The sequence below is a fragment of the Pseudomonas gingeri genome (genome assembly GCF_013385425.1).
In the GTDB taxonomy this organism is placed as follows: domain Bacteria; phylum Pseudomonadota; class Gammaproteobacteria; order Pseudomonadales; family Pseudomonadaceae; genus Aquipseudomonas; species Aquipseudomonas gingeri_D.
The window spans coordinates 1-115343 of the sequence record NZ_JACAQA010000006.1 but is presented as its reverse complement, the minus strand read 5'-3'; the positions used below and the strand labels follow the sequence as shown (position 1 = coordinate 115343).

The 115343-nt window shown below is 62.2% G+C and carries 104 protein-coding genes and 4 tRNA genes; 76 read left to right on the top strand and 32 right to left on the bottom strand.

Features of this window, described 5'->3' with window-relative positions; all coding sequences use genetic code 11:
• The first annotated feature begins 9 nt into the window (after positions 1-9).
• The 4 genes from prpC to prpD all read left to right on the top strand — a co-directional run bounded on the left by prpC (position 10) and on the right by prpD (position 6620).
• Positions 10-1137: a bifunctional 2-methylcitrate synthase/citrate synthase gene (gene prpC, locus HX830_RS11905; RefSeq protein ID WP_103499184.1), complete on the top strand. Its 1128-nt coding sequence runs from the start codon at positions 10-12 to the stop codon at positions 1135-1137.
• Positions 1138-1156: 19 nt separating this feature from the next.
• A complete protein-coding gene (gene acnD / locus HX830_RS11900; protein WP_152737157.1) occupies positions 1157-3751 on the top strand; it encodes a Fe/S-dependent 2-methylisocitrate dehydratase AcnD in 2595 nt (864 codons plus the stop codon).
• Between the two features lie 165 nt (positions 3752-3916).
• The gene (prpF, locus tag HX830_RS11895) at positions 3917-5107 is read left to right on the top strand and encodes a 2-methylaconitate cis-trans isomerase PrpF (RefSeq protein ID WP_177100340.1); all 1191 of its coding nucleotides are present in this window, start codon (positions 3917-3919) and stop codon (positions 5105-5107) included.
• 28 nt (positions 5108-5135) lie between these two features.
• The gene (gene prpD / locus HX830_RS11890) at positions 5136-6620 is read left to right on the top strand and encodes a 2-methylcitrate dehydratase (RefSeq protein WP_177100338.1); all 1485 of its coding nucleotides are present in this window, start codon (positions 5136-5138) and stop codon (positions 6618-6620) included.
• Positions 6621-6625: 5 nt separating this feature from the next.
• Here the strand turns inward: prpD and ppsR are convergent, their stop codons facing one another.
• Positions 6626-7444, bottom strand: coding sequence for a posphoenolpyruvate synthetase regulatory kinase/phosphorylase PpsR (gene ppsR, locus HX830_RS11885; RefSeq protein WP_103499188.1), 819 nt, complete (start codon positions 7442-7444; stop codon positions 6626-6628).
• 175 nt (positions 7445-7619) lie between these two features.
• On the opposite strand from ppsR, the gene ppsA reads away from it, so the two are divergent.
• From ppsA to HX830_RS11820, 13 genes are all read left to right on the top strand, one after another.
• Complete coding sequence (gene ppsA / locus HX830_RS11880; protein WP_103499189.1) at positions 7620-9995, top strand: phosphoenolpyruvate synthase; 2376 nt, start codon at positions 7620-7622, stop codon at positions 9993-9995.
• A gap of 284 nt (positions 9996-10279) precedes the next feature.
• Positions 10280-11269 carry an alpha/beta fold hydrolase gene (locus HX830_RS11875; protein ID WP_152737154.1) on the top strand — a complete coding sequence of 330 codons (990 nt, stop codon included), beginning with the start codon at positions 10280-10282 and terminating at the stop codon, positions 11267-11269.
• A gap of 153 nt (positions 11270-11422) precedes the next feature.
• A complete protein-coding gene (gene rraA, locus HX830_RS11870) occupies positions 11423-11914 on the top strand; it encodes a ribonuclease E activity regulator RraA (RefSeq protein ID WP_103499191.1) in 492 nt (163 codons plus the stop codon).
• A gap of 26 nt (positions 11915-11940) precedes the next feature.
• On the top strand, positions 11941-12936 hold the full coding sequence (locus HX830_RS11865) for a zinc transporter ZntB (protein WP_152737153.1): 996 nt from the start codon (positions 11941-11943) through the stop codon (positions 12934-12936).
• A gap of 58 nt (positions 12937-12994) precedes the next feature.
• Positions 12995-13246: a CrfX protein gene (locus HX830_RS11860; protein ID WP_370868233.1), complete on the top strand. Its 252-nt coding sequence runs from the start codon at positions 12995-12997 to the stop codon at positions 13244-13246.
• Between the two features lie 2 nt (positions 13247-13248).
• A complete protein-coding gene (locus tag HX830_RS11855; RefSeq protein WP_100940800.1) occupies positions 13249-14073 on the top strand; it encodes a mechanosensitive ion channel family protein in 825 nt (274 codons plus the stop codon).
• 90 nt (positions 14074-14163) lie between these two features.
• Complete coding sequence (gene sigX, locus HX830_RS11850) at positions 14164-14754, top strand: RNA polymerase sigma factor SigX (RefSeq protein ID WP_100940799.1); 591 nt, start codon at positions 14164-14166, stop codon at positions 14752-14754.
• A 107-nt stretch (positions 14755-14861) separates the two neighbouring features.
• Entirely contained in the window at positions 14862-15848 is a 987-nt protein-coding gene (locus HX830_RS11845; protein WP_152737152.1) for an OmpA family protein, read from the top strand.
• A 122-nt stretch (positions 15849-15970) separates the two neighbouring features.
• Positions 15971-16780: a helix-turn-helix domain-containing protein gene (locus HX830_RS11840; RefSeq protein ID WP_152737151.1), complete on the top strand. Its 810-nt coding sequence runs from the start codon at positions 15971-15973 to the stop codon at positions 16778-16780.
• Positions 16781-16824: 44 nt separating this feature from the next.
• The gene (locus tag HX830_RS11835; protein ID WP_177100336.1) at positions 16825-17280 is read left to right on the top strand and encodes a SycD/LcrH family type III secretion system chaperone; all 456 of its coding nucleotides are present in this window, start codon (positions 16825-16827) and stop codon (positions 17278-17280) included.
• Positions 17277-17585, top strand: a complete 309-nt coding sequence (locus HX830_RS11830; protein WP_152737149.1) for an acyl carrier protein — start codon at positions 17277-17279, stop codon at positions 17583-17585. The genes HX830_RS11835 and HX830_RS11830 overlap by 4 nt, the downstream gene beginning before the upstream one ends.
• A gap of 193 nt (positions 17586-17778) precedes the next feature.
• Positions 17779-18378 (top strand): winged helix-turn-helix domain-containing protein, encoded by a 600-nt coding sequence (locus HX830_RS11825; RefSeq protein ID WP_103499197.1) that lies wholly within the window; start codon positions 17779-17781, stop codon positions 18376-18378.
• 87 nt (positions 18379-18465) lie between these two features.
• Complete coding sequence (locus tag HX830_RS11820; protein ID WP_100940793.1) at positions 18466-19488, top strand: quinone-dependent dihydroorotate dehydrogenase; 1023 nt, start codon at positions 18466-18468, stop codon at positions 19486-19488.
• A gap of 116 nt (positions 19489-19604) precedes the next feature.
• On the opposite strand, the gene rmf is transcribed toward HX830_RS11820, so the two are convergent.
• Positions 19605-19820, bottom strand: a complete 216-nt coding sequence (gene rmf / locus HX830_RS11815) for a ribosome modulation factor (RefSeq protein WP_002553055.1) — start codon at positions 19818-19820, stop codon at positions 19605-19607.
• A gap of 617 nt (positions 19821-20437) precedes the next feature.
• Here rmf and rlmKL point away from each other — a divergent pair.
• Entirely contained in the window at positions 20438-22705 is a 2268-nt protein-coding gene (gene rlmKL, locus HX830_RS11810; RefSeq protein WP_177100333.1) for a bifunctional 23S rRNA (guanine(2069)-N(7))-methyltransferase RlmK/23S rRNA (guanine(2445)-N(2))-methyltransferase RlmL, read from the top strand.
• Between the two features lie 38 nt (positions 22706-22743).
• Here rlmKL and dacB read toward each other — a convergent pair whose 3' ends face one another.
• On the bottom strand, positions 22744-24198 hold the full coding sequence (gene dacB / locus HX830_RS11805; RefSeq protein WP_152737146.1) for a D-alanyl-D-alanine carboxypeptidase/D-alanyl-D-alanine endopeptidase: 1455 nt from the start codon (positions 24196-24198) through the stop codon (positions 22744-22746).
• Positions 24199-24429: 231 nt separating this feature from the next.
• Between dacB and HX830_RS11800 the strand changes: the two genes are divergently transcribed.
• The gene (locus HX830_RS11800; protein ID WP_152737145.1) at positions 24430-24774 is read left to right on the top strand and encodes a YggL family protein; all 345 of its coding nucleotides are present in this window, start codon (positions 24430-24432) and stop codon (positions 24772-24774) included.
• 67 nt (positions 24775-24841) lie between these two features.
• Here HX830_RS11800 and HX830_RS11795 read toward each other — a convergent pair whose 3' ends face one another.
• A complete protein-coding gene (locus HX830_RS11795; RefSeq protein ID WP_177100331.1) occupies positions 24842-25612 on the bottom strand; it encodes a hypothetical protein in 771 nt (256 codons plus the stop codon).
• 331 nt (positions 25613-25943) lie between these two features.
• Between HX830_RS11795 and HX830_RS11790 the strand changes: the two genes are divergently transcribed.
• The 4 genes from HX830_RS11790 (at position 25944) to HX830_RS11775 (ending at position 26357) form a co-directional block, all read left to right on the top strand.
• Positions 25944-26019 (top strand) — tRNA-Glu (locus HX830_RS11790).
• Between the two features lie 2 nt (positions 26020-26021).
• Positions 26022-26097, top strand: a tRNA-Gly gene (locus HX830_RS11785).
• A gap of 105 nt (positions 26098-26202) precedes the next feature.
• Positions 26203-26278, top strand: a tRNA-Glu gene (locus tag HX830_RS11780).
• A gap of 3 nt (positions 26279-26281) precedes the next feature.
• Positions 26282-26357, top strand: a tRNA-Gly gene (locus HX830_RS11775).
• Between the two features lie 101 nt (positions 26358-26458).
• On the opposite strand, the gene HX830_RS11770 is transcribed toward HX830_RS11775, so the two are convergent.
• A complete protein-coding gene (locus HX830_RS11770) occupies positions 26459-28198 on the bottom strand; it encodes a dipeptidase (protein WP_177100329.1) in 1740 nt (579 codons plus the stop codon).
• Positions 28199-28375: 177 nt separating this feature from the next.
• A complete protein-coding gene (locus tag HX830_RS11765; RefSeq protein ID WP_177100327.1) occupies positions 28376-29014 on the bottom strand; it encodes a LysE family translocator in 639 nt (212 codons plus the stop codon).
• 103 nt (positions 29015-29117) lie between these two features.
• On the opposite strand from HX830_RS11765, the gene HX830_RS11760 reads away from it, so the two are divergent.
• Entirely contained in the window at positions 29118-30053 is a 936-nt protein-coding gene (locus tag HX830_RS11760; protein ID WP_177100325.1) for a LysR family transcriptional regulator, read from the top strand.
• A 27-nt stretch (positions 30054-30080) separates the two neighbouring features.
• Here the strand turns inward: HX830_RS11760 and HX830_RS11755 are convergent, their stop codons facing one another.
• Both HX830_RS11755 and HX830_RS11750 read right to left on the bottom strand, forming a co-directional pair.
• Entirely contained in the window at positions 30081-30488 is a 408-nt protein-coding gene (locus tag HX830_RS11755; RefSeq protein ID WP_100940784.1) for a PA2817 family protein, read from the bottom strand.
• 96 nt (positions 30489-30584) lie between these two features.
• Positions 30585-33032, bottom strand: coding sequence for an acyl-CoA dehydrogenase (locus HX830_RS11750; protein ID WP_177100323.1), 2448 nt, complete (start codon positions 33030-33032; stop codon positions 30585-30587).
• 308 nt (positions 33033-33340) lie between these two features.
• Here HX830_RS11750 and HX830_RS11745 point away from each other — a divergent pair, with 308 nt between their 5' ends.
• The 3 genes from HX830_RS11745 to HX830_RS11735 all read left to right on the top strand — a co-directional run bounded on the left by HX830_RS11745 (position 33341) and on the right by HX830_RS11735 (position 35806).
• On the top strand, positions 33341-33964 hold the full coding sequence (locus tag HX830_RS11745) for a glutathione S-transferase (RefSeq protein WP_177100321.1): 624 nt from the start codon (positions 33341-33343) through the stop codon (positions 33962-33964).
• 133 nt (positions 33965-34097) lie between these two features.
• Positions 34098-35030 carry an ABC transporter ATP-binding protein gene (locus tag HX830_RS11740; protein ID WP_103496752.1) on the top strand — a complete coding sequence of 311 codons (933 nt, stop codon included), beginning with the start codon at positions 34098-34100 and terminating at the stop codon, positions 35028-35030.
• Complete coding sequence (locus HX830_RS11735) at positions 35027-35806, top strand: ABC transporter permease (protein WP_103496753.1); 780 nt, start codon at positions 35027-35029, stop codon at positions 35804-35806. The genes HX830_RS11740 and HX830_RS11735 overlap by 4 nt, the downstream gene beginning before the upstream one ends.
• A gap of 6 nt (positions 35807-35812) precedes the next feature.
• Here the strand turns inward: HX830_RS11735 and HX830_RS11730 are convergent, their stop codons facing one another.
• Positions 35813-36334: a DUF2062 domain-containing protein gene (locus HX830_RS11730; protein ID WP_103496754.1), complete on the bottom strand. Its 522-nt coding sequence runs from the start codon at positions 36332-36334 to the stop codon at positions 35813-35815.
• A gap of 136 nt (positions 36335-36470) precedes the next feature.
• Here HX830_RS11730 and HX830_RS11725 point away from each other — a divergent pair, with 136 nt between their 5' ends.
• The 12 genes from HX830_RS11725 (at position 36471) to HX830_RS11670 (ending at position 47962) form a co-directional block, all read left to right on the top strand.
• Positions 36471-38687, top strand: a complete 2217-nt coding sequence (locus HX830_RS11725; RefSeq protein WP_177100319.1) for a DNA internalization-related competence protein ComEC/Rec2 — start codon at positions 36471-36473, stop codon at positions 38685-38687.
• A gap of 116 nt (positions 38688-38803) precedes the next feature.
• Entirely contained in the window at positions 38804-39439 is a 636-nt protein-coding gene (locus HX830_RS11720; protein ID WP_177100317.1) for a MotA/TolQ/ExbB proton channel family protein, read from the top strand.
• On the top strand, positions 39436-39864 hold the full coding sequence (locus tag HX830_RS11715; protein ID WP_103496757.1) for an ExbD/TolR family protein: 429 nt from the start codon (positions 39436-39438) through the stop codon (positions 39862-39864). The genes HX830_RS11720 and HX830_RS11715 overlap by 4 nt, the downstream gene beginning before the upstream one ends.
• A complete protein-coding gene (gene lpxK, locus HX830_RS11710; protein ID WP_177100315.1) occupies positions 39864-40874 on the top strand; it encodes a tetraacyldisaccharide 4'-kinase in 1011 nt (336 codons plus the stop codon). Before HX830_RS11715 ends, lpxK begins: the two co-directional genes overlap by 1 nt.
• Positions 40875-40899: 25 nt before the next feature.
• Positions 40900-41085, top strand: coding sequence for a Trm112 family protein (locus HX830_RS11705; RefSeq protein ID WP_007931663.1), 186 nt, complete (start codon positions 40900-40902; stop codon positions 41083-41085).
• Positions 41082-41846: a 3-deoxy-manno-octulosonate cytidylyltransferase gene (kdsB, locus tag HX830_RS11700; RefSeq protein WP_177100313.1), complete on the top strand. Its 765-nt coding sequence runs from the start codon at positions 41082-41084 to the stop codon at positions 41844-41846. Before HX830_RS11705 ends, kdsB begins: the two co-directional genes overlap by 4 nt.
• Positions 41846-42310 carry a low molecular weight protein-tyrosine-phosphatase gene (locus HX830_RS11695; RefSeq protein ID WP_177100311.1) on the top strand — a complete coding sequence of 155 codons (465 nt, stop codon included), beginning with the start codon at positions 41846-41848 and terminating at the stop codon, positions 42308-42310. Before kdsB ends, HX830_RS11695 begins: the two co-directional genes overlap by 1 nt.
• The gene (gene murB / locus HX830_RS11690; protein WP_152737134.1) at positions 42307-43326 is read left to right on the top strand and encodes a UDP-N-acetylmuramate dehydrogenase; all 1020 of its coding nucleotides are present in this window, start codon (positions 42307-42309) and stop codon (positions 43324-43326) included. The genes HX830_RS11695 and murB overlap by 4 nt, the downstream gene beginning before the upstream one ends.
• Before the next feature lie 272 nt (positions 43327-43598).
• Positions 43599-44069: a (2Fe-2S)-binding protein gene (locus tag HX830_RS11685; protein WP_103496762.1), complete on the top strand. Its 471-nt coding sequence runs from the start codon at positions 43599-43601 to the stop codon at positions 44067-44069.
• Complete coding sequence (locus HX830_RS11680) at positions 44066-46384, top strand: xanthine dehydrogenase family protein molybdopterin-binding subunit (protein ID WP_177100309.1); 2319 nt, start codon at positions 44066-44068, stop codon at positions 46382-46384. The genes HX830_RS11685 and HX830_RS11680 overlap by 4 nt, the downstream gene beginning before the upstream one ends.
• On the top strand, positions 46384-47370 hold the full coding sequence (locus tag HX830_RS11675; RefSeq protein ID WP_177100307.1) for an XdhC family protein: 987 nt from the start codon (positions 46384-46386) through the stop codon (positions 47368-47370). The genes HX830_RS11680 and HX830_RS11675 overlap by 1 nt, the downstream gene beginning before the upstream one ends.
• On the top strand, positions 47363-47962 hold the full coding sequence (locus HX830_RS11670) for a nucleotidyltransferase family protein (RefSeq protein ID WP_177100305.1): 600 nt from the start codon (positions 47363-47365) through the stop codon (positions 47960-47962). Before HX830_RS11675 ends, HX830_RS11670 begins: the two co-directional genes overlap by 8 nt.
• On the opposite strand, the gene HX830_RS31885 is transcribed toward HX830_RS11670, so the two are convergent.
• The 3 genes from HX830_RS31885 to rne all read right to left on the bottom strand — a co-directional run bounded on the left by HX830_RS31885 (position 47940) and on the right by rne (position 54003).
• Complete coding sequence (locus tag HX830_RS31885) at positions 47940-48341, bottom strand: hypothetical protein (RefSeq protein WP_218171268.1); 402 nt, start codon at positions 48339-48341, stop codon at positions 47940-47942. The two genes, HX830_RS11670 and HX830_RS31885, sit on opposite strands and share 23 nt — an antisense overlap.
• Positions 48342-48345: 4 nt before the next feature.
• Entirely contained in the window at positions 48346-50472 is a 2127-nt protein-coding gene (locus HX830_RS11665; protein WP_177100303.1) for a pesticin C-terminus-like muramidase, read from the bottom strand.
• 204 nt (positions 50473-50676) lie between these two features.
• Positions 50677-54003: a ribonuclease E gene (rne, locus tag HX830_RS11660; protein WP_177100301.1), complete on the bottom strand. Its 3327-nt coding sequence runs from the start codon at positions 54001-54003 to the stop codon at positions 50677-50679.
• A gap of 712 nt (positions 54004-54715) precedes the next feature.
• On the opposite strand from rne, the gene rluC reads away from it, so the two are divergent.
• From rluC to HX830_RS11645, 3 genes are read left to right on the top strand one after another with little or no spacing between them, the layout of a single operon-like run.
• Positions 54716-55672 (top strand): 23S rRNA pseudouridine(955/2504/2580) synthase RluC, encoded by a 957-nt coding sequence (gene rluC / locus HX830_RS11655; protein ID WP_103496768.1) that lies wholly within the window; start codon positions 54716-54718, stop codon positions 55670-55672.
• Positions 55662-56324 carry an HAD-IA family hydrolase gene (locus tag HX830_RS11650; RefSeq protein WP_177100299.1) on the top strand — a complete coding sequence of 221 codons (663 nt, stop codon included), beginning with the start codon at positions 55662-55664 and terminating at the stop codon, positions 56322-56324. Before rluC ends, HX830_RS11650 begins: the two co-directional genes overlap by 11 nt.
• 20 nt (positions 56325-56344) lie before the next feature.
• A complete protein-coding gene (locus HX830_RS11645) occupies positions 56345-57340 on the top strand; it encodes a S49 family peptidase (RefSeq protein WP_103496770.1) in 996 nt (331 codons plus the stop codon).
• A 130-nt stretch (positions 57341-57470) separates the two neighbouring features.
• On the opposite strand, the gene HX830_RS11640 is transcribed toward HX830_RS11645, so the two are convergent.
• On the bottom strand, positions 57471-58049 hold the full coding sequence (locus tag HX830_RS11640; protein ID WP_152737127.1) for a Maf family protein: 579 nt from the start codon (positions 58047-58049) through the stop codon (positions 57471-57473).
• 106 nt (positions 58050-58155) lie between these two features.
• Between HX830_RS11640 and HX830_RS11635 the strand changes: the two genes are divergently transcribed.
• The 22 genes from HX830_RS11635 to lpxO all read left to right on the top strand — a co-directional run bounded on the left by HX830_RS11635 (position 58156) and on the right by lpxO (position 77412).
• Positions 58156-58683, top strand: coding sequence for a YceD family protein (locus tag HX830_RS11635; RefSeq protein WP_100940760.1), 528 nt, complete (start codon positions 58156-58158; stop codon positions 58681-58683).
• Positions 58684-58696: 13 nt separating this feature from the next.
• Positions 58697-58879, top strand: coding sequence for a 50S ribosomal protein L32 (gene rpmF / locus HX830_RS11630; protein WP_003179396.1), 183 nt, complete (start codon positions 58697-58699; stop codon positions 58877-58879).
• Positions 58880-58882: 3 nt separating this feature from the next.
• Positions 58883-59893, top strand: a complete 1011-nt coding sequence (gene plsX / locus HX830_RS11625; RefSeq protein ID WP_103496772.1) for a phosphate acyltransferase PlsX — start codon at positions 58883-58885, stop codon at positions 59891-59893.
• 127 nt (positions 59894-60020) lie between these two features.
• The gene (fabD, locus tag HX830_RS11620) at positions 60021-60959 is read left to right on the top strand and encodes an ACP S-malonyltransferase (protein ID WP_152737126.1); all 939 of its coding nucleotides are present in this window, start codon (positions 60021-60023) and stop codon (positions 60957-60959) included.
• A 16-nt stretch (positions 60960-60975) separates the two neighbouring features.
• Positions 60976-61716, top strand: a complete 741-nt coding sequence (fabG, locus tag HX830_RS11615; protein ID WP_103496774.1) for a 3-oxoacyl-ACP reductase FabG — start codon at positions 60976-60978, stop codon at positions 61714-61716.
• A gap of 196 nt (positions 61717-61912) precedes the next feature.
• Positions 61913-62149, top strand: a complete 237-nt coding sequence (acpP, locus tag HX830_RS11610; protein WP_152737125.1) for an acyl carrier protein — start codon at positions 61913-61915, stop codon at positions 62147-62149.
• A gap of 111 nt (positions 62150-62260) precedes the next feature.
• Positions 62261-63505: a beta-ketoacyl-ACP synthase II gene (fabF, locus tag HX830_RS11605; RefSeq protein WP_177100297.1), complete on the top strand. Its 1245-nt coding sequence runs from the start codon at positions 62261-62263 to the stop codon at positions 63503-63505.
• Complete coding sequence (gene pabC, locus HX830_RS11600; protein WP_177100295.1) at positions 63505-64320, top strand: aminodeoxychorismate lyase; 816 nt, start codon at positions 63505-63507, stop codon at positions 64318-64320. Before fabF ends, pabC begins: the two co-directional genes overlap by 1 nt.
• Before the next feature lies 1 nt (position 64321).
• Entirely contained in the window at positions 64322-65557 is a 1236-nt protein-coding gene (mltG, locus tag HX830_RS11595) for an endolytic transglycosylase MltG (protein WP_152737122.1), read from the top strand.
• Between the two features lie 19 nt (positions 65558-65576).
• Positions 65577-66209, top strand: coding sequence for a dTMP kinase (tmk, locus tag HX830_RS11590; RefSeq protein WP_103496779.1), 633 nt, complete (start codon positions 65577-65579; stop codon positions 66207-66209).
• Positions 66202-67188 carry a DNA polymerase III subunit delta' gene (locus tag HX830_RS11585; protein ID WP_103496780.1) on the top strand — a complete coding sequence of 329 codons (987 nt, stop codon included), beginning with the start codon at positions 66202-66204 and terminating at the stop codon, positions 67186-67188. Before tmk ends, HX830_RS11585 begins: the two co-directional genes overlap by 8 nt.
• Before the next feature lie 43 nt (positions 67189-67231).
• Entirely contained in the window at positions 67232-67588 is a 357-nt protein-coding gene (locus HX830_RS11580; RefSeq protein WP_103496781.1) for a PilZ domain-containing protein, read from the top strand.
• A gap of 13 nt (positions 67589-67601) precedes the next feature.
• Positions 67602-68387: a TatD family hydrolase gene (locus HX830_RS11575; protein WP_177100293.1), complete on the top strand. Its 786-nt coding sequence runs from the start codon at positions 67602-67604 to the stop codon at positions 68385-68387.
• 415 nt (positions 68388-68802) lie between these two features.
• Positions 68803-69441 (top strand): TetR/AcrR family transcriptional regulator, encoded by a 639-nt coding sequence (locus HX830_RS11570; protein WP_103496783.1) that lies wholly within the window; start codon positions 68803-68805, stop codon positions 69439-69441.
• Positions 69442-69578: 137 nt separating this feature from the next.
• Positions 69579-70547 (top strand): GTP 3',8-cyclase MoaA, encoded by a 969-nt coding sequence (locus HX830_RS11565; protein WP_103496784.1) that lies wholly within the window; start codon positions 69579-69581, stop codon positions 70545-70547.
• A gap of 67 nt (positions 70548-70614) precedes the next feature.
• Positions 70615-71232, top strand: coding sequence for a DUF4823 domain-containing protein (locus tag HX830_RS11560; RefSeq protein ID WP_152737119.1), 618 nt, complete (start codon positions 70615-70617; stop codon positions 71230-71232).
• Positions 71233-71234: 2 nt separating this feature from the next.
• The gene (locus HX830_RS11555; protein WP_177100291.1) at positions 71235-71798 is read left to right on the top strand and encodes a DUF1285 domain-containing protein; all 564 of its coding nucleotides are present in this window, start codon (positions 71235-71237) and stop codon (positions 71796-71798) included.
• 194 nt (positions 71799-71992) lie between these two features.
• Positions 71993-72706 carry a GntR family transcriptional regulator gene (locus tag HX830_RS11550; RefSeq protein WP_103496787.1) on the top strand — a complete coding sequence of 238 codons (714 nt, stop codon included), beginning with the start codon at positions 71993-71995 and terminating at the stop codon, positions 72704-72706.
• The gene (locus HX830_RS11545) at positions 72703-73707 is read left to right on the top strand and encodes an ADP-ribosylglycohydrolase family protein (RefSeq protein WP_177100289.1); all 1005 of its coding nucleotides are present in this window, start codon (positions 72703-72705) and stop codon (positions 73705-73707) included. Before HX830_RS11550 ends, HX830_RS11545 begins: the two co-directional genes overlap by 4 nt.
• 115 nt (positions 73708-73822) lie before the next feature.
• Positions 73823-75289 carry a purine-cytosine permease family protein gene (locus HX830_RS11540; RefSeq protein WP_152737116.1) on the top strand — a complete coding sequence of 489 codons (1467 nt, stop codon included), beginning with the start codon at positions 73823-73825 and terminating at the stop codon, positions 75287-75289.
• Positions 75282-76202, top strand: coding sequence for a PfkB family carbohydrate kinase (locus HX830_RS11535; RefSeq protein WP_177100287.1), 921 nt, complete (start codon positions 75282-75284; stop codon positions 76200-76202). Before HX830_RS11540 ends, HX830_RS11535 begins: the two co-directional genes overlap by 8 nt.
• Positions 76203-76512: 310 nt before the next feature.
• Positions 76513-77412 (top strand): lipid A hydroxylase LpxO, encoded by a 900-nt coding sequence (gene lpxO / locus HX830_RS11530; protein WP_177100285.1) that lies wholly within the window; start codon positions 76513-76515, stop codon positions 77410-77412.
• Between the two features lie 104 nt (positions 77413-77516).
• Here lpxO and HX830_RS11525 read toward each other — a convergent pair whose 3' ends face one another.
• Positions 77517-78383 carry a LysR family transcriptional regulator gene (locus tag HX830_RS11525; protein WP_103496792.1) on the bottom strand — a complete coding sequence of 289 codons (867 nt, stop codon included), beginning with the start codon at positions 78381-78383 and terminating at the stop codon, positions 77517-77519.
• Between the two features lie 106 nt (positions 78384-78489).
• Here HX830_RS11525 and HX830_RS11520 point away from each other — a divergent pair, with 106 nt between their 5' ends.
• Positions 78490-79050 carry a DUF4865 family protein gene (locus HX830_RS11520; RefSeq protein WP_177100276.1) on the top strand — a complete coding sequence of 187 codons (561 nt, stop codon included), beginning with the start codon at positions 78490-78492 and terminating at the stop codon, positions 79048-79050.
• 61 nt (positions 79051-79111) lie between these two features.
• Positions 79112-79597, top strand: a complete 486-nt coding sequence (locus HX830_RS11515) for a GNAT family N-acetyltransferase (RefSeq protein ID WP_152737112.1) — start codon at positions 79112-79114, stop codon at positions 79595-79597.
• 170 nt (positions 79598-79767) lie between these two features.
• On the opposite strand, the gene HX830_RS11510 is transcribed toward HX830_RS11515, so the two are convergent.
• The 3 genes from HX830_RS11510 to copC form a co-directional block, all read right to left on the bottom strand.
• Entirely contained in the window at positions 79768-81138 is a 1371-nt protein-coding gene (locus HX830_RS11510; RefSeq protein ID WP_152737111.1) for a GntT/GntP/DsdX family permease, read from the bottom strand.
• A 152-nt stretch (positions 81139-81290) separates the two neighbouring features.
• Positions 81291-82142 carry a copper homeostasis membrane protein CopD gene (gene copD / locus HX830_RS11505; RefSeq protein ID WP_152737110.1) on the bottom strand — a complete coding sequence of 284 codons (852 nt, stop codon included), beginning with the start codon at positions 82140-82142 and terminating at the stop codon, positions 81291-81293.
• Between the two features lie 4 nt (positions 82143-82146).
• The gene (gene copC, locus HX830_RS11500) at positions 82147-82524 is read right to left on the bottom strand and encodes a copper homeostasis periplasmic binding protein CopC (protein WP_103498254.1); all 378 of its coding nucleotides are present in this window, start codon (positions 82522-82524) and stop codon (positions 82147-82149) included.
• 164 nt (positions 82525-82688) lie between these two features.
• On the opposite strand from copC, the gene HX830_RS11495 reads away from it, so the two are divergent.
• The gene (locus tag HX830_RS11495) at positions 82689-83234 is read left to right on the top strand and encodes a histidine phosphatase family protein (protein ID WP_177100274.1); all 546 of its coding nucleotides are present in this window, start codon (positions 82689-82691) and stop codon (positions 83232-83234) included.
• A 238-nt stretch (positions 83235-83472) separates the two neighbouring features.
• Entirely contained in the window at positions 83473-84015 is a 543-nt protein-coding gene (locus tag HX830_RS11490) for a cysteine hydrolase family protein (RefSeq protein ID WP_177100272.1), read from the top strand.
• Positions 84016-84151: 136 nt separating this feature from the next.
• Here HX830_RS11490 and HX830_RS11485 read toward each other — a convergent pair whose 3' ends face one another.
• The 5 genes from HX830_RS11485 to HX830_RS11465 all read right to left on the bottom strand — a co-directional run bounded on the left by HX830_RS11485 (position 84152) and on the right by HX830_RS11465 (position 89413).
• The gene (locus HX830_RS11485; protein WP_152737107.1) at positions 84152-85231 is read right to left on the bottom strand and encodes a nucleoside hydrolase; all 1080 of its coding nucleotides are present in this window, start codon (positions 85229-85231) and stop codon (positions 84152-84154) included.
• Between the two features lie 90 nt (positions 85232-85321).
• Complete coding sequence (locus HX830_RS11480) at positions 85322-86632, bottom strand: MFS transporter (protein WP_103498257.1); 1311 nt, start codon at positions 86630-86632, stop codon at positions 85322-85324.
• A 172-nt stretch (positions 86633-86804) separates the two neighbouring features.
• On the bottom strand, positions 86805-87437 hold the full coding sequence (locus HX830_RS11475) for an N-carbamoylsarcosine amidohydrolase (protein ID WP_177100270.1): 633 nt from the start codon (positions 87435-87437) through the stop codon (positions 86805-86807).
• 24 nt (positions 87438-87461) lie between these two features.
• Entirely contained in the window at positions 87462-88268 is an 807-nt protein-coding gene (locus tag HX830_RS11470) for an alpha/beta fold hydrolase (protein WP_177100268.1), read from the bottom strand.
• On the bottom strand, positions 88265-89413 hold the full coding sequence (locus HX830_RS11465) for an FAD-dependent monooxygenase (RefSeq protein WP_103498260.1): 1149 nt from the start codon (positions 89411-89413) through the stop codon (positions 88265-88267). Before HX830_RS11465 ends, HX830_RS11470 begins: the two co-directional genes overlap by 4 nt.
• A 311-nt stretch (positions 89414-89724) precedes the next feature.
• On the opposite strand from HX830_RS11465, the gene HX830_RS11460 reads away from it, so the two are divergent.
• The 4 genes from HX830_RS11460 (at position 89725) to HX830_RS11445 (ending at position 95832) form a co-directional block, all read left to right on the top strand.
• Entirely contained in the window at positions 89725-90777 is a 1053-nt protein-coding gene (locus HX830_RS11460) for a 2,5-dihydroxypyridine 5,6-dioxygenase (protein WP_177100266.1), read from the top strand.
• Positions 90778-91022: 245 nt separating this feature from the next.
• Complete coding sequence (locus HX830_RS11455; protein WP_100940725.1) at positions 91023-91472, top strand: MarR family winged helix-turn-helix transcriptional regulator; 450 nt, start codon at positions 91023-91025, stop codon at positions 91470-91472.
• Between the two features lie 291 nt (positions 91473-91763).
• Positions 91764-92240: a (2Fe-2S)-binding protein gene (locus HX830_RS11450; RefSeq protein WP_103499675.1), complete on the top strand. Its 477-nt coding sequence runs from the start codon at positions 91764-91766 to the stop codon at positions 92238-92240.
• A 16-nt stretch (positions 92241-92256) separates the two neighbouring features.
• The gene (locus HX830_RS11445; protein WP_177100264.1) at positions 92257-95832 is read left to right on the top strand and encodes a molybdopterin cofactor-binding domain-containing protein; all 3576 of its coding nucleotides are present in this window, start codon (positions 92257-92259) and stop codon (positions 95830-95832) included.
• A gap of 125 nt (positions 95833-95957) precedes the next feature.
• Here the strand turns inward: HX830_RS11445 and HX830_RS11440 are convergent, their stop codons facing one another.
• Positions 95958-96644, bottom strand: coding sequence for a TetR family transcriptional regulator (locus HX830_RS11440; protein ID WP_177100262.1), 687 nt, complete (start codon positions 96642-96644; stop codon positions 95958-95960).
• 82 nt (positions 96645-96726) lie between these two features.
• Positions 96727-97779 carry an NAD(P)-dependent alcohol dehydrogenase gene (locus tag HX830_RS11435; RefSeq protein ID WP_103499676.1) on the bottom strand — a complete coding sequence of 351 codons (1053 nt, stop codon included), beginning with the start codon at positions 97777-97779 and terminating at the stop codon, positions 96727-96729.
• A gap of 179 nt (positions 97780-97958) precedes the next feature.
• Here HX830_RS11435 and HX830_RS11430 point away from each other — a divergent pair, with 179 nt between their 5' ends.
• Entirely contained in the window at positions 97959-98852 is an 894-nt protein-coding gene (locus HX830_RS11430) for an AraC family transcriptional regulator (RefSeq protein WP_103499672.1), read from the top strand.
• On the opposite strand, the gene cobA is transcribed toward HX830_RS11430, so the two are convergent.
• The 7 genes from cobA to HX830_RS11395 all read right to left on the bottom strand — a co-directional run bounded on the left by cobA (position 98813) and on the right by HX830_RS11395 (position 109166).
• Positions 98813-99571 carry a uroporphyrinogen-III C-methyltransferase gene (gene cobA / locus HX830_RS11425; protein WP_152737100.1) on the bottom strand — a complete coding sequence of 253 codons (759 nt, stop codon included), beginning with the start codon at positions 99569-99571 and terminating at the stop codon, positions 98813-98815. The genes HX830_RS11430 and cobA overlap by 40 nt on opposite strands.
• 26 nt (positions 99572-99597) lie before the next feature.
• Positions 99598-101265 carry a bifunctional protein-serine/threonine kinase/phosphatase gene (locus HX830_RS11420; protein ID WP_152737099.1) on the bottom strand — a complete coding sequence of 556 codons (1668 nt, stop codon included), beginning with the start codon at positions 101263-101265 and terminating at the stop codon, positions 99598-99600.
• A 9-nt stretch (positions 101266-101274) separates the two neighbouring features.
• Positions 101275-102486 (bottom strand): nitrate/nitrite transporter, encoded by a 1212-nt coding sequence (locus HX830_RS11415; RefSeq protein ID WP_152737098.1) that lies wholly within the window; start codon positions 102484-102486, stop codon positions 101275-101277.
• A 346-nt stretch (positions 102487-102832) separates the two neighbouring features.
• Positions 102833-103408 carry an ANTAR domain-containing response regulator gene (locus HX830_RS11410; protein ID WP_152737097.1) on the bottom strand — a complete coding sequence of 192 codons (576 nt, stop codon included), beginning with the start codon at positions 103406-103408 and terminating at the stop codon, positions 102833-102835.
• A 15-nt stretch (positions 103409-103423) separates the two neighbouring features.
• Positions 103424-104617 carry a CmpA/NrtA family ABC transporter substrate-binding protein gene (locus HX830_RS11405; RefSeq protein ID WP_177100260.1) on the bottom strand — a complete coding sequence of 398 codons (1194 nt, stop codon included), beginning with the start codon at positions 104615-104617 and terminating at the stop codon, positions 103424-103426.
• 197 nt (positions 104618-104814) lie between these two features.
• Positions 104815-108933 (bottom strand): bifunctional nitrate reductase/sulfite reductase flavoprotein subunit alpha, encoded by a 4119-nt coding sequence (locus HX830_RS11400; protein WP_177100418.1) that lies wholly within the window; start codon positions 108931-108933, stop codon positions 104815-104817.
• 11 nt (positions 108934-108944) lie between these two features.
• On the bottom strand, positions 108945-109166 hold the full coding sequence (locus tag HX830_RS11395) for a hypothetical protein (protein ID WP_177100258.1): 222 nt from the start codon (positions 109164-109166) through the stop codon (positions 108945-108947).
• A 494-nt stretch (positions 109167-109660) separates the two neighbouring features.
• Between HX830_RS11395 and nirB the strand changes: the two genes are divergently transcribed.
• Both nirB and nirD read left to right on the top strand, forming a co-directional pair.
• The gene (gene nirB, locus HX830_RS11390; RefSeq protein WP_177100256.1) at positions 109661-112222 is read left to right on the top strand and encodes a nitrite reductase large subunit NirB; all 2562 of its coding nucleotides are present in this window, start codon (positions 109661-109663) and stop codon (positions 112220-112222) included.
• Positions 112222-112593, top strand: a complete 372-nt coding sequence (gene nirD, locus HX830_RS11385; protein WP_177100254.1) for a nitrite reductase small subunit NirD — start codon at positions 112222-112224, stop codon at positions 112591-112593. The genes nirB and nirD overlap by 1 nt, the downstream gene beginning before the upstream one ends.
• 226 nt (positions 112594-112819) lie before the next feature.
• Here nirD and HX830_RS11380 read toward each other — a convergent pair whose 3' ends face one another.
• Positions 112820-114484, bottom strand: a complete 1665-nt coding sequence (locus tag HX830_RS11380; protein ID WP_177100252.1) for an electron transfer flavoprotein-ubiquinone oxidoreductase — start codon at positions 114482-114484, stop codon at positions 112820-112822.
• Between the two features lie 562 nt (positions 114485-115046).
• Here HX830_RS11380 and HX830_RS11375 point away from each other — a divergent pair.
• On the top strand, positions 115047-115343 hold a 297-nt coding region (locus tag HX830_RS11375; protein WP_442757371.1), incomplete at its 3' end, for an electron transfer flavoprotein subunit beta/FixA family protein.

Genomic DNA, 115343 nt, shown 5'->3' with positions numbered 1-115343 from the left:
GAGAGAGCAATGGCTGAAGCAAAAGTACTGAGCGGTGCCGGCCTGCGTGGCCAGGTCGCCGGGCAAACCGCCTTGTCCACCGTCGGCCAGGCCGGTGCCGGCCTGACCTACCGTGGTTACGACGTGCGTGAACTGGCCGCCGAGGCGCGTTTCGAAGAGGTCGCCTACCTGCTGCTGTACGGCGAGCTGCCGAATGCCACCGAACTGGCGGCCTACATGGGCAAGTTGCAGACCCTGCGCGACCTGCCCCAGGCACTGAAAGAAGTGCTCGAGCGGATTCCCGCTGATGCCCACCCGATGGACGTGATGCGCACTGGCTGTTCCTTCCTCGGGAATATCGAGCCCGAAGGCGACTTCGCCCGCCAGCATGAAGCCACCGACCGGCTGCTGGCCGCGTTCCCGGCGATCATGTGCTACTGGTATCGCTTCAGCCACGAAGGCAAGCGCATCGACTGCGTGACCGACGAGGCTTCCATTGGCGGGCATTTCCTGCACCTGCTGCATGGCAAGGCGCCAAGCGAGTTGCACCGCAAGGTGATGGACGTGTCGCTGATCCTCTACGCGGAGCACGAGTTCAACGCCTCGACCTTTACCGCGCGGGTCTGTGCCTCGACCCTGTCCGACCTGTTCTCTTGCATCACCGCCGCCATCGGTTCCCTGCGCGGCCCGCTGCACGGCGGCGCCAACGAGGCGGCGATGGAAATGATCGAGCGTTTCAGCTCGCCCCAGGAAGCCGTCGAAGGCACCCTCGGCATGCTGGCGCGCAAGGACAAGATCATGGGCTTCGGTCATGCGATCTACAAAGACAACGATCCACGCAATGAGGTGATCAAGGGTTGGTCGAAGAAACTCGCCGATGAAGTCGGTGACACCGTGCTGTTCGCGGTTTCCGAAGCCATCGACAAGACCATGTGGGAGCAGAAGAAACTCTTCCCCAACGCCGACTTCTACCATGCCTCGGCGTACCACTTCATGGGCATTCCGACCAAGCTGTTCACGCCGATCTTCGTCTGCTCGCGCCTGACCGGCTGGGCCGCGCATGTGTTCGAGCAGCGTGGCAACAACCGCATTATCCGTCCGAGCGCCGAGTACATCGGCGTCGAACAGCGCAAGTTCGTGCCAATCGAGCGTCGCTGAAATAATCGAGTCCCAGACCATGAATAGCCAATACCGTAAACCGCTGCCCGGCAGCCACCTGGATTTCTTCGACGCCCGTGCGGCGGTCGATGCCATCCAGCCCGGGGCTTACGCGACCCTGCCTTACACCTCCCGGGTACTCGCCGAGAACCTGGTCCGTCGTTGCGACCCGGCGACGCTGACCGATTCCCTGAAGCAACTGATCGAGCGCAAGCGCGACCTGGACTTCCCCTGGTTCCCGGCCCGGGTGGTCTGCCATGACATTCTCGGCCAGACCGCCCTGGTCGACCTCGCCGGCCTGCGTGATGCCATCGCTTCCCAGGGCGGCGATCCGGCCCAGGTCAACCCGGTGGTGCCGACCCAACTGATCGTCGACCACTCGCTGGCGGTGGAATGCGGCGGTTTCGACCCGGACGCCTTCACCAAGAACCGCGCCATCGAAGACCGTCGCAACGAAGACCGTTTCCACTTTATCGACTGGACCAAGAAGGCCTTCAAGAACGTCGATGTGATCCCGCCCGGCAACGGCATCATGCACCAGATCAACCTGGAGAAAATGTCCCCGGTGATCCAGGCGCGGGACGGCGTGGCCTTCCCCGACACCTGTGTCGGCACAGACAGCCACACCCCTCACGTCGATGCGCTGGGGGTGATCGCCATCGGTGTCGGCGGCCTCGAAGCCGAGAGCGTGATGCTCGGCCGGGCCTCCTGGATGCGCCTGCCGGAAAGCGTCGGCGTCGAACTGACCGGCAAGCTGCAACCGGGCATCACCGCCACCGACATGGTGCTGGCGCTGACCGAGTTCCTGCGTAAACAGAAAGTGGTCGGTGCCTGGTTGGAGTTCTTTGGCGAAGGCGCCTCGGCGCTGACCCTGGGTGATCGCGCGACCATTTCCAACATGGCCCCGGAGTACGGCGCCACGGCGGCGATGTTCTATATCGACCAGCAGACCATCGACTACCTGAAACTCACCGGGCGTGAAGACGAGCAGGTCAAGCTGGTGGAAACCTACGCCCGCCACACCGGGCTCTGGGCCGACAGCCTGAAAGGCGCGGACTACGAGCGTGGTTTGAGCTTCGACCTGTCCTCGGTGGTGCGCAATATGGCCGGTCCGAGCAACCCCCATGCCCGCGTCGCCACCAGCGACCTGGCGGCCAAGGGCATTGCCGGCCAGTGGGACGATGTGCCGGGGCAGATGCCCGACGGCGCGGTGATCATCGCCGCCATCACCAGTTGCACCAACACCAGCAACCCGCGCAACGTGATCGCCGCCGGCCTGATGGCGCGCAACGCCAACAAGCTCGGCCTGACCCGCAAGCCCTGGGTCAAGTCGTCCCTGGCGCCGGGTTCCAAGACCGTGGCACTGTACCTGGATGAAGCCGGGCTGACCAAGGAGCTGGAACAGCTGGGCTTTGGTGTCGTGGCCTTTGCCTGCACCACCTGCAACGGCATGTCCGGTGCGCTGGACCCGGCGATCCAGCAGGAAATCATCGACCGTGACCTCTATGCCACGGCCGTGTTGTCCGGTAACCGTAACTTCGATGGACGTATCCATCCCTACGCCAAGCAGGCCTTCCTGGCATCGCCGCCGCTGGTGGTGGCCTATGCCATCGCCGGGACCATCCGTTTCGATATAGAGAAGGATGTGCTGGGCCTGGACGCCGACGGCAAGGAAATCCGCCTCAAGGATATCTGGCCGAGCGACGAAGAGATCGACGCGGTGGTCAAGGCCTCGGTGAAGCCGGAGCAGTTCCGCAAGGTCTACATCCCGATGTTCGCCATTCACGAAGACACCGGTCCCAAGGTCACGCCGCTGTACGACTGGCGGCCGATGAGCACCTATATCCGCCGTCCGCCGTACTGGGAAGGCGCCCTGGCCGGCGCGCGACCGCTCAAGGGCATGCGCCCGCTGGCGGTGCTGCCGGACAACATCACCACCGACCACTTGTCGCCGTCCAACGCCATCATGCTCGATAGCGCGGCCGGTGAGTACCTGGAGAAAATGGGCCTGCCGGAAGAGGACTTCAACTCCTACGCGACCCACAGGGGGGATCACCTCACCGCGCAGCGCGCGACCTTCGCCAACCCGAAGCTGTTCAACGAAATGGTCGTGGAAAACGGCAAGGTCAAGCAGGGTTCCCTGGCGCGGGTCGAGCCCGAAGGGCAGGTCATGCGCATGTGGGAAGCCATCGAAACCTACATGGAGCGCAAGCAGCCGCTGATCATCATTGCCGGTGCCGACTACGGCCAGGGCTCGTCCCGTGACTGGGCGGCCAAGGGCGTGCGGCTGGCTGGGGTCGAGGCGATTGCCGCCGAAGGCTTCGAGCGTATCCATCGCACCAACCTGGTGGGCATGGGCGTGTTGCCGCTGGAATTCCTGCCTGGGACCGACCGCAAGACCCTTGGCATCGACGGCACCGAGACCTTCGATGTGATCGGCGAGCGCACCCCTCGTAACACCCTGACCCTGGTGATCAATCGCCATAACGGCGAGTGTCTTGAAGTGCCGGTGACCTGCCGCCTCGACACCGCTGAAGAGGTCTCGATCTATGAGGCCGGTGGTGTCTTGCAGCGTTTTGCCCAGGACTTCCTTCAATCGGCCACGGTGGGTTGAAGGCGTTGCCGGGGCGGCAGTTGAAGCCCCGGCCTTGTTCATGACAGGTCGGCCTGCCAGTGATTGCAGCGCAAGATTCAGCGCCGCCATCGCCAGCAAGCCGGCTCCTACAGATGTGTGTTTTGCCGCGAAACAGCGTCGCGTCCAGACTCAGCAGGAGATTTCATGGCCCACGTAGCGCAAATCAAGATCCCCGCCACCTATATGCGCGGCGGCACCAGCAAGGGGGTGTTCTTCAACCTCAGCGACCTGCCCGAAGCGGCGCAATTGCCCGGTGCGGTGCGGGATGCGTTGTTGTTGCGGGTGATCGGCAGCCCCGACCCCTATGAGAAGCAGATCGACGGCATGGGCGGGGCGACCTCCAGCACCAGCAAGACGGTGATCCTGTCCAAGAGCATCAAGGCCGAGCACGACGTCGACTACCTGTTTGGTCAGGTCTCCATCGACAAGCCGTTTATCGACTGGAGCGGCAACTGCGGCAACCTGTCGGCGGCGGTCGGTTCGTTCGCCATCAGCGCCGGCCTGGTGGATGCCGGGCGGATCCCGCGCAATGGCGTGGCGGTGGTGCGGATCTGGCAGGTGAATATCGGCAAGACCATCATCGCCCATGTGCCGATCACCGAGGGCCAGGTGCAGGAAACCGGTGACTTCGAGCTCGACGGCGTGACCTTTCCGGCCGCCGAAGTGCAGCTTGAATTCATGGACCCGGCGGCCGAGGAGGAGGGCGCCGGCGGTTCGATGTTCCCCACCGGCAATCTGGTGGACGACCTGGAAGTACCGGGTGTCGGTACCTTCAAGGCGACCATGATCAATGCCGGGATTCCGACGATCTTCGTCAATGCGGCGGATATCGGCTACACCGGTACTGAGTTGCAGGGCGATATCAACAGCGATCCCAAGGCCCTGGCGATGTTCGAGACGATCCGGGCCTACGGTGCCGTGCGCATGGGCCTGATCCGGCATATCGATGAGGCGGCGACCCGTCAGCACACGCCGAAGGTGGCGTTTGTCGCGGCACCCGCGAGCTATACCGCGTCGAGTGGCAAGCCGGTGGCGGCGGCCGATCTGGACCTGTTGGTGCGAGCCTTGTCCATGGGCAAGCTGCACCATGCGATGATGGGCACGGCGGCGGTGGCCATCGGTACCGCGGCGGCAATTCCCGGCACCCTGGTGAACCTGGCGGCGGGCGGTGGCGAGCGCAGTGCGGTGCGTTTCGGTCATCCGTCGGGTGCCTTGCGGGTTGGGGCGCAGGCTTCCCAGGTCAACGGTGAATGGACCGTGGTCAAGGCCATCATGAGCCGCAGTGCGCGGGTCCTGATGGAAGGCTGGGTACGTGTGCCGGGTGATGCTTTTTGAGCTGAACCACCCTCGGAGTGAAGCAAAGATGAGCGCCAACGTTGATCTGAACAACCGTCCCGATTACGACCAGGTCCTGCAGGATATCGCCGACTATGTGCTCGACTATCAGGTCGAGTCCGCGGAGGCGCTGGATACCGCGCGCAACTGCCTGATGGATACCCTCGGCTGCGGCCTGTTGGCCCTGCGCTTTCCCGAGTGCACCAAGCACCTCGGGCCGCTGGTCGAGGGCACCATCGTGCCCTTCGGCTCGCGTGTGCCGGGGACGAGCTTTCGCCTCGATCCGGTCAAGGCGGCCTGGGATATTGGCTGTATCGTCCGTTGGCTCGACTACAACGACACCTGGCTGGCGGCCGAGTGGGGTCATCCTTCGGACAACCTCGGCGGGATTCTCGCGGTGGCCGATCATCTGTCGCAGAAGCGTGTGGCCAATGGTGAGGCACCGCTGAGCATGCGGGTGGTGCTGGAGGCGATGATCATGGCCCACGAGATCCAGGGCGTGATTGCCCTGGAAAACTCTTTCAATCGGGTCGGTCTTGATCATGTGCTACTGGTGAAAGTCGCCTCCACCGCGGTCACCGCCAAACTGATGGGGGCCAGCCGTGAACAACTGCTGGCGGCGCTGTCCCATGCCTTTGTCGATGGCCAGGCGCTGCGCACCTATCGTCACGCGCCGAATGCCGGTTCGCGTAAATCCTGGGCGGCGGGCGATGCCACCAGTCGTGGCGTACGCCTGGCGGATATCGCCCTGCGCGGGGAAATGGGCATTCCCGGGGTGTTGAGCGCGCCACAATGGGGCTTCTACGATGTGCTGTTCAGCCATACCAGCAAGGACCTGGCGCTCAAGCCCGAAGACAAGCGCACCTTCAGCCTTTCCCAGCCCTATGGCAGCTATGTCATGGAAAATGTGCTGTTCAAGATCAGTTTTCCCGCCGAGTTCCATGCCCAGACGGCCTGTGAGGCGGCGGTGACGCTGCACCCGCAGGTCAGGAGCCGCCTGGGCGAGATCGACCGGATCGTGATCACCACCCATGAATCGGCGATCCGCATTATTTCCAAGGTCGGCAAACTGGCCAATGCCGCCGACCGCGACCACTGCCTGCAATACATGACGGCGGTGCCGCTGGCCTTCGGCAATCTGGTGGCCGAGCACTACGAGGACGATTTCCACGCGGCCCATCCGATCATCGATGTGTTGCGCGAGAAGATGGTGATCGTTGAAGACCCGCGCTACACCCGTGAATACCTGGAGGCCGACAAGCGTTCGATCGCCAATGGGGTGCAGGTGTTTTTCAAGGATGGGACCAGTACCGCGCAGGTGGTGGTGGAATACCCGATCGGCCATCGTCGGCGCCGGGCCGAGGGTATTGCGTTGCTGGAAGACAAGTTCAAGGCCAATCTGGCGACGCGCTTTACCGCCCAGCGCAGTGCCGAAATCCTCGCCCTGTGCAAGGATCCGGCGCGCCTGGAGACGACGCCGGTGCATCGGTTTGTCGATCTGTTCGTGATCTAGGTGCTTTACTTGAAGCGCCGCTCCACACCTTTCTCCACAAGAATCTTCGCCGAAATCTCTTCCACCGAGAAATGCGTGGAGTTGATATGGGCGATGTTCTCGCGGCGAAACAGGTTTTCCACCTCGCGCACTTCGAATTCGCACTGGGCATAGCTGGAATAACGACTGTTGGGCTTGCGCTCGTTGCGGATCGCGGTGAGACGGTCCGGGTCGATGGTCAGGCCGAACAGCTTGTGCTGGTGGGCGCGCAGGGCGGCCGGCAGTTGCAGGCGTTCCATATCGTCCTCGGTCAGCGGGTAGTTGGCCGCGCGGATGCCGAATTGCATCGCCATGTACAAACAGGTCGGGGTCTTGCCGCAACGCGACACACCCACCAGGATCAGGTCGGCCTTGTCGTAATAGTGGGTGCGGGCACCGTCGTCGTTGTCCAGGGCGAAGTTCACCGCCTCGATGCGCTCCATGTAGTTGGAGTTGCCGCCGATGGAGTGGGACTTGCCCACCGAGTAGGACGAGTGCTCGCTCAGTTCCTGTTCCAGCGGGGCGAGGAAGGTGGAAAAAATGTCGATCATGAAACCATTGGACGTGGCGAGGATCTCACGAATGTCCTGGTTGACGATGGTATCGAAGATGATCGGGCGAAATCCGTCCTTTTCGGCGGCGATATTGATCTGTTGTACCATGGCCCGGGCTTTGTCGACGTTGTCGATGTAAGGACGGGTGAATTTGGCGAAGGTAATGTTTTCGAACTGCGCCAGCAGGCTTTGACCCAGGGTTTCGGCGGTGATACCGGTGCCATCGGAGATAAAGAAAGCAGATCGTTTCATTTGCGCCTTGGGCCTTAAGCTGGTGACGATTCTTGGATATGATAGGCGGGATTTGTCCGCCAGGAATGACGGGCATTCTCACTTATTTTCCAGGTCCAGGCCACATGGCGGATAACCTGCCCATTAGAGCAGTCCGCTCCTGAGCTTTTCCAACACAGTTAGTGGAGAGATCACCTTGGTAGAGTACGTAGTTTCCCTCGATAAGCTCGGCGTCCATGATGTAGAGCACGTAGGGGGCAAGAACGCATCCCTGGGCGAGATGATCAGTAACCTCGCGGGTGCCGGTGTATCGGTCCCCGGCGGCTTTGCCACTACGGCTCAGGCGTATCGTGATTTTCTCGAACTCAGTGGCCTGAACGACCAGATCCATGCGGCGCTGGATGCACTGGACGTCGATGACGTCAACGCCCTGGCCCGCACCGGTGCACAGATCCGCCAGTGGATCATGGAAGCCGAGTTCCCCGAGAAGCTCAACGCCGAGATCCGCACCGCCTTCGCCACCCTGTCGGCGGGCAACCCGGACATGGCCGTGGCCGTGCGTTCCTCGGCCACCGCCGAAGACCTGCCGGACGCCTCCTTCGCCGGCCAGCAGGAAACCTTCCTGAATATCCGCGGCGTGGAAAACGTCATCCGCGCGGCCAAGGAAGTCTTTGCCTCGCTGTTCAACGACCGCGCCATTTCCTACCGCGTGCACCAGGGCTTCGACCACAAGCTGGTGGCCCTGTCCGCCGGCGTGCAGCGCATGGTGCGTTCGGAAACCGGCACCGCCGGGGTGATGTTCACCCTCGACACCGAGTCGGGCTTCCGTGACGTGGTGTTCATCACCGGCGCCTACGGCCTGGGTGAAACCGTCGTACAAGGCGCGGTCAACCCGGATGAGTTCTACGTGCACAAGGGCACCCTCGAAGCCGGTCGTCCCGCCATCCTGCGCCGCAACCTGGGCAGCAAGGCGATCAAGATGATCTACGGCGACGAAGCCAAGGCCGGTCGTTCGGTCAAGACCGTCGATGTCGACAAGGCCGAGCGCGCGCGTTTCTGCCTCAGCGACGCCGAAGTCAGCGAGTTGGCCAAGCAGGCGATGATCATCGAGAAGCACTACAAGTGCCCGATGGACATCGAATGGGCCAAGGACGGTGATGACGGCAAGCTGTACATCGTCCAGGCGCGTCCGGAAACCGTGAAGAGCCGCACCCAGGCCAACGTCATGGAGCGCTACCTGCTCAAGGAAACCGGCACCGTGCTGGTGGAAGGCCGTGCCATCGGCCAGCGCATCGGCGCCGGCAAGGTGCGGATCATCAAGGACGTGTCCGAGATGGACAAGGTCCAGCCAGGCGACGTGCTGGTTTCCGACATGACCGACCCGGACTGGGAGCCGGTGATGAAGCGCGCCAGCGCCATCGTCACCAACCGTGGCGGGCGAACCTGCCACGCGGCGATCATCGCCCGTGAGCTGGGGATTCCGGCAGTGGTCGGTTGCGGTAACGCCACCCAACTGCTGAAAGACGGTCAGGGCGTGACCGTTTCCTGTGCCGAAGGCGACACCGGTTATATCTTCGAAGGCGAACTGGGCTTCGATATCAAGAAAAACTCCGTCGATGCCATGCCGGAACTGCCGTTCAAGATCATGATGAACGTCGGCAACCCGGACCGCGCTTTCGACTTCGCACAGTTGCCGAACGCCGGCGTGGGCCTGGCCCGCCTGGAATTCATCATCAACCGCATGATCGGCGTGCACCCCAAGGCGCTGCTGAACTACGCCGGGCTGCCACCGGAAATCAAGGACAGTGTCGATAAACGCATCGCCGGTTACGACGATCCGGTCGGCTTCTATGTCGAGAAGCTGGTGGAAGGTATCAGCACCCTGGCGGCGGCGTTCTGGCCGAAGAAGGTCATCGTGCGCCTGTCGGACTTCAAGTCCAACGAATACGCCAACCTGATCGGCGGCAAGCTCTACGAGCCGGAAGAAGAAAACCCGATGCTGGGCTTCCGTGGGGCCTCGCGTTATATCAGCGAGTCGTTCCGTGACTGCTTCGAACTCGAATGCCGTGCCCTCAAGCGCGTGCGCAACGAGATGGGCCTGACCAACGTCGAAATCATGGTGCCTTTCGTCCGTACCCTCGGCGAAGCCAGCCAGGTGGTCGACCTGCTCGCCGCCAACGGCCTGGCCCGTGGCGAGAACGGCCTGCGGGTGATCATGATGTGCGAGTTGCCGTCCAACGCCATTCTCGCTGATGAATTCCTTGAGTACTTCGATGGTTTCTCCATCGGTTCCAACGACCTGACCCAGCTGACCCTGGGCCTGGATCGTGATTCAGGGATCATCGCGCACCTGTTCGACGAGCGTAACCCGGCGGTGAAGAAGCTGTTGTCCAACGCCATCCAGGCTTGCAACAAGGCCGGCAAGTACATCGGCATCTGCGGCCAGGGGCCTTCCGATCACCCGGACCTGGCGCTCTGGTTGATGGAGCAGGGCATTGAAAGCGTGTCGTTGAACCCGGACTCCGTGCTGGAGACCTGGTTCTTCCTGGCTGAAGGGCAAGCCCAGGCCTGACCCCTGTGGGAGCTGGCTTGCCGGCGATGCGTCCTTGAGGGCGCCAAAAGCTTCGCTGGCAAGCCAGGCTCCTACAGGTTTTGTGTTGTGCGCAAAATCTGCGTACGACGCTGTCCTGTAGGAGCAGGGCTTGCCCGCGAAGGCGTCCTTGAGAACGCTGAAAGCTTCGCTGGCAAGCCATGTTCCTACAGACTTATGTCGTAAGTAGAACCGGTCTTCGATGTTGTAAAATCTTATTTTCAGGGCGAGTCCACTTGGGCCGCCCTTTTTTGTGCAAGAGCCTTATGCAAAGCAGCAGCAATCTTTTTCCGGTCGCTTTGATCAGCGCCGAGCGTCGTGGCGATCTCTGTGAAGACGTCTATCGTTTGAAACCGGCCAACAGCCCCGACGCCACCGTCGAACTGGCGGTCACCCGCCTGGGCCTCGCCGACGAGCCCGAGGCCCGTGGCGTGCCGGTCATCCTGCTGCATGGCAGCTTTTCCAATCGGCGCTTCTGGTATTCCGCCAAGGGCATCGGCCTGGGCGCCTACCTGGCGCGTGCCGGGTTCGACGTATGGATCCCGGAAATGCGCGGTCACGGACTATCGGCGCGCAACCACAGCTATCGACGCAATCGCGTGGCCGATTACGCCCGTTATGACCTGCCGGCCATTGCCGCGTTCGTCCGTGAACAAAGCGGGCAGATTCCCCACTGGATCGGCCATTCCCTGGGTGGCATCACCCTGGCGGCTGCCTTGGGCGGTCAATACCTGGGCGCCCCTGCCGTCGCTTCGGCGGCATTGTTCGGCTGCCAGGTCAGTCGCACCTACTGGCCGTTGAAGATTCCGCCAGTGGAGTGGGGCGGTCGCCTGCTGCTGCGGCGCTTCGCCCACTTGTCCGGTTCGCGCCTCAAGCGCGGCCCTGAGGACGAGCCCATCGGCCTGGCCCTCGAAAGCCTGCGCTGGTACGGCCTGTTCGGGCGCTTCCGGGACGCCGAGCGGGATTGGTGGGGTGGCCTGGCCGAAGTGGACGTGCCGGTGCTGGCCGTCACCGCGGTGGGCGATCACCAGGATCCGGCCTGGGCCTGTCGCAAGCTGTTCGAGCAGATCGGATCGGCGCACAAGCACTTTCTCTGCCTGGGCCGCGAGCAGGGTTTCAGCTCGGATTTCGGCCATGTCGAGATGCTGGTGAGCAAGCCGGCACAGGCTGAAGTCTGGCCAAGGGTGGCCGATTGGTTGCGCGACCAGCAGGTTTTCCTACAGGCTGAGTCAGCCGTTGTTCAGGAAACGCCCTGACAAGGGCATTTCGCTCACGGATGGTAAAGGCTAAGATATGACGCATTGAGCGGTTTGGGTCATTGTCTAAACATTCGACCGGGGCAAGCGTTTCATCTTGTAGCGCGACCTGCGTAGTCTGGCATTCTCGATTCCACCTACAGGAGTTTACCCATGGACCATTACGTCACCCCCGATCTGTGCGACGCCTATCCGGAGTTGGTACAGGTGCTTGAGCCGATGTTCAGCAACTTCGGTGGCCGCGATTCCTTCGGTGGTGAGATCGTCACCATCAAGTGCTTCGAGGATAACTCCCTGGTCAAGGACCAGGTCGAGCTCGATGGTCGGGGCAAGGTGCTGGTGGTCGATGGCGGCGGTTCCCTGCGCCGTGCCCTGCTCGGCGACATGCTGGCCGAGAAGGCGGCGAAGAACGGCTGGGAAGGGCTGGTGATCTACGGCTGCATCCGTGACGTCGACGTGATCGCCCAGACCGACCTGGGGGTGCAGGCCCTGGCCAGCCATCCGATGAAAACCGACAAGCGTGGCATCGGCGACCTCAATGTCCCGGTCACTTTTGCCGGCGTGACCTTTCGCCCGGGCGAGTACATCTACGCGGACAACAACGGTGTGATCATCGCGCCGAGCCCGCTGAAGATGCCTGAGTAAATTTTTTGCAACAAAATGGGGTAAGGATGTTCGAGGAAGAAAACGCGCAGTGGGGGCTGGTTCATGCCCTGGTTCTGGATGGTAAGGGCGGTGCGCGCTCGATTGCTCGGACAGAGCTCGATGGCTTGCAGTTGCAGCCGGAGGAAAGCCTCTGGCTGCACTGGGATCGCAGCCATCCGCAGACCCACACCTGGTTGCGCACCTCCAGCGGCCTGAGCGAGTTCAACTGCGACCTGCTGCTGGAAGAGAATACCCGGCCACGCCTGTTGCCATTGCCCGATAGCGAGTTGCTGCTGTTTTTGCGCGGGGTCAACCTCAATCCCGGTGCCGAGCCTGAAGACATGGTCTCGGTGCGGGTCTTTGCCGCCCATCAGCGGGTGATTTCCCTGCGTTTGCGGCCGTTGCGCGCCACCGATGAGTTGCTGGTGCAACTGGAGCAGGGCAAGGGGCCGAAAAACGCCGCCGAACTGATCCTTTACATCGCGCAATACCTCACCCTGAAGGTGCAGGATCTGGTCAGCGATCTCTCGGAAGTGGTCGATGACGAAGAAGAAAAGATAGATGCCGACGAACGGTATAGCCCTGAACATGGCGCCATCGTGCAGATACGTCGTCGAGCGGCCGGACTGAAACGTTTCCTCGCGCCGCAGCGGGATATTTTCGGCCAGTTGAGCCGGATCAAGCTGCCCTGGTTCGCCGACGAAGAAGCCGGTTACTGGAACGAATTGAACAACAGCCTGACCCGTTACCTGGAAGAGCTCGAATTGACCCGCGAGCGCGTGGGGCTTGTACTTGAGGCCGAGGACCGACGCCTGAACGTGCGCATGAACAAGACCATGTACCGTTTCGGGATCATCACCGGGATCTTCCTGCCGATGAGCTTCCTGACCGGTCTGTTGGGAATCAATGTCGGCGGTATTCCGTGGTCCGGAGACCCCTATGGTTTTGTCATCGCATGTCTGCTGATCGTCGCCGTTGCCGTCGGACAATGGTGGCTTTTCCGACGTTTGCGCTGGGTTTGAAACATGTTTCATGTGACCTGCAAAAAAGTGATCGCGTCTTTCACAGATATACCGAGAGGTGCGTATGCACGATCCGTTCGAACAATCTCTGCGTGACATGCTCAAGGCCTCGCCGTCCACCCGTGACGACGACGCTTGCCTGGGGCGTGTCCTGAAAACCGCCAACCGGCAGGTCGGCGCCGGTGATCTCTTCAGTCTGATGGGCCGTTGGCTGCAGGCGCTGATGATTGCCCTGAACAACGGATCGGCCCATGTTTTGCCGGTCTCTCGTCGTACCCCTATTGCTCGCTCCACGGATAAGGCTGACTGAATATGGAACTTGATCTCTGGACCCAGAGCCTCGTCACGGCAATGACTGCCTTGTGGACCAAAGTCGCGAATTTCATCCCCAACCTGTTCGGGGCGCTGGTGGTGGTGTTGCTGGGCTTTGTCGTGGCCAAGCTGCTCGACACCCTGCTGTCCAAGCTGTTGGCCAAATTGGGCCTGGATCGCCTGATGGGCGGCACCGGATTGACCAAGCTGCTGGGGCGTGCCGGCCTCCAGGTGCCGATCTCGACACTGATCGGCAAGATCGTTTATTGGTTCATTTTGCTGATTTTCCTGGTCTCGGCGGCCGAATCCCTTGGACTTGAACGAGTTTCAGCTACGCTCGACATGCTGGCCCTGTATTTGCCGAAGGTATTCGGCGCGGCCCTGGTGCTGCTGGTGGGGGTTTTGCTGGCACAGCTGGTCAGCGGGCTGGTGCGTGGCGCGGCCGAAGGGGTTGGCCTGGATTACGCGTCGGGCCTGGGGCGGGTTGCCCAGGGCCTGGTGATTATCATCAGTATTTCGGTGGCGATCAGTCAGTTGGAGGTCAAGACCGACCTGCTGAACCATGTGATCGTGATCGTGCTCATTACCGTTGGCCTGGCCGTTGCGCTGGCCATGGGCTTGGGTAGTCGGGAGATCGCCGGGCAGATCCTGGCGGGAATTTATGTGCGTGAGTTGTATCAGGTTGGGCAACAAGTGCGAGTGGGTGAGGTCGAAGGACAGATTGAAGAGATTGGCACGGTCAAGACCACATTGCTGACCGATGAGGGTGAGCTAGTCTCTCTCTCCAATCGGATCTTGCTGGAGCAGCATGTGAGCAGCCGCTAACCCGGCAAACCCTGCTACTCTATGCCGCCGCAAAAATGCCCGCAGCCATGGCTGCGGCGGACATTGACCTGACTGTCGGCCCGACTCGTTTTGAATAAAGCTCAATCGCTCTCCATGCGCTACGACCCCCGCGAACTCACCGATGAGGAGTTGGTGGCGCGTGCGCATTCGGAGCTGTTTCATGTGACCCGCGCCTATGAAGAGTTGATGCGGCGCTATCAACGTACCTTGTTCAGCGTTTGTTCAAGATATTTAGGGAACGAACGCGATGCGGACGATGTCTGTCAGGAAGTGATGTTGAAGGTGTTGTATGGCCTTAAGAACTTTGAGGGTAAATCCAAGTTCAAGACATGGCTATATAGCATCACGTACAACGAATGTATTACGCAGTATCGCAAAGAGCGCCGAAAGCGGCGCTTGATGGATGCGTTGAGTCTTGACCCCCTCGAGGAAGCGTCTGAAGAGAAGACGCCGAAACCTGAGGAAAAGGGCGGACTGGATCGATGGTTAGTGCATGTGAACCCGATTGACCGGGAAATTCTGGTGCTACGATTTGTCGCAGAGCTGGAGTTTCAGGAGATTGCAGACATCATGCACATGGGCTTGAGCGCCACGAAAATGCGCTATAAACGGGCCCTCGACAAATTGCGTGAGAAATTTGCGGGTATCGCTGAAACTTAGTTCAGCGCAAATGTCTCTTACGTGTAGGCAAGTTCTGCTACACTTGCCGCCGAGTTGTCCCCCGGTTTGTGGGACTGCTATACAATCACCAGATGGGGATTTAACGGATGAAACTGAAAAACACCTTGGGCTTGGCCATTGGCTCTCTCATTGCCGCTACTTCGTTCGGCGCACTGGCACAAGGCCAAGGCGCGGTCGAAGGTGAAGCGTTCTGGGGCAAGACCTGGAACCACAGCGTCGACGATTACCAGAATGGTCGCACTCCTGGCGTCTCGATCGGCTACTTCCTGACCGACGACGTTTCCGTGAACCTGACCTACCGTAAGGACGACTACACCCGTTCGAGCGGCGCCACTGGCAACCAAGAGATCAATGGTGATCACTTCGGTCTGAAGTCCCAGTACCACTTCGGTCAAGTCGGCGACATGTTCCGTCCTTATGTTGAAGGCGGCGTGTCCCACGGTAGCATGACCAACGTAGCCGCTGACGGCCACACCAGCCGTGACGGTTCGACCTACCTGACCACCGGTGCCGGTGTGAAGGCCTACATCACTGACAACCTGTACGCTCGTGTTGGCGGTGAAGCTGACTACAAGCTGGACAACGGTCGTTGGGACTACCAGGCTCTGATCGGCCTGGGCGTGAACTTCGGCGGCAGCGGCGGCAAAGTAGCTCCGGCTCCTGCTCCAGCTCCAGTAGAAGCGGCTCCAGCTCCAGTAGCTGAATCCGCTCCAGCTCCAGAAGTTGTCAAGGTTCAGCTGGACGTCAAGTTCGACTTCAACAAGGCCATTGTCAAGCCTAACAGCAAGGGCGACGTGAAGAACCTGGCTGACTTCATGAAGCAGTACCCACGTACTACTACTACTGTTGCTGGTCACACTGACAACGTCGGTCCTGACGCTTACAACCAGAAGCTGTCCCAGCGTCGTGCTGATGCTGTGAAACAGGTCCTGGTCCAGGACGGCGTAGCTCCTAACCGCATCCAGTCGGTAGGCTACGGTAAAACCCGCCCAGTGGCTGACAACGCCACTGAAGCCGGTCGCGCGATCAACCGTCGCGTAGAAGCTGAAGTAGAAGCCCAACAAGGTCAGTAATGACTTTGCGGTAAGAAAAAGCCCGGCTTAGGCCGGGCTTTTTTTCGCCTGCGATTTGAGCCCGGCACGGGCACCGACCTATGCTCGTGTGCTTTCGGACAACGCTTCATCAGATTTTCATCATGATTGGCGGGCGCCACCCGGCCATCATCGCACCGCTCAATAAGAACGAGACGGGGCGCAGTGTGCAGAGTGATCAACTATCCGCGACCAGGTGTCCGGGCTTTTTATATGGTGAACAGGTCGTACAGGTACAGGCGGGGGAGGCCGGCGTGTGCCTGGCCCATGACGAGGCGAGCGTGTCCTGGTGCCTGCCGCCGGGCTGGCAGGGCTTGCTGGTGGCGCGGGGCATGTTGCGGGTCATCGGCGGTGACCTGCTCAGCGAGCGCCCCGTGGAGGCGAGCCTGGTCAAGCTGCAGGTGTTTATCGACCAGGGCATGGGTTTCGAACGGGCGCGATCGGCCGCGACGCCCTGGGCGGCCTTGCCCTTGTCAGCCGGGGTATCGGCCAGCAGGACCTTGTTGGAATCCTGGTATATCGACTGCGCCTTGCGCGCCGATCCCGCCCATCAAGGCTTTGCCGAAGTCCTGCGGCAAAGCCCGAACTACTGGCTGGTGCGTTTTCTCCTGGAGCAGGGCACGGCCAATGAAAAACTGATTGGCCTGGCCAAGCGTTATGGCGTGTCGGTCTCGCATTTTCGAAGGTTGTGCCATCAGGCGCTGGGCTGTGCGGCCAAGCCCGAGTTGCGTGACTGGCGCACGGCCAAGGCCCTGCTGAGCATGATCGGCGGCGAGTGTTCGTTGACCGATGTGGCGCTGGAGTTCGGTTATGCCTCTTCGTCGCACTTTTCCAAGGAGGTCCGTGAACTGCTCGGCGTGGCGCCCAGCCGCCTCTGCGATATCCAGGCGTCCATGGGTTTGATGATCTCGTGACAGTCAAGACGTCAGCAACTGACGTGTTCCTCGGGGGTGTGGCGATGTGTAGCCCGAAAGAGGCGCTCAAGGAGATGAGCGAAACCGGTAACGAACAGGTGCAGGGCCTTTATGCCCATGCCTGCCAGTTCCAGGAGCAAGGACGCCTGGAGGAAGCGGAAAAACTCTTCCGTTTCCTGTGTATCTACGACTTTTACAACAGCCATTACTGGATGGGGCTGGCGGCGGTCTATCAGGTCTCCGGGCACTACCGCAAGGCCATCGAGCTGTATGCGGTGGCGTTTGCCCAGGACCGTGGCGACTACCGGCCGATGTTCTATACCGGCGAGTGTCAACTGGCGCTTGGCGAGCAGGCCAAGGCTCGGGATTGTTTCGACTATGTGCTCAGGCAGGCGGTTGATGGCGAGCTGCCACGGCGCTCGCGGGCCTATCTCGAGGATTTGCAGGCGGACTCCATGCCGTCATGTTCCGGCGCGGTTTGCGGGAAAGCGAGTCTATGAGTTACCTGGTTCCGGGAGAGTGTGACTACTTTATCGAGCAACAGGTGATGGTGTTGCTGGCCGAGCATTTTTCACTGCCACGCAGAAAGATCCGTTTCGAGTCGAGACTGCTCGAAGACCTGGGCAGTGGCGACGTCGACTTTGCCGAGCTGGTTGAGCGGCTCAATGCGGCGTTCCGTATCAGGCTGTCAATCGACGAGGTCGGGCGCTGGCGGACTGTGGCTGATCTGTGTCGCCTTGTAGGAAATGCCCGGGGAGAGGCGGGGAGCTACCAGAGTTCCTGCATTAGGGCGCAGTTTGTATGAAGGAATCAGCCTTGAGCCTGTAGGTTTTGTCGGTGCTGCCATCTTGTTGAATATTCCTTTTCTATGCGGGAAATGTCCTACCGACATGGCTCGATGTGAATTCCTATAGTCGTGACGTTCCTCGTGAATAGACCCTTTTCCCGGGTTTATTTTTGAATGGTCGTACATCTCTATAGAGGATTGCGTCGAGGTTATGGACAGCGCCACTGGAAAGACTCCGCGACAAACCTTCGTCTTTGGCCAATGGATATTGCAAAGCGATGGAAACCTGGTGAGGTGCGGCCGGGGAATTCATCTGCCGCCCAAGGAGTTGCAGGTGCTGCGCCTGTTGCTGGGTTCGGCTGGACGACTGGTGACCAAGGACCGCTTGCTCGACAGCGTCTGGCCGGGCATGGACGCGGCCGAGGAGTCGCTGACGCGCTGTATCTATGTGCTGCGCAAGTTGCTCGAGGAGAGCAAGGGCTATATCGCCACCGTCTACGGCAAGGGCTATCGCTTTACCGGTCCGGTGGTGCCGTTGCTGCCGGTGTTGGGGGACCCTCTGAGCGTCTTGCCGACCGAGCGGGTGGCCACTTGTTGCGAGCCCTGGAGTGCGCTGCAACTGGCCGATACCTGGCTGGCCCTGTCGATGCTGGGGCTGTGTGATCGCGGCGCGGGGGTCGAGCAGGCCCGGGCGGCGGTCGCCCGGGTCCTGGAGCTGGAAGCCGGCAATCACCAGGCGCTGGCCCGCCTGGCCCTGGTCACCAGCCTGCAAGGTTGCGCCGAGGCAACCGCATTGCCGCCTTGCGGATAAGTCGGGCTCGTGGTGCGCCTATGGTTTTTGCCGGGGCCCGGCTATAATCGCCGGCCACTATCGCCGCCATCCGAGTCAAGCCCGCCCATGTATAACCTGGCCCGCCAGTTGTTGTTCAAGTTTTCTCCGGAAGTCTCCCACGATTTGTCCCTGGACCTGATCGGCGCGGGTGGCCGCCTGGGGCTTAACAGCCTGTTGTGCAAGGCTCCGGCGTCGAACCCGGTGACGGTCATGGGCCTGGACTTTCCCAACCCGGTGGGCCTGGCCGCGGGCCTGGACAAGAACGGTGCGGCCATCGACGGTTTTGCCCAGCTGGGCTTCGGTTTCGTTGAAATCGGCACGGTGACGCCGCGGCCGCAGCCGGGCAATCCGAAACCACGGATCTTCCGCCTGCCCCAGGCCGAGGCGATCATCAATCGCATGGGCTTCAACAATCTGGGGGTGGACAACCTGGTGTCGCGGGTGCGCGCCGCACGCTACAGCGGCATCCTCGGCATCAATATCGGCAAGAACTTCGACACGCCGGTGGAGCGTGCCGTCGATGATTACCTGATCTGCCTGGACAAGGTCTATGCCCATGCCAGCTACGTGACGGTCAACGTCAGTTCGCCGAACACCCCGGGCCTGCGCAGCCTGCAATTCGGCGATTCGCTCAAGCAACTGCTCGAGGCCCTGCGCGTGCGCCAGGCACAGTTGGCCCAGCAGCATGGCAAATACGTCCCGCTGGCGATCAAGATCGCTCCGGACATGACCGACGAAGAGACCGTGCTGGTAGCCCAGGCGTTGCTGGAGTCGGGCATGGACGCGGTGATCGCCACCAACACCACCCTGAGCCGTGTCGGTGTCGAAGGCCTGGCCCATGGCGACGAGGCCGGTGGCCTGTCCGGCGCGCCGGTGCGCGAGAAGAGCACCCATACCGTCAAGGTGCTGGCTGCTGAACTGGCCGGGCGTTTGCCGATCATCGCGGCGGGCGGTATCACCGAGGGGGAGCACGCGGCTGAGAAGATCGCCGCCGGGGCCAGCCTGGTGCAGGTGTATTCGGGGTTCATCTACAAGGGGCCGGCGTTGATTCGCCAGTCGGTGGATGCCATCGCGGCGTTGCGGCGTTAAGCCTGCGGCATTAAAAAGGGCTCCGTAGGAGCCCCTGGGCCGAAGCCCGCCGCCCGGATGGGGCGTGCATGGTAAGTCGGTTGTTGCTCAAATTGTCATGTCGGAATGTGCCCTGATCAGCCGACAGCGTGAAGTTCGTTGAGTCTGTGGATTCCCGCAGTGCCGGTCATACCGTCCCAGTTGTCGCCGCGTCCTTCTCGCCAGCCATTGATCCAGGCTTGGCGCACCGACGGTAGAGTAAAGGGGCAAAGCTCGCGGGATTTGCCATGAACGCCGTATTGATATCCGCGTAAAAATGCTCTTTCCAACGGATCACGCTTAAGTCTTCTCATAGGGTGTTGCCCTCACTGGTTGACTGTTATATGTCCCGTCGACCTCTTGGCGAAGTCGGGCAGAATGCATCTGCCGTTGGTGCTCGCTGCCGGCGTGGCGAGCTCCGCCCTGGTACGCAAAAGCGCTTGGGCGATTTCGCGGTAGGGCGGGGTGTTGACGCCATTGCGACGTCAACCTGTTGTGAGTTCTAACCAATGCGCAGGGGCGTGTGAATGACCGTTTTGTCATAAGGACGTAACGATAATGGTGTTAAGGCCATAAGATGTGATGGCCGTTTGCTCGTATCGCTGGAGAAAACCCAGCTACGATCAGCCCTTAGATGAATGATGAGTTTCATTCTCTACTGCGAATACCGACCCGTTGTCGTCAGGTATTATTCGACGAAGGGTCACGATGTGACTTTTTGTTACGAGAGTTTTTGTTAAAAAGAGTTTTTATTACGAGAGTTGAGCTGTCCAGGCATCAAGGTTCTTTCAATCCAAGGGTTGAAGGATCTGCTTGGGTGGACAGGCGCAATGGTGCGCCACACGAGCGCTCTTCGAGAAAAGCGCTTGATCGAAACCGAGCGGGCGATGCGTTTGCCCGTTCCTTGAAGGCTATAAGCCCTGGAATTCCCATGTCGGATCGTTACGAACTCTTCCTCACTTGCCCTAAAGGCCTTGAAGGCCTGCTTTTTGAGGAAGCCGTCGGGCTTGGCCTTGAGGAGGCGCGCGAGCACACCTCGGCCATTCGCGGCACGGCCGATATGGAGACCGCCTATCGCCTGTGTCTCTGGTCGCGACTGGCCAACCGCGTGCTGCTGGTGCTCAAGCGCTTCCCGATGAAGGACGCCGAGGATCTTTACCATGGCGTGCTCGACGTCGACTGGCAGGACCATATGGTCTCCGACGGGACCCTGGCCGTTGAGTTCAGCGGTCACGGTTCGGGCATCGACAACACCCATTTCGGTGCCTTGAAGGTCAAGGATGCGATTGTCGACAAGCTGCGCACCCCGACCGGCGAGCGTCCGTCCATCGACAAGATCAGTCCGGACCTGCGCATTCACCTGCGCCTGGACCGTGGCGAAGCGATCCTCTCCCTCGACCTGTCCGGCCACAGCCTGCACCAGCGTGGCTATCGTCTGCAGCAGGGCGCCGCGCCGCTGAAGGAAAACCTCGCGGCGGCGATCCTGATCCGTTCCGGCTGGCCGCGGATTGCCGCCGAAGGCGGGGCCCTGGCCGACCCGATGTGTGGTGTCGGGACCTTTCTGGTGGAAGCCGGGATGATCGCCGCCGATATGGCGCCCAACCTCAACCGCATTCACTGGGGCTTCGACGCCTGGCTCGGGCATGTACCGGCGCTGTGGAAAAAACTTCACGAGGAAGCCACCGTGCGCGCCGAAGCCGGCCTGGCCAAGCCGCCGCTGTGGATTCGTGGTTATGAAGCCGATCCGCGACTGATCCAGCCTGCGCGCAACAACATCGAGCGTGCCGGCCTGAGCGAATGGATCAAGGTTTACCAGGGTGAGGTGGCAACCTTCGAGCCGCGCCCGGACCAGAACCAGACAGGCCTGGTGATCTGCAACCCGCCCTATGGCGAACGCCTGGGCGACGAAGCCAGCCTGCTCTATCTTTACCAGAACCTTGGCGAACGCCTGCGCCAGTCCTGCCTGAACTGGGAGGCGGCGGTGTTCACCGGTGCCCCGGACCTGGGCAAGCGCATGGGCATTCGCAGCCACAAGCAGTACTCGTTCTGGAACGGCGCCTTGCCGTGCAAGCTGTTGTTGATCAAGGTGGTGCCGGATCAGTTCGTCACCGGCGAGCGTCGCACACCGGAACAGCGCCAGATCGAACGCGAGCAGGCTGAAGTCCTGGCGCAGGAAGTGGCTGAAGCACCGAAATTCAACAAGAACGGCAATCCGATCAAGCCCGCGCCGGTTCCCGCGCCAGTGGTCGAGCAGGCGCGCCTGAGCGAAGGCGGGCAGATGTTCGCCAACCGTCTGCAGAAGAACCTCAAGCAGTTGGGCAAGTGGGCCCGGCGTGAAGGCGTCGACTGCTATCGGGTGTACGACGCCGATATGCCGGAATACTCGCTGGCCATCGACCTGTACCACGACTGGGTGCACGTCCAGGAATACGCCGCGCCCAAGTCCATCGACCCGGAAAAGGCCCAGGCCCGACTGTTCGATGCCCTGGCGGCGATTCCCCAGGCGCTGAATGTCGACAAGAGCCGCGTGATCATCAAGCGCCGCGAGCGCCAGAGCGGCACCAAGCAATACGAGCGCCAGAGCGCCCAGGGCAAGTTCACCGAGGTCAACGAAGGTGGCGTGAAGTTGTTGGTCAACCTGACCGATTACCTCGACACCGGTCTGTTTCTCGACCACCGGCCGATGCGCCTGCGGATCCAGAAAGAGGCGGCCGGCAAACGCTTCCTCAACCTGTTCTGCTACACCGCGACCGCCAGTGTGCACGCGGCCAAGGGCGGTGCGCGCACCACCACCAGCGTCGACCTGTCGAAAACCTACCTGGACTGGGCGCGGCGCAACCTGTCGCTCAATGGTTTCTCCGACAAGAACCGCCTGGAGCAGGGGGATGTGATGGCCTGGCTCGAGGCCAGTCGCGATGAGTTCGACCTGATCTTCATCGACCCGCCGACCTTCTCCAACTCCAAGCGCATGGAAGGCGTGTTCGACGTCCAGCGTGACCACGTGCAGTTGCTCGACCTGGCCGTGGCGCGCCTGGCACCGGGCGGCGTGCTGTATTTCTCGAACAACTTCCGCAAGTTCCAGTTGGACGAGCACCTGGCGACACGTTATGCCGTCGAGGAAATCAGTGCCCAGACCCTGGACCCGGATTTCGCCCGCAACAGCAAGATCCACCGCGCCTGGAAAATCAGCGCCCGCTGATCACCACGGATCCCGGGCCCTGATGTTCAGGTCCCGGGTTATTCGTCCGAGCCGGCCACGTTGGGCTGGCGGTACAGGTCCAGCAACACCTGGTCTAGCACCGACGAGGCCCCCCAGGGTTTTGGGTCGTTGAGAATCGCCACCACCGCCCAGGTGGTGCCGTTATCGTCGCGGCTGAAGCCGGCGATGGCACGCACGGTGTTCAGGGTCCCGGTCTTGATATGCGCCTCGCCCCGCATGGCTGTCTGCTTCAGGCGCTTGCGCATGGTGCCGTCGGTACCGACGATCGGCAGCGAACTGATGAACTCCGCGGCATAGGGGCTCTTCCAGGCCGACTGCAGCATGCTCGCCATTTCCCGCGCACTGACTCGTTCGGCACGGGACAGCCCGGAACCGTTCTCCATCACCAGGTGCGGCGCGATAATGCCTTTCTTCGCCAGCCACTGACGCACCACCCGCTGCGCCGCCTTGGCGTCATCGCCGTCGGCATCGTTGCGATACTCCGCCCCCAGGCTCAGGAACAGTTGCTGGGCCATGGTGTTGTTACTGTATTTATTGATGTCGCGGATGATTTCCGTCAGGTCCGGCGAATAGGCCCGGGCCAGCAGGCGTGCGCTCTTGGGCACCACGTCGGAACGGTCCTTGCCATGGATGCTGCCACCCAGTTCCTGCCAGATGGCGCGTACGGCACCGGCGGCGTAGGCCGGATGGTCAAGCAGTGACAGGTAGGTCTGCGAGCTGCAGCCTTCGGCCAGTTGGCCGCTGACGGTGACCAGGGTGCTGCCGTCATCCTGGGCCACCGGGTTGTAGCGCACGTCGCCGGAGCACTGTTTGGCATTGACCGCCTTGACCTGGTTGTCGATGCGGATACTGGCAATCGGTGGTTCCACCGAGACCAGTACCTTGCCCGAGTCGTTGCGCGCGACGAAGCGCAGGGCCTTGAGGTTGACCATCAGCGCATCGGGCTTGACCAGGAACGGCTTGTTCTCGTCGTTGCCGTCGTCATTGAACTCCGGCAACTGCGGCTGGATGAAGAAACTGCGGTCGAGGACCAGATCGCCGGTCACCTGGTTCACGCCGTTGGCGCGCAGGTCGCGCATCAGCAGCCAGAGCTTTTCCATGTTCAGCTTCGGATCGCCGCCGCCCTTGAGGTACAGGTTGCCTTGCAGGACGCCGTTGCTCAGGGGGCCATCGGTGTAGAACTCGGTTTTCCACTGATGGTTGGGGCCGAGCATTTCCAGGGCGGCGTAGGTGGTGATCAGCTTCATGGTCGAGGCCGGGTTCACCGACACGTCGGCATTGACCGCGGTGGGCACGCCTGGGCCGTCGAGTGGCACCAGCATCAGGGACAAGGCGTCGTTTTGCAGCTTGCTGGCTCTGAGCGCCTGCTGGACTTTGGGAGAGAGGGTGGTGTTGACGGGCGCTGCGTAAGTGGGGAAGGCCAGGGGAAGGAGAAGGCCGGCGAGCAGCAGCGGACGTAAAGATTTGATCATATGAAGTAGAGCCCTACCGTCGAGGGGAAAATACGAGGGCATGTGGACAAAAATCCCTCAATGGTCGTGAAAGTGACGGCATTATGCCCGAAGGCAATCAAGCTTGGGCCTTGGGCCAGGCGCGCATGGCTGATTTTTTTCCACGGATCGACCAGCTGTCGCCACAGATCCGGGCAATTGCAGCCTTAAACTGATAAAGTGCCGCCCGTTATTACTTTTGAGGATTGTTTCATGGCGACTAACCGTTCCCAGCGTCTGCGCAAAAAGCTGTGCGTCGATGAATTTCAGGAGTTGGGTTTTGAGCTGAACCTGGATTTCAAAGAAGACCTGAGTGAAGAGGCTATCGACGTTTTCCTCGACGCATTCCTGAAAGAAGCGATGGAAGCCAACGGTCTGGGCTATGTCGGCGGCGATGACTACGGTCTGGTTTGCCTGCAGAAACGTGGCTCGGTCAGCGTTGAACAACGCGCTAACGTTGAAGCCTGGCTCAAGACCCGCAGCGAACTGACCTCCGTTGAAGTCAGCCCGTTGATGGACGTCTGGTACCCGGACAAGCCGATCAATCCGGTCGCCTGATTTCCCGGTCAGTACATAAAAAAACGGACAAGCCTGGCTTGTCCGTTTTTTTATGCCTGGGATTTGATCAATCGTAGATGGCTTTCTTCTTCCAGTCGGCGTCGGCCTCGACGTCCTTCAGGCCCTGGGTCAGTTCGTTGACGTCTTCTTCGGTAGGCTTGATGTTGGTGAGCACCATGGAGTTGGCCCGGGCCAGCAGCTTCTCCATGAAGATCAGCTGTTCGTTATAGACAGCCGGTTCAGGCTGCTTGCGCAGGTATTGCACGCCACGCTCGAAGGCCAGGCGCGCCTGCCCCGGTTGTTCCTGTTGCAGGGCATGCTGGCCGAGATTGTTGAAGAACTCTATATGCAGCAAGACCAGGATATGCCGCACTTCACGGATCCAGTGCTTGGCTTCGGTGGCGGGGAGGAAACCGTCCTGGGCGGCACGGGTGATCTGGCCGTGCAGGGCTTCAAGGAGGAAACGTACATCCTTGGCCTTGGCTTCGGTCTGGATCGGGCCGGGCGGGTTGTTGATCGGAATCGACTCACCCTGGCTGACCAGCGCCGTGAGTTCGGTCACCCGAGCCCTGAACTTGCTGTTGGTCTTGTCCATATTCAACAGGCGCTGGTTCACGTTGAGTTCCAGGCGTGTCAGCAGCAGCTTGAGGGCCGGGCTCATCAATTGGCCGGGAAAGGTCTCGGTGATTTCGCCGCAACGACGCAGGCGGTCGTTGAGTTCGACCTTGACTCGGGCCTTCTCGAGTTTGCGGCTTTCAGCCATATGATTGAGGAAGCCGATGGCGATCAGGAGAAAGATCCCGGCTGCGACCAGCAGGGTGATCATGAGTGGTGTCACCGTTAAGACCTCTTCAAGGTGTAATGCGAACGAGTGTAGTGGCTTGGCGTTTTCGCCGATAGCATTGATCGACGCGCTGCATGGCGCCTGGGATAGAGCACGTCGCCACTATTTCCCTCGATCACTATAGCGTCTTGTCGGGCGCCAGAATATAGGCGCCAAGGGGCAGACGCGCGGGGCGCCGGGAAAGGCCTGTAAAGGGTGGCGAAGTCATTGATTTAAATAAATTTATCCTTGGGGGTTGACGACCCTTCGATCCATCCATAGAATGCGCGCCACTTGCAGCGTAAAGCACACAGCGAAGCGCGGCAGGGAGTGAATGTTGTAGTGTGTCCCCTTCGTCTAGTGGCCTAGGACACCGCCCTTTCACGGCGGTAACAGGGGTTCGAGTCCCCTAGGGGACGCCATTGCGGGAATAGCTCAGTTGGTAGAGCACGACCTTGCCAAGGTCGGGGTCGCGAGTTCGAGTCTCGTTTCCCGCTCCATTTTTAAACAGCACTGCTTTCGGGCGGGGCTGAGTGAAACCAGAACCGATCTCTTCGGAGTCGGATTTGGGCACTGAAATACACACCATGTGTTTCAGTTAGCGTGTCCCCTTCGTCTAGTGGCCTAGGACACCGCCCTTTCACGGCGGTAACAGGGGTTCGAGTCCCCTAGGGGACGCCATTTGCGGGAATAGCTCAGTTGGTAGAGCACGACCTTGCCAAGGTCGGGGTCGCGAGTTCGAGTCTCGTTTCCCGCTCCATATTCAACAAAAACGCCGCTCAGTGATGAGCGGCGTTTTTGTTTGTGCGTGATTTATCTATTAAGGCAGTGGACCCGCCCCATGGCGGGTCCTGAGAGGGATCAGAGCTTGGGCATCTGCCCTATGCGCCCCATCATCTCGGTCACGATCTGCAGGTCCATGAGGAATTGCTCGACGCTCTTGAACTCGTTGTCGGTGTGCCCGGTGTACTTGACCTCGGGCCTGGCCAGGCCGAACTGCACGCCATTGGGCAACTCATGGACCGAGGTCGCGCCGGCCGAGGTGCCGAACTTGTGTTCCATGCCCAGGTTCTCGCTGGCCACGACCAGCAATGCCTTGACCCATTCACCCTCGGGGTTGCGGTACATCGGTTCGGCGATCGAATAGTTGAAGGCTGGTGCAATGTGGGTCTTTTGGCTCCAAGTGCTCAGCTTGCCGGCGATTTCGCCTTTGAGCGTTTCCGGAGATTTGCCCTTCGGCACCCGCAGGTTGACTGCGAGCTTGAAGGTCTTTTCATCCATCCCGACATAGGTCAGGGACGCCGTCAGCGGTCCCATGAAGGCATCGGAAAATCCCACGCCCAATTTACCACCCAGGTAGTCCAGGCCCCAGTTGTCGGCGGCATAGCGGGCGGCGTCGGTGATGTGGTTGTGCTTGAGCGCGATCTTGCCGTCCAGGCTATTGATGAAGTCCAGCATCCTCGCCACCGGGTTGACCCCTGACTCGGGCTCGGAGGAGTGGGCGGAAACGCCGGTGACCGTGAGCTTGACCTCCTGGCCGATGACTTTGGCGCTGATCTCGAAGTTGCCGCCATTGCGCTTGGCATAGTCAGTACCGGCCTGCTGCAGGCTGGCGGCCAGTTCGGCGGGCTTGTCACTCGCCAGGGTGGCGACCGATGTCGAGGGTATCTGGTTGGTGGCCATGCCCCCGGTCAGCGAGAGGATTTCCGCGCCTTTGCCCTCGGCCTGGCGTCGGGCAAAGTTGGCCATGACCGTGCCGTAGCCTTTCTCGGCAATCACCACCGGGTAGCCGCCGTCCAGCGCCAGATTGTAGTTGGGGACCGGATTGTGTTTGAAGTAATAGGGGATGGCGTCGCCGCTGGTCTCTTCGGTGGTGTCCACCAGCAGTTTGAAGTTTCTCGCCAGTGGCAGCTTTTCTTCCTTGATGATTTTCATGGCGTAGAGCGCCACCACGATGCCGTTCTTGTCATCCTCGGTGCCCCGGCCATACATGCGGTCGCCGATCAGGGTGACCTTGAACGGGTCGAGGCGGGTGCCGTCTTTCAGTACCCAGTTTTCCGGCGTCACCGGCACCACGTCGGCATGGGCGTGAATGCCCACGACTTCATCGCCGCTGCCATCCAGGGAAACTTCATAGACGCGGTTGTCGATGTTGCGAAAGTTCAGGTTGAAGGCCTGGGCCAGATCCTTGATTTTTTCGCCGATCCTGATGAATTCGGGATTCTCGTGCTGGGCCACGCCGTCCACGCGGAAGGTCGGGATGGCTACCAGCTCGCGCAAGGTCTCGGTAGCCGCATTGCCGTATTTCACCCGTGCATAAAGGCCCAGCAGGCGATGGATCTCATTTTGCTGTTCGGGGGAAAGGGTCTTGTTGTCGAGGAAGGCGCTGATGGCCGGACCGAGGTCGTCGGTCTTGGCCAGCTCGCTCTTGCCCAGACGTGCGAGGAACTGCCTGAAATCCGTGACCGATGCGTCATTCAGGGTACTGAGGATGGCCGCGTTCTGTTGGGGGGCGATGTTGGCTTGTGCGGGCGTGGTGAACAACGAAAGGCTGGTCAGCATCAGGGTGGTGGTGGCCAGGTGTTTGAGTGGGAAATTCATTGCGGGAAGCATTCCTTTGCAAGCAGTTTGTGAGAGATATCTGATCGATAGGACAGATATTTTTCCAAACTAACACCATAGGGCCGCTGTACGGGAGCCCCTTGGTGTGGGATTTTTCTTAAGGAAATGCAAACCGCGCTGGATTTTTCCCGCTCAAAGGCCTCGTCGGTGGGCTGCTTATAAAGACAGCATCAGGCGCCCGGCAAACAGAATCAGCACCACGCCCATGGTGCGTTCGAACCAGTGGCCCATCTTCAGGAATGCCTGGCGGACCCGTTCGCTGGAAAACAGCAGGCTGACCAGGATGAACCACAGTGCATTGACGCTGCACATCCACAGGCCATAGAGCGCCTGGATTTCCAGCGGGGTCGAGGCGCTGACCACCGTGGTGAAGATCGCCAGGAAGAATAGGGTGGCCTTGGGGTTGGTGGCATTGGTCAGGAAGCCGACCATAAAGGCCTTGGCCGGGCTCTGTCGCGGAAGTTCATCGGCGGTCTGGCCGAAATCCGAGCGCGCCGCCCGGGCTTTGCTGCGCAGCAGGTTGATGCCCAGGTAGAGGATGTAGCCGCCGCCGATCACCTTGGCGACGTTCAGCAGCCAGGGTGCGCTGTGCATCAAGGCGCCGACGCCGAGCAGGGTATAGAGCACATGCACCGAGATCCCGGCACCGATGCCGAGGGCGGTGATCACGCCGATCAGCCGGCCAAAGCGCACGCTCTGACGGATGGTCACGGCGAAATCGGGGCCAGGGGCGACCACGGCGAGAAAGTGAATGGCCGCCAGGGCGAGGAATTCGTTCAAATAGTGGGGATTCATGGTGATTCCGGGATGAATGGTCGTCAGGTCGGTTGGGTGTCGCCAGTATAAAAAGGCTGTTAGCCTGTGATAATCCGATCAAATATCAATGGACCTGTGCGTCATGAGCATCAATCTGCCGCTGGCGTTGCTGAGCGAAATGGCGATTTTCGTCAAGGTGGTCGAGACCGGCAGTTTCTCGGAAGCCGCGCGCCAGCTCGGTTTATCGCCCTCGGCGGTGAGTCGCTCGATTTCCCGTCTGGAAAAGGCCCTGGCGACCCGCCTGCTGCAGCGCACCACACGCAAATTGCGGCTGAGCGACAGCGGCGAGGAGACCTTCAAGCGCTGCCGGGAAATGGTCAGTGCGGCGCGATCGGTGATGGAGATCAGTGGTCAGTACACCCACGAGGCCCAGGGGCTGGTTCGGGTCAGCGTGCCGAAGGCGGTGGGGCGTTTTGTCGTGCATCCGCATATGCCGGAGTTTCTGCGGCGTTATCCACAGGTGGATGTGCAGATGATTCTCGAAGATCGACCGGTGGACCTGATCGAGGACAATGTCGACCTGATCCTGCGTATTACCGATCATCCGCCGGTCGGCCTGGTAGGGCGCCAGTTGATGCCCATCGAGCATCTGCTCTGCGCGACGCCGCAGTACCTGGCTGAACACGGCACGCCGCAGCACCCCCATGACCTGCTGGAGCACAGTTGCATCTATCTGGGGGACACGCCCAATGACGCGCGCTGGAAGTTCAGGCAGGGCAGCAAGTCGGTGACCGTCGGGGTCCGCGGGCGTTATGCGGCCAATCACACGGGGGTGCGGCTGGATGCGGTGTTGCAGCATATCGGCATTGGCAGCCTGCCGTATTTCACGGCGCGGCATGCCCTGGAACAGGGCTTGATCGTCCAGGTGCTGCCGACCTGGACGTTTCTGGCCTCCTATCACGGTGGCCTTTGGCTGCTGTATACGCCGACGCCCTACCTGTCGCCGAAGTTGCGGGTGTTTATCGACTACCTGGTGGAGCGTCTGGCCCGGGAGCCGACATTGCGCAAGGCGCTGTAGGCTCCCAGCCTGATGGAGCGGCTTGTATCAGTGCTTGCTGTCCTGGGTCGAGAGCGCCAACAGCTGCTTTTCCTGGTTCCAGTCGAACGGTTCGTCGTTCTGCTCGGCTTCATAGCGGCGCTCTTCCAGCGCCTGGTACAGCTCCAGTTCGTCATCCGGCATGTAATGCAGGCAGTCACCGCCAAAGAACCACAGCAGGTCGCGGGGTACCAGGTGGGCAATTTGCGGATAACGCAGGATCACCTGGCACAGCAGGTCCTGGCCCAGGTACTGGCTTTCCACCGGTTCGACCGGCAGTTGCGCGCGCAACTCATCGAAACGTTCGAGGAACAGCGCGTGACTTTCTTCGGGGACCTGCTCGGCTTCGCCGACGGCGACCAGAATGCTGCGCAGGTGGTCGAGCAGGACCAGGTGATCGGCAACGAGGTTGGACATGACAGGGGGCCTCAAGGGTAAAACGGGCGCGAGAGTATAAGGCTCTCGGCGCCCGTTGTCGTGTCAGGCTCCGTAGCAGGCACCTGACCCGCGCACCTAGCGGACCTTGCCTTTGCCAGGGCGCAGTTCTTCCTTGCTGAAATCATCCACGTCGATCACCTTGCGCCGGGCAGCTTCTGCCTGGCGCAGGCTTTCGGCTTCGGCCGGTTGCAATACGCCGGCCTCCAGGGCGGCATCGATGGCCGACTCTTCGGCGCGCGGCTTGACCTGGCCGCTCTTGAGTGCGACGTGCAGTTTTTTCTGCAGCTCATGGCTGGCGCCCAGCAAATCGTAGGCGTGTTGCAGGGCTCCAACCGGATCGCTTGCCGATTGCGGGCGGTAGCAGCCTTCAAGCACGGCTTCCAGCGCCGGATCGCCCTTGGCCCGACCGAGCACCGCAGCGACTTCGGCATCCAACTCGTCGCAAGGGCCGGTATGTCGACGACCGAAGGGGAATACCACCACTCGCAGCAGGCAGCCGAGCACGCGGTTCGGGAAGTTTTTCAGCAACTCGTCGAGGGCCCGTTCGGAGTGTCCGAGGCTCTCTTCCATGGCCCAGGTGAACAGCGGTTGCAGATAGTCCGGGGAGTCCAGGTCGTGATAACGCTTGAGCGCCGCCGACGCCAGGTACAGATGGCTGAGTACATCCCCCAGGCGTGCCGACAGCCGTTCGCGACGCTTCAATTCGCCGCCCAGCAGCATCATGCACAGGTCCGCCAGCAGGGCGAACGCCGCCGCCTGGCGATTCAACGCGCGGAAATAACCCTGGCTCAGGCGATTGCCCGGCGCCGCTTCGAAGTGCCCGAGCCCGAGATTCAGGACCAGGGTGCTGGCGGCGTTGCTGACGGCAAAGCCGATATGATCGAGCAGCAGCTTGTCGAACTCCACCAGCGCCTGGTCGTGGTCCTCGCGGGCGGCCAGGGCCATTTCCTTGAGGACGAAGGGATGGCAGCGAATCGCGCCCTGGCCGAAGATCATCAGGTTGCGCGAGAGGATGTTTGCCCCTTCCACGGTGATGAAGATCGGCGCGCCCTGCCAACTGCGGCCCAGGTAGTTGTTCGGACCCATGATGATGCCTTTGCCGCCGTGCACATCCATGGCATGGCCGATGCACTCGCGACCGCGTTCGGTCAGGTGATACTTGAGAATCGCCGAGAGCACCGAGGGTTTCTCGCCGAGGTCGACGGCATTGGCCGTGAGCATCCGCGCGCTGTCCATCAGCCAGGCGTTGCCACCGATGCGGGCCAGGGCTTCCTGGATGCCCTCGAAGGCGGCCAGCGGTACGTTGAACTGTTCGCGGACCTGGCTGTACTGGCCGGTCACCAGGCTGGTGAACTTGGCCGCGCCGGTACCCACCGCCGGCAGGGAGATCGAGCGACCCACCGACAGGCAGTTCATCAGCATCATCCAGCCCTTGCCGAGCATGTCCTGGCCGCCGATCAGGAACGACAACGGGATGAACACGTCCTTGCCCGAGTTCGGGCCGTTCATGAAGGCCGCGCCGAGGGGCAGGTGGCGCCGGCCGATCTCGACCCCCGGGGTGTCGGTGGGAATCAGCGCGAGGCTGATGCCCAGGTCTTCCTCTTCGCCCAGCAGATGCTCCGGGTCATGGGCCTTGAAGGCCAGCCCGAGCAAGGTCGCCACCGGGCCGAGGGTGATGTAGCGCTTTTCCCAGTTCAGGCGCAGGCCGAGGACTTCCTCGCCTTGCCATTGGCCCTTGCAGATCACCCCGGTGTCCGGCATGGAGCCGGCATCGGAGCCGGCCAGCGGCCCGGTCAGGGCAAAGCACGGGATATCGTCGCCGCGGGCCAGGCGTGGCAAGTAGTGATTGCGTTGTTCATCGGTACCGTAATGCAGCAGCAGTTCGGCCGGGCCCAGGGAATTGGGTACCATCACGGTGGAGGCGAGGTCGCCGCTGCGGGTCGCCAGTTTCATCGCCACCTGGGAGTGGGCATAGGCGGAAAAGCCCTTGCCGCCGAACTCCTTGGGGATGATCAGGGCAAAGAAGCCGTGCTCCTTGATATGCGCCCAGGCTTTGGGCGGCAGGTCCATGGCCTGGCCGATCTGCCAGTCGCTGACCATGGCGCAGAGTTCTTCGGTCGGCCCGTCGATAAACGCCTGTTCTTCCTCGCTCAACCGGACCTTCGGATAGGCCAGCAGCTTGTTCCAGTCCGGGCGCCCGCTGAACAGTTCGCCATCCCACCAGACGGTTCCGGCGTCGATGGCATCGCGCTCGGTCTCGGACATGGGCGGCAGGACCTTGCGGAACCAGGCGAACAGTGGGGCAGTGAACAGCCTGCGGCGCAGGTCGGGCAGCAACAGCGCGGCCGCGACCACCGCCAGCAACACCCACAGCACCAGCATCAGAGCGCCCGGCCCATGGCCGAACCGGCCCATCGCGATCAGGTAGACGGCGACTATGCCGAGTACGGGAAGCGGAGCGATTCGGCGATGCGCCAGCCAGGCGACGCCGATCACCAGTACCAGTATCCACAACAGCAGCATATTCAATCCTCCATAAAGACAGCGCCAAAGCACCGATTGAGCTTAGTCGGCATCCGGTAAACAGGGCTTGGGGATGTGTGTTCAAATCTGTAGGCACATGTTTACAAGTGTAACGGCCCGGGCGGCCTGGTCTAAAAGTGAGCAGGCTACCGATAGTGACCGTCCCGTGTCGGTGGAGTTCGTCGATTTCGTCACGCTCTGCATCACGACGCGTGTTATCCGCTCTGCTACTTTCCTTGTGCGCAAGGATTTGAGCCTGCGCTGTTCGGGCGTAGACTGCGTCGGCATTTATCCATCGAGAGGCGGTCATGCTGAAAATCTGGGGTAGGAAAAATTCGTCGAACGTCAGGAAAGCCTTGTGGTGTGCCGAGGAGCTTGGCCTGCCTTACGAGTCTCTGGATGCCGGCGGAGCGTTCGGTGTCGTCGATACACCCGAATATCGTGCGAAAAACCCGAACAAGCTGGTGCCGATGATCGAGGACGGTGATTTTGTCCTCTGGGAATCGAACACCATCGTGCGCTACCTGACCGCCAAGCATGCCGCCGGCTCCCACTGGTTCTCCAATGATCTGCAGGCACGGGCCCAGGCGGACAAGTGGATGGACTGGACCACCTCATCCTTTGCCACCCCGTTTCGCGGGGTGTTCTGGGGTGTATTGCGGACCCCCGCCGAGCAACAGGATTGGGCCGCGATCAACGCTTCGCTGAAGATCTGCGCCGACCTGTTGCTGCGGGTCGATGCGGCGCTGGCCGAGCAACCCTACCTGTCGGGTGACGAGATCGGCATGGGTGATATTCCCCTCGGCAGTTTTATCTATGCCTGGTTCGAAATGCCCATCGAACGCCCGCCGATGCCTCATTTGAGTGCCTGGTACGAACGCCTGAAACAGCGTCCGGCCTATCAGCGGGCGGTCATGACCGCGTTGACTTAATAGCCACTATTAACGCCGGTTGCTGTACTTGTGCGGCGAGGCCAAGCACCATGAGCCTGGTTCGCCGCCGTTGCATTCAAAACGGTGTGCCCTTATTTAGTTCTTTCCTCCCTTCTTGGTGCATGAATCCGATATGAGTTCCGCTCTGTCCATCCGGCAGCTAACCAAAACCTACGGCAACGGTTTCCAGGCCCTGAGTGGTATCGATCTGGATGTCGCCGAAGGTGATTTCTTCGCCCTGCTCGGCCCTAACGGTGCCGGCAAATCCACGACCATCGGCATCCTCTCGACCCTGGTGAACAAGACCGGCGGTACGGTGAAGGTGTTCGGTCACGACCTGGATCGCGAACCCGCCGCACTCAAGCGCTGCATTGGCGTGGTGCCGCAGGAGTTCAACTTCAACCAGTTCGAGAAGACCTTCGATATCGTCGTGACCCAGGCCGGGTACTACGGCATTCCGGCGAAAATCGCCAAGGAACGCGCCGAGCAGTACCTGACCCAGTTGGGCCTGTGGGACAAGCGCGACGTGCCGTCGCGGTCGTTGTCCGGCGGCATGAAGCGCCGGCTGATGATCGCCCGGGCGCTGGTGCATGAACCGCGCCTGCTGATCCTCGACGAGCCGACCGCCGGGGTCGACATCGAACTGCGTCGTTCGATGTGGACCTTCCTCACCGAGCTGAACCAGAAAGGCATCACCATCATCCTCACCACCCACTACCTGGAGGAGGCTGAACAGTTGTGCCGCAATATCGGCATCATCGATCACGGCACCATCGTCGAAAACACCAGCATGCGCCAGTTGCTCAGCCAGCTGCATGTGGAGACCTTCCTGCTCGACCTGAAGAATGACCTGCAGCAGCCGCCCCAGCTGATCGGCTATCCGAGCAAGCTGCTCGACAGTCGCACCCTGGAAGTCCAGGTCGACAAGGCGGTGGGCATCACCGCGCTGTTCGGGCAACTGGCCACGCAGCAGGTCGAAGTCCTGAGCCTGCGTAACAAAACCAATCGCCTCGAGGAGCTGTTCGTGTCCCTGGTGGAAAAAAACCTGTCGAAGGTGGCGGTATGAGTTCGGAACTGCAACCCAACCTGGTCGCCCTCAACACCATCGTTTACCGCGAAGTCCGGCGTTTTACCCGGATCTGGCCGCAGACCCTGCTACCGCCGGCCATCACCATGGTCCTGTACTTCGTGATCTTCGGTAACCTGATCGGCAGGCAGATCGGCGGCATGGGTGGTTTCACCTATATGGAGTACATCGTGCCAGGCCTGATCATGATGTCGGTGATCACCAACTCTTACGGCAACGTGGTCTCGAGTTTCTTCGGCAGCAAGTTCCAGCGTTCCATCGAGGAATTGATGGTTTCGCCGGTCTCGCCCCATACCATCCTGATCGGCTACACCCTGGGCGGTGTGCTGCGCGGGCTGATGGTGGGGATTATCGTGACCTTGCTGTCGCTGTTCTTCACCGATTTGCAGGTCCATCACCTGGGCGTGACCGTGCTGGTGGTGGTACTGACGGCGACGATCTTCTCGCTGCTGGGGTTTATCAACGCAGTCTTTGCACGTAACTTCGACGATATCTCGATTATCCCGACCTTCGTGCTGACGCCGCTGACCTACCTTGGCGGGGTGTTCTACTCGATTACCCTGCTGCCGCCGTTCTGGCAGACCGTGTCGCTGGCCAACCCGGTGCTGCACATGGTCAACGCCTTCCGCTACGGCATTCTCGGGGTCTCGGACATCCGCATCAGCGTGGCCATCACCTTTATGGTCGTGGCGACCCTGGCCCTCTACATCGGTTGTGCGCGGCTGCTGGTCAGCGGCCGCGGTATGCGCCAGTAACGGGTTTCATGGATGGCGGCGTCGTTCCAGGCGCCGCTTCCATTGCCTGGCCACCCACCAGCGCCAGTAGCTCATGGTCAGGTAATAACCCAGGGCGCCCAGCGCCACTCCCAATACCAGCGAACCCAGCAACAGCGGTTGCCAGAGCGTCGACAGCTGCCCGCTGATCCAGGTCCAGGTCAATTCATCCGGCAGGCCGCGGGGCGGCACGTGCAGCAACCAGGCACCGAGCTGGTAGGCGCAATAGAAAATCGGCGGGATCGTCAGTGGATTGGTCAGCCACACCAGGCTGACGGCAATCGGCATATTGCCGCGCACGAGAATCGCCAGAAATGCCGCCAGCAGCATCTGCAAGGGCATCGGCATCAAGGCCGCGAACAAGCCCACCGCCATGGCCCGTGCCACCGAGTGCCGATTGAGGTGCCAGAGGTTCGGATCGTGGAGCAGGGGACCGAAAAAACGTAAGTGTTTGTGTTCCCTGATGCGGGTCGGGTCCGGCATGTAGCGTTTGAATAAGCGACGCGGCATAAGGCTTCTCGGGCAGTTCAGGCGGGCAGTATGCCCGGATTTTACGGGCGGCCGATTCAGACTTTGTGACAGTAAATAAAGCACCGTCCGCATAACCCGGCTATTCCGAGAGCTGAACGGGTTCAAGGAGTGCTTTATGCGAACAGGGATGTTGGCGCTGGCGGCGGGGTTTGTGCTCTTGCGATTCCTGCCGCAACTGCCGCCTGGATGGCTGTTGCTGGTGCTGCCGGTGCTCGGCTTGATGTTGTTGCCGTTTCGCACTTATCCGCTGGCGTTATTCCTGTTCGGCTTCAGTTGGGCCTGTTTCCAGGCGCAACGGGCGCTGGACGATCGACTGGCGCCGGCGTTGGAGGGCCAGACCCTGTGGGTGGAAGGGCGGGTGGTCGGTCTGCCGCAGCGGGGAGAACAGGTGGTGCGCTTCGAACTGGACGGCGCGATTTCCCGTCGGGCCCGGCTGCCGGCGCGTTTGCGGTTGTCCTGGTTCGGCGGCCCGGATCTGCGCAGCGGCGAGCGCTGGCGCCTGGCGGTGCAGCTCAAGCGTGGACACGGCTTGCTCAATCCCGCCGGGTTCGACTATGAGGCCTGGCTGCTCGCCCGGCGTATCGGCGCGACCGGCACGATCAAGGATGGGCAATTGCTGGGGCCCGCCAGTAGTGCCTGGCGCGATACGATCAGGCGGCGTTTGCTGGAAGTCGATGCCCAAGGGCAATCGGCCACCTTGGTGGCACTGGTGCTTGGTGACGGTTCGGGACTGTCAACGCAGACCTGGCGCGTGCTGCAGGACACCGGCACCCTGCATCTGCTGGTGATTTCCGGCCAGCATATCGGCTTGCTCGCGGGATTGGTCTACGCCCTGATCGCCGGGTTGGCGCGTTATGGCCTGTGGCCGGGCCGCTGGCCCTGGCTGCCTTGGGCCTGTGGCCTGGCCTTTGCGGCGGCGCTGGGCTATGCGCTGCTGGCGGGTTTCGGCGTGCCGGTGCGCCGGGCCTGCGTGATGCTTGCGATGGTGCTGTCGTGGCGTTTGCGTTATCGCCATCTGGGGGCGCTGGTGCCGTTGCTGGCGGCCTTGAACCTGGTGTTGTTGTTCGACCCGCTGGTGAGTCTGCAGGTGGGATTCTGGCTGTCCTTTGCCGCCGTGGCGGTGCTGATCTTCACCTTCAGTGGGCGACTGGGTGCCTGGAGCTTCTGGCAGAGCTGGAGCCGTGGGCAATGGGTGATTGCCCTCGGCCTGCTTCCGGCGTTGCTGTTGCTGGGCCTGCCGGTCAGTCTCAGTGCGCCGTTGGCCAACTGGGTCGCCGTGCCCTTGATCGGTCTGTTGGTATTGCCTCTGGCCCTGCTCGGCACGCTGCTGTTGCCGCTGCCCTGGTTGGGCGAGGGGCTGCTGTGGCTGGCCGGCGGTTTGCTCGCTGGGTTGTTTCAAGGGCTCGAATGGTTGGCCGCGCAAGTGCCGGCCTGGATACCGGCGGCTGTTCCGTTGTGGGCCTGGGCGCTGAGTGGCCTGGGTATCCTGCTGCTGTTGCTGCCGGCCGGTATTCCTCTGCGTCCCTTGGGGTGGCCATTGGCGGCGTTGGCGGTATTCGCGCCTTCAACGCCAGTGGCCCAGGGCGAGGCCGAGGTCTGGCAACTGGATGTCGGCCAGGGCCTGGCGATCCTTGTCCGAACCCGTGAGCACAGCCTGCTGTATGACGCCGGACCGCGCTTCGGCGAGTTCGACCAGGGCGAACGGGTGGTGCTGCCATCCTTGCGCAAGCTGGGGGTACGCCGGCTCGATACGCTGTTGCTCAGCCATGCCGATGCCGATCACGCCGGTGGGGCCCTGGCCGTGCAACGCGGTTTGCCGGTGAGCGAGGTGCTCGGCGGCGACGTCGAGGGTTTGCCTGCGGCGTTGCAGGCCCAGCCGTGTGCCAGTGGCCGGCACTGGCAGTGGGATGGCGTGCGCTTTTCCCTGTGGCGCTGGCCCCTGGCCCGCGACAGCAATCAATCCTCCTGCGTCTTGCAGATCGAAGCCAATGGTGAGCGTCTACTGCTGACCGGCGATATCGATATCGAGGCCGAACGGGCCTATCTCGAGAGTCCGTTGGCCGTTGCCAGCGATTGGTTGCAGTCGCCCCATCACGGCAGCCGCAGTTCCTCATCAATGGTTTTCCTGCAACGTCTGGCCCCGCGCGGCGTGCTGATTTCCCGTGGGCGCGGCAATGCCTTCGGTCATCCCCACCCACAGGTCATCGCGCGTTACAAAGCTCTGGACATGGCTATCTTCGACAGCGCGGAGCAGGGCGCACTGCGCCTGGTGCTGGGGCGTTTCGACGAGCCGCGGTCCTTGCAAGCCGCACGACGCTTCTGGCGGCAATAGTCCGCTGCCTTTCAATAACCCTGGGTTATTAAAGTCCCCCGGCATGCGTCATCACGATCTTCGGCCCGCGCAACCCCTATGTTAGAGTGGCGCACTTTTTCGAGGGGACTGTCACTGTGTGGGAATTGGTCAAGTCCGGCGGCTGGATGATGCTGCCGATCATTTTGAGCTCCATCGCTGCAACGGGCATCGTCGCCGAGCGCCTATGGACGCTGCGGGCCAGCCGCGTGACCCCGGAGCATCTGCTCGGGCAGGTCTGGCGCTGGATCAAGGACAAGCAGCTGGACAAGGAAAAACTCAAGCAACTGCGCGCCGATTCCCCCCTGGGCGAGATCCTTGCCGCGGGCCTGGCCAACTCCAAGCATGGTCGCGAGATCATGAAAGAGTGCATCCAGGAAGCCGCTGCCCGGGTCATCCACGAACTGGAGCGCTACCTCAGCGCCCTCGGCACCATCGCCGCCATGGCGCCTTTGCTCGGGCTGCTGGGTACGGTGCTGGGCATGATCGATATCTTCAGCTCGTTCATGAGTACGGGCATGACCACCAATGCCGCCGTGCTCGCCGGGGGGATTTCCAAGGCGCTGGTCACCACGGCTTCGGGCTTGATGGTCGGGATTCCGGCGGTGTTCTTCCATCGTTTCCTGTTGCGCCGGGTCGATGAGCTGGTGGTGGGCATGGAGCAGGAAGCGATCAAGCTGGTCGAGGTGGTGCAAGGCGACCGCGACGTCGACATGCCAGAGGGCAAAGCGTGAAATTCCGCCGCAAGCCCCTGGAACCGGTGGATATCAACGTGACGTCGTTGATCGACGTGGTGTTCGTCCTGCTGCTGTTTTTTGTCACCACCACTACCTTTACCCGCCAGACCGAGTTGCGGGTCGACTTGCCGCAGGCGGTCAGCGGCTCGCCGGCCGAGGACCATATTCCCAAGCAGCTGGATATCGCCATCAGTGCCGAGGGTGTCTACACGGTGAACAACCAGCGCCTGCCGAGCAATGACCTGGCCAGCCTGATGGACGCGGTGCAGAAAGAGTCCGGTGGCGATACCAGCCTGCCACTGTCGATCAGCGCCGATGGCAAGACCCAGCATCAGGCCGTGATCACCGCAATGGATGCGGCCGGCAAGCTGGGTTTCAGCCATCTGCGCATGACCACTGTCGAAGCGGCGCCGGCCCCCTGATGAGCTTCTCCGAGCGCCTGCTCGCCGCCTGGTACGATGGTCATCCGGCATTGACCCTGCTGCGCCCGCTGGAGTGGTTGTATCGGCGGGTGGTCGACGGCAAGCGTGCGCGTTTCGTCGCGGGCGAAGGCACGATCTACCAACCGCCGGTGCCGTTGATCGTGGTGGGCAATATCACTGTCGGCGGTACCGGCAAGACCCCGATGATTCTCTGGTTGATCGAGCATTGTCGGCAGCGCGGCCTGCGGGTCGGTGTGGTCAGTCGCGGCTACGGTGCCAAGCCGCCGCAGTTGCCCTGGCGTGTGCACGCCGATCAGGCGGCAGCACTGGCCGGTGACGAACCGCTGCTGATCGTCCAGCGCAACGGCGTGCCGTTGATGATCGACCCGGACCGCAGTCGAGCGGTCCGGGCCTTGCTGGCGACGGAAAAAATCGACCTGATCCTTTCCGACGATGGCCTGCAGCATTACCGTCTGGCCCGCGACCTGGAACTGGTACTGATCGATGCCGTCCGGGGCCTGGGCAACGGCCGTTGCCTGCCCGCCGGCCCGCTGCGCGAACCGATTGAGCGCCTGCAAAGTGTCGATGGCGTACTCTACAACGGTGCCAGCGAGGACCGTGACAACGGCTTCGCCTTCCACCTGCAGCCGACGGCGCTGGTCAACCTGCTGACCGGCGAGCGCAAGCCCGTCGATCATTTTCCACCCGGGCAGGCCGTGCACGCGGTCGCCGGTATCGGCAACCCGCAACGTTTCTTCAACACCCTTGAAACGCTACACTGGCAGCCTGTGCCCCACGCCTTTGCCGATCATGCCGAGTACAGCGCCGCGGCCTTGAGCTTCGAACCGACGCTGCCACTGGTGATGACCGAAAAGGATGCGGTGAAATGCCGGGCCTTCGCGGCGCCCGACTGGTGGTACCTGGCGGTGGATGCGTTACCGTCCGAGGCCTTCAAGGCCTGGTTCGACACCCAGCTGCTGCGCCTGTTGCCCGACCGTCTCTTGCCCTAAACCCGTTTTTATCCAGGGAATCCTCATGGACACCAAACTGCTCGACATCCTCGCCTGCCCGATCTGCAAAGGTCCCCTCAAGCTCAGCGCCGACAAGACCGAACTGATCAGCAAGGGCGCGGGCCTGGCCTATCCGATCCGCGACGGCATTCCGGTCATGCTGGAAAGCGAAGCCCGGACCCTGAGCACCGACGAGCGCCTGGACAAATGAGCACCCCGTTCGTCGTCGTGATTCCGGCGCGCTTTTCCTCCACCCGCCTGCCGGCCAAGCCGCTGCAACTGATCGCCGGCAAGCCGATGATCCAGCACACCTGGGAGCAGGCGTGCAAAAGCAGCGCCCAGCGGGTGGTGGTGGCCACTGATGATGCACGTATCGTCGAGGCCTGTCGGGCCTTTGGTGCCGAAGTGCTGCTGACCCGCGAAGATCACGAGTCCGGCACCGATCGCCTGGCCGAGGTCGCCACTTTGCTGGGCCTGGCGGCGGATGACATCGTCGTCAACGTCCAGGGCGACGAGCCGCTGATTCCCCCTGTGGTGATCGATCAGGTCGCGGCCAACCTCGCGGCCCACAGTGAAGCGCGCATGGCCACCCTGGCCGAGCCGATCCACGACGTGGAAACCCTGTTCAACCCGAATGTGGTCAAGGTGGTCAGCGACATCAACGGCCTGGCGCTGACGTTCAGCCGCGCGACCCTGCCCTGGGCGCGGGATGACTTCGCCATCAGCCGCGAGCAACTGCCGTCAGGCATACCGTTCCGCCGGCATATCGGCATCTATGCCTATCGTGCCGGCTTCCTGCATGACTTCGTCAACTGGGGCCCATGCTGGCTGGAAACCACCGAGCGCCTGGAGCAGCTACGGGCGCTGTGGCACGGCGTGCGGATTCATGTCGCCGATGCCTTGGAGGCGCCACCGACCGGCGTCGATACGGCGCAAGACCTCGATCGCGTTCGTCGGTTGCTGGAGGTCTGATGCGGGTTCTGTTTGTCTGCCTGGGCAATATCTGTCGTTCGCCCACGGCCGAAGGTGTGTTGCGGCACAAATTGCGTGAGGCCGGCCTAGCCGAACAGATCGAAGTGGCTTCCGCCGGCACCGGTGCCTGGCATGTCGGCAAACCACCGGATACTCGCAGCCAGCGGGCGGCGCGGATGCGCGGCTATGACTTGTCGGCCCAGCGTGCCCGACAGGTCGCGGCGGCGGATTTCAACCGCTACGATCTGATCCTGGCCATGGACCAGAGCAACCTGCGCAACCTCAAGTTGCTCCAGCCGGCCCAGGGCAAGGCCGAACTGGACCTGTTCCTGCGACGTTATGACGGGGCGGTGGAGGAAGTGCCGGACCCGTACTACGACGAAGAACAGGGTTTCGAGCAGGTCCTGGACCTGATCGAACAGGCCAGCGATCGGCTGGTGATCGAACTCAAGGGGCGTCTATGACCCTGCAAGTGCAAGCCGGGGTCTCCCTCAAACCCTATAACAGCTTTGGTGTCGATGTTCGTGCGCAGTGGTTCGCCGAGGCCCACAGCGATGCCGATGTCCGCGAGGCCCTGGCCTATGCGGCGCAGCATCAGTTGCCGTTGCTGGTGATCGGTGGCGGCAGCAACCTGTTGCTGACCGCGGATATCCAGGCGCTGGTGTTGCGCATGGGCACCCGGGGGATTCGCCTGCTGCGCGATGATGGCATCAATGTCGTGATCGAAGCCGAGGCCGGCGAGCCCTGGCATCCCTTTGTGCTGTCGACCCTGGCCCAGGGCTGGAACGGTCTGGAAAACCTCAGCCTGATTCCCGGCACCGTTGGTGCAGCCCCGATGCAGAACATCGGCGCCTACGGGGTCGAGATCAAGGATGTGTTTGCCGGCCTGACCGCGCTGGATCGCGAGACGGGTGAGTTGCGCGAGTTTTCCCTGCAGGAATGTCAGTTCGGTTATCGCGACAGTCTGTTCAAACACGCCGCCGGGCGTTGGTTGATCCTGCGTGTACGCTTTGCCTTGAGCCGTGCCGAGCATCTGCACCTGGGCTACGGCCCGGTGGCCCAGCGCCTGGCCGAGCAGGGTGTGAGCCAGCCGACCGCCAGCGATGTCAGTCGGGCCATTTGCAGTATCCGCAGCGAAAAGCTGCCCGATCCCGCTGTGCTGGGCAATGCCGGGAGTTTCTTCAAGAACCCCCTGGTGTCGGCTGCCCAGGCTGCCGAATTGAAGTTGGCGCATCCCGGGCTGGTGAGTTATCCACAGCCTGACGGCCAGGTGAAACTGGCGGCGGGCTGGTTGATCGAGGCGGCGGGCTGGAAAGGTTTTCGCGAAGAAGATGCAGGTGTACACCTTTTGCAGTCCTTGGTGCTGGTCAACTATGGCACGGCGAGCGGCCTGCAATTGCTGGCCCTGGCCCGGCGGATCCAGGCTGACATTTTGCAACGATTTACCGTTGAGCTGGAAATGGAGCCGAATCTCTACTGAGGCTATGCTTTTTCGGTGATAGCGCTGGCATCTGTCGCAGCGTTATCACCGGCAAGCCCGATTCAGAGCGATCCAGCGTACACAAGGCTTTTTTCCGAATACGGCTTTCCCTTCGCCGGCCAACGGCGTAAAAACAGATCCCATGAAAGGCCCGATGAAGCGTTTGCTTCATGAGAGAGCCTGTTAGCCTGAGTCGATCCGCCCCGTGTCGAACCGTGGCACTCAACGGCGGATGGCTCGACCCCATAACCTTGAACTATGCGGGCGTGCCCATGATTACCCTGAAACTCAACGGTCAAGACCATCCACTGGACGTCACCGAGGACATGCCGCTGCTCTGGGCGATCCGTGATGTGGCGGGTTATACCGGGACCAAATTCGGCTGCGGCATGGGACTGTGCGGTGCCTGCACCGTGCACATCGACGGGCTGCCGGCACGTTCCTGCATCACCCCGGTCGGCTCCGTGGCGGGGCAGAGCATCAGCACCATCGACAACCTGCACAGCGATCCGGTCGGCCAGGCTGTGCAGCAGGCGTGGCTGGACGGCGGCGTTGCCCAGTGCGGCTTCTGCCAGGGCGGGCAGATCATGTCGGCCACGGCCTTGCTCAAGGTCAACCCCAAGCCCAGCGATGCCCAGATCGAAGAGGCCATGGTCGGGAATATCTGCCGTTGCGGGACCTATAACCGCATCAAGACGGCCATTCACCAGGCCGCGGCCCATCTGCGGGAGACCAAGGCATGAACCCGTCCCTGAACGATTTCGTCCTGAGCAATCTCAGCCGGCGTGGCTTTCTCAAGGGTGTCGGCGCCACCGGTGCACTGGTCCTGGCGGCAAGCTGGGGCCTGCCCGAGGCCTTTGCCGAAGGCGAGCAGAAATATGGGGCCGACCATATGCCCAATGGCTGGGTCGATGATCCCAAGGTCTATGTGAGTATCGAGGCCGATGGCAGTGTGACGGTGATCTGCAACCGCGCCGAGATGGGCCAGGGCGTGCGCACCAGCCTGAGCATGGTGGTGGCGGACGAGCTTGAGGCCGACTGGGCAAGGGTCAAGGTCAAGCAGGCGCCGGGCGACGAGGTGCGTTTCGGCAACCAGGACACCGACGGTTCCCGCAGCATGCGCCACTGGTACGAACCGATGCGGCGTTGCGGCGCGGCGGCCCGGACCATGCTCGAACAGGCGGCGGCCGCGCAGTGGAAAGTCCCGGTGGCGGAATGCCGGGCGCAGCTGCACAAGGTTATCCACAGCCCGAGCGGGCGCGAGCTCGGTTACGGTGCCCTGGCGGCCGCCGCCGCCGCACTGGCCGTTCCTGCCCGCGACAGCCTGAAGCTCAAGCAAGCGTCGGAATTCCGCTATATCGGCAAGGAAGCGTTCCGGGCCATCGACGGCGCGGATATCGTCAATGGCCGAGCGTTGTACGGTGCCGATGTGCATTTTGAAGGCACCGTCTACGCCACTGTAGCTCGTCCTCGAGTGTACGGCGGCAAGGTCAAATCCTTTGATGCCAGCGCCGCGCTGAAGGTCCCGGGCGTGCTCAAGGTCGTGGAAATCGAAAGTCGTCCGTTGCCTTCCGAGTTCCAGCCGCTGGGTGGTGTGGCGGTGATTGCCAGCAATACCTGGGCGGCGATCAAGGGCCGCGACGCGCTGATGATCGTCTGGGATGACGGCGTCAATGCCGGTTATGACTCGATTGCCTACCGCCAGGAACTGGAAGCCTCGGCACGCCAGCCGGGCAAGGTGGTGCGCGATACCGGCAATGTCGAGGAGGCCCTGAAACGCGCCGACAGCCAGTTCGAAGCCGGTTATTACCTGCCGCACCTGGCCCAGTCGCCGATGGAACCGATGGTTGCCATCGCCCGTTTCAACGACGGCCACTGCGAAGCCTGGGCGCCGACCCAGGCACCCCAGGTGACCCGCGAGCGGATCGCCGAGCGCCTGGGGATCGGCTTCGACCAGGTGACGGTCAACGTGACCCTGCTCGGCGGCGGTTTCGGGCGCAAGTCCAAGCCTGACTACATCATCGAGGCGGCCATTCTTGCCAAGGCAATGCCGGGCCAGGCCGTGCGCGTGCAGTGGACCCGCGAGGACGATATCCACTATTCGTATTTCCACACCGTGTCGGCGGAATACCTGCGGGCCAGCCTGAACAAGGATGGCACGCCGTCCGGTTGGCTGCACCGCACCGTGGCACCGAGTATCACGGCACTGTTCGCGCCCAATATGAACAACGAGGGCGCCTTTGAACTGGGCATGGGCTTTACCAACATGGCCTACAACATTCCCAACGTGCGCCTGGAAAACCCGGAGGCCAAGGTGCATACGCGGGTGGGCTGGTACCGTTCGGTATCGAATATCCCCCATGGTTTCGCCATCCAGAGTTTTGTCGATGAACTGGCCCATAAAGCCGGCCAGGATCCACTGGCCTATCAGCTCAAGTTGCTGGCGCCGGATCGCCAGATCGACCCGCGTACCCTGAGCGATCAATGGAACTACGGTGAGTCCCCCGAGCGTTATCCCATCGATACCGGGCGTATGCGCGCAGTCCTGGAAACCGCGACCAAGGCCGCCGGCTGGGGGCGCAAGTTGCCGCCGGGGCGTGGCCTGGGGCTGGCGGTGCATTACAGCTTTGTCACCTACGTGGCCGCGGTGATCGAGGTGGAGGTCAAGGATGACGGCAGCTTGATCGTGCACAAGGCCGATATCGCCGTGGACTGCGGTCCGCAGATCAACCCGGAGCGGATCCGCTCGCAGTTCGAAGGGGCCTGCGTCATGGGCCTGGGCAACGCCGTGCTGGGCGAGATCAGCTTCAAGGAGGGCAAGGTCCAGCAGGACAATTTCCATATGTACGAAGTGGCGCGCATGTCCCTGGCGCCGAAGGAGGTGGCGGTGCATCTGGTCACGCCACCGGGCGAGGTGCCGTTGGGCGGTGTCGGTGAGCCGGGCGTGCCACCGATTGCGCCGGCGCTGTGCAACGCGATCTTTGCCGCCACCGGCAAGCGTATCCGCAACCTGCCGGTGCGTTACCAGCTGCAAGGCTGGAACCAGGTGAAAGCCTGATGGACAGTGTCGATCTGAATGTCCTGCGCAGTGTCCTGCAATGGCGTCGCGCGGGGCAGCGGGTGGTGCTCTACAGCGTGGTCCAGACCTGGGGCAGTGCGCCACGGCCGCCGGGGGCGATGCTGGCCTTGCGCGAGGATGGCGTGGTGATCGGCTCGGTGTCCGGAGGCTGCATCGAGGATGACCTGATCCAGCGTTTGCAGGATGGACGCCTGTCGGAAGACGGGCCGCCGGTGCAACTGGTGACCTATGGCGTGAGCCGTGACGAGGCGGCGCGTTTTGGCCTGCCCTGTGGTGGGACTTTGCGCCTGACCGAGGAGCGGGTAGGCGATCCGGGTTGGGTGGCGCAGTTGCTGGCGCGCTGCGAGGCCCATGAGATTGTCGCTCGGGAGCTGAACCTGGCCACCGGCGAAGTGACCTTGAGCAACGCGGGCAAGAGCGACACCCTGAGTTTTGACGGTGAGCGCTTGCGGGCGATCTACGGTCCGCGCTGGCGCTTGCTGCTGATCGGTGCCGGTCAGTTGTCGCGCTACGTGGCGGAAATGGCCCGGTTGCTGGATTTCGAAGTCTTGATCTGCGATCCACGCAAGGAGTTCGTCTACGGCTGGGAAGAACAGCACGGGCGTTTTGTACCGGGCATGCCCGATGAGGCGGTGCTGAATATCCAGACCGACGAACGCACGGCGATCGTCGCCCTGACCCATGACCCCCGGCTTGACGATATGGCGCTGCTGACGGCGCTGAATTCCCGGGCGTTTTATATCGGTGCGCTGGGCTCGCGGGTCAATAGCCAGAAGCGCCGAGATAATCTGGCGGTGTTGGGCTTGAGTGCGGAGGCCATTGCTCGCCTGCATGGTCCGATTGGCCTGCATATCGGCAGCCATACACCGGCGGAGATTGCCTTGTCCTTGATGGCGGAAGTCGTCGCGATCAAGAACGGCGTCGAGTTACGGCAGAAAAAGCCGGAGCTGGCGGCCAGTGAGTGAGGAGATCGCGGCTATTGTCCTGGCGGCGGGGCAGGGCAGTCGTTTTCGACAGGCGGCGGGGGCCGATCAGGACAAGTTGCTGGCGCGCTGTGTTGGGCGTGATGGTGTCGAGCGGGCTGTGTTGGAGCATGTGCTGCTGAGTTTGCCGCAGGGGCTTGGAACCCGGTTATTGGCGACGACGGCGGATCGCTTGGAGGTCATTCGTCTGGCGCAGGTGTATGGCTGCCGGGTGCTGCTGATCGAGTCGACGGGCATGGGCGACAGTCTCGCCGCTGCAGTGACGGCGACGGCCGAATCGGCGGGCTGGCTGGTGGTGCTGGGGGATATGCCGTTTATCCTGCCGGGGACGATTGCACGGGTGATGGCAGGGATTGAAGGCGATGGAGTTTTCGTGCCGGTTTTTCGAGGTGAGTATGGGCATCCGGTGGGATTCGGGCGTTCGTTTGGACCGGCCCTGATGGGTTTGTCGGGAGATCGCGGGGCCAAGCCGCTGTTTGCGGAGGGTAAAGTGCGAGAGGTTTCTGTCGAAGATCCTGGTGTGCTTTGGGATGTAGATGTACCGGCAATGCTTACTCCTGGCGGCTACAGCTAAGGTTTCCTATGCGATTCCCCTCTATGGGAATCAAGCAGATAAAGCGTTCCTCCCCTGTCAACGCACGTGGGGTAATTGAAAGTGTTGTTTCTATTCCACTTTTCGAGAATTTTATATTTTCGAAGTCGGCATCGGTAAAGTCGGCTCTTAAGGATTTTCCCTCAAAACTACAGAATTTTTTCCTTGAGGAAATGCTCCAGTTTTTATCAGGATCTAAAATTTCTACATTCAAGCAGGGGTAATTGTCGCGACTTATCAAGTAGCGTGCGACTGTGCTTCCAAAGCGCCTGGAGTCCACTTCGAAGATTGATCTGTAGCTGATTTCTTCGGCCATTGTGCTTGCTGTGTAGAGAAGTACTAACGCTGTTATTTTTTTCATAAAGTTACCTCAAATGCCTTATACGTCTGTTGAACCTGTCGGATGGTACGTTAGGCCAATTCAAGCGGTTGCTCATGATGTTCAATAACCTTGGGAGATCGTTTTCTACAAAGTGCCTTTGCAATAGGAGTCTGGCGTCAGCGTCGTAGTCTCCTCTGTATCTTAAGTCGACTATCAGATCCTGAATTTTTTTTTCTATTGTGTCCCAGTCCAGGGCTCCATATTCGCGATTTTTGGAAAGCTTCTCTGAAATTCGGATAACTTCGCTCTTCATGAATTCATAGACTGGGATGAATAAATCATGCTGTTGCTTTCTGGATATGGAAAACCTCTTTATCTCCAGGCTGGCAGCCTTGAGATAGTTTCTTGCCGCCTGACCATGAAGCCCTTTGGCGCCAATCAACCAGCTATACAACGGCTCAGGAATATTGGCCGCCGCCAGATCGGCTTCGGCATTTTTGTTCTGTCCCAGATCATACCCGCGACCAATGGTTATTCCCGATGCCCCACCCGGCCAGTGCACCTTGCGACTGAAGTAGATATGCAGCGGATGGGCAGGATCATCAATATCATTACCTTCCACGTCAAACGTCAGCTGTCCTCGCTCCACCGTGAGCCACTTGAGGTCGTTTTCATCTTCGATGACCACAAAGTTTGCCAATAACCCGATGGGATGAAAGTACCAGGCTTTCCCGTCCGGATTGATCCCATGCTTTCCCGCCAACTCGGCCCACCAGGACAGTTTCTGAATCCGCTTTTTCTCCTGCTCCCAGCGTTTATTGGGTTCGCTGTCACTGTGTCGTAGCAGGTGATCCAGCTCATTCCATTTGGCGGGGTTCCAGAACCACTCGCTTTCATAATGAACAATCAACTGCGAAATGGCTTGGGCGTGATGGGGATTGTCCAGCGCGGCGCGAATTCGCTTTGGTGTCAGCAGCGGGCTGACCGCGATGGAATCAGCGTTGCCCTGGATAATCTGGCGCAGTCGGGTCTTGATCGGGCCGTTGTTCGCCTTGTGCACCTGCAAGTCGTAGTCGGCCTGTTGTGCCTTGCTGAACAACTCCATGGCCTGGAAGTGACAGGCCAGCTGTTCGCTATGGCAGGTCGTTTCGCGCAGGCAATCAAAGCCGGCCCAATCCCACGGGCTGTAGTCGTCGAAGAACAGCGCACTCTCGCCCAGCCAGCCGCTGACACGCTGGCCACTGGCATCGGCCATGCGGTTCTTGAGGTGCCACCAGTGCTGGGTGTAGGGCTTCAGGCCGGGCAGGGCAAAGGTGTCGCGGATCCGGTGATCGGACGGCAGGTTATCGAGGACCACCCGTGGCAGGATCAGGCCCGGGAGCGTCCGCAGGCTGCGTTTTGCCATCTTCGGCGGGTGACTGGCGTTGATATCAGGAGTGTGTGGCACCAGAGCACTGGCGATTCTACTGATGCGGGCCAGGCTTCTTTCACTCTCGGGGAGGCTGGCGGCATAGGCGCGACTCTTTTCGATAAAGGCCGGCACATCGTCGCAACTGAAGACTTCCAGATGCAGCAGGCCTTGGCCATCCCCATGACTGGGTGTACTGAAGATGCCGGGATGACCGATCAGTGCTCCAGCCTTGATGGCGAACGGAGTATCGAGAGAGATGACCCGGGCCTTGGCTTGAGGTTCTTCCATCCAGAAAGCCGGCCTGGCTCTGCCGGGGTCGCGCTGGTAGTGCTCCCAACTGAGTAAATGCATATAGAGGCTGTAGAACGTCAGCGACTGTGGCGGCAGCGGGGAGATTGCGCTGTACGGCTGGCCGGGAAGGCTCAGGCAATGCTTGATCAGCACGAACCCCGTTGAATAGGCCGCCGGCTCGCCGTTGGCCTTGGGGGAGGTGGGGTAGGCCTGATCGATGCGGTAGGCAATGACTTCGCCATCGGCAATGCACCGTACGGCCTCCTGGTCGAGGAGCGCCGCCGTGTTCTTGTCGAAATGCACCCCGCCATGCCAGAGGCCGCCTTGCCCCAGCGGGTAGGTGCCGCCCGTGGCTTTGGCCAGGGCGTCGTAGCAGGTTTGCGGGTCCGCGACTTCCCGGCTGCGAGCACCTGCAACCTTGAAAGGAAAGCACCAGGCCAGCCTCTTGTTTGCGTTCTTCATGAACATTGCCCTCTCACCCGTCCCTGAGAGGCTGACTGTGCGCCGACGAAAAGCGGGAGTCAGTCAGTGGGCTTCAGTTTGTGATGTAGGGCTTTTCCTTGCTGCATGGCGGCTGGATCTTCAGGCAGGAAAGGAGGTGGGCTATGAATGGTGGACAAAAAAAGCCCCGCCTGCATCGCTGCAGGCGGGGCTTTTCAACAGCCGTCAGAGTCAGGCGAGGGGTTTAGGCTCGTGGGCTTCTTCCTGGGCCTTGTGGTTATGTTCAACCACTTCTTCGACGGACTGCAGGTTTTCGTCGATGGTCGGTGCAGCCGCTCCGCTTTCAGTCGGCACGAACTCCGCTGGAGCCGCTTCAGGCGCAGGCGTCGGTTCGGCAGCGACCACGGCTTCTACTGCGGGGGCAGCAGCGGCACGTTCGGCAGCTTCCTGAGCCAGGCGCTCTTCTTCACGCTTGCGACGACGCACTTCACGCGGATCGTTCGGAGCGCGACCGTTGCTGGTCAGGGCGCTGGCCGGAGCCGCCTCGGCAACCGGTGCAGCGACTTCAGCCACGACTGGAGCAACCACCGGAGCAGGCTCTGGCTGTGCAACCACGGCTGGCTCTTCAGCCACCACAGTTTCGGTCACGGGTGCCTGAGGTGCTTCGACGGCTGGCTCGGACCATTGGAACGTGGCCTGGACTTCCTGAGCCGGCTCTGGCGCGGGCTCCGCAACCGGAGCTTCGACGACAGGGGCTGGAGCAACAGGTTCTTCAACGACTGGCGCTGCAACAACCGGTGCTTCGACAACCGCGGTTTCGATGGCCGGTTCAGGTGCCACGAATACCGGCAGTTCAGCGGCAACCGCTGGCTCGACGGCGGCTTCAACCACGGGCTCGGCTTCACGAACCGGGGCGACTTCCACTTCCGGTACCGCTGGCGCTTCCACCGGGGTGGTGGCTTCAACGACCGGAGCTTCAACCTCCGGGGTTTCCTGGATCGCGGCAGTGGCCAGTTCGGCCTGCTGATGCGCCTCGGCTTCGGCTGGAGCACTGATCACGCTGCTGGCGACAGCGGCGGTCACGGCCAGGCCGGCAGCCAGTTCGGCACCGGTAGCGTGCTCATGGTGCTCTTCGCTGCCTTCTTCCGAACCTTCGATCACGTTGCCGTTGGCATCACGTTGACGCTCACGACGGTTGCTGCGGCGACGCTGACCACGGGAGCGGCGACGTGGACGATCGCCACCCTCGGCGTTGTCCTGGCCGTCGTCCTGCAGATGCTCTTCGCCCTGCAACACTTCTTCTTCACCGGCAACAGCAGGTTGCTCGGCACGCGGTTGGCGTTCTTCACGCGGTGCACGCGGCTGACGTTCTTCACGTGGCGCACGGGCTGGACGCTCTTCAGCGACTACAGCAGCCGTTGCAGCAGCGGCGACGGCCGGTGCGGCATCCAGTGGCTCGCGCAGTTCACGCACGCGTTCTTCACGCTCGCCACGTGGCTTGCGATCTTCACGCGGGGCGCGCGGTGCACGTTCTTCACGCGGAGCACGTGGAGCACGTTCCTCGCGGGCTACGGCCGGGGCTTCGTCACGCACTTCGCGGACTTCACGTGGCGCACGCTCTTCACGCGGCGCACGTTCTTCCCGTGGGGCGCGTTCTTCACGCGGCTCGCGCGGTGCACGTTCTTCACGTGGCGCACGTTCTTCGCGCGGCTTGCGCTCTTCATCGCGGCGACCGTTACGGTTGCGGCTCTGCTGGCGACCGTTGCGACGCTCTTCGTTACGGGCCGGACGCTCGGCTGCCGGTTTTTCAACCACGGCCGGTGCAACAGGCTCTTCCTTGCTGGCGAACAGGCTGACCAGCGACTTCACCAGGCCCTTGAACAGGCTTGGCTCGGCGATAACCGGTGTGGGTGCGGCAACCGGAGCGGCGACTTCTTCGGCCGGAACCGGAGCGTTGGCGCGGACCGGAGCGGTCTTGACCGCCGCTTCCTGGCGAACCAAGGTACGGGTGGCCGCGGCCGGCTGGACTTCTTCCACTTCGGCAGCGGCAGCGGCGATTTCGTAGCTGGACTGGTTGGTGTGGGCTTCCGGGCTGTCATCACGCAGACGTTGCACTTCGAAGTGCGGCGTCTCGAGGTGATCGTTCGGCAGGATCACGATGCGTGCACGGGTACGCAGTTCGATCTTGGTGATCGAGTTGCGTTTTTCGTTGAGCAGGAAGGCTGCAACCGGGATCGGCACCTGGGCGCGGACTTCGGCGGTGCGGTCCTTCAGGGCTTCTTCTTCGATCAGGCGCAGGATCGCCAGGGACAGCGATTCGACGTCACGGATGATGCCGGTGCCGTTGCAACGCGGGCAGACGATGCCGCTGCTTTCGCCCAGGGACGGACGCAGGCGCTGACGGGACATTTCCAGCAGGCCGAAGCGCGAGATACGGCCGACTTGTACGCGGGCACGGTCGGCTTCCAGGCACTCGCGGACTTTTTCTTCCACGGCGCGCTGGTTCTTGGCCGGGGTCATGTCGATGAAGTCGATGACGATCAGGCCGCCGATGTCGCGCAGGCGCAACTGACGGGCGATTTCTTCAGCGGCTTCCAGGTTGGTCTGCAGCGCGGTTTCTTCGATGTCGCTGCCTTTGGTGGCGCGCGCCGAGTTGATGTCGATGGACACCAGGGCTTCGGTCGGATCGATGACGATGGAGCCGCCGGAAGGCAGTTCGACGACGCGCTGGAAGGCGGTCTCGATCTGGCTTTCGATCTGGAAACGGTTGAACAGTGGCACGCTGTCTTCATACAGCTTGATCTTGCTGGCGTACTGCGGCATCACCTGGCGGATGAAGGTCAGGGCTTCGTCCTGGGCTTCAACGCTGTCGATCAGCACTTCGCCGATGTCCTGGCGCAGGTAATCGCGGATGGCGCGGATGATCACGTTGCTTTCCTGGTAGATCAGGAAAGGCGCGGAGCGATCCAGCGAGGCTTCTTTGATGGCGGTCCAGAGTTGCAGCAGGTAGTCGAGGTCCCACTGCATTTCTTCGCTGCTGCGGCCAAGGCCGGCAGTGCGCACGATCAGGCCCATGTCGGCCGGGGCAACCAGGCCGTTCAGCGCTTCACGCAGTTCATTGCGCTCTTCGCCTTCGATGCGACGGGAGATACCGCCGGCACGTGGGTTGTTCGGCATCAGTACCAGGTAACGACCGGCCAGGCTGATGAAGGTGGTCAGGGCGGCGCCCTTGTTGCCACGTTCTTCTTTCTCGACCTGGACGATGACTTCCTGGCCTTCGCTCAGGACGTCCTTGATATTGACGCGGCCTTCGGGGGCTTTCTTGAAGTATTCGCGGGAGATTTCTTTCAGCGGCAGGAAGCCGTGGCGCTCAGAGCCGAAATCGACAAAGGCAGCCTCAAGGCTTGGCTCGATGCGAGTAATCCGGCCTTTATAGATATTGGCCTTCTTCTGCTCGCGTGCACCGGACTCGATGTCCAGGTCGTAGAGGCGCTGGCCGTCTACCAGGGCAACACGCAACTCTTCGGGTTGAGTTGCGTTAATCAGCATTCTTTTCATGTAGTACCGTCGGTTTCCGGGCTGCCGGAAACGGCGTTCGGCACACACGACTTCTCACGGTCGGTGTCAGGTGCGTCAGGAGTGGTTGGCCATTCCTGTGTCTGGCGAGGTTCGTCCAGAGGGGACGAAGTCGCGACTCACGCGTCCTGCTTCTTGGGGTGACAAAAGGCACCTCACAAGCAAAAGCTCTGTCAGGAGGAGGAATCAACCGCGGGTGTGGACGATATGAAGCGTCTTGATAAAGCCTAATGCTACACAGTCCGACGGTTGTGCATCTCCACCCTACACGTATCCCTGATAATTCGGGTGCGGCCGCGCGCAGAATCCGCAGCGGGTTGGCATTTACCGTGTTCTCCGAAAGGGGAAAGCACGCTCATGGCTAATTAGGCGTTGTTTCCGATGCCTTCGCCCAGGTGTGACTCGTGACCGACTGCACTTTGTGAACTGGCCGTTAATACCGGCTCGGGAAACGAGTGTTGACTCAGTTTTCCGGCGCGCTTCAGGCCTCATGTCACCTGCGCTCGTTACGATCGCGAACCTTTCCTCGAACGGCGAAAGCCCCGTAGGACGGCCTCGCATCCTGATGAATTGCGTTGGGCAGGGCCGGCTGTTGGCCGTTGGTCCTCTGTCCAGCCGCTTTTGGCGGCGTTCGCGACTATAGCAGCAATGATTAAGTGCTTCAATTCCATAAAAAATTGTTATCATCGCCGGCATGACGACGACTACCCCCCCGACTCCAGGCGTACAACTGCTTGAGGTCTCGCCGGAATATGCCGGCCAGCGCATTGACAATTTCCTTCTCGCTCGGCTCAAGGGTGTGCCCAAGACCTTGATTTACCGCATTTTGCGCAAAGGCGAAGTGCGAGTGAACAAGGGGCGCATCAAGCCCGAGTACAAACTCCAGGCCGGCGATATCGTGCGGGTTCCGCCCGTGCGCGTCCCCGAGCGCGACGAACCGGTGCCTTTGGCCCAGGGGCTGTTGCAGCGCCTGGAGGCTTCGATCGTGTTTGAAGACAAGGCCCTGATCGTGATCAACAAGCCGGCCGGTATTGCCGTGCACGGCGGCAGCGGCCTGAACTATGGCGTGATCGAAGCCTTCCGTCAGTTGCGCCCGGATGCCAAGGAGCTGGAACTGGTCCATCGCCTGGACCGCGACACCTCCGGACTGCTGATGATCGCCAAGAAGCGCAGCATGTTGCGCCATCTGCACGAAGCGCTGCGCGGCGACGGCATCGATAAACGTTATATGGCCCTGGTGCGTGGTAACTGGGCGGCTTCGATCAAGCAGGTGCGCGCGCCCTTGCTCAAGAGCAACCTGCGCTCCGGCGAGCGCATGGTCGAGGTCAACGAGGAGGGCAAGGAGGCGCTCACGGTGTTCAAGGTACTGCGCCGTTTCGGTGATTTCGCCACCATGGTCGAGGCCAAGCCGGTGACCGGTCGGACCCACCAGATTCGTGTGCACACCTTGCACGCCGGGCACTGTATTGCTGGCGACAGCAAGTACGGTGACGATGGTTTCACCAAGGAAATCCGCGATCTGGGCGGCAAGCGCCTGTTCCTTCACGCCTATATGCTGACCGTGCCGCTGCCCGATGGCGGCGAATTGAAGTTGCAGGCACCGGTGGATGAAATGTGGGCCAAGACGGTGGAGCGACTGAGTGCGGTCTGAATACAAGCTGCTGATTTTCGATTGGGACGGCACCTTGGCCGATTCCATTGGTCGGATTGTCGAGGCGATGGGGGTGGCGGCCGCGCGTTCGGGTTTTGTCCCGCGCGATGAGACGGCGGTCAAGGGCATTATCGGTCTCGGCTTGCCGGAAGCGATCTGCACCCTGTACCCGGCGATCAGCGATGAAGAACTGGTGGTTTTTCGCCAGCACTATGCCGACAGCTACATTGCCCTTGAAACGGTTCCTTCGCCGCTGTTTCCAGGCGTCCTGGAGTCCATGGAGGCGTTTCGCGCCGGCGGCTACCAGTTGGCGGTCGCGACCGGCAAGAACCGTCGCGGCCTGGATCGGGTATTGAAGGCCCATGGCTGGTCGGATTATTTCGATATCACCCGCGCCGCCGATGAAACCGCCAGCAAGCCGCATCCGCTGATGCTCGAGCAGATTCTCGCCCATTGTCGTGTCCCGGCTTCCCAGGCCCTGATGGTCGGGGACTCGGTGTTCGATTTGCAAATGGCTCGCAATGCTGGCATGGATTCAGTGGCTGTAGGTTATGGTGCCTTGTCGATGGATGAGTTGCGGGTGTTCGAGCCGCGCTTGGAGATTGACAGTTTTCCACAGTTGCATGCCTGGCTCGATGGCCGGGTCAATTGAATTCGTTGGGGTGAGTACGCATGTCTGATGAATGGGGCGCGCCGCCAAAGGCGAATGCCGAATCGGGTTCGGGTGATGACAGGAGCTGGAAGCTGCTGGAAAAGACCTTGCTGGCCGGTGTGCAGGAGCAACGTCGCTCGCGGCGCTGGGGGATCTTCTTCAAGCTGCTGACCTTTGTGTATCTGTTCGGCGCGCTGGTGATGTTCTCGCCGCTGATCAATATGGAGAAGAGCGCCGGTCGTGGGGCTCACTACACCGCCCTGATCGAGGTGCGCGGGGTGATTGCGGACAAGGAGTCGGCCAGTGCCGACAATATTGTCGGCAGTCTGCGTACGGCCTTCGAGGATCCGAAGGTCAAGGCGATCATCATGCGTATCAACAGCCCGGGCGGCAGTCCTGTGCAGTCGGGTTATGTGTTTGACGAGATTCGTCGTCTGCGTGGCCTGCACCCGGATACCAAGGTGTACGCGGTAATTTCCGATATCGGGGCTTCCGGCGCCTACTACATCGCCAGCGCGGCGGACGAGATCTATGCCGACAAGTCCAGCCTGGTCGGTTCCATTGGGGTGACGGCGGCCGGCTACGGTTTTGTCGGCACCATGGAGAAGCTGGGTGTGGAGCGTCGCCCGTACTCTTCGGGTGAGCACAAGGCGTTTCTCGATCCGTTCCAGCCACAGAAGGCCGATGAGACCAGGTTCTGGCAGGGTGTCCTGGACACCACCCACAACCAGTTCATCGCCAGCGTGAAGAAGGGGCGTGGTGATCGCCTGAAAGACAAGGATCATCCCGAGCTGTTCTCCGGGCTGATCTGGTCCGGCGAGCAGGCGTTGCCATTGGGCTTGATCGACGGCCTGGGCAGTGCCAGTTCCGTGGCGCGGGATGTGATCGGCGAGAAGGAGCTGGTGGACTTTACCGTTCAGGAATCGCCTTTCGATCGCTTCTCGAAAAAGCTGGGTGCCAGTGTCGCCGAGCAGTTGGCGATGTGGATGGGCTTCCAGGGTCCGACCTTGCGCTGATGTTCGTGCAGCCATAAAAAACCGGTCGTGAATGACCGGTTTTTTTATGGGCGGAATGCAGGGTTCCGGTATGTAGGAGCAAGCTTGCTCGCGATCAGCCGGCAGGCTGAGGGCGTGCCGATGGCGCGCATTACGGAATCTGTACGCCTTCGACCAGCAACATGTCCACAAGACGAATCAGTGGCAGTCCGATCAGGCTGGTGGAATCCGGTCCTTCCGTGCTCTGGAACAGGCTTACGCCCAGTCCCTCGGCCTTGAAGCTGCCGGCACAGTCATAGGGTTGTTCGGCGTGCAGGTAGCGTTCAATGCGTTCGACCGTCAAGCTGCGCATCTGCACGCTGAAGGGGACGCAGTCCACCTGGCATGCCCCGGTCTGGCTGTTGAGCAGCGCCAGTCCGGTGAGAAAGCTCACGCGAGTGCCGCTGGCGGCCAGCAGCTGTTCGCGGGCTTTCTCGAAGCCGTGGGGCTTGCCGAGTATCTGTCCGTCGAGTACCGCGACCTGGTCCGAACCGATGATCAGGTGCGCCGGATGATGGGCGGCCAGGGCCCGGGCCTTTTCCTTGGCCAGGCGTTTGACCAGCTCGATGGCGGCTTCGCCGGGACGCTGGCTTTCGTCGATATCCGGCGAGGCGCAAGTGAAAGGCAGGCGCAGGCGGGTCAGCAATTCCCGGCGATAGGCCGAGCTTGAGGCAAGTAACAAGGGCAGCATGCGGTTCTCCTGAGGCAGGTCGCCGATTCTAGTCGGCCGGCCGGCTGACGGACAGGGCCTAATTTCCTTTGACAGTGGCAGGGTGCATCCCTAGAATGCTGCGCCTATGTTGAATGACCCGATTCCACCTCACGTTGACCCGCGCAAATTGGCTGATCGTGGCACCACCCTTCAAGGTGAACTGCTGCTGGCCGATTTGGAGAGACTCTGCGACTCGCTTTCCGACACTGTCGGTACGGTGCAGGCTAAATTCGTTTTTGAACGAGATGAACGTAAGGCCGTGATGATTCACAGCTTTATCGACACCGAGGTCAAAATGGTTTGCCAGCGTTGTCTTGAGCTGGTCACCCTGCCGATCCACAGCGAATGCAGTTATGCTGTGGTGAAGGAGGGTGCGAATACCCAGTCGTTGCCGAAAGGTTATGACGTGCTGGAACTGGGCGAAGATCCTTTGGATCTGCAGGCATTGATCGAGGAAGAGCTTCTGCTCGCCTTGCCCATTGTGCCTGCTCATCATCCGGAAGAATGCCAGCAGCCGGCGGGGCTCGATGAGCCCGAACCGAGCGAGGACGAGGTAACGCGGTCCAACCCGTTCAGTGTATTGGCGCAGTTAAAGCGTGACCCAAACGTTTAGGAGTTAATCAATTATGGCTGTTCAGCAGAACAAAAAATCCCGCTCCGCCCGTGACATGCGTCGTTCGCACGACGCCCTCGAGGCAAGCACCCTGTCCGTGGAAAAGACCACCGGTGAAGTTCACCTGCGTCACCACGTATCGCCAGAAGGCGTATACCGTGGCCGCAAAGTGATCGACAAGGGCGCTGACGAGTAAATCTTGTCCGCTCAGATCATCGCGATCGACGCAATGGGCGGGGACTTCGGTCCCCGCAGCATTGTCCAGGCCAGTATTGCCTGTCTGTCTGCTACACCCTCGCTGCACCTGACCCTCGTCGGTCAACCTTCCCAGCTTGAACCCCTGATCGCCAGTTATCCGACTGTGGATCGCGCGCGCCTGACCATTACGCCTGCCAGCGAAATCATCACCATGGATGAGCGTCCGTCCCAGGCCCTGCGTGGCAAGCCGGATTCGTCGATGCGCGTGGCCTTGCAGTTGCTGCGCGATGACAAGGTCCAGGCCTGTGTCAGTGCCGGCAATACCGGGGCCTTGATGGCCTTGTCGCGGCATGTGCTGAAGACCTTGCCGGGGATTGATCGTCCGGCCATGGTCGCGGCCATCCCGACCCAGCGCGGCTATTGCCAGTTGCTGGACCTGGGGGCGAACGTCGATTGCAGTGCCGAGCACCTGTTCCAGTTCGCCGTGATGGGCGCGGTGGCCGCCGAGGCCCTTGGCGTGCTGCGGCCGCGTGTTGCGCTGCTCAATGTCGGCACCGAGGACATCAAGGGCAACCAGCAGGTCAAGCTGGCGGCGACGCTGTTGCAGCAGGCACGGGGGCTGAACTACATCGGCTTCGTCGAAGGCGACGGGCTGTATCGCGGCGAGGCCGATGTGGTGGTCTGCGACGGTTTTGTCGGCAATATCCTGCTCAAGTCCAGCGAAGGCCTGGCGACCATGATCGCCGCGCGGATCGAGGCGCTGTTCAGGCAGAACCTGGCCTCGCGCCTGGTGGGTGCCCTGGCCTTGCCGCTGCTCAAGCGCCTGCAGGCCGATCTCGCCCCGGCGCGGCACAATGGCGCGAGTTTTCTCGGCTTGCAGGGCATTGTCATCAAGAGTCACGGCTCCGCCGGTGTCGAGGGTTTCCAGAGCGCGATTGCCCGAGCCCTGATCGAGATCCAGGAAAACCTCCCCGAGCGCCTGCATGGTCGCCTGGAGGAGCTATTGCTTTAGGCGTTTTCCCGCGGGAATGCTTAAATGTGACCGCTCAGTTCAATCAGCCATCCAAACTGACAGTTTCTTGCGTCCGCCAAGGCGGGACGTCAATTCTTCGACGACAAGATCATTAGGGGCTTGTTACATGTCCACATCCCTCGCATTCGTCTTTCCAGGACAGGGTTCGCAGTCCCTCGGCATGCTTGCCGAGCTGGGCGCGCAATACCCGCTGATCCTGGAGACCTTCAAAGAAGCCTCCGATGCCCTGGGCTATGACCTCTGGGCACTGACCCAGCAGGGGCCGGAAGAGCAACTGAACCAGACCGACAAGACCCAGCCCGCGATCCTCACCGCCTCCGTCGCCTTGTGGCGCCTGTGGCTGGCTGAAGGTGGGGCGCGTCCGGCCTATGTCGCCGGTCACAGCCTGGGCGAATACAGCGCGCTGGTCGCCGCCGGCAGCCTGAGCCTGGGTGATGCGGTGAAATTGGTGGAGCGCCGTGGCCAACTGATGCAGGAAGCGGTTCCGGCCGGGCAGGGGGCCATGGCGGCGATCCTCGGGCTGGACGATGCCGATGTGATTGCGGCCTGCGCCGACGCAGCACAAGGTGAAGTGGTCAGCGCGGTGAACTTCAACTCGCCGGGCCAGGTGGTGATCGCCGGGGCCAAGGCCGCCGTCGAGCGCGCCATGGAAGCCTGCAAGGCCAAGGGTGCCAAGCGCGCCCTGCCGCTGCCGGTCAGCGTACCGTCGCATTGCGAACTGATGCGTCCGGCCGCCGAGCGTTTTGCCGAATCCGTTGCCGCCATCGACTGGCAGGCACCGCAGATCCCGCTGGTGCAGAACGTCAGTGCCCAGGTGGCCACGGACCTCGCAACCCTCAAGCGCGACCTGCTGGAACAGCTCTACAAGCCAGTGCGTTGGGTCGAGTCGGTCCAGTGCCTGGCGGCCAACGGCGCCACCGAACTGGTCGAATGCGGCCCTGGTAAGGTGCTGGCCGGCCTGAACAAGCGTTGCGCCGATGGCGTCAATACGTCCAACCTCAATACCCCGGATGCCTTCGCCGCCACGCGCGCGGCGCGGGCCTGAATCAGGAGAAGCCTGCATGAGTCTGCAAGGTAAAGTTGCACTGGTCACCGGCGCCAGCCGTGGCATCGGCCAAGCCATCGCCCTCGAGCTGGGGCGTCTTGGCGCCGTGGTCATCGGCACCGCGACCTCGGCCTCCGGTGCCGAGCGAATTGCCGCGACCCTCAAGGAGCATGGCATTCAAGGCACGGGTCTGGAACTTAATGTAACCAGCGATGAGTCGGTTGCCACCGTTCTGGCGAGCATCGGCGAGCAGTTCGGTGCGCCGGCGATCCTGGTCAATAATGCCGGTATCACCCGCGATAACCTGATGATGCGGATGAAAGATGACGAGTGGTACGACGTGGTCGATACCAATCTCAACAGCCTGTTCCGCCTGTCCAAGGGCGTTCTGCGCGGCATGACCAAGGCCCGCTGGGGCCGAATCATCAATATTGGTTCGGTTGTGGGTGCCATGGGCAACGCAGGCCAAGTAAACTACGCGGCAGCCAAGGCCGGCCTCGAAGGTTTCAGCCGTGCATTGGCGCGTGAAGTCGGTTCGCGCTCGATTACGGTAAACTCGGTGGCTCCAGGGTTCATCGACACCGATATGACCCGTGAATTGCCTGAAGCGCAGCGTGAAGCCTTGCTGACGCAGATTCCGCTGGGCCGCCTGGGCCAGGCTCAAGAGATCGCGCAAGTGGTCGCTTTTCTGGCTTCGGACGGTGCGGCATACGTGACTGGGGCTACAATCCCGGTGAACGGCGGGATGTACATGTAATTCAAATGTGACGGATTGCTTCAAAAAAATGTCATACCAGCTGTCTAAAATCCGTTATAAAGCTGCAACTTATTGAGGGGCAGAGGGCAAAGGGGGACAAAGGCTGAAGCTTTCGGTTGAAAAGCTGAAAAGCCTTTCTATACACTTACCCACCGGCCAGCTGCCTGAATTTTTCCATTAGGAGTGAAAACAAGGTATGAGCACCATCGAAGAACGCGTCAAGAAAATCGTTGCCGAGCAACTGGGCGTCAAAGAAGAAGAAGTCACCTTGGCTGCTTCCTTCGTTGAAGACCTGGGTGCCGACTCCCTTGACACCGTTGAGCTTGTGATGGCTCTGGAAGAGGAATTCGAGACCGAAATCCCTGACGAAGAAGCTGAAAAAATCACTACCGTTCAAGCAGCTATCGATTACGTTACTGCCCATCAGGCGTAATAGTTTGTAGTCGTTGCCCGCTGTCATGGAAAAACCGCACTGCCATCACGGCGTGCGGTTTTTTCTTTAGGTGTGAGGCAAAGTGTCGTCAACAGGATAAAGGAGAGTGCTGTGTCGCGTAGACGCGTCGTAGTCACCGGCATGGGGATGTTGTCGCCATTGGGTACGGATGTTCCGAGTACCTGGCAAGGCATTCTGGCTGGCCGTAGTGGCATTGGTCTGATCGAACACACAGACCTTTCTGCCTATACCACCCGTTTTGGCGGCTCGGTAAAAGGTTTCAATGTCGAAGAGTACTTGTCGGCCAAAGAAGCCCGCAAACTCGACCTGTTCATTCAATACGGCCTGGCAGCCGGTTTCCAGGCAGTGCGTAACGCCGGCCTTGAAGTGACCGATGCCAACCGTGAGCGCATCGGCGTGGCCATGGGGTCGGGTATTGGTGGTCTGACCAATATCGAGCAGACCTGCCGCACGTTGCACGACCAGGGGCCACGGCGTATTTCGCCGTTCTTCGTGCCCGGGTCGATCATCAATATGATTTCCGGTTTCCTGTCCATCCACCTGGGCGCTCAGGGGCCGAACTATGCCATCGCGACGGCGTGCACCACCGGCACCCACTGCATCGGCATGGCGGCGCGCAATATTGCCTACGATGAGGCCGATGTGATGATTGCCGGTGGCGCCGAAATGGCGGCTTGCGGCCTCGGCATGGGTGGTTTCGGTGCTTCCCGGGCGCTGTCCACGCGCAATGACGAGCCGGCCCGTGCCAGCCGTCCGTGGGACAAGGGGCGTGACGGCTTCGTGCTGTCCGACGGTGCTGGCGCCCTGGTGCTCGAAGAGCTGGAGCACGCCAAGGCCCGTGGCGCCACCATCTATGCCGAGCTGATCGGCTTCGGCATGAGCGGCGATGCCTACCACATGACCTCGCCACCCGACGACGGTGCCGGTGCGGCCCGCTGCATCGCCAATGCCATGCGCGATGCCAAGCTGAACCTGGATCAGGTGCAGTACATCAACGCCCATGGTACTTCGACCCCGGCCGGCGACCTGGCCGAAGCCGAGGCGATCAAGCGGGTGTTCGGTGAGCAGGCCTACAAGCTGGCGATCAGTTCGACCAAGTCGATGACGGGCCACCTGTTGGGCGCCGCCGGTGCCATCGAGGCGATTTTCAGCGTGCTGGCCATCGCCGACCAGGTTGCACCGCCGACCATCAACCTCGATGAGCCTGATGAAGGCTGCGACCTGGATTTCGTGCCCCACGAAGCCCGGCGCATGCCCATCGATGTGGTGCTGTCCAACTCCTTCGGCTTTGGCGGTACCAACGGCTCCCTGGTGTTCCGCCGGTTCGCCGAGTGATGGACAGCTGGGTCGACGGCCGGCCGGGCGACGCGTTGTCCCTCAAGGACCGCGGCCTGGCCTACGGCGATGGTCTGTTCGAGACCATCGCCGTGAAAGCCGGCAAGCCGCTGCTGCTCGAGCGGCACCTGCAACGCCTGGCCGAAGGTTGTCGACGCCTGGGTATCGCGGCGGATCACGGGTTGGTTCGCCGCGAGTTGCTCGCCTACGGTGCGGCACTGGGGGAGGGCGTACTCAAGCTGATTCTCACCCGGGGTGACAGCCAGCGCGGCTATGCGGTGTCGGCGGATGCGCAACCGCGACGGATCCTGCAAGGCAGCCCGCCGCCGACTTATCCAGAGGCCTACCAGCAGCACGGTATTGGCCTTTTCCCCTGTACGACACGTTTGTCCGAGCAGCCCCTGCTGGCCGGGCTCAAGCATCTCAATCGCCTGGAGCAGGTCCTGGCCCGTGCCGAATGGCAGGGGGGAGAACAGGCCGAAGGCTTGATGCTCGACACCTCCGGTCGGGTGATCGAAGGCGTGTTCAGTAATCTGTTCCTGGTGCGGGCGGGTGTGCTTCGCACCGCCGACCTCAGTCGTTGCGGCGTGGCGGGGGTGATGCGCGCGCAGTTGCTGGAAGAGGCGCGGGCACTGGCAATCCCTGTTGATATTTCCGATATCAGCCTGGAGCAATTCCGGCAAGCTGATGAAGTCTTTCTCTGTAACAGTGTCTATGGTGTCTGGCCCGTCCGGGCTTTTGCCGACCTGAGCTGGTCGGTTGGCCCGCTCACCCGTAAACTGCAAGGCATTGCCCGCGTGCTATTGGAAGTTTGAATTGAGACGTAAATTCTTGGTGCTGCTGCAAGCCGTACTGGTGCTGGCCGGTTTGCTGCTGGGCGGTTCCGCCTGGAAGCTGCATTCGGCATTGGAGCAGCCCCTCAACCTGACGCAGGAACAGCTGCTGGATGTCCCGGCCGGTGCGACACCGACGGGCACTTTCAATCGACTCGAGTCCGAAGGCTTGCTCAAGGACGCCTTCTGGCTGCGCCTCTACTGGCGTTTCAATCTGGCCGGGGTGCCGTTGCACAGTGGCGAGTACCGGATCACGCCGGGCATGGACGTGCGTGCGCTGTTGTCCCTGTGGCAGCGCGGCGAAGTGGTGCAGTACAGCCTGACTCTGGTCGAAGGCTGGAATTTCCGCCAGGTGCGTGCGGCTCTGGCCAAGAACGAAAAGCTCCAGCAGACCCTGAGCGGTCTCAGTGACAGTGAAGTCATGACCAGGTTGGGGCACAAGGATGTGTTCGCCGAGGGGCGTTTCTTTCCGGACACCTACCGCTTCGTGCGTGGCATGAGCGACGCCGAACTGCTGGAGAAGGCCTATGATCGTCTTGATAGCGTCCTGGCCCAGGAGTGGCAGAAACGCTCCGCCGATGCGCCCTATACCGAGCCTTATCAGGCCCTGATCATGGCATCGCTGGTGGAAAAGGAAACCGGCGTGCCCCAGGAGCGCGGCCAGATCGCCGGGGTGTTCGTGCGGCGAATGCAACAGGGCATGTTGTTGCAGACCGACCCGACGGTGATCTACGGCCTGGGTGAACGTTATACCGGCAAGCTCACCCGTGCCCACCTGCGTGAGGCCAATCCCTACAATACTTACATGAATGTCGGCCTGCCGCCGACGCCGATTGCCATGGTCGGACGCGAGGCGATTCACGCCGCGTTGAACCCGGTAGCGGGCAACAGCCTGTACTTTGTGGCGCGCGGCGATGGCACCCATGTCTTTTCCGACGACCTGGACTCCCATAACAACGCGGTGCGTGAGTTCCAGCTCAAGCGCCGGGCCGATTACCGCTCCAGCCCTGCGCCGGCGGCTGCTCCTGCACCGACGGTTTCGACTGCTACTCCGGCACCTGCACCTGCGCCGACGGCTCCAGCGGCCGCGCCGGCCCCGGTTCAGAGCCCGGCTCCCGAGGAGCCCGAGCCAGAGTCGAAACCCGCGTCGGCCCCGCTTGTCGAACCTGTACCCGCGGCACCCGCGTCAACCGAAGCCGAGGCGAAAGACTCGCAATGACCCTGATTAAGGACTGCCCGTGACTGGCTTGTTTATCACCCTGGAAGGCCCGGAAGGCGCCGGCAAAAGTACCAACCGCGATTACCTGGCCGAGTGCCTGCGGGCCCAGGGCGTCGATGTCCTGCTGACCCGCGAGCCTGGTGGTACGCCGCTGGCCGAACGGATCCGCGAACTGCTGCTGGCGACCAGCGATGAAGCCATGTGTGCCGATACCGAACTGCTGCTGGTGTTCGCTGCGCGGGCCCAGCACCTGGCCACGGTGATCCGTCCGGCCCTGGCCCGTGGCGCGGTGGTGCTGTGCGATCGTTTTACCGATGCCACCTATGCCTACCAGGGCGGTGGTCGCGGCCTGTCCCATGAGCGTATCGCCACCCTGGAACATTTTGTCCAGGGCGAACTGCGTCCGGACCTGACCCTGGTCTTCGACCTGCCGGTGGAAGTCGGCCTGGCCCGGGCCAGTGCCCGGGGTCGGTTGGATCGTTTCGAGCAGGAAGGCCGGGTGTTTTTCGACGCCGTGCGCAGCACCTACCTGAAACGCGCCGAAGCCGATCCGTCGCGCTACCGGCTGGTGGATGCGGCCCAGACGCTGGCCCAGGTGCAACAATCCCTCGACCGCCTGCTGCCGGAAATCCTGGAGCGGCACCGTGGCTGAAGCCTATCCCTGGCAGGACAGCCTCTGGCAGCAAATGGCCGGGCGGCCCCAGCATGCCCATGCCTATCTGCTGCATGGCCCGGCGGGCATCGGCAAGCGCGCCCTGGCCGAACGGCTGATGGCGCTGCTGCTGTGCAAGAGCCCGACGAATCTCAATGCCTGTGGGCACTGCAAGTCCTGCCTGTTGCTGAACGCCGGCAGCCATCCGGACAACTACATCCTGGAACCTGAAGAAGCCGACAAGGCGATCAAGGTCGACCAGGTCCGCGACCTGGTCAGTTTCGTGGTCCAGACCGCGCAACTGGGTGGGCGCAAGGTGGTGCTGATCGAGCCGGTGGAGTCGATGAATATCAACGCCGCCAACGCCTTGCTCAAGAGCCTTGAAGAGCCCTCCGGCGATACCGTGCTGTTGCTGGTCAGCCATCAGTCCAGCCGCTTGCTGCCGACCATCCGCAGCCGTTGCGTGCAACAGGCCTGCCCGCTGCCGAGCGAGGCCATGAGCCTGCAATGGCTGGCGACGGCGTTGCCGGACAGCAGTGCGGAAGAGCGGGTCGAATTGTTGACCCTGGCGGCGGGTTCACCCCTGGCCGCGGTCAGTCTCCAGGCCCAGGGCGTTCGCGAACAGCGGGCGCTGGTGGTCGATGGGGTGAAGAAATTGCTCAAGCAACAGCAATCGGCCACCCAGTTGGCCGAAGGGTGGAATGCGATTCCCCTGTTGTTGCTGTTCGACTGGTTCTGCGACTGGTCGAGTTTGATCTTGCGTTATCAACTGACCGAGGACGAAGCCGGCCTGGGCCTGGCCGACATGCGCAAGGTGGTGCAATACCTGGCGCAGAAAACCGCCCGGGACAAGGTCCTGTCGATCCAGGACTGGATTCTCGCCCAGCGCCAGAAAGTCCTGAGCAAGGCCAACCTCAATCGGGTGCTGCTGCTCGAAGCGCTATTGGTGCAATGGGCAGCTTTACCTACCCAACACTGAGGCGATGGGCCTAGAATCGGCTATCTGCATGACCGGAGCGAGTATGAACGAACCCATTGGTCCCGGCCCGCGCAACGGCATCCTGTCCCTGACCATCAAGGACAAGTCCGTGCTGTACGCGGCCTATATGCCTTTTATCAAGAACGGTGGGCTGTTCATCCCCACCAGCAAGAGCTACAAGCTGGGCGACGAGGTGTTCATGTTGCTCAACCTGATGGACGAGCCGGAAAAGATCCCGGTCGCCGGCAAGGTCGCCTGGATCACCCCCAAGGGTGCCCAGGGCAACCGCGCGGCGGGCGTCGGCGTGCAATTCAACGACGGCGACAACACCGCTCGCAGCAAGATCGAAACCCACCTGGCCGGCGCCCTGAAGTCCGACCGTCCCACCCATACGATGTAGTTGTCGCCTTTTTATGCTTGTAGATTCCCATTGCCACCTCGACCGTCTTGATCTCGCCGAACATGCCGGCTCCCTCGATGCGGCGCTCGACGCAGCGCGTCAGCGCGGAGTCGGGCACTTCCTGTGTATCGGCGTGAGTGTCGACAATGCGGCTGATGTGAAGGCCCTGGCCGAGCGTTACGCCGATGTCGATTGTTCGGTCGGCGTGCACCCGCTGGACGTCAAGGCCGACGCCGCGCCGGCGCTCGACTGGTTGCTGCGCGAGCTTGAGCACCCCAAGGTCGTGGCCATTGGCGAAACCGGCCTGGACTACCATTACGAGCCTGAAGCGGCCGAACTGCAGCAGGCGTCCTTCCGCTTGCACCTGCAAGCAGCCGCGCAGACCGGCAAGCCGGTGATCGTCCACACCCGTGGCGCGCGCGCCGATACCCTGGCGTTGCTGCGCGAGGCGCAACTGCCCCAGGCCGGCGTGCTGCATTGCTTCACCGAGGACTGGGAGATGGCCAAGGCCGCACTGGACCTGGGCTTCTATATTTCCCTCTCGGGCATCGTCACCTTCCGCAATGCCGACGCCTTGCGCGACGTCGCGCGACAAGTGCCGGCCGACCGCCTGCTGGTGGAAACCGACTCGCCGTACCTGGCGCCGATTCCCCATCGCGGCAAGCCGAACCTGCCGCAATATGTACGCGATGTCGCCGATTACCTGGCGATGCTGCGCGGGGTGCCCTATGAGCAGTTCGCCGAGCAGACCACCGAGAACTTCAAGCGCCTGTTTCCCCTGGCCCATGTGTGCGCCTGAGCCGAGAGGCTAAATCGCAGGCAAAAAAAACCCGGGTTCTGGGGGGTGAATCCGGGTTAAGACCATTAGGAGTAAAACAAAGGTACGCGGTCCTTCGGCACCTTTATCAGCGCGTCACTTGGGGGAGATGTCACGCCGACAGTTCAAGTATTGGCCAGGATTGCCCGACGTCCAGTCAGCATTGCTCATTTTTTAAACAGATTTGGAATACAGGCGCTTCTATTGAGTTCTCATCGTGCCAGGACGCTTTTCGGCGGCCGGCGGCGGCGACGATCCGTGACCACTGCGAAGATTTTCTGACCGGGGCGGCCTGATTCGTCGACAGTGAAAACTAAAAGCCTCGGATGATTCGTGCAATTTGGCGCGAGTCAGGCATAATACTTGGCTTCGATTTTGCCCCTACAGACCTTTTCTTATGCACAAAGAACCCCGTAAGGTCCGTGAGTTTCGTCGCCGCGAGCAGGAAATTCTCGATACCGCGCTAAAGCTGTTCCTCGAACAGGGTGAAGACAGTGTCACCGTCGAGATGATCGCGGATGCCGTCGGTATCGGCAAAGGCACCATCTACAAGCATTTCAAATCCAAGGCGGAGATCTACCTGCGCCTGATGCTCGACTACGAGCGTGACTTGAACGAGCTGCTGCACTCGGCGGATGTCGACAAGGACAAGGAAGCCCTGTCCCGGGCCTACTTCGAATTCCGCATGCGTGATCCCCAGCGCTATCGCCTGTTCGACCGCCTGGAAGAAAAAGTGGTCAAGGGCCACCAGGTGCCGGAGATGGTCGAGGAGCTGCACAAGATCCGCGCGTCCAACTTCGAACGCCTGACCTTGCTGATCAAGGGCCGTATCAGCGAAGGCAAGCTCGAGGACGTGCCGCCGTACTTCCACTACTGCGCCGCCTGGGCCCTGGTACATGGCGCTGTCGCGCTGTACCACTCGCCGTTCTGGAGCAATGTGCTGGAAGACCAGGAAGGTTTCTTCCAGTTCCTGATGGATATCGGCGTGCGCATGGGCAACAAGCGCAAGCGCGACCCTGAAACGCCCGTCAGCTAAGATATTCGGCCTGGTGATTGCGCCACGTTCCCCTATATGGCGCAATGCCCCGGGCTTATACTCAGGGATAGGGCTTGTCAAAACTTGATTTTTAAGTCAAGTTTTGCGCGTTCCACAGTCCATCGCCGGAGTGTCCCATGATCGTTGACCGTCAAGGCAGGCGTTTTCGCAATCTGCGCATCAGCCTGACATCCGCCTGCAATTATGCCTGTACCTACTGCGTGCCCAATGGCAAGCGGCTGGTGGCTGCCCAGGACGAACTGTCGGCGCAGGCCATGGCACGGGGCGTGGCCTACCTGATCGAGGCGGCGGGGATCGAGCGCTTGCGCATTACTGGCGGCGAGCCGCTGGTCAGCCCGAAGCTGGAAGCCTTTATGGGCGCGGTCGGCCAGATGGGCCTGGACGATATCAGCCTGACCACCAATGGCCAGTTGCTTGCGCGCAAATTGCCGCTGCTGGTGGAGGCCGGGATCAAACGGATCAACGTTTCCCTCGATACCCTGGATGCCAGTGCTTTTCGTACTATCGCCCGTGGTGGCGACCTGGCCAGCGTACTCGACGGTATGGAGCAGGCGCGGGCGGCGGGACTGAAGATCAAGGTCAATATGGTGCCGTTGCGCGGGCAGAACCTGGACCAGGTGATGCCGCTGCTGGATTATTGTCTTGAGCGCGGCTATGAGCTGCGCTTTATCGAACTGATGCGCATGGGCCACCTGGCCAGCGATGGCAATGCCTTTCTCCAGCAGTTCGTCAGCCTCAAGCAGTTGCTCGGGCTGATTGGCGAGCGCTATGAATACCTGCAGGCCGATGCCCCGGTGGATGCCACCGCCGTGCGTTATGCGATTCCGGGGCGTGGTCACTTTGGGGTGATCGCCAACGAAAGCGTGCCGTTCTGTCGGACTTGTTCGCGCTTGCGGTTGTCGTCCACCGGCTGGCTGCATGGCTGCCTGTCGTCGAGCAACCGGCATTATGTCGGCGACCTGCTCGACAAGCCGCGCCACGAGGCGTTGCCGGCGTTGCAGCGGCTGCTGGTCAAGGCCTTGGGTGACAAACAGGAAGTGGCTTTTTCGGGCGGCGCGACGGTGATGAAAATCATCGGCGGCTGATCTGGCGCGGAAGCTGCATCCACGCGACTATTCGCCGGTTTTCCGTCACCGGCCTCTGGAGGATAGGATGCGTAGCCTGGTTGTGCTGCTGGCGTTTTTAGCGCTGGGCGGCTGCATGAAAGTCAGTGATCTGGGGGAAGGTGTCCGTTATCAGGCGAGCGATGTGGGACTGCTCGACCATAGTGATACGCGCCGGATCCGCTCGTTCCGCATCCAGCCGGACTCCTTTATCTACATTGCCCAGGGCGCTTTCACGCCACCCGGCAGTGCTTACCCGCGTCCCAACGTGGTGGCCGAGGAAGCCTTCAACGGCTTCGTCGAATATTTCCCCATGGTGCGCCGCGCCCGCGCGCCCCTGGGGCTCGACCAGGCCATGGCCGAAGCCCGTTCCGCCGGCGCGCACTACCTGCTGTACACGCGCTTCGCCAAGGCTGACGACCGTATCGGCAACTACGACGAATGGGCCGACCAGGAGTCCGTCGACCGCCTGGGCGTGGACAGCGGGGTGATCCAGATCATGCTGATCGAGACCGGCACCCAGTACCTGATCGATACGGCACGGATCAAAAGCCGTGGCGGCTTGCTGACGTTCCACAACAACAAGCCCGAAGACCTGATCGCCGCCCCCTTGGCCGAATATGCGCGTAGTCTGTTAGGCGTCGGTGAACAGTGGATGTCGGATTGAGTATGAGTGAGTCGGGCAAGGCCAACGACCTGTTGGCGCAAATCCCCAGGACGGAAAAAGGCCTGCCGCCGGTCCACTTGTGGAATCCAGCGTTCTGCGGCGATATCGACATGCGTATCGCCCGTGACGGCACCTGGTATTACCAGGGCACGCCGATTGGCCGCAAGCCGATGGTCAAGTTGTTCTCCACCATCATGCGCCGCGACGGCGATGATTATTTCCTGATCACGCCGGTGGAAAAGGTCGGGATCAAAGTCGACGATGCGCCCTTTGTCGCGGTGACCCTGGAGGTCGAAGGGCAGGGCGAGGCACAGCAACTGCGGTTTACCACTTACGTCGATGAACAGGTGACGGCCGGTACCGAGCATCCGATCCGGGTGGTGATCGATCCGATCAGCCAGGAACCGGCGCCCTACGTGCATGTGCGCAGTAATCTTGAAGCGCTGATGCATCGCAATGTGTTCTACCAACTGGTGGAACTGGCGGTCAGCCGTGAGATCGACGGCCAATCCTGGCTGGGGGTCTGGAGCGGGGGCGTGTTTTTCCCCATTGGCCTGGAGCCCTGAATTGTCTCCGCCTGTCGGCGGATCGCCAGCAAGCTGGCTCCTACAGTGAACCCGGGCACGACTATATTTTGTGCCAAGCCCGAACCTGTGGGAGCTGGCTTGCTGGCGATAGCGCCCTGGAAAACACCACCATTCATCTCCTTGTAAAATAAATCCCTTGCACCTCTGAGCCTCTTTCGGTTATCAATTTGTACATGATTAGACATGTCCGATTTGATAAGAAAAAAAGGGTGGTCGATGAGCTTATCCGGCGCATCGAAAGCGGTCTTCTTGGAGACGGCTTGCTGTTGCCGGGTGAACATCAGTTGGCCGAAGAATTCTCGGTGAGCCGTGGCACGCTGCGCGAGGCCCTGGCCGAGCTCAAGCGGCGCAACTACATCGCGACCCAGAGCGGCGTGGGCTCCATCGTCACCTACGACGGCATTCCCCTCGACCAGCGCGCCGGCTGGGCCCAGGCCCTGGCGGACAGCGGGGCGCTGATCAACACCGAGGTGTTGCGCCTGGAAGCGGTGACGCGGCCGGACCTGTTCAGTCGCTATGGCACCGAGCAGTTCATCGCCCTCGACCGGCGCCGGCGCAATACCGAAGGCACCGCGGTTTCCCTCGAACACTCGCTGATACCGGCCAGCGGCGGCCTGGAAGGCCTGCCCAACGTCGGCCTGATCGACAACTCCCTGACCATTACCCTGGCGGCCTACGGCTATGTCGGTGATCGCGGCGATCAGTGGATCGGCGCCGAACCCCTCTGCGCGGAAGATGCCGAACTGCTCGGGCGTCCGCTGGGCACGGTGTTTCTCAAGGCCTTGCGAACCACCTACGACAAGCGGGGACGTTTTATGGAGCAGGTCGAAAGTCTGCTCGATCCTTTGCATTTCCGCCTGCACCTGGCGTTTGGAAACCCGACATGACCCCGATTCATCGAGCCCTCGGTGCCTTCTACGGCCTCGCCCTGGGCGACGCCCTGGGTATGCCGACCCAATCCCTGAGTCGCGCCCAGATCCGGGCTCGCTTCGGCAGCATCACCACGCTGGTCGACGCCGGTCCCGACCAGCCGATCGCGCCGAACATGCCCGCCGGCTCCATCACCGACGACACCGAACAGGCGATCCTGGTCGGGCAGTTGCTGATCGACGGTAACGGCCATATCGAGCCGGCGCTGCTGGCCGAACGGTTGATCGCCTGGGAAGCGGTGATGCAGGCCAAGGGCTCGCAGGATCTGCTCGGTCCATCGACCAAGCGCGCCATTGAAATGATTCTGGCCGGCCACAGCCCCGAGGAAGCCGGGCGCTACGGCACCACCAACGGCGCAGCCATGCGCATCACCCCGGTGGGCATCGCCGCCGATGTCGACCAGCCCCAGCACTTTCTCGAGGCGGTGATCCAGGCCTGCCAGGTCACCCATAACACCAGCCTGGGAATCTCCAGCGCCGCCGCTGTCGCCGCGGTGATTTCCTGCGGGATCAACCGCCAGAGCCTGGCGCACGCGCTGGATATCGGCACCGAAATGGCCTTTACCGCCGAACAGCATGGCCATTGGGTCGCCGGCGGGCGCCTGGGGCCGCGGATTCGCTGGGCCCGTGAGCTCGTCCGCGATTGCCCGGACGCCGAACTGGCCGACCTGCTGTATGACGTGGTTGGTACCTCAGTTGCCTCCCAGGAGTCGGTGGTGGTGGCCTTCGCGCTGGCCCAGCGGGTCGTCCTCGGCAAGTTCAACGCCTTCGAGGCCCTGTGCCTCGCCGCGAGCATCGGCGGCGACACCGACACCATCGCCGGCATCCTCGGCGCCATGCTCGGGGCCTGTGACGGCCTGGACTGCTGGCCCGCCGAGATGGTCGCGAAAATCATCGAAGTCAATGCGCTGGAACTGGTACCGCTGGTCCAGGGGCTAATCGCCCTGCGCGACGCCTGACACACAACAACACGCAATGGACTGCAGACGAAGGGGGCCCGGAAGTGGCCCAGGGGTTTCTACACCTTCCGCACTGCCCAACAACCACAACAATTGGCATCAGGAGCTGAACACCATGACCTCATCAAAAGCCGGACAAAGTGCCGGCCAACTGGAAACCCGCGGTATAGAACCGGTCCCGGAAGCCGAGTGCAACGGCCATCCGTTGCAACTGTTCTGGGTCTGGTTCGCGGCCAACATCAGTATTCTCGGCCTGCCTCTGGGGGCAACCCTGGTGGCCTTTCGCGGGCTGGCGATCTGGCAGGCGATCATCGTCGCGATTCTCGGCGCGGCGGGCTCCTTCGCCGTGGTGGGGATCATCTCCATTGCCGGTCGGCGTGGCCATGCGCCGAGCCTGACCCTGTCGCGAGCGATTTTCGGCGTGCGCGGCAATATCGGTCCGACCATCGTTTCGCTGATGTCGCGCCTGGGCTGGGAAACGGTCAACACCACCACCGCGGCGTTCGTGCTGCTGTCCTTGTGTTCGATCCTGTTCCACTCACCCGTAGAGGCCAAGAGCGCGCCAGTGCTGACGCTGCTGTTTATCGCCATCTTCGTGCTGCTGACCCTGTCGGTCTCGGGCCTGGGGCATGCCACCTTGCTGGTGATCCAGAAGTGGGCGACCTATGTCTTCGGCGGCCTGAATATCCTGGTGGGCGGTTTCCTCTGCGCGACCATCGACTGGAGCGCGGTGTTCAACGCCACCCCGGCGCCCATGAGCGCGATGATCATCGGCATCGGCACCATGGCGGCGGGCACCGGGATCGGTTGGGCCAACGCCGGCGCCGACATGTCGCGCTACCAGCACAAGAGCGTCAAGGCGGTCCGTCTGGTGGCCTCGGCGGCCTTCGGCGCGGGTATCCCGCTGGTGCTGCTGATCACCCTCGGCGGCCTGCTGTCGGTGGGCAACCACGATCTGGCCCAGGCGACTGACCCGATCATCGCGATCCGTGACATGCTGCCGACCTGGATGGCCGTGCCGTACCTGATCACCGCGTTCGGCGGGCTATTGTTGTCGAACAACCTGTCGGTGTACTCGGCGGGCCTGACCACCTTGACCCTGGGCCTGAAGGTCAAGCGCGTGCATGCGGTGATCGTCGATATCGTCGCGATCTTTGTCGGCTCCATCTACTTCATGTTGATCGCCGACAGCTTCTACGGCCCGTTCATCACCTTCATCTCGCTGCTGGCGGTGCCGATCACCGCCTGGGTCGGGATCTTCGTGGTCGACCTGGTGCATCGCCAGTACTACAGCCCCAAGGACCTGCTGGACGTCAGTCCGACCAGCGCCTACTGGTATAGCGGCGGCATCGAATGGCGCGCCTTCGGTGCCTGGGCCGTGGCGATTGTCCTGGGCTTCAGCTTCACCACCATCGGCACCACCGCCGAGACCACCTGGTTCCGTGGTTTCCTCTCCGATTCCTGGCTGGGCCACAACGGCCTGGGCTGGATCGTCACCTTCCTGGTTGCCGGCGGTATTTACGCCGTGCTCGGCGGCGCGGCGGATCGTCGTGCGGCCTTTGTAGAGAATGCCAATGGCTAGACTGATGCATACCGGCCAGGTCATGGTTGACCTGGTCATGTCCCTCGACCAGCTGCCGGCGACCGGCGGCGACGTGCTGGCGAATGCCGCCAGCTTTGAAGCCGGTGCGGGTTTTAACGTCATGGCCGCGGCCCGGCGCAATGGCCTGCCGGTGGTCTACCTCGGGCGCCACGGTAACGGGCGCTTCGGCGACATCGCCCGCCAGGCGATGGCGGCGGAGGGGGTCGAGATCGCCCTCGAGCGCGATGGTGCGAAGGACACCGGGCTTTGCGTGTCGCTGACCGAGGCCAGCGCCGAGCGCACCTTTATTTCCTATATCGGAGCCGAAGGCGGTGTCTCGGCTGAAGAGCTGGCGCGGGTCTCGGTGCAAACCGACGATTACGTCTATGTCAGTGGCTACAGCCTGCAATATCCGGACAAGGCACCGGCGCTGCTGGAATGGGTGTTGTCCTTGCCGAAGGCGGTGACGGTGGTGTTCGATCCGGGTCCGTTGGTCAACTCGCCGGATGCAGCCCCCATGGCGGCCTTGTTGCCGCGTATCGATATCTGGACCAGTAACAGTGTCGAATCCCTGCGTTTTACCGGCGCGGCGGATATTGCCGGTTCCCTCGACAATCTGACCGGGCGTTTGGCCGACGGTGCGCTGCTGGTGGTTCGCGATGGCCCGAACGGTTGTTGGGTCAGTCGGGTCGGGGAGCACCGGCATGTGCCTGGTTTCAAGGTACAGGCGGTGGACAGCAACGGCGCGGGCGATGCCCATGCCGGTGTATTCCTCGCCGGGCTGGCGGCGGGGCTGGATGCCGTCGAGGCGGCTCGCCGCGCCAATGCGGCGGCGGCCCTGGCGGTTACACGCTGGGGGCCGGCCACCTCGCCCGGGAAGCAAGAAGTGGATACTATGCTGGCGAACGGCTGAATCCGGCTCCTGTAGGAGCAAGCTTGCTCGCGATCCGCCGGCAGGCGGGATTTTGGTGGCGCTCCGTGGATCGCCATCGCCGGCAAGCCGGCTCCTACAGGGATGGAGTGCACCAGTGAAGCTGTAAGAAAATCCTGTAACAGATAGTGGTTTTGCTTTAACCCGGAAGACGAAACACTGGAAACCCATACGCCAGCTGTTCTACCCTAGTGCGTTGGCTACCTTTGCGACCTCTGGACCCCGGCCGTGTGCACCGGGCCACCAGATGCATGAAAGGTAGCGTGTCCTTTCGACTTCTGTGACGACGCCCGTGAAACTCATCATTATCGCTGTTTACGTCTTGTCCATCGCGTACGTACACCTGCGCGGCAAGGTCCGGCACAAGCTGGGCCGGCAATTGAGTGACCACTCGACTTTCCTCGCCCCGATCAACTGCTTCCTCTACCTGTTCTCCAAGGTACCGAGCCGTCCGTACCTGGACCCGGCCGGCTTTCCAGAGCTCAAGCCGCTGCAGGACAACTGGCAGGAAATCCGCACCGAGGCCCTGGCCCTGTTGCGCGCCGGTGAGATCAAGAAATCCGAGACGCCCAACGACGTGGGCTTCAACTCCTTCTTCAAGACTGGCTGGAAGCGTTTCTACCTCAAGTGGTATGGCGACAACCATCCTTCCGCCGTCGAGCTGTGCCCGCGCACCACGGAGCTGCTCAACAGCATCGGCAGCATCAAGGCAGCGATGTTCGCCGAGTTGCCGCCGGGTTCGCGCCTGGTTCGCCACCGCGACCCCTACGCCGGTTCCTTGCGCTACCACCTGGGCCTGGAAACGCCGAACGATCCGGGCTGCTACATCAACGTCGATGGCCAGGACTACCATTGGCGCGATGGCGAGCCGGTTATGTTCGACGAGACCTTTATCCACTACGCCGAAAACAAGACCGACCAGAACCGTGTGATCCTGTTCTGCGATGTCGAGCGCCCGTTGAAATATCGCTGGGCGACGGCGTTCAACCGCTGGTTCAGTCGTAATGTGATGTCCGCCGCCGCTTCGCCGAATGATGCGAACGACAAGACCGGTGGGATCAACAAGTTCTTCACCAAGATCTACGGCATTCGCCTGCGGGGCAAGGCCTTGAAGAAAACCAACCGCACCCGCTACTACCTGGAGAAGTGGGCGATCTTCGGTGGTTTGCTGGCGTTGTTCCTGCTGATCTAGTTCAGGTTGTCGCTTAACGAATTCGGCCGGGCCCCCAAAGGGAGCCCGGCCGATTTGTTTCCATAATTGTCCAGGTCGTTACGCCGCCTGGAAGTCATGATCGACTAGCGCTCCAGTACCCCACGAAATGCAGCACTCAGCGCTCGCAAGGTTTCCTGAGAACGAGAGTCCGTGGGACGCGCATGCAGGATGATTTCGGTGATCGGCAGCGCCGGCAGCCCGAGTTGCTCACCGACTTCGATCGCGCCGGCCGGTGCCACCCGTTTGGCCAGCGCCGCCACGCCGAGCCCGGCACTGACCGCCGCGCCCACCGCCATCACGCCGCCGCCGATAAACACTTCGGTCCAGGGGATGCCCGCATCATCCAGCACCCGCACCGCCAGATGCCGCACGCCACAGGGCGCGGCCATGGTCGCCAGGCGCAGGACGCTGCCGGGGGTGTGTTGCCAGGTGGGTGCGGCGAACCAGCCGAAGCGCTCCACCACCAGCACCTCGCCGTCGTGACGGTCGCCTTCGCTGCGCACGATGGCGGCGTCCAGCTCGCCACGATCGAAGGCCGCGCCGAGGTCCCGGGACGAGGCGATCCGCACCTCGATGATCAGCAGGGGATCGTAGTGCGCCAGGCGACTCAGCAGGGTCGGCAGGTCCGGTCCCGCGACATGGTCGCTGATGCCGATGATCAGGCGACGATTGGGTGTGGCGCTCATATCCCCCAGCGCCCGTTCGTGGGCCTGGAGCAACGCGCGGGCGGCGTGGATAAATTGTTCACCCGAAGGCGACAGCCGCACATGGCGGGGTGTGCGCTCCAGCAAGCGGTAGCCGAGACGTTCTTCCAGGCGCTTGAGCTTCAGGCTGATGGCCGCCTGGGAGGTGTCCAGCGCCTGGGCCGCGCGGGTGAAACTGGCGAAATCGGCAATCAGCACAAAGGCCTGGACAGTGTCGATATCGAGAGGCTTGACGGCTTCAGTCATATCTATCTCTTATCACACATATATTTATAGATATCTTGTTGTAATTATCGATCTTGCGCAAGCTGGCTCCAGGTTCTCGATAACCTTTTCCCACAGGAGTGTCGTCATGTTTGCCAAACAGTATTCACACCGCTTGCCCGCCAACTATGACATGGGCTTGATCCGCCGCCGGGCCAGCGAGTTGGGGCCGCTCTGGGACGATACCCAGGGGCTGGTCTTCAAGGCTTTTATCGCCGAGGAGCGCGGGGTCTTCGGGGCCCAGGCCAATCTGTATTCGTCGGTGTACCTCTGGGCCGATCCGAGCGCCGCTGCGGGCTTTCTGATGGACGAGCGTTTCCAGCGGGTGATCGACTCATTCGGTCGTCCGGATATCGAGGCCTGGTTGCCGCTGGATCTGCAGCTGGGCAGTGCGCCGCAGGCCCGGGCGCTGTATCGCGAAACCTTGCCGTTCGATGCGCAAGCGGATCGAGTGCGGTTGCTGGCCGAGGAGGTGGAGCGTAACCAGGCCATCGTTCGTCAGGACGACACGGTGGCGGTGTTCCTCGCGCTGGATACGGCGGCCTGGCAGTTGATCCGGATCACCCTGTCGTCGTCCGAGCCTGACCGCCATCGCGCGGGTAAGGCGTATGAAGTGCTGTACCTGGCACAACCGGGCCTCGAGCAATAGTGATTCAAACCGTCGCACAATCCGCATAGCATGGGCGACTTCACCGACTCTGGAAGCGCCCATGTCCCTTGAAATACGCGAAGCCCGGCCCAGCGATGCGCCGCAGATCCTGGCCTTCATCACTGAACTGGCCGAGTACGAACGGGCCCGCCATGAAGTGATCGCCAGCGTCGTCGACATCGAGCGCAGCCTGTTTGGCGAAGGTGCCACGGCCCATGGCCTGATCTGCCTGCGTGATGGCGAGCCGGTCGGTTTTGCGGTGTTTTTCTTCAGCTACTCCACCTGGCTCGGGCGTAATGGCCTGTACCTGGAAGACCTCTATGTTTCACCGCAACAACGCGGTGCCGGCGCCGGTAAGAAGCTGTTGCGGCACTTGGCGCAGATCGCCTGTGCCAATGATTGCGGGCGCCTGGAGTGGAGTGTGCTGGACTGGAACGAGTCGGCGATTCGCTTCTACGAGTCCATCGGTGCGCAACCCCAGAGTGAATGGGTGCGCTACCGGATGGATGGTGAGGTGTTGAAGAACTTTGCCTATTCGCAGGACTGAGCGGGGATCCTGAAACACCGCGAATTTGAATGCGCCGCGAAACCTGTAGGAGCAGGGCTTGCCCGCGAAGCTTTTGGCGGCCTTGAGGGCCCTTTCGCGGCGGTGCGGCGAACCGACAAGCCGCTCCTACAAGGGATCCTGTTCAGGCTTACCAAATGGATTACGGCAGTTTATTTAAACCACTGCCACAACAGCAGCGTGCCAATCAGCCCGACCACTGAAACGATGGTCTGCAACACCGACCAGACCCAGATTGTCTGCTTGAGCTGCAAGCCGAAGTACTCGCGCACCATCCAGAAGCCGGCGTCGTTGACGTGGCAGAAGAACACCGAACCGGCACCGATGGCCAGGGCCACCAGCGAGGCCTGGGTGGTTGCCAGGCCGGCCATCAGCGGCGCGAGAATACCCGCCGTGGTGGTGGTCGCCACGGTCGCCGAACCGGTGGCCTGGCGCAAGGCCACGGCAATCAGCCAGGCCAGCAGGACGTAGGACAGGTTGGCGCCGGTGGCGACCTTGCTGATGGTGTCGCTGATGCCGGCTTCCAGCAGGGTCTGTTTCAGGCCGCCGCCGGCGCCGATGGTCAGCAGCAGCATGGCAATCGGCCCGAGGCTTTTGCGCAGCACGCTGCCGACCTGGTCGCGGGCCATGCCGATGGACCAGCCCAGGCAGATCACCGCCGCGATCACTGCCAGGCCCAGGGCGATCAAGGGTTCGCCGAGAAACTTCAGGGTGATGGCGAGGTTGCTTTGCGGCGCCATGGCGACCTTGGCCAGGGTGCTGCCGAGCATCAGCAGTACCGGCAGCAGGATGATCAACAGTGAAATGGCGAAGCTCGGCTTGCGCCGGGTCTCGACCTTGGCGGTGAACAAGGCGCCGATTTCCGCCGGCTCCTTCACATCCAGGCGTTTGGACAACCAGATACCATAGAGCGGGCCGGCGAGGATCACCGCCGGCACCGCGATGCAAAAGCCCAGCAACATGGTCATGCCGAGGTCGGCGTGCAAGGCGCTGACCGCGATCAACGGGCCCGGATGGGGCGGCATCAGCGCATGCAGGGTGGTCATGCCGGCCAGGGCCGGGATCGCCACCTTGAGCAGCGGCTGGCCGGACTGGCGGGCGATCACGAAGATGATCGGCACCATCAGCACCAGGCCGACTTCGAAGAACAGCGGCAGGCCGATGATCATCGCGACCATTGCCATGACCCAGGGCAGGGCCTTGCCCCGCGCATGGCGCAGGAGGGTCGAGGCAATGCGGTCGGCGGCCCCGGACTCGGCCATCAGCGCGCCGAGCATGGCGCCCAGGGAAATGATGATCCCGGCTTCGCCGAGCAGGCTGCCGGCGCCCTTGCTGAACGCCTTGGCCACTTCTTCAGGGGGCAGCGAGGCGCCGATCCCGGCGACGAAGGTGCCGATCAGGATGGACAGGAAGGGCGGCAGTTTGGTCAGGCTGATCAGCACGATGATGGTGGCGATGGCCAGCAGGCAGCAGACGATCAGACGGGTGTCGTGGGCAAGCCACGCGGCATGTGAAAGATCCAACGGGAACCCCTTCTTGTATTATTTTGTTACGCGGTTGGAAGGAATATACCTGATGGATTCATATAGATGATTAGATGAGCCAGGTTTTTTTGCGAACGGGAGTATGAAAGTCCGGACGGGTTTACGCTGTTCGCCAGCCAGCCCGGGGGGGCTCAGTCCATCAGCATCGGCGGCAAAGTGCCCAGCAGCGATACCGCGAGAATCGCCCCCAGGCCGAGCAGCCATTCGACCGTCACACTGGTGCGCAAGACGCTGAAACGCCCGCCAGGGCTCATCACCCGGTTGAACAGGGCCAATCCCAGCATCAGCGCGACCATCAGCACCTTGATCAGCAGGATCAGGGCGAAGCCGCTGAACAGTGGCGTCGGCCAGAGGGCTCCGGTGAGTACCCGCACATTGATCAGACCTGTGGCGATAATCACGGCGACCAGCAGGTAACCGAGGTCGCCGAACCGTCGCAGGACCCGCTTGATGTCATGTTCCGCCGGCTTGCTCAGCATCAGGGCGAGCAACATCAAGCCGCCGACCCAGGCACCGACCCCGCTCAGGTGGATGAACTGGTTGAGCATCAGCAAGCGACCGTCGAGGCCGTCGAGCATGGCGCCGTGGCCGACCGGGGCGAGGGTCGCCAGCAGCAGGAAACCGAGCAGCAGGTTGATGGCCGGGCGGGCGTTGGCCAACAGGCTGATCACCAGCAACAGGGACAAGCCCAGGTGCCAGCTCCAGACCTGACCGAAAAAGGTCTTGCCCAGGACCAACTGCAGGGTGGCGGGATTCAGGGCGTCGGCCCAGTCGCCGGTCATAGTGGCGGTGGTCAGCAGCAACCAGCCGCCGGCGCTGAGCAACCCCAGCAGCGCCAGCCAGCGCTTGATTTCGAGCAGCCCCCGGTCGAGTGCCGGGCTGGCCGCGCTGCCGATCAGCCAGGGCCTGAACAGGCAGGCCCCGAACAACGACAACACCACGGCGAAATGCAGGAAGCGGCACAGGACCATGGCGTTCTGCATAGACTCAGTTGCCCACCGTGAAGCTGTAGTTGCCTTCGCTCTTGTGAGTGTCGACCGACACTGCGTGCCACACGACCTTGTACTGGCCAGGCGGGAGAGGAGCCGCAGGGGTAACGATCAGGGTTTTCTTGTCGGACGGATCGGTGGCGATGCTTTTCAGCGTGACCGCTTTATCGGCGCTGCTGAGTTCGACTTTGGTGAACTTGGCTTCAACCCCTTCGCTGAACACCAGGCGCAATTCGGCCGGGGCGCTGACGGTGGCATCCTTGGCCGGGGTTTCGCTTTTCAGGTGGGCATGGGCGAAGGCGCTGTTCGCACCGGCCAGGCCGACCAGCAGGAGCAGGGCGCCGAGGGTTTTCTTGAGCGGGACGACAACAGGCATCGATCAGTTCCTCGTGGGATCAAGTGAGCTGACTATACTAGCTCGCTCTGCAGCCGAACGTCGCATTTGAGCCTTTGTTCGCTTGAGCGATACTTGCAATCCCGGCTGAGTGACTTCCCGGTATGTTGAGCCACGACACGGACTGCCTTTCGGAACACACCCTTATGTCGATTCGTTTGAGCTTTGTTTGCCACGCCCGCACCGAGGCCCAGCGCCTGGGGCGTTTTCCGCTGGACGAACCGGTGGAGCCCAAGGGCTTGCTCAAGGCGGCCGAGCTGGCGGCGCGTTTGAAGAAACCGGTGCGCATCCTCAGTGCCCCGGAAACCCGCGCCTGGCAGACCGCCGAGGCCCTGGGGGCGGAGGTCGAGATCGTCCCGGAACTGGGAGACCTGGATGTCGGCGAATGGCAGGGTGTCATGCTGACGGATTTGCTCGAGAGCGAACCAGAATTGCTCGCGGCCTGGACCTCGGACCCGACGCAGATCCCGCCGGCGGGTGAGTCGGTGGCGGCGTTGTGTGCCCGGGTCGGGACCTGGCTCGAGGGTTTTCGCGAGGAAGGGCATTTTATCGTGGTGACCCACCCCTTCGTGATCCGCGCGGCACTGCTGCACGCGCTGGGGGCCGGGCCCACCTCCTTCAATTCGATCGATATCGAGCCCTTATCCGTGGTCGACCTGCGCCGTAACGGGCACTGGCGGTTGCGCTTCTGAGGCTGCGCGCTGTTGTCTTTTTCGATGACGGGGTTGCCAGGCTCGAACCGACCGTAGCATGATCGAGCCCATGAACCGGAATCCGTTGAACCTCACCCAGACCACCACGACCGCCTATGGCGGGCGTGAGGTCGGTGCGTGAGTCGGTAAACGCAGCGAACCCAGGCCCCGCCAGCAATGGACGGGGCCTTTTGGTTTCTGGGTCTTTGCTGGCATCACACGGAAGGAGAAACACCCCATGCAAGCAGACAATGCACAGCGTTCGGCCCTGTTGATCATCGATATGCAGGTCGGTCTGTTCCACGGTCCCGACCAGCCCTGGGAAGGGCAGCGGGTGCTGGAGAATATCAATCAGCTGATTGGCGCGGCGCGGCAGGCCGGTGCGCCGATTTTTGCGGTCCGGCATACCGGCCCTGAAGGCTCGCCGATTGCGGCGGGGAGTGCGCCCTGGCAGTTGGTGCCGGAGTTGCGGGTGGATCCCGCGGTGGATCGTCTGGTCGACAAGACGCGCCCCAGTTGTTTCTTCAATACCGGGCTGGCCGAGCAGTTGGATGATGCCGGTGTGCAGCGCCTGGTGATCGTCGGGATGAAGACTCAGTATTGCGTCGACAGCACCAGCCGCCTGGTGCGGGATCTGGGTTTCGAGGCGGTGCTGGTGGGGGATGCCCATACCTGCATGGAAACACCCGGGTTGTCGGCCAGGGCGATTGTCGAGCATCACAACGCGACCTTGAACGGGGCGTTTGTGCGGGTGCTGAACACGGTTGACGTGCGGTTCTGAATGGCGACCGCTGCGCGGTCATCGCTGGCAAGCCAGCTCCCACAGAGGTCTGTGCCTACTCCGATGGAGCGTTCACCGTTGCTCTTCTGTGGGAGCCGGCTTGCTGGCGATAGCGGTCTATCTGGCGCCGCTGACCTCAGGGTTTTTTCACCGGCGTCGGCAAGGTCACCAGCGAGACGTAGTCGTTCCAGAATTTCTTCTGGTCCACCGCGAACACGATTTTGGCTTTCTGCGTCCCCACTGGCGGGCTCTTCTTGTAGCCCAGCGCGCGGCCGTAGTCCGGACCGAAATGGGTGTCGACATCGATCCACATATCACGGGACTCGGTGACGATCTCAGGTTCGGCCAGGAACAATGCCGGCAGGCTGTCCCAGGTAAAGCTGTGATAGCCCGGGTTCTTGGCGAACTCTGGCCCGAACACGCTCTTGTACAACTCCGGCACCGCGCCCTTGGCCGCAATCACCCGGTTGTAGACAGAAGCATCGAAGGTGACTTTCTCGCAGACATCGTTGGGGAAGATCACGTGTTCGATCGACGAGCGCAGGACTATCTTCGCCGCCTCCGGGTCGAACCACCAGTTGAACTCCGCCGCCGGCGTGGTATTGCCGGGAATCTCGATGGCGCCGCCCATGTACACGATGCGCTTGATCAGCGGCACGATATCCGGCGCCTGGCGGATTGCCAGGGCCAGGTTGGTCAGCGGACCGATGGCCAGCAAGGTCACTTCATGGGGGTATTTGCGCACGCTGTCGATAATGAACTGCGGCGCGGTTTCGCTGCGCAGCTTGGTATGGGTCGCGAGGCCATCGGGCGGCGCGACCAATTGCGAAGCCGAGGTCGGCCGCGGGTTCTTGAATGCCCCGGGCCAGCCGGCGCCGAACATCGCCTGCTCCTGTGGATAAGTGGCGAAGTCATGCAGCAGCGGATAGGCCGCGCCGGAGTAGACGCCGATCTCCTTTTCCACCCCCATGCGTTCCACCGCCTTGAGCGCGTCGACCTGTTCCTGGTCGACCCAGGCATTGCCGCTGACCAGGGTCATGCCCAGCAGGTCGATCTTCTTCTGCGCATGCAGTTGCGCCAGCATGATAAAGGCCTGGCCGTCGTCGTTCAGTACGTTGAAATCGGTGTCGATGATGACTTTTTCAGCCGCTTGCAGCGAGCCGGCGGACAGGCCGACAGCCAGCGCCAGCGCGCAGCCCTTGAGAAAGCGTTGCATGGTGATGTGCCCCAATGAGTTGTTGTTGTATTGCGGTAATCCAGCATGCCTGCCGACGCCTGGAAAGGCCATCGGCAGGTAAGTGGTTACTTAACGATTGACCAGTTTTGCCGGCAGGGCGATCACCAGGAAGCTGCTCAGGATCAGGCAGCCGGCGAAGAACCAGAGGGCTCCGGCGCTGCTGCCGGTCAGGTCGATGGCCACGCCCATCAGCGAGTTGCTGACCAGCCCGGCGATGTTCGCCAGCGAGCAGGCCAGGGCAAAGCCAGTGGCCGCCGCGGTGCCCTTGAGGAAGGTTGCCGGCAGGCTGAAGAACACCGGCACCGCGCCGATGATCGCCGCCGAGGCAATGGCGAACAGGGCCACCGTCGCCACCACGTTATGGGTGAAGAAGGTGCTGGTGGCCATGGCGACGGCGCCGACGAAAAACGGCACGATGATGTGCCAGCGGCGTTCGCGATGCTTGTCGGAACTGGCGCCGATCAGCAGCATGCCGAGCAGGGCGGCGACACTTGGCAGGGCGGTCAGTACACCGATATGGAAGGTGTCGGTGATCCCCGCATTGCGGATGAAAGTCGGCATCCAGAAGCCCATGGCGTAGGCGCTGAGCAGGATCGAGAAGTCGATACCGCCGAGCATCCAGACCTTGAGGTTGAAGAAACCGTCGCGAAAGTGCTGCTTGCTGTCGGGGCTGCTGGCCTCGTCGTTTTTCAGTTCGCTTTCGAGGACGGCTTTTTCTTCTTCATTGAGCCATTTGGCCTGGCGGAAGTGGTTCGGCAATGCCCAGAAGGTCAGGATGCCGAGCAACACGCTGGGCACGGCTTCGATCAGGAACAGCCATTGCCAGCCGCGCAGACCGTTGACCTGGTCGAAGTGACCCATGACCCAGCCCGACAACGGTCCGCCGATAACGCTGGAGAGCGGCAGGCCGATCATGAACAGGGCGATGATCCGCCCGCGTCGATGGGTCGGGAACCAGGTGGTCAGGTAGAACAGCACGCCCGGCAGGAAGCCGGCTTCGGCGGCGCCGAGGAGGAAACGCAGGATGTAGAACTGGGTGGTCGAGGTTACGAGCATGGTGCAGGCCGAGAGCAGGCCCCAGGTGATCATGATCCGCGCGATCCAGATTTTCGCCCCGACCTTTTCCAGTACCAGGTTGCTCGGTACTTCGAAGAGGATATAACCGACGAAGAACAGCCCGGCACCGAGGCCGAAGGCGGTTTCGCTGAAGTGCAGCTGGTCGAGCATCTGCAGTTTGGCGAAGCCGATATTGATCCGGTCGAGGTACGCGGCCAGGTAGCAGAAACACAGGAACGGGATCAGTTTCCAGGTGATCTTGTGGTAAAGCGCTTGGGTCGGGTCGGCGACCGAGGTCGCTGATGTTGCATTCGCAATGGGCATTGGTTGTCTCCTGGCGGTGACTTATGGTTTTTATTACAGCCGCTTTTTCCAGCACTCTGGAGCGCGGTAAAGGCGGCTTCCAAAGGCAGTGTCAGAAGACTGGGCGTCACGCTCCGCACGGAGGCGACGCTCAGTTTTTTACGCGACCATGCTCTGTGGCACGGTTCTGCGGTCAAGCTCCCTGGAACTTCGAGATCGCTTCCTGTTTGCTGACGACATCGCCGTACTTGCTGTCGATGTCGAACAGATTCGCTTCATGGGGCGCCGGATGGCGGTCACCCACGCATTCACGTACCACGATGGTCCTGAACCCGTGCTGCACGGCATCCACCGCCGTCGCGCGGATGCAGCCGCTGGTGGAACAACCGGCCAGCACCACGGTGTCGATGCCCTGGGCGTGCAACTGCGAGGCCAGGCTGGTGCCGAAAAACGCACTGGCGTATTGCTTGCTGATGACCACTTCCGACGGCAGCGGCAACACCGCTTCGCAGAAGGCCGCCAACGGATTGCCTTCGACCATGTCCTTCATCACCGGCGCCTTGCGCACCCAGATGCCGCCATCGGCGAAATGCCCCGGATGGTAGCGAATATTGGTGTGCACCACCGTAACTCCATGCTGCCGCGCGCAGTCCAGCAGCTCGACGCTTTCGGCCACGGCGCTGACCACGCCAGGGGCGAACAGTGGCGCGCCCTCGGTGGTGTAGCCCTGCATGAAATCGATCATCAGCAGGGCCGGTTTCTGGCCGAAGCCGATCCGCTGGCCCCAGACGCCCTGGTAATTGTCATTGGCGCTTTGTTCGCTCATCTCAAGGCTCCCACAGGTTCAGGTTCAAGTCAGGCTCACGCCGAGGAAGTCACCGAAGGCAGCGAAGAAACCGTCCAGGTCGTCCCAGGGAATCATGTGGCCGGCATTGGCCACGTGGGCGACCTGGATGCCCGGTTGCAGCGCGCGGATTTCGGCTTCGTCCTCCGGCAGGATCACGCCGCCGCGACCGGCCACCAACAGCAGGGCGGGGGCCGTGAGCCGAGGCAGGTCCTGGTGGAAGTCCACCGTATGGAAGTCGTTGAACGCCCTGACGATGGCCGGTTCGTAGCAGGTGTGCAGCCATTCGGCGCGCAGTTGCAGTTGCTCCGGGGTCCAGGTGGCGCAGAAGGCACGCATCGCCTCGGCGTCCATCCCGATCAGCGACTGGCGGATCGAGTCGACGTACCAGGGCAGCTTGCTCGGGTACTCGCGACGACCCGGACCGGACACCGGCGGGTCGATCAGCACCAGGCTCTTGACCCCGGCGGGGCTGAGCACGGCACTGCGCACGGCAAAGCGCGCGCCCATGGAGTGGCCGACCAGATGGTAGGTGTCCAGGCCCAGGGCGGCGGCAAAGGCGGCGATATCGCTCGCGCAGGTCTCGGCGCTGTAGTCCAGTTCCGGACCGCTGGATGAAAGGCCGCGTCCGCGGACATCCAGCACATAGGTATCGAAGTGCCGGCCGAAGCGTTCGGCAACGAAGCCCCAGGTGATCGCCGGGCTGGTGATGCCGGGGATCAGGATCAGCGCCGGGCCCGTGCCGCCATACCGCAGGTAGTGCTGGCGGATACCGTTGGCCTGGACGTTGCCGCCGTGGACGAAAGTGCTCACGCCGCCACCCCCGATTTCAGCACCTGGGCGTAGAGGTCGTAACCGTAGACCCAGGCCGGATCTTCCTGGGTGCGCAGCCAGGTGTTGGCGTTGGAGACCGCCTGGACCCGCGAGGCGCGCTCCTTGCGGTTGGCTTCATAGAGTTCGAAGGCGGTACGGTGGTCGCCGAGGCCGGTTTCCTGCAGGCAGCGGGTGAGCATGGCGGCGTCTTCGATGGCCATGCCGGCGCCCTGGGCCATATGCGGTTTCATCGGGTGGCAGGCATCTCCCAGCAGCACCAGGCGACCACGGCTCCACAGCGGCAGCGGATTGCGATTGCGCAACGGCCATTTGGTCACGGTGTCGGTGGATTCGATCAGCGCCTGCACGGTGGGGTGGTAACCCTGGAAGGCTTCGAACATCTCTTCGCGGCTGCTGTCGACAAACGGGCCTTCGAAGTCCAGCTCCGGGTGTGGCACGCCGGTGACGTAGTAGTACTCATCGCGTTTGCCGGTGGTGTAGTAGACCATCATGTGCCGGTCCTCGCTCCACCACTTGATGCAGTCCTCGAAGTTGAGGTCGTAGCGGGCCAGCTTGTCGCGGGTGATCAGCGCGCGGTGGGCGACCCAGCCGCTGTACAGCGGTGCTTCGTGGCCCAGCAGTTCCTCGCGGATCTTCGAATTGATGCCGTCGGCGCCGATAACGATATCGGCGCTGGCCGTGGTGCCGTCGGTGAAGCTCAGGCGCACCTGGTCGCCGGTGTCTTCGATCTTCTCCAGGCGCTTGTTGAAGTGCAGGGTGCCGGGCTTGATCGTCGACATCTGCAAGGCATGCAGGTCGCCACGGTGCACGGTGACATAGGAGGCGCCGTATTCCTTGCGAGCGAACTCGCCCAGGGGAATGCGCGACAGATAGTCACCGCTCATGCCATCGCGACTGAACCAGTGATCCGGGTGCGAGCCCATCTGGTCGAGCTGCTGCTCGATGCCCATGCGGCGGAAGATCTTCATGATATTCGGACCCATGTGGATCCCGGCGCCCAGGCGGGAAAACTCCGGGGCCTGCTCGTAGATCGACACGTCGAATCCAGCTTGTTGCAACAGCGTGGCGGCGGCGGCGCCACCCAGGCCCGCGCCGACGATGGCGATTTTTTGCGTGCTTGCCATGGGGCTTGCTCCTCGTTCCGAGTGTGGGGTGGCGGATTCGGCCACCGGGTTTTTAAAGTGTATACGCTCTTTTTTTAAAAAGACTAGCGCCTCTGTAAAAATTAAATTTTTACCGGTTTTAGCCTCTGGTAACGCTAAGTAACCTTATTTTGTTGGGTGTGTGTGAGTTTGTAACGTTTTGGTCTACTGCTTGCAGAGCGCTGTGAATTCAGGTCTTATCGATGATAAATGGCGTATACGCTATAAAAACGCACTAGACTGAAGCGTCGCGCCTCGACTTGGTGCAGCGCGAGCGAAGAGGAGAGAGGAAAATGCCGGTAAGTGATTGCGAACTGACGCAGATGTTCGAACACGTGTTGAAGCTGTCGAAAGTCGACTCGACCCAGAGTGTCGCGGTGCTCAAGAGTCATTACTCCGATCCGCGCACCGTGCGTTCGGCGATGGAGGCGGCGCAGCGCCTGGGGGCCAAGGTGTACGCGGTGGAATTGCCGTCGTTCAACCACCCGACGGCCATGGGCAACGATATGACCGCCTACTGTGGCGACACCGCGCTGACCGGCAATATCGCCGCGCAGCGGGCGCTGGAAGCGGCGGATCTGATCGTCGACACCATGATGCTGCTGCACTCGCCGGAACAGGAGCAGATCCTCAAGACCGGCACGCGCATCCTGCTGGCGGTGGAGCCGCCGGAAGTGCTGGCGCGGATGCTGCCGACCGAGGCCGACAAGGTGCGGGTGCTGGCGGCGGAAGAGCTGTTGAAGAAGGCCCGTTCGATCCATGTGACCTCCCGCGCCGGCAGCGATTTCCGCGCGGCGCTGGGGCAGTATCCGTCGGTGACCGAGTATGGTTTCGCCGATGAGCCGGGGCGTTGGGATCACTGGCCGAGCGGCTTTCTGTTCTCCTGGCCGAACGAAGAAACCGCCGAGGGCGTGCTGGTACTGGATGTCGGCGATATCCTGCTGCCGTTCAAGACCTATACCCGGGAGAAGATCACCCTGGAGGTCGAGAAGGGTTTTATCACCTCGATCCACGGTGGTTTCGAGGCCGAGTACCTGCGCGACTACATGAAGTATTTCAATGATCCCGAGGTGTACGGCATCTCCCATATCGGCTGGGGGCTGCAGCCACGGGCGCAGTGGACGGCGATGGGGTTGCACGACAAGAACGACGGCATGTGTATGGATGCCCGGGCGTTCTATGGCAACTTCCTGTTCTCCACCGGGCCGAATACCGAGGTCGGCGGGACGCGCAAGACGCCGTGCCATATGGACATTCCGCTGCGCCATTGCGATGTATACCTGGATGACCAGGCGGTGGTGATCGGCGGTGATGTGGTGGCGCCGGAGGCGTCGCGGGCGCGCTGAGTCTGGGGTGAAGGGGCTGTCAGTGAGGTTTTTGGTGGTCTTGCGGGCCCCTTCGCGGGCAAGCTCCGCTCCCACAGTTCGGGTGTCTACCGATACTGATAGGTATGACGCGGTACTGTGGGAGCGGAGCTTGTCGGATCGCCGCACCGCCGCGAAGAGGCCGGGCCGGACAACCTCACACTTGAGTCTGCCCCCCAACCTGTCCATCATGCCTGCCCATTCTCCCTCGCCTTTTCGAGCCTGCCGTGCCGGATACTCCTGATTCCAACCCTTATGTGTTTTCCGAACAAGTCGGCCACCTGCTGCGCAAGGCCTACCAGCGGCATATGGCGATCTTCCAGCAGAATGTCGGCGACTCGCAGCTCACCGCCGTGCAGTTCGTCACCCTGTGCGCGGTGCGCGATCACGGCCCCAGCTCCCTGACCGAACTGGTCAAGGCCACCGCCGTGGACCAGGCGACCATTCGCGGTATCGTCGAGCGGCTCAGGGCCCGTGAGTTGATCACCCTGGAGCCGGACCCGGAAGACCGGCGCAAGGTCATTGTCGGTTTGTCCGAGGCCGGCAGCCGGCTGGTGCAGCAGACCGTGCCCTGCGCGGCGAAGATCAGCGAACTGACCATGAGCAACCTCAATCCCGCCGAACAGGTCGCGGTGCTGTTCCTGCTGCGCAAGATGATCGACGACCGCGACGAGTAACCCTTTCTGGATGCGGGCCTGTGTGGGAGCGGAGCTTGCCCGCGAAGAACGATGACGCGGTCTAGCTGAAGAACCGCGGTGTCCCCCTTTCGCGGGCAAGCTCCGCTCCCACAGGTTTTGTGTTTCTCCAATGCCATGGTCGGACGCCTGAAAGTCCAACTGGCACTCTTCTTGCTCTCCTTTCATGTAGTAACCACTTCATCGAAAAAAGTGTGTCGTCAGGAGACATCGTTCTCAACCCATGCCCTTTTCATGTAGTAGTTACTTCATCAAATGAAGCGAGCGCATTCCATGACGATGCAGGAAATCACGGTAGCCCTTGAGGTCAACGGCCAACGCCATTCGGTGACGGCCATGGCCGATACCCCGCTGTTGCTGGTGCTGCGCAACGACCTGCGGCTCAACGGCCCCAAGTACGGCTGCGGCCTGGGGGAGTGCGGGGCCTGCACGGTGATCGTCGACGGCGTGGCCGCGCGCTCCTGCGTGTTTCCCCTGGCCGGCGCCGAGGACCGGCAGATCGTCACCCTCGAAGGCCTCGGCAGCCGCGAGGCGCCACACCCGGTGCAACAGGCCTTTATCGACGAGCAGGCGGCCCAGTGCGGCTATTGCCTGAACGGCATGATCATGACCGCCAAGGCCTTGCTCGACCGTATCCCGCACCCCAGCGAAGCGCAGATCCGCCAGGAACTGTCGGCCAATCTCTGTCGTTGCGGCACCCATATCGAAATTCTTCGCGCGGTGCTGCGTGCCGCCCGTCCATTGCCTTGAACCAGGATCGACGACCATGAGCGACGCCATCCCCACCCGCGACCAATGGCTGGCCAAGACCGGCGTGCTGCTGATCGTCGACGATATCCTGCCGCCCTCGGGGCCGGTGGCCAAAGGCGGCACGCCGCGGGTCTTGCCCAAGGAGCTGGGGCTGTTTATCGCGGTCAACGACGATGGCCTCGTCTATGCCTTCAACGGCCATGTGGACCTGGGCACCGGTATTCGCACCTCCCTGGCGCAGATCGTCGCCGAGGAGCTGGACCTGGAGGTGGAGCAGGTGTGCATGGTGCTCGGCGACACCGAGCGCGCGCCGAACCAGGGCGCAACCATTGCCAGCGCGACCTTGCAGATCTCCGCGATTCCCCTGCGCAACGCCGCGGCCGAAGCCCGGCGCTTCCTGCTGGAACGGGCTGCCGGGCGCTGGTCGCTGAACGTGGCGGCGCTGCGGGTCGAACGCGGTATCGTCAAGGCGCCGGATGGCCGGGCCCTGGGCTACAGCGAACTGGTGGCGGGCGAGCACGACCAGTTGCGTATCAGCGGCGGTGCGCCGCTCAAACCGGCCGAAGACTATCGGCTGGTGGGCAAGGGCACGGCGCGGGTGGATATCCCGGCCAAGGCCACCGGCGAGCTGATCTATGTCCATGACATGCGCGTGCCGGACATGCTCCATGGTCGGGTCGTGCGCCCGCCTTATGCCGGTTTCGATTGCGGCGACTTTGTCGGCAACAGCCTGCTGGAGGTCGATGAGTCATCCATCGCCCATATCCCCGGGATCGTCGCGGTGGTGGTGATCCGCGACTTTATCGGGGTGGTTGCGTTGCGTGAAGAACAGGCGGCGAAGGCGGCGCGGGAACTGCGGGTACGCTGGAAGGACTGGACGCAGAAGCTGCCGGACCTGAGCGATGTCGAGCAGGCGATCCGCGACAACCCAAGGATCAAGCGTACGGTGCTGGACCAGGGCAATGTCGATGCGGCCCTCGCCGGCGCCAGCCAGCGCATGCCGCGCACCTACCTCTGGCCCTATCAGATGCATGCTTCCATCGGCCCGTCCTGTGGCTTGGCGGATTATCACGAGGAGGGCATCCGGGTCTGGTCCGGCAGCCAGAATCCGCACCTGTTGCGGGCCGACCTCGCCTGGCTGCTGGAGTACCCGGAAGAACGTATCGAGATCATCCGCATGGAGGCGTCCGGCTGTTACGGCCGCAACTGCGCCGATGACGTCTGTGCCGACGCCCTGTTGCTGTCCCGCGCCGTGGGCAAGCCGGTACGGGTGCAACTGACCCGTGACCAGGAACACGCCTGGGAACCCAAGGGCACGGCGCAATTGATGGACATCGATGGCGGCCTGAATGCCGATGGCAGCGTGGCGGCCTACGACTTCGAGACCAGCTACCCGTCCAATGGCGCACCGACCCTGGCCTTGCTGCTGACCGGGCGGGTCGAGCCGCTGGCGGCAATGTTCGAAATGGGCGACCGCACTTCGATCCCGCCTTATGCCTATGAACATATGCGGGTCAGCATCAACGACATGTCGCCGATTGTCCGGGCGTCGTGGATGCGCGGGGTGTCGGCCTTGCCCAACACCTTTGCCCATGAGTCCTATATCGACGAGCTGGCCTTCGCCGCCGGGGTCGATCCGGTGGAATATCGCCTGCGTTACCTGCCGGACCAGCGGGCCGTGGACCTGGTGAAATCCACCGCCGAACGGGCCGCCTGGACCCCGCGCACCGCGCCGATGCAAACGCCGAACGAAGACCATCTGCTGCGCGGTCGCGGCTTTGCCTATGCGCGTTATATCCACAGCAAGTTTCCCGGCTTCGGCGCGGCCTGGGCGGCCTGGATCGCGGATGTGGCGGTGGACCGGCAGACCGGCGATGTCTCGGTCACCCGGGTGGTGATCGGCCATGATTCGGGGATGATGATCAACCCCGACGGCGTGCGGCACCAGATTCACGGCAATGTGATCCAGTCCACCAGCCGGGTGCTCAAGGAGCGGGTGACCTTTGAAGAGTCGGCGGTGACGAGCAAGGAGTGGGGCGGTTATCCGATCCTGACCTTTCCCGAGGTGCCGCAGATCGATGTGCTGATGATGCCGCGCCAGAGCGAGCCGCCCATGGGCGCCGGCGAATCGGCCTCGGTGCCGAGCGCGGCGGCGATTGCCAATGCGATCTTCGATGCCACCGGGATTCGTTTTCGCGAACTGCCGATTACCCCCGAGCGGGTGTTGCAGGCGCTCAATGCCGGCACCGCCGGGGATCCGCCGAAGTCGCCGGAGAAACGTTCGAAATGGTTGTTCGGCTCGTTGTTCGCGGCCTTCGGCGCGCTGCTCGGCATGGCCGCCACGGCCTGGCCCTGGCATGGGGAAATCGCGCCTATCGCCCCGCCCAGTGCCGGGACCTGGTCGGCGGCAACCCTTGAGCGCGGGCGCTTGCTGGCGGCGGTCGGCGATTGCGCGGTGTGCCACACGGCGCCGGGTGGTGTAACCAATGCCGGCGGACTGGCGATGGAGACGCCGTTCGGCACGCTGTACAGCAGCAATATCACCCCGGATGTGAAGACCGGTATCGGCAGCTGGTCGTATCCGGCCTTCGAGCGGGCGATGCGTGACGGCATCGGTCGTGACGGGCGCAATCTGTATCCGGCGTTTCCCTATACGGCGTTTCGCAATATCAACGATGCCGATATGCAGGCGCTGTATGCCTACCTGATGTCCCAGGCGCCGGTCAGCCAGGCGGCCAAGGCCAATGCAATGGGGTTTCCGTTCAACCAGCGGCCGTTGATGGCCGGCTGGAATGCCCTGTTCCTGCGCAAGGGGGAAATCCAGGTGCAGCCCCAGCGTAGCGAGCAATGGAATCGTGGGGCTTATCTGGTCAACGGATTGGGGCACTGCGCGGCTTGTCATTCACCGCGCAATCTTCTGGGTGCGGAGAAGGGCGGGGCAGCGTTTCTGTCCGGGGCCATGGTCGATGGTTGGGAGGCGCCGGCGTTGAACGGCTTGTCGAAGGCGCCGACGCCGTGGACCGAGGATCAGTTGTTCAGCTACCTGAGCACCGGTTACTCCGATGCCCATGGCGTGGCGACGGGGCCGATGGGGCCGGTGGTCACCGAGCTGGCGAAATTGCCGAAAGAGGATGTGCGGGCGATGGCGGTGTACCTGGCGTCGCTGAACGGGGCGGATGCTGAAGCGCAGGTGGTGGAGAAGGCGACCCGGCCGGTGGCCGCTGCGCAGAAGGTGGTGCCTGAGGTGAAGTTGTCACTGAGTAACGGTCAGCGCCTGTTCGAAGGTTCCTGCCAGGGTTGCCACGCCGATGGGCTGGGGCCGAAGTTGTTTGGGGTCAGCCCATCACTGGCGACCAACAGCAATGTGCACAGCGATGTGCCGGACAATCTGCTCAAGGTGATCTTGCAGGGTATCCAGAATCCGGCGACCCGGGATCTGGGTTATATGCCGGGATTCAAGGACAGCCTGTCGGATACCCAGGTGGCGGAGTTGGCGGCGTATCTGCGCAGTCGGTTTGCCGGCGAGGCGCCGCCGTGGCAGGGCTTGGAAAAGACCGTGGCCCATGTTCGAGCGAATCCTGGTACTCACTGATGAACGCTATTCGTTGTAGCACCACAACCCTGTAGGAGCCTGGCTTGCCGGCGAAGAGGCCCTCAAGACCGCTAAAAGCTTCGCTGGCAAGCCAGGCTCCTACAGGTCCGCGGGGTTTGCAGAATTTAAGGCAGGCGCAGCACCCCACGCACCACCAGGTCACTGATAAACGCCAGCCAGTCCTGCTGCTGGCGTTTCTCCGCCAGCGGTTCCCCCAGGAACGAGCTCAGGGTGTGCTGGTTGGAGTTATAGAAATAACAGAGCGAGGCGATCATCAGGTACACATGTTTGATATCCAGGTCCTGGCGAAAGATGCCCTTGGCCTGGCCGGCCTCGATGATCGGGCGCAGCACGCCCACCGCTTCACCGGAAAGCCGGCGCAATTCACCCGACTGCTGCGCATGCCGCCCCTTGTGCAGGTTCTCGATGCTCAGGATGGCGACGAATTCGGGGTGCTTGACGTAGTAGGTCCAGACGAAGGCCACCAGGTCCTGCAAGGCTTGCAGCGGTTCCTCTAGGTTCAGCTTGAGCTTGCTTTCGGCTTTGTTGAACTGCTCGTAGATATGTTCCAGCACGCAAATGAACAGGCGTTCCTTGCTGCCGAAGTAGTAGTAGAGCATGCGGTCGTTGGATTCGGCCTCGCGGGAGATGCTTTCGACCCGGCCGCCGGAATAACCGTCGCGGGTGAACACCTTCACCGCCGCGTTGAGAATACGCGCGCGGGTCTGGTCGGCTTGCTGGGCTCTGATGCCGGTCTTCTTGTTCACGTCGGCATTCCTTCTGTGGGTCGGAAAGGGACGCGAATATAGCATGGGGGCCGTTGCGTGGATGCAGGCCCGGTGGGAGGGGCAGGAGCCGGTTTACCGGCTCCTGCCGTGGCGCACGCAGCCTTGATCAGGCCTTGAGGGTCGCCATGTCGATCACGAAACGGTATTTCACATCACCGGCGATCATGCGGCTGTAGGCCTCGTTGATCTGGCGGATGTCGAGCATCTCGATGTCGCAGGTGATGCCGTGCTCGGCGCAGAAATCCAGGACTTCCTGGGTTTCGGCAATGCCACCGATCAGCGAACCGGCCAGTACCCGGCGCTTGAGCACCAGCTTGGCGGCATGCAGTGCCGGGTCCACCGGCTCGATCAGGCCCACCAGGATATGCACGCCGTCGAAGGCCAGGGTGTCGAGGTAGGGGTTGAGGTCGTGCTGCACCGGGATGGTATCGAGCAGGAAGTTGAAGCGGCCCGCGGCGGCGGCCATCTGCCCGGCATCGGTGGAGACGATCACATGGTCGGCGCCCTGGCGACGACCTTCCTCGGCCTTGCTCGCCGAACGGGTGAACAGGGTGACTTCGGCGCCCATGGCCTTGGCGAACTTGATGCCCATATGGCCCAGGCCGCCCATGCCGAGAATCCCGACCTTGTCCCCCGGCTTGACGCCATAGTGCTTGAGCGGCGAGTAGGTGGTGATGCCGGCGCAGAGAATCGGCGCGGCGCTGGCCAGGTCGAGTTTTTCCGGAATGCGCACGACGAAGTGTTCGCTGACCACGATGCTGTCGGAGTAACCGCCCATGGTGTTGCTGCCATCGACCCGATCCGGGGTGGCGTAGGTCATGGTCGGGCCTTCCAGGCAGTATTGCTCCAGATCGGCGGAGCAGGCTTCGCAATGACGGCAGGAGTCGACCATGCAGCCGACGCCCACCAGGTCGCCGACCTTGTGCCGGGTAACGTTGGCGCCGACGGCGGTGACCTTGCCGACGATTTCATGGCCGGGCATCAACGGGTAGACGGCAATGCCCCATTCGTTGCGGGCCTGGTGGATATCGGAGTGACAGACGCCGCAGTAGAGGATCTCGATGGCGACATCGTCAGGTCGCGGCGAGCGACGCTGGAAGGACATGGGGGCGAGGGGCGTGGTTGGCGACTGGGCGGCATAACCGATGGCGGTGTACATGAGGAGCCTCGCAAAGCTGTGACGGTTGAGGCGATGCATTGTCGGCGTCGAAGCTGGACACGGCCATGGCGATTCCTCCGCGTGTCTTGCCTATTCCTCCGGTATCGCGATTTCGCCATTCGCCTGTGTCCCCGGACCTGCGAAGATGTTCCCATCCCTTTTTCCGTGAAGTTTTTGCCATGCAGTTGACCCGTCATCTGGACGCCAATGCCCCCCTGGTTGCGCTGATCGAGCCCCTGGCCACCCGTGACGGCTTCGTCCCGACCCTGTTGCCGGGCGTGCAGGTGTTGCGCGTCGGCTGTGATGTGGCCCGTGGTCCGCAGATCTACGAGCCGAGCCTGATGATCATTGTCCAGGGCAGCAAGCTGGCCTACCTGGGGGTGCGGACCCTGGAATATGGCGCCGGACACTATCTGATCCAGGCCCTTTCGGTGCCCTTCGAGTGCGAGACCTTTGCCGGCAGTGATGGCGCGCCCCTGCTGGGGATTTCCGTTGCTATCGACCGGGCGGTGCTGGGGGAGCTGGTCTTGGCCATGGGCTTCAACCATGACAGCCCGGCGGCGGCCCAGACCCCGGAATCCATGGCCTCGGTGGTGCTGGATGACAGCATGCGCGGTTGCGTCGAACGCTTGCTGCGTTGCCTGCGGGACCCGCTGGAGTGTCGTGTCATGGGTGAGGCGCGGGTGCGCGAGTTGTTGTTCGCCGCCTTGCGCGGGCCGCAGTCGGAAGTGCTGCGTGCGCTGGTGGAGCAGCAGGGGCATTTTTCCCGGATCGCGGCGTCCCTGGGTCTTTTGCATGCCCATTACACCGAGCCCTTGAACGTCGAGACCCTGGCCAGTTGCGCGAATATGAGCCTGTCGACCTTTCACGAGCATTTCAAGCGCGTCACCCTGCTGTCGCCGGTGCAATACCTCAAGCGCCTGCGTCTGCTCAAGGCGCAACAATTGTTGCTGGCCGACGGCCTCGGTGTGGCGCAGGTCGCCCATCGGGTCGGGTATCAGAGCTCCTCGCAGTTCAGTCGCGAGTACAAACGCTACTTCGAACGCAGCCCCGGGGACGAGCGGGCGGCTTGAACCTGGCTTGACGCGCAGGCCGCCACCTCGCCGATCACCAGGATCGCCGGGCTCTTGAGTTCGAACGCCAGGGCATCCTCGTGCATATGCGCCAGGTCGCTGCGGCACTCCCGTTGCTGGGGCAGCGAGGCGTTTTCGATCAGTGCCACCGGGGTGCGGGTGGCGAGTCCGGCGGCGATCAGGCTGCCGCGTATTTCCGCCAGCTTGGCCACGCCCATATACACCACCAATGTTGTGCCGCTTTGCGCCAGGGCGGTCCAGTCCAGAGGGCTGTCGTCCTGGGTGTGGGCGGTGACGAAACTCACGCCGCGGGCCACGCCGCGCAAGGTCAGCGGGATGCCGAAGTGGGTGGCGCCGGCCAACCCGGCGGTGATGCCATTGACCACTTCGACCTCGATCCCGCGGGCTTGCAGCCAGTCGGCTTCTTCACTGGCGCGGCCGAAGATGCACGGGTCGCCGCCCTTGAGGCGGACCACCGATTTGCCCTGGCGGGCGTAACGCAGCATCAGCCGATGGATAAAGGCCTGCGGCGTCGAGCGGCAGCCGCCGCGCTTGCCCACGGCAATCACCCGGGCGTCGGGGCAATGTTCGAGCACGGCGCGATTGACCAGGTCATCGACCATCACCACCTGGGCACCCCGCAGGACGCGCGCCGCCTTGAGGGTCAAGAGCTCCGGGTCACCGGGGCCGGCGCCCACCAACCAGACTTTGCCATGCATATTCAGTTCTCCAGGAGAGGTTCGCTTCAGCCGTGCAGTCGCCAGGCCAACAGGATCAGATTCAACAGCAGGGAGCCAAGGGCCAGGGTGCGCCAGACTTTGATTGGCTCGCGCTCCAGCAATGGACGGGGGCGCGGTGCCGGCAAGTGTTCGGCCTGTTGCAATGCCAGCAGCCATTCTTCGGCGGTTTCGTAGCGCTGGGCCGGGTCGCTGGCCAGGGCTTTGCCGAGGCTGTGTTCGAGCCAGTCGGGCAGGTCCGGACGATAACGACTGGCCGGCACCGGCGAGCCGAACCGGGGACGTTGGAAGGCTTCGATTTCGCCATAGGGGTAGTGCCCGGTCAGCAGGTAATACAGGCTGACGCCGACGCTATACAGATCCTGCGCCGCACTCGGTGGCGCACCGCCGTAGGCTTCCGGGGCGATATAGCTGGGCGTGCCGGGCAACTCGGCATCGCGCTGGCGGTTCAGGCCGGGGCAGTAGGCCAGTCCGAAGTCCAGCACCCGCAGCTCGCCGTCGGTCCCCAGCAACAGGTTTTCCGGCTTGATATCACGGTGCAGGAGATTGCGCCGGTGTAGCAGGCCCACTGCCCGCAGCAGTCGTAACGCCAACTCCAGCCCCTGGTTGAGACCCAGTTGGCCGTGGGCGTCGAAGTGTTCGGCGAGAGTTATCCCCGGGTATTCGCGCATCAGGTAATACAGGTGTTGACGCTGCTCGGCGGGATGCACTTCGGGGAAGTGGCGGCCCGTCATGCGCCGCAGGAACCATTCCTCCAGCAGCAGGCTCTGGACCGCGGCCGTGTCGTCCTGGCGTTGCACTGGCAGGGTCTTCAGCAGCCAGGGTTGCTGCTGTGCATCGTGGACCCGGTACAGCAGCGACTGACGGCTCTGTTTCAACAGACCCTCGACCTGCCAGCCCTCGAACCACTGCCCCGGTTTCAGTGTCGGTGGCAGTGGCCATTGCTCGGCTTGCCCAAGCAGATCGTCGAGATCGGTGTCGGCCAGTTCATCGATGCGCACCAGTACGGCACTGGCATTGTCCTGGCTGCCGGACCGATGCGCGGCCTCGACCAGGGCCAGGGTCGCCTGTTCCAGCGGCAGGTCGCGCTGCAGGATATCGACGATCGACGCGTCGCTGAGGGTGGCCCAGACCCCGTCACTGAGGATCAGGAACTGTTCGTCCTGGCGCAGCTCGCCTTCCAGGTAGTCGACCACCAGATGCTGTTCCAGGCCCAGCGCCCGTTTCAGCACATGCTGCATGCCGGCCTGGTCCCAGACGTGATCCTCGCTGATGCGTTGCAACTGTCCGGCAAACCAGCGATAGACCCGGCAATCACCGATATGCGCGAGGGTGAATGAACGCCCGCGCAGCACCAGCGCACTGAGGGTGGTCAACAGCGGTGACTGCCCGCCATGGGCATGCAGCCAGCGATTCTGCGCCAGCAGCAGCCGGTCCAGGGCTTGCGACACGCCCCAGGTCGGCGGCGTGGCGTAATAATCCAGCGCCAGGGCCTGCAAGGTCGAGCGCGCGGCCAGGCCGCCGTCGGCGCACTGGCTGACACCGTCGGCCAGGGCGAACAGATAACCCTTGCTGGCGGCCAGGGCGGCTACCGGGATCACCAGGCGCGTCGCATCCTGGTTCTGCTCCCGGGGGCCGCTGGCGCTGGCCTCGGCGTAGCTGAGTTGCAGACCCATGGTCCTGGCTCAGACCCGGGCGGCGGAAAAGGCCGCCGAACCCCAGGTGGTTCTCCAGCGGCGCTTGACCCCGTACAGGCCGAACCAGGCGATCAGCCCCAGGCTGGCGAACAACCACAGGGCGAGCTGGTAGTCACCGGTACTCTGCTTGATCGCTCCCAGCCCTGCCGTAAGTAGAAAACCGCCGATACCGCCGGCCATGCCGACCAGGCCGGTCATCACGCCGATTTCCCTGGTAAAGCGCTGCGGCACCAGTTGGAACACTGCACCGTTGCCCGCGCCGAGGCCGAGCATGGCAATGACGAACAGCGCCAGGGCCGCCACCGAGCTGGACAGGTGGAAGCCCACCACGCCGATGCACAGGGTGGCGATGGCGTAGGTGCCGAGCAGGGCCCGAATCCCGCCGAAACGATCCGCCAGGGCGCCGCCCAACGGACGCATCAGGCTGCCGGCGAACACGCAGGCGGCGGTGTAATAACCGGCGGTTTGCGGGTTGAGGCCGTACTGGTCATGGAAGTAACCGGGCAGGGCGCTGGCCAGGCCGATAAAACCGCCGAAGGTGACGCTGTAGAAAAACATGAACCACCAGCTGTCACGGTCGCCGAGGGCGTTCAGGTAGTCGGCCATGGATTTGGCCTTGGCGCGGTTGGGCGCGTTGCGCGCCATCAGGCTGAACAGTACCAGGGTCAACACCAGGGGAATCAGGGCCAGGCCGAACACGTTGACCCAACCAAAGGCGGCGGCCAGCAGCGGTGCCGCCAGGGCGGCGATCACGGTGCCCGAGTTGCCGGCGCCGGCGATGCCCATGGCCTTGCCCTGGTGCTGCGGCGGATACCACTGCGACGCCAGGGGCAGGGCGACGGCGAAGGAGGCCCCGGCCATGCCCAGGCACACACCCAGCAGCAGGGTTTGTTCATAGCTGTGCACGCCCAGTTGCCAGGCTGCCAGCAGGGCCACGATGACAATCACCTGGCCGATGATGCCGGCGGTTTTCGGTGACAGCTGGTCGGCGAGCATGCCCATGATAAAGCGCAGGATGGCACCGGCCAGGATCGGCGTGGCTACCATGAAGCCACGCTGTTGGGTGGTCAATTGCAGGTCGGTGGCGATCTGCACCGCCAGTGGCCCCAGCAGGTACCAGACCATGAAGCTCAGGTCGAAATACAGAAACGCCGCGAACAGGGTCGGTGTATGGCCGGCTTTCCAGAAACTGTTGTGCATCTAACACCTCATCTGCCAAAGGGTTCAACGAAGGCTCGGAACCTGCGCACGGGTGATGTTCACCGGCCGCCTGCCCCCGTTTACCGACGCTAAAAACGCAAAAACGCCGCATCCCGGTTCGTTTGCACGAAGGGGATTGCGACGTCTTTGTCGGAGTGGGGCAGCCGCCGTTGGCTACCGGGTATTGCCTGAGCACTATATGTGCCAGCTTTCAGTTTGAGTTCATTCAGCGCTCAAGCGCGGCCTTTGCAGGGCGTTGCCCGTGGCGCGAGGGCGAGTCGAGGGGAAAAGGCCCGTGCCCCACAACGCAGCCCGTTGGCGCGGCTGTGCTGCGTTGCGGTGCATGTCACTCGAGCAGTTCGCTCATGGCGATCACCTGCTCGGCGACCTGGATCAGCTTCTGCTGTTTGCTCATGGCCTGGCGGCGCATCAGGGTATGGGCGGCGGCCTCGTCGCAGCCCTTCATCTTCATCAGCAGCCCCTTGGCCATCTCGATGCGCTTGCGCTCGGCGATCTGCTGGTCGCGGGCCTGCAACTGCGCGCGCAGGTGCTGGTCGCTTTCGAAGCGGGCCATGGCCACGTCCATGATCGGCTGCAGGCGCTGGGACTGGATACCTTCGACGATATAGGCGCTGACCCCGGCCTTGATCGCCTGGCGCATCACGGCGGGGTCGTGTTCGTCGGTAAACATGACGATCGGTCGCGGTTGATCGCGGCTCAGCAGCACCACCTGTTCGAGCACGTCACGGCTGGGGGAGTCGGTGTCGATCAGCAGCACATCCGGGCGCACCGCCTCGACCCGCGCGGGCAGGTCGATGGTCAGGCCGGATTCGTCGACCACCTCGAAACCGGCTTCGCTCAAGGCCGTGCGCAGGCGCCCGAGCTTTTTCGAGGTGTCGTTGATCAGCAGGATTTTCAGCATGACGGCCAGCTCCTGTCAGTGATCATTGAGGGCATGCAGGGCAAAACCACGGGCGTAGGCCTCGGGGGCGGAACCGTCCCAGACCTGGCCGTCGAGCAGTCGGCTGCTGCGCATCGGGGTGCCGGGCATGGGAATGTCCAGGGCGTTCGCGGCGCGGCTGTAAAGGTCGAGTTGCTGGACCTGGCTGGCCACGCCCAGGTAATCCGGCGCCTCGCGCAGCAGGCCCCAGCGGCGGAACTGGGTCATGAACCACATGCCGTCGGAGAGGTACGGGTAGTTGGCCACGCCACGGTCATGGAAGGTCAGGGCATGGGGATCTTGCCAGTGCCGGCCGAGGCCGTCGTCGTAGCGACCGAGCAGACGTGGCTCGATGCTCGCCAGGGGCGCGTCGAGGTAGTCGCTGCCGCTGAGCAATTGCGCGGTGCTGCGCAGGTTTTCCTGGCTCTCTTCGATAAAACGGCTGGCTTCCAGGATCGCCATCACCAGGGCTTGCGCGGTGTTGGGGTATTCCTCGACGAAGGCGCGGGTGCAGGCCAGGACCTTTTCCGGATGGTCCGGCCAGATCGCCTGGCTGGTGGTCAGGGTAAAGCCCTGGCCCTGCTCGATGGCATGGGCGGCCCAGGGTTCGCCGACACAGAAGCCGTCGATGCGTCCGGCTTGCAGGTGTTCGAGCATTTGCGGTGGCGGTACCACCACACTGTTGACGTCTTCCAGCGGGTGGATGCCCTGGCTGGCCAGCCAGTAATACAACCACATGGCGTGGGTGCCGGTGGGGTAGGTCTGGGCGAAGGTCAGTTTGGCCTGGCCGTTGCGGGCACGCTGTTGCAGGGCCAGGGCGCTGGTGACGCCGGCGTTCTTGAGCGGTTGCGAGAGGTTGATGCTCTGGCCGTTCTGGTTCAGGCCCATCAGCACCGCCATGTCGGTGGCCGGTGTGCCGCTGATGCCCAGTTGGATGGCGTAGATCATGCCGTACAGGCCATGGGCGGCATCCAGTTCGCCGCTGACCAGCTTGTTGCTCAGGCCGGCCCAGGAGTTCTGGCGCTGCAGATTCAGCGTCAGGCCATAGGGTTGGGCGAAGCCCTGGGTGGCCGCGACCACCAGGGAGGCGCTGTCGCTCAAGGGCATATAGCCGAGGTTGAGCACGTTCTTTTCCGGGGCATCGCTGCCCGCTACCCAGGCCAATGGTGACCTTGCCAAATCGTTGTGCATGCGGTGATTCCTGAAACTGTGGGGCTGACGCCTGTCACAAGGTGGAGCAATAGTTATGCCGATAGCCGTCGGTCAAGGCCGAACACGCTCCCTTGTAGGAGCATGGCTTGCCAGCGAAAGGGCCCGCGAGACCGCCAGAAGCTTCGCGGGCAAGCCCGGTTCCTACAGTTTTGCGGTGTATTGAATATTCCGCTCACTCAATAGACATCACGCAGATAGCGTCGATCCTTGCTCATGGCACTGACATACAGTCCCGCCGCACCAGCGCTCATCCGGCCGTGGACCTGGACGATTTTCTTCAGCGCGGCATCGACATCCTTGGCCATGCGGCTGGCATCGCCACAGACATAGACGCTGGCCCCTTGCTCCAGCCAGCTCCAGAGCTGCGCGCCGGCTTCGAGCATGCGCTGCTGCACGTAGATCTTTTCAGTCTGGTCACGGGAGAAGGCGGTGTCCAGGCGGCTCAGGTGACCGCTGCGCAGCCAGGCCTCCAGTTCCTCGCGGTAGTAGAAGTCGCTGGCGGCGCGTTGTTCGCCGAAAAACAGCCAGTTCCTGCCCTCGGCGCCCTGGGCCTGGCGTTCCTGCAGGAAGGCGCGAAACGGCGCGATGCCGGTGCCGGGGCCGATCATGATCATCGGCGTGCGCGGATCTTGCGGGACCCGGAAGTGCGTGGTGCGCTGGATAAACAAGCGCGCGCCGGTGCTGGTGGCGCGGTCGGCGAGAAAGCTCGAACAGACCCCGCCACGGATCTGTTCGCCATGCCGGTAGCGCACGGTGGAAACCGTCAGGTGCACTTGCGCCGGGGTGACTTTCGCGCTGGAGGAAATCGAATACAGCCGTGGCTGCAAGGGCTTGAGCAGGCTGATTAATTGGTTGGCGCCAAGGCTGATGGGGAACTCGTGCAGCAGGTCCGGCAGTTGCCGGCCCCAGAGCCAATCCTTGAGCCGGGCCTGGTTGGCTTCCTCCTGCAATTCATCCAGCCAGGGACTGGCGCAGAGCCCGCAGACCCGGCGCAAGATCTCCGGGGTGATCCGGGTGATATCCAGGTGATCGAGCAGGGCTTCGCGCAATCTCATCGGCGCCTTGTCCTTGAGCGTGACCCCGCTGTCGCCGTCCAGTTGCAGGATATCCAGCAGCTTGTCGACCGACTCCGGACAATTGCTCGGCCAGACGCCGAGGGCATCGCCGGCCTGGTAGGGAAAGTCCTGGTCGCCGAGGTCGAACACCAGATGGCGGGTTTCCTTTTCCGCGCCGGGGGCATTGAGCACCTGGTTGTGCAGGAGGCGGGCGTGCAAGGGGTGATGGCGGCTGTAGGGGCTGCCGATGTCGGTCAGGGCGGGTTGTGTGACAGCGTTGGCGACTATGGTCGGGGGCGCGGACGGGCCGCTGAGCGCCGTGCACAGGGTTGTGAGCCAGGGTTCGACGGCTTGCTGGGCATCCTGCTCGCACTCCAGGCGCGGCAGCAGGCGTTCGGCGCCGAGTTCGCTCAGGCGCTCGTCGAGCTTGCGGCCGAAGCCGCAAAACTGGTCGTAGTTGGTGTCGCCCAAGGCCAGCACGCTGTAGCGGCTTTGTGCCAGGGCCTGGCCCTCGGCACCTTGCAGGGCCTGCCAGAAACCTGCGGCATTGTCCGGCGGGTCGCCGTCGCCAAAGGTGCTGGTGACCAGCAATACGCTGCTGGCGGCGCGCAGGTCGTCAAGGCCGGCCTCGTCCATGGCCCGCAGGCGGGTCCGTTGGCCGGCGCTGTCCAGGCGCTTGGCGCAGGCCTGGGCCAGTTCTTCGCTGTTGCCGGTTTGTGAGGCCCAGAGCACCAGCCATTCAGCGGTGGGGGCCTGGAGGTCGGCGGCGGCCTGTGGTTCCAGCGCGGTGCCCGCCGTACGGGAAAACAGCCCGGCAAGCAGGCCGTCCAGCAGCAGACGTTTATCGGCGCCAAAAGGCGCGCTGGCGGGCAGGGTGGGCACGCCCGGCGCCTTGGCCTCGGCACTGCGCAGGCCCAGCAGGTAACCCTGCATATACAAGTGTTCGTCGGCGGCCAGGCTCAGCTCTGCCGGAATATCGAGGTTGAGCAGGCGGGCGAAAGCGTTGATCTGCATGGGGGAAACATTCTCCGGGGCGGCAGCCGAGGCGTCGGTCAGCGCGAGTTCGGGGGCAAGGCGGGTGGGTTCTGGAGCCAGGGCCAGCAGGTTGACCGCACAGAACTTGAAGGCCGGCTGCAACGACACTGGGTCGATGGCATCGCTGGTCACGGTATTGATCGCCAGGTTGTCGCCGAACACATCGTTCCAGTGAAAGGGTGCAAAACAGTTGCCCGGCCGAACCCGCTCGGTGATCACTGCCGGGAGTACCGCACGGCCCCGCCGCGAACGGATTTGCACCGGGTCGCGTTCCTTGATGCCCAGGCGCGCGGCATCCTCGGGATGAATTTCCACGAAGGGGCCGGGGTTGAGTTTGTTCAGGGTCGCCACCTTGCCGGTCTTGGTCAGGGTGTGCCATTGGTGCTGCACCCGCCCGGTATTGAGCACCAGGGGGAATTCCTCATCGGGCATTTCCGTCGGCATCAGGTGCGGCCGGGCAAAGAACTGCGCCTTGCCGCTTTCGGTCGGAAAGGCGATTGCCGGTTGCTGGCCGTCCTGGTCGTATTTCAGCGCCTGGCTGAGGCCGTTGTTGAGGTAGCGGATCGGATTGCGCGTGGGCCCCCGGGCCTCGGCACACGGCCATTGCAGCGGTTGCTCGCGCAGGCGGGCATAACTGGCGCCGCGCAGGTCATAGCCGGTCTTGGGGTTCCAGGCCTGTTTGATTTCCTCGAACACCGCCTCGGCGCTGTCATAGGTAAAGGCCTCGGCATAACCCATTTCACAGGCCACGCGGGCGATGATCTGCCAGTCGGGGAGGGTTTCACCGGGTGGCTGCACGGCCTGTTGCATCAGGGTCAGATTGCGTTCGGAGTTGATCATCACGCCTTGCGCTTCGGCCCACAGGGCGCCGGGCAGGAGGATATCGGCGTAGCGGTTGGTTTCGGTATCCAGGTAGGCGTCCTGGCTGATCACCAGTTCGGCGGCTTGCAGTGCCTCGATAACGTTCTGCCGGTTGGGCACGCTCGCCACCGGGTTGGTGCAGATAATCCAGCAGGCCTTGATGCTGCCGGCGCGCAAGGCCTCGAACATGGCCACCGTGCCTTCGCCGGCTTCGGCCCGCAGGCTGCCGGGAGCCAGTTGCCAAAGCTGCTCGATAAAGGCACGGTCATCAGCCACCAGCGCCGAGCGCTGACCCGGAAGGCCGGGGCCCATATAGCCCATCTCGCGACCGCCCATGGCGTTGGGTTGCCCGGTCAGGGAAAACGGCCCGCTGCCAGGGCGGCAGAGGGTGCCGGTGGCCAGGTGCAGGTTGCATAGCGCGTTGGTGTGCCAGGTGCCTTGCACGCTCTGGTTGAGGCCCATGGTCCAGCAGCTCATCCAGTTGGCCGCCTGGCCGATCCACTGTGCGGCCTGGTGCAGGTCGGCCTCGGCCAGGCCGGTCAACTCGGCCACCCGGGCCGGTGGGTAGTCTTCGAGGAAGTCGGGCATGACTTCCCAGCCTTCGGTGAAGGCGGTGATAAAGTCGCGGTCGTCGTGGCCGTTTTTCACCAGCAGGTGCAGCAGGCCGTTGAGCAGGGCGAGGTCGGTGCCCGGTTTGATCTGCAGGAACAGGTCGGCCTTGTCGGCGGTGCCGGTGCGCCGCGGATCGACGACGATCAGCCTGGCCCCGGCCTTGACCCGGTCGAGCAGGCGCAGAAACAGGATCGGGTGACAGTCGGCCATATTCGCGCCGATCACCAGGAACAGCTCGCTGTGCTCGAAATCCTCATAGGAGCCCGGCGGGCCGTCGGCCCCCAGGGACAGTTTGTAGCCACTGCCGGCACTGGCCATGCACAGGCGCGAGTTGGATTCGATATGGCGGCTGCGGATAAAGCCCTTGGTCAGTTTATTGGCCAGGTACTGGGCTTCCAGGGACATCTGCCCGGACACATAGAGCGCCACGGCGTCCGGGCCATGGCTGTCGATAATGTCCCGCAGGCGTTGGGCGGTGGCGCTGATGGCCTGGTCGATACCGACGCGCGCCGGGTCGCGGCTACGTTGCGAACGCAGGAAAGCGTGCTCCATGCGTCCGGAATTGGCCACCGCCTGGCCGCAGGTGCTGCCCTTGGTGCACAGGCGACCGAAGTTGCTCGGGTGTTGTTTGTCGCCCGAGACCTTGACGATCAGATTGTCCTCGACCTGCATGACGATGCCGCAACCCACGCCGCAGTAAGGACAGACGCTGCGCACGGTGTTGCTGGCCAGGTGGGTATCGGTCATGGTGCGTCCTCGGGGTTGGAAACCGGGTCCGGCAGAAACGAAAAAAGCGCCTGCTGCTCCACGTTTTTCAACGGGAGCGGCACGGCGCCTTTGTCGTGAATGTTGCCTGAAGAGTGAAATACACAGCCATCGACGTTGATGGCCTGGTCAGGCTGTAGCAATGCGCGCGCCAACTGCTTCGGTGGTGGTCGACAGGGTGCGTTGGATAAGGCTGACATGGGGTGAGGCCAGGGAGCTGGTGCAACTCCGGGAGATGAAAATCAGCGTCCTGATGGGGCGAGTCGAGTCTTGTTGCACTGTTTTGGCGCTTTGTTGCCTGGTTGGGCTTGAACTTTTCCCAACGTCAGTCAGCTAAGGAAATGGGCTATTGAAAACACCGCGCAACTGTAGGAGCAGGGCTTGCCCGCGAAGCTCCTAGCGGTCTCGCGGGCCCCTTCGCGGGCAAGCCCTGCTCCTGCAAGGATCGTGTCAGGCCTTGGTTTTTGGGCCTTGGCACAAGCGATGCATAGCCCCTTGCACCTCACCGCGATGGCGCGAGTGGGATGCCCCGTCGATCAACGGCGATCGTTTGGCCACAACCGGCCCGGGTACACATGACTGCGTCGGGCCCACGGGCCGGCAGCACGAACAGGCAAAGGCGCCTGGAACCTTTTGGTTCCGGGCGCTTTTTTTTGCCTTCGAAAAACCGGATTGGCTTTGACGGATGCTTCCTATGAACAGCTATTCAGCGACCTCGAACAACCGGCCAACACTGTTGGTGATCGGCAACGGCATGGTGGGTCATCACTGCGTTGAGCAACTGGTCGAGCGCGGTGCCCTGGCGCAGTATCGGATTCATGTATTCAGCGAAGAACCGCAGCGCGCCTATGATCGCGTGCATTTGTCCGAATACTTCAGCGGTCGTGATGCTCAAGCCCTGGCTCTCGGCGATATCGCGCTGTACCAGACCCCGGGTGTCACCTTGCACCTGGGCCGCGCGGTGCTGGAGATTGATCGCGAACGTCGCGAGGTGATCACCGCCGACGGCCGTGTGGCCTATGACAAGCTGGTGCTGGCGACCGGTTCCTTTCCCTTCGTTCCGCCGATTGAAGGCGCCGAGGGCGACTCGCGGCTGGTCTATCGAACCCTGGGTGATCTAGACCGCATCCGCGACGCGTCTAAAAATGCCCGGCGTGGCGTGGTGGTCGGTGGTGGCCTGTTGGGCCTGGAAGCAGCCAATGCCCTGAAGTCCCTGGGTCTCGAAGCCCATGTGGTGGAGTTCGCGCCACGGCTGATGCCGGTCCAGCTGGATGAGCAGGGCGGTCAGGCGCTCAAGGACCGGATCGAGGCGCTGGGGGTCAGTGTGCACCTGTCCCGTGGTACCCAGTCGATCAGCACCGGCAGTGAATACCGCTACCGGATGAACTTCGCCGGCGAGGATTTCCTCGAGGCCGATCTGATTGTGTTTTCCGCCGGTATCCGTCCGCAGGACGCCCTGGCCAAACAGTCTGGTCTGGAACTTGGTCCACGTGGTGGGGTGGCCATCGACAGCCAGTGCGTCAGCAGCGATCCGGACATCTACGCCATCGGTGAATGCGCGGCCTGGAACGGCGGCATCTTCGGTCTGGTCGCTCCGGGCTACCAGATGGCCCGCGCGGTCGCCACGCAACTCTGCGGTGAAGACAGCGAGCCGTTTATGGGCGCGGATATGTCGACCAAGCTCAAGTTGCTCGGCGTCGATGTCGGCTCCATTGGCGATGCCCATGGCGCCACGCCAGGTTCACGCAGCTACCGCTTTATCGACGAGGCCAGTGCCAGCTACCGGCGCCTGGTGGTGTCCGCCGATGGCAAACGCGCCTTGGGTGCGGTGCTGGTCGGTGACAACAGCTACTACGACACCCTGCTGCAGTACGTCAGCAACGGTATCGACCTGCCCGCCGACCCGGCCGGGCTGATCCTGCCATTGGGCGAGGCGACACCGGCCCTGGGGGTGGATGCCTTGCCCGCGACCGCCACCGTGTGTTCCTGCCATAACGTCAGTAAAGGGGCGATCTGCTCGGCCATCGACGGCGGTTGCAGCGAGCTCTCCGAACTCAAGGCCTGCACCCGCGCCGCCACCGGCTGTGGTGGCTGTACCGCGCTGCTCAAGCAGGTCTTCGAGCACGAGTTGAGCGCCCGTGGCGTCACGGTGGACAAGAGCCTGTGCGAGCATTTCGCCCATACCCGCCAGGAGCTTTACGCCATTGTCCGGGTAGAGCGCATCGAGTCCTTCGACGCGCTGCTGGCTCGCCACGGCAAGGGCCATGTCGGCTGCGATATCTGCAAGCCGGCGGTGGGTTCGATCCTTGCCTCGTGCTGGAACCAGCCGATCATGGACCCGGCGTTGGTGCCGTTGCAGGACACCAATGACACCTTCATGGCCAACATGCAGAAGAACGGTACCTATTCGATCATCCCGCGTATCGCCGGCGGCGAGATCACCCCGGACAAACTGATCGCCCTCGGCGCGGTGGCGAAGAAATACGATCTGTACACCAAGATCACCGGCGGCCAGCGGATCGACCTGTTCGGCGCCCAGTTGCACGAATTGCCGCAGATCTGGGGCGAGCTGGTGGATGCCGGATTCGAGACCGGTCACGGCTACGGCAAATCATTGCGCACGGTGAAGTCCTGTGTCGGCAGCACCTGGTGCCGCTATGGCGTGCAGGACAGCGTCGCCATGGCCCTGCTGCTGGAGAACCGCTACAAGGGCGTGCGTGCGCCGCACAAGTTCAAGCTCGCGGTTTCCGGCTGCACCCGCGAATGCGCCGAGGCGCAGAGCAAGGACATCGGCGTGATCGCCACCGACAAGGGGTGGAACCTTTATGTCGCCGGCAATGGCGGCATGCGTCCGCGGCATGCCGAGTTGTTCGCCACCGACCTCGATGACGCGACCTTGATCCGCTACATCGACCGCTTCCTGATGTTTTACATCCGCACCGCCGACCGCCTGCAGCGCACCTCGGTGTGGCGTGAAAGCCTGGAAGGCGGCCTCGACTATCTCAAGGCGGTGATCATCGACGACAGCCTGGGCCTGGCCGACGAACTGGAGGCACAGATGGATCTGCTGGTCGATCGTTACCAGTGCGAATGGGCCAACGCCCTGCAGGACCCGGAGAAACTCAAGCGCTTCCGCACCTTCGTCAATGACACCGGCGGCGATCCCGCCATCCGTTTCGTCGAGGAGCGCGGCCAGCGTCGTCCGGCCCGTGCCGATGAACTGCAGCTGATCCCTGTCGCCGAGGAGTTGAACTGATGAATGCCACGACCCTGGAACGTCCGCAGAATGCTGTGGAATGGAAAACCCTGTGTAATCGCGCCGATTTGGTGGCTGATTCCGGAGTGGTCGCCTGGCTTGACGGCGCCCAGGTGGCACTGTTCCATCTGCCGGCTATCGGCGGTGGCGAGCAGGTCTTTGCCATCGATAACCGTGATCCGAAATCGGGGGCCAATGTGATTGGCCGTGGCATCGTCGGTACGCTGAAGGGCGAGCTGGTGATTGCCTCGCCCTTGTACAAACAGCACTTCCGCCTGGCGGATGGCTCCTGTATCGAATACCCCGAGCAGCGCTTGCGGGTCTGGCCGGTGCGCTTGAACGGCGATCGGGTGGAGGTGGGGGTGAACTGAGGCACAGCGCTGGAGCGTGAGGGCGCTATAAGCTTCGCGGGCAAGCCCTGCTCCTACAGTTAAACGTCGATCACTGATGTTGTGTACGACACGACATTGTAGGAGCAGGGCTTGCCCGCGAAGAGGGCCTTGAGGACATTACAAGCTCTGCGGATAGCACAAACTTCAGTGCATTCTCAAGTAAGCAGAAAGGCCCCCGAAGGGGCCTTTCTGTTGTGCCGAGGACTTACATGTTCGGGTAAGTCGGGCCGCCGGCGCCTTCCGGGGTGACCCAGGTGATGTTCTGCGAAGGGTCCTTGATATCACAGGTCTTGCAGTGCACGCAGTTCTGGGCGTTGATCTGGAAACGCTTCGCACCGTCTTCCTGGGTGATCACCTCATACACACCGGCCGGGCAGTAACGCTGTGCCGGCTCATCATAGAGCGGCAGGTTCTTGCCGATCGGAATGCTCGGGTCCTTCAGCTTCAGGTGGCAGGGCTGCTCTTCTTCATGGTTGGTACCCGAGATGAACACCGAGCTGAGCTTGTCGAAGCTGAGCTTGCCGTCCGGTTTCGGATAATCGATTGTCGTCGAGTCCTTCGCCAGCTTCAGGCAGGCATAGTCCGGCTTGGTGTCGTGCAGGGTGAACGGCAGTTTGCCGCCGAAGATATTCTGGTCGAGCCAGTTGAAACCGGCGCCGATGATCGGGCCGAACTTGTGCATCGCCGGGCCGAAGTTGCGGCTGGCGAACAATTCTTCGTACAGCCAGCTCGATTTGAACGACTCGACGTAGCCGTGCAGCTCATCGCCACCCTCGGCACCGGCCAGCAGCTTCTCGGCCACGGCTTCGGCGGCGAGCATGCCGGACTTCATCGCGGTATGGCTGCCCTTGATCTTGGCGAAGTTCAGGGTGCCCAGGTCGCAACCGATCAGCGCGCCGCCGTTGAAGACCATCTTCGGCAGCGAGTTCAGGCCGCCCTTGCAGATGGCGCGGGCGCCGTAGCTGATGCGCTTGCCGCCTTCCAGGTACTGCTTGAGCACCGGGTGATGCTTGAGGCGCTGGAACTCGTCGAACGGCGACAGGAAGGTGTTGCTGTAGGACAGGTCGACGATCAGACCCACCACCACCTGGTTGTTTTCCAGGTGATAGAGGAACGAGCCGCCGGTGTTCTCGGCGCTCATGATGTCCAGCGGCCAACCGGCGGTGTGCACCACCAGGCCTGGCTCATGCTTGGCCGGATCGATTTCCCAGATTTCCTTCAGGCCGATGCCGTAGTGCTGGGCATCGGCATTGCTGTCGAGCTTGAAACGCGAAATCAGCTGCTTGCCGATATGCCCACGGCAGCCTTCGGCGAACAGCGTGTACTTGCCGCGCAGTTCCATGCCAGGGGTGTAGAGGCCGTCTTTCGGATGGCCTTCACGGTCGACACCCAGGTCACCGGTGATGATCCCGCGAACCACGCCGTTCTCGTCGAACAGCGCTTCCTGGGCGGCGAAGCCCGGGTAGATTTCCACGCCCAGGTTCTCGGCCTGCTGGGCCAGCCAACGGCACAGGTTGCCCAGGGAGATGATGTAGTTGCCTTCGTTGTGCATGGTCTTGGGCACAAAGAAGTCGGGAACCTTGGTCGAGGTCTCGTGGCTGCGCAGGACATAGATGTCGTCGCGCTTGACGGGGGTGTTCAGCGGCGCGCCGAGCTCTTTCCAGTCCGGGAACAGTTCGTTCAGGGCCCGTGGCTCGAACACCGCGCCGGAAAGGATATGGGCACCGACCTCGGAACCTTTCTCCACGACGCAGACGCTGATTTCCTGACCCGCTTCGGCCGCTTTCTGTTTCAGCCGGCAAGCGGCGGACAGGCCTGCGGGGCCGGCACCGACGATGACCACGTCGAATTCCATGTATTCGCGTTCCACAGACTCTCTCCTACTCAAGGCTCACATTTTTCTAATTGGAGGTTTGGTGTCGCGCTCCAGTATTCCTGCACCACGTCGGGAGGAGGATCACGGATGAGACATCTTTCTCTCTAGGCGGCGCATTATATCTACACCACTACCAGCGTCCAATACAAACGTTTGTTTGAATTCGCTGCAGGCTAGATAAATCAAAGAAGCGCGGCTTATGACTGGCCATTTTGCCGTATTGACCGGAATGGGCGTTCCGGTCAAGATACGGGCGGTTTCGCGCTCGCCGTAGGCTGAATCAAGGATTCAGGAGCCCCTCTAAAGACAGGGCGAAGGCAGTGGGAAGTACAGCGGCATGCCGTTCTGGCGCTGAGTTTACACGCCTTGACGGTTCATGACTGCCCGGTCACGTCCGACGGACGGTATAGGGTGGTCGGCGTTGGTATTTTCCTTATCAAGTGCCGGCGTTTTTGGAGGTGCCCTTGTGCTTCTTATGGAGTCGTGCGCCGTTGAGCATCAACCGCCAGGATGAGTCCTGGCGATTTCCTTTTCACCGGAGAGTAACGAGGAATCCATGAAGGTTCTTGTAGCTGTCAAACGCGTTGTCGATTACAACGTCAAGGTCCGCGTCAAGGCGGACAATTCCGGCGTCGACCTCGCCAACGTCAAGATGTCGATGAACCCGTTCTGCGAAATCGCAGTGGAAGAAGCGGTACGCCTGAAGGAAAAAGGCGTCGCGACTGAAATCGTCGTCGTCTCCGTTGGTCCGTCCACCGCTCAGGAGCAACTGCGTACCGCGCTGGCCCTGGGTGCCGACCGTGCCATCCTGGTTGAATCGGCTGAAGAGCTGACCTCCCTGGCCGTGGCCAAG

Coding starts and splice junctions, on each gene's coding strand:
- HX830_RS11755 (WP_100940784.1), bottom strand. CDS start 30,488: ATGTCCAACCTCGTTGCCGATCACCTGGTCCTGCTCGACCACCTGCGC.
- HX830_RS11415 (WP_152737098.1), bottom strand. CDS start 102,486: ATGCACAACAGTTTCTGGAAAGCCGGCCATACACCGACCCTGTTCGCG.
- nirD (WP_177100254.1), top strand. CDS start 112,222: ATGAATGCCACGACCCTGGAACGTCCGCAGAATGCTGTGGAATGGAAA.
- HX830_RS11570 (WP_103496783.1), top strand. CDS start 68,803: ATGCACAAAGAACCCCGTAAGGTCCGTGAGTTTCGTCGCCGCGAGCAG.
- HX830_RS11760 (WP_177100325.1), top strand. CDS start 29,118: ATGAGCATCAATCTGCCGCTGGCGTTGCTGAGCGAAATGGCGATTTTC.
- HX830_RS11475 (WP_177100270.1), bottom strand. CDS start 87,437: ATGAGCGAACAAAGCGCCAATGACAATTACCAGGGCGTCTGGGGCCAG.
- HX830_RS11560 (WP_152737119.1), top strand. CDS start 70,615: ATGCGTAGCCTGGTTGTGCTGCTGGCGTTTTTAGCGCTGGGCGGCTGC.
- HX830_RS11875 (WP_152737154.1), top strand. CDS start 10,280: ATGCAAAGCAGCAGCAATCTTTTTCCGGTCGCTTTGATCAGCGCCGAG.
- dacB (WP_152737146.1), bottom strand. CDS start 24,198: ATGATCAAATCTTTACGTCCGCTGCTGCTCGCCGGCCTTCTCCTTCCC.
- HX830_RS11665 (WP_177100303.1), bottom strand. CDS start 50,472: ATGTTCATGAAGAACGCAAACAAGAGGCTGGCCTGGTGCTTTCCTTTC.
- HX830_RS11735 (WP_103496753.1), top strand. CDS start 35,027: ATGAGTTCGGAACTGCAACCCAACCTGGTCGCCCTCAACACCATCGTT.
- HX830_RS11635 (WP_100940760.1), top strand. CDS start 58,156: ATGTTGAATGACCCGATTCCACCTCACGTTGACCCGCGCAAATTGGCT.
- murB (WP_152737134.1), top strand. CDS start 42,307: ATGACCCTGCAAGTGCAAGCCGGGGTCTCCCTCAAACCCTATAACAGC.
- rmf (WP_002553055.1), bottom strand. CDS start 19,820: ATGAGAAGACTTAAGCGTGATCCGTTGGAAAGAGCATTTTTACGCGGA.
- HX830_RS11465 (WP_103498260.1), bottom strand. CDS start 89,413: ATGGCAAGCACGCAAAAAATCGCCATCGTCGGCGCGGGCCTGGGTGGC.
- HX830_RS11770 (WP_177100329.1), bottom strand. CDS start 28,198: ATGAATTTCCCACTCAAACACCTGGCCACCACCACCCTGATGCTGACC.
- HX830_RS11750 (WP_177100323.1), bottom strand. CDS start 33,032: ATGCTGCTGTTGTGGATACTGGTACTGGTGATCGGCGTCGCCTGGCTG.
- HX830_RS11410 (WP_152737097.1), bottom strand. CDS start 103,408: ATGCTGAAAATCCTGCTGATCAACGACACCTCGAAAAAGCTCGGGCGC.
- ppsR (WP_103499188.1), bottom strand. CDS start 7,444: ATGAAACGATCTGCTTTCTTTATCTCCGATGGCACCGGTATCACCGCC.
- prpC (WP_103499184.1), top strand. CDS start 10: ATGGCTGAAGCAAAAGTACTGAGCGGTGCCGGCCTGCGTGGCCAGGTC.
- HX830_RS11450 (WP_103499675.1), top strand. CDS start 91,764: ATGACGATGCAGGAAATCACGGTAGCCCTTGAGGTCAACGGCCAACGC.
- prpD (WP_177100338.1), top strand. CDS start 5,136: ATGAGCGCCAACGTTGATCTGAACAACCGTCCCGATTACGACCAGGTC.
- fabG (WP_103496774.1), top strand. CDS start 60,976: ATGAGTCTGCAAGGTAAAGTTGCACTGGTCACCGGCGCCAGCCGTGGC.
- HX830_RS11830 (WP_152737149.1), top strand. CDS start 17,277: ATGAGTTACCTGGTTCCGGGAGAGTGTGACTACTTTATCGAGCAACAG.
- HX830_RS11845 (WP_152737152.1), top strand. CDS start 14,862: ATGAAACTGAAAAACACCTTGGGCTTGGCCATTGGCTCTCTCATTGCC.
- HX830_RS11395 (WP_177100258.1), bottom strand. CDS start 109,166: ATGTCAGCCTTATCCAACGCACCCTGTCGACCACCACCGAAGCAGTTG.
- HX830_RS11520 (WP_177100276.1), top strand. CDS start 78,490: ATGTTTGCCAAACAGTATTCACACCGCTTGCCCGCCAACTATGACATG.
- HX830_RS11445 (WP_177100264.1), top strand. CDS start 92,257: ATGAGCGACGCCATCCCCACCCGCGACCAATGGCTGGCCAAGACCGGC.
- HX830_RS11645 (WP_103496770.1), top strand. CDS start 56,345: ATGTCTGATGAATGGGGCGCGCCGCCAAAGGCGAATGCCGAATCGGGT.
- cobA (WP_152737100.1), bottom strand. CDS start 99,571: ATGCATGGCAAAGTCTGGTTGGTGGGCGCCGGCCCCGGTGACCCGGAG.
- acpP (WP_152737125.1), top strand. CDS start 61,913: ATGAGCACCATCGAAGAACGCGTCAAGAAAATCGTTGCCGAGCAACTG.
- rluC (WP_103496768.1), top strand. CDS start 54,716: ATGACGACGACTACCCCCCCGACTCCAGGCGTACAACTGCTTGAGGTC.
- HX830_RS11545 (WP_177100289.1), top strand. CDS start 72,703: ATGACCCCGATTCATCGAGCCCTCGGTGCCTTCTACGGCCTCGCCCTG.
- HX830_RS11540 (WP_152737116.1), top strand. CDS start 73,823: ATGACCTCATCAAAAGCCGGACAAAGTGCCGGCCAACTGGAAACCCGC.
- HX830_RS11685 (WP_103496762.1), top strand. CDS start 43,599: ATGATTACCCTGAAACTCAACGGTCAAGACCATCCACTGGACGTCACC.
- HX830_RS11745 (WP_177100321.1), top strand. CDS start 33,341: ATGCTGAAAATCTGGGGTAGGAAAAATTCGTCGAACGTCAGGAAAGCC.
- HX830_RS11565 (WP_103496784.1), top strand. CDS start 69,579: ATGATCGTTGACCGTCAAGGCAGGCGTTTTCGCAATCTGCGCATCAGC.
- HX830_RS11435 (WP_103499676.1), bottom strand. CDS start 97,779: ATGTACACCGCCATCGGTTATGCCGCCCAGTCGCCAACCACGCCCCTC.
- HX830_RS11440 (WP_177100262.1), bottom strand. CDS start 96,644: ATGCTATATTCGCGTCCCTTTCCGACCCACAGAAGGAATGCCGACGTG.
- rpmF (WP_003179396.1), top strand. CDS start 58,697: ATGGCTGTTCAGCAGAACAAAAAATCCCGCTCCGCCCGTGACATGCGT.
- HX830_RS11550 (WP_103496787.1), top strand. CDS start 71,993: ATGATTAGACATGTCCGATTTGATAAGAAAAAAAGGGTGGTCGATGAG.
- HX830_RS11460 (WP_177100266.1), top strand. CDS start 89,725: ATGCCGGTAAGTGATTGCGAACTGACGCAGATGTTCGAACACGTGTTG.
- HX830_RS11725 (WP_177100319.1), top strand. CDS start 36,471: ATGCGAACAGGGATGTTGGCGCTGGCGGCGGGGTTTGTGCTCTTGCGA.
- HX830_RS11840 (WP_152737151.1), top strand. CDS start 15,971: ATGATTGGCGGGCGCCACCCGGCCATCATCGCACCGCTCAATAAGAAC.
- HX830_RS11580 (WP_103496781.1), top strand. CDS start 67,232: ATGAACGAACCCATTGGTCCCGGCCCGCGCAACGGCATCCTGTCCCTG.
- HX830_RS11525 (WP_103496792.1), bottom strand. CDS start 78,383: ATGACTGAAGCCGTCAAGCCTCTCGATATCGACACTGTCCAGGCCTTT.
- copC (WP_103498254.1), bottom strand. CDS start 82,524: ATGCCTGTTGTCGTCCCGCTCAAGAAAACCCTCGGCGCCCTGCTCCTG.
- HX830_RS11405 (WP_177100260.1), bottom strand. CDS start 104,617: ATGCACAACGATTTGGCAAGGTCACCATTGGCCTGGGTAGCGGGCAGC.
- rne (WP_177100301.1), bottom strand. CDS start 54,003: ATGAAAAGAATGCTGATTAACGCAACTCAACCCGAAGAGTTGCGTGTT.
- HX830_RS11820 (WP_100940793.1), top strand. CDS start 18,466: ATGTATAACCTGGCCCGCCAGTTGTTGTTCAAGTTTTCTCCGGAAGTC.
- HX830_RS11740 (WP_103496752.1), top strand. CDS start 34,098: ATGAGTTCCGCTCTGTCCATCCGGCAGCTAACCAAAACCTACGGCAAC.
- HX830_RS11515 (WP_152737112.1), top strand. CDS start 79,112: ATGTCCCTTGAAATACGCGAAGCCCGGCCCAGCGATGCGCCGCAGATC.
- HX830_RS11695 (WP_177100311.1), top strand. CDS start 41,846: ATGCGGGTTCTGTTTGTCTGCCTGGGCAATATCTGTCGTTCGCCCACG.
- HX830_RS11675 (WP_177100307.1), top strand. CDS start 46,384: ATGGACAGTGTCGATCTGAATGTCCTGCGCAGTGTCCTGCAATGGCGT.
- lpxK (WP_177100315.1), top strand. CDS start 39,864: ATGAGCTTCTCCGAGCGCCTGCTCGCCGCCTGGTACGATGGTCATCCG.
- HX830_RS11800 (WP_152737145.1), top strand. CDS start 24,430: ATGGCGACTAACCGTTCCCAGCGTCTGCGCAAAAAGCTGTGCGTCGAT.
- HX830_RS11765 (WP_177100327.1), bottom strand. CDS start 29,014: ATGAATCCCCACTATTTGAACGAATTCCTCGCCCTGGCGGCCATTCAC.
- HX830_RS11680 (WP_177100309.1), top strand. CDS start 44,066: ATGAACCCGTCCCTGAACGATTTCGTCCTGAGCAATCTCAGCCGGCGT.
- kdsB (WP_177100313.1), top strand. CDS start 41,082: ATGAGCACCCCGTTCGTCGTCGTGATTCCGGCGCGCTTTTCCTCCACC.
- HX830_RS11480 (WP_103498257.1), bottom strand. CDS start 86,632: ATGCCCATTGCGAATGCAACATCAGCGACCTCGGTCGCCGACCCGACC.
- HX830_RS11865 (WP_152737153.1), top strand. CDS start 11,941: ATGTTCGAGGAAGAAAACGCGCAGTGGGGGCTGGTTCATGCCCTGGTT.
- HX830_RS11555 (WP_177100291.1), top strand. CDS start 71,235: ATGAGTGAGTCGGGCAAGGCCAACGACCTGTTGGCGCAAATCCCCAGG.
- HX830_RS11705 (WP_007931663.1), top strand. CDS start 40,900: ATGGACACCAAACTGCTCGACATCCTCGCCTGCCCGATCTGCAAAGGT.
- HX830_RS11730 (WP_103496754.1), bottom strand. CDS start 36,334: ATGCCGCGTCGCTTATTCAAACGCTACATGCCGGACCCGACCCGCATC.
- HX830_RS11495 (WP_177100274.1), top strand. CDS start 82,689: ATGTCGATTCGTTTGAGCTTTGTTTGCCACGCCCGCACCGAGGCCCAG.
- rlmKL (WP_177100333.1), top strand. CDS start 20,438: ATGTCGGATCGTTACGAACTCTTCCTCACTTGCCCTAAAGGCCTTGAA.
- HX830_RS11420 (WP_152737099.1), bottom strand. CDS start 101,265: ATGGGTCTGCAACTCAGCTACGCCGAGGCCAGCGCCAGCGGCCCCCGG.
- HX830_RS11855 (WP_100940800.1), top strand. CDS start 13,249: ATGGAACTTGATCTCTGGACCCAGAGCCTCGTCACGGCAATGACTGCC.
- fabD (WP_152737126.1), top strand. CDS start 60,021: ATGTCCACATCCCTCGCATTCGTCTTTCCAGGACAGGGTTCGCAGTCC.
- nirB (WP_177100256.1), top strand. CDS start 109,661: ATGAACAGCTATTCAGCGACCTCGAACAACCGGCCAACACTGTTGGTG.
- HX830_RS11575 (WP_177100293.1), top strand. CDS start 67,602: ATGCTTGTAGATTCCCATTGCCACCTCGACCGTCTTGATCTCGCCGAA.
- HX830_RS11430 (WP_103499672.1), top strand. CDS start 97,959: ATGCAGTTGACCCGTCATCTGGACGCCAATGCCCCCCTGGTTGCGCTG.
- HX830_RS11640 (WP_152737127.1), bottom strand. CDS start 58,049: ATGCTGCCCTTGTTACTTGCCTCAAGCTCGGCCTATCGCCGGGAATTG.
- acnD (WP_152737157.1), top strand. CDS start 1,157: ATGAATAGCCAATACCGTAAACCGCTGCCCGGCAGCCACCTGGATTTC.
- HX830_RS11825 (WP_103499197.1), top strand. CDS start 17,779: ATGGACAGCGCCACTGGAAAGACTCCGCGACAAACCTTCGTCTTTGGC.
- HX830_RS11485 (WP_152737107.1), bottom strand. CDS start 85,231: ATGCAACGCTTTCTCAAGGGCTGCGCGCTGGCGCTGGCTGTCGGCCTG.
- HX830_RS31885 (WP_218171268.1), bottom strand. CDS start 48,341: ATGAAAAAAATAACAGCGTTAGTACTTCTCTACACAGCAAGCACAATG.
- HX830_RS11835 (WP_177100336.1), top strand. CDS start 16,825: ATGTGTAGCCCGAAAGAGGCGCTCAAGGAGATGAGCGAAACCGGTAAC.
- prpF (WP_177100340.1), top strand. CDS start 3,917: ATGGCCCACGTAGCGCAAATCAAGATCCCCGCCACCTATATGCGCGGC.
- pabC (WP_177100295.1), top strand. CDS start 63,505: ATGGACAGCTGGGTCGACGGCCGGCCGGGCGACGCGTTGTCCCTCAAG.
- rraA (WP_103499191.1), top strand. CDS start 11,423: ATGGACCATTACGTCACCCCCGATCTGTGCGACGCCTATCCGGAGTTG.
- copD (WP_152737110.1), bottom strand. CDS start 82,142: ATGCAGAACGCCATGGTCCTGTGCCGCTTCCTGCATTTCGCCGTGGTG.
- HX830_RS11535 (WP_177100287.1), top strand. CDS start 75,282: ATGGCTAGACTGATGCATACCGGCCAGGTCATGGTTGACCTGGTCATG.
- HX830_RS11490 (WP_177100272.1), top strand. CDS start 83,473: ATGCAAGCAGACAATGCACAGCGTTCGGCCCTGTTGATCATCGATATG.